The following is a 115,343-nucleotide window of genomic DNA, read 5'->3' as shown; positions in this document are numbered from 1 at the left end:
GGCAACAGTGGGGGTAATTGGGACTTTTCAACTTTTTGACCAGTCTTACATCTTTTCTGGCGGTACTGGCGGGCCAAACAACGCTACCTTAACTGTGGTGTTGCTGATTTATCAAGCTGTATTTCGGAATTTACAAATGGGATATGCAGCTGCGATCGCATTTTTGTTAGCAGCAGTTATCATTGCCATCACTTTGATTCAGCGGCAACTTTTCGGAGGTGAACGAATTTGACTAACACCTCTGGCTTATCCTGGCTCAAAGCCCTGTTGTATGTCTTACTGACCCTCTATGCCATCATTACCCTAATACCCTTTCTCTGGGCACTTTCAGCATCATTTAAGCCGCTAACAGAGATTGTCAGTGGTGAACCCAACTTTCTCCCCAAGAATTTTACTCTCGATAACTACAAGCAAATCTTTCTCCAAGAACCGCTATTTTGGCGCTGGCTGTTTAATAGTGTAGCGATCGCCGTCAGCGTCACACTTTTAAACTTGTTGTTAAACTCAATGGCTGGTTATGCCTTGGCGAGACTACGCTTTGTAGGCAAGCGCTTTTGGTTTTTCCTAATTTTGGCAGTACTGGCAGTACCAGCGCAAATCACCCTGATTCCCACATTTTTGATTTTGAAAGCGATCGGCTGGCTAAATTCTTACCAAGGCATGATTGTTCCTAGCATGGTTAATGCCACTTTTATCTTCATGATGCGGCAGTTTTTCGTTAATTTTCCTAAAGAACTAGAAGAAGCAGCTCAACTCGATGGCTTAAATACCTTTGGAATTTTTCGACACATTGTCTTACCTTTGGCAAAACCAGCACTAGCAGCACAGGCAGTTTTTGTGTTCATGGGGAGTTGGAATAATTTTTTACTGCCTATAGTTATCCTATTTGACCCAGAAATGTTTACCCTTCCCTTGGGGCTGAACACCTTTAAAGGTCAATACATCAGCTATTGGAACTACATTATGGCGGCTTCTATGGTCTTTACCCTGCCAGCTTTAGGCATTTATGCCTTTTTTAATCGTTACTTTATTCAAAGCGTCACCTTTACCGGGGGAAAAGGTTAATAGGCATTGGGAATGGGGCATTGGACACATGGCTTATTCCCCTTGCCTTCCCGATCCCCCTATTCCCCAAACAGTATTTTGGGCAACAAATTGCACTCCTAACGTGATATTGGTATTACAGCGACTCAATCTCTATCTATCAGTAAACAAGCATTATGGGTTTTGCAGACCTATCGATCGCAGAGATAGCAGCCGACTACAGCATTCCTGTAGAACAAGTGTTTTCTCTGTGCAACCAACTGGGAATCGCCTACAAACACCAAAAGACCCGTTTGGCGTTAGAAGATGCAAAGGCGATTATTTCCCAAATATCCTCTGAAATACGCCCCAATGGTACTAACGACTTGGTGGGTGATCACGAAGTCACCTGAAGGGTTATTTCAGAACTTTGGCTAATAACTGATAGCTAATGATAAAAAACAATGAGTCATTAGCAATTAGCAGCTTGGAGATTGAGAATCGCGTTCTTAGCTGTGTTGAGCGTCAAAATCTTTAAGGGGAAACATGTTTATAAGACTAATTGGCGTTGTTGTGGCTACTGTTTTACTCTCGTTTCAGTTGATTGTCGGTAGCGCGACAGCAGTGGAACTAGACGAAGCCACCCGAACAGTGCCATTAAATGCTCAAGGTGATACCGTTGTACTTAGCCTTAAACAAGTCAAAGAAGGCAAACGCTTATTTAATTACGCTTGCGCCCAATGTCATGCTGGGGGAGTTACCAAGACAAACCAAAACGTGGGACTCACTCCAGAGGACTTGGCACTAGCAACACCTAACCGTAACAACATTGAAGGTTTAGTAGATTACCTGAAAAATCCCACTACTTACGACGGGGAAGAAGAGATTTCCGAAATCCACCCCAGTCTCAAAAGTGCAGATATTTTCACAGCAGTGCGAAATCTGACGGATGATGACTTGGAGGCGATCGCTGGTCATATTCTCTTACAACCCAAAATCGTTGGTACTAAGTGGGGAGGCGGAAAAATCTATTACTAAATCCCAGAGTTGAGTCATTGGGAATAGGGCACTTGTACTGAGTTTCGACTGCGCTCAACTACCGCGTAGTCGTAAAGCCTGCGGCACAGCTTCGCTTCGGGCGCAGCCTCTCGTAAGAGAAGTATTGGGCATTGGGAATAGGGCATTGGGAAGAATTCAGTCTCCATTTCCTATTCCCCGTTCCCCATTTACTGCTTATTGGACAGCTTTTTGCAATAAATTGCTCTCCATTCTTAAAAAAAAATTGATCTATGACAGATTGTCATACTTTGGTGTTGATTTTATTTAAAATGAGAAAGGGAAAAAAATTGTTTGTTAGGAGAGAGCTATGAAATTAATTTCGGCAAGCTGGCGACGCCTTAGTTTAGCTGTGTTGACAATCCTTTTAGTTGTTAGCAGCTTTGCTGTTTTTACTCCCAGTGCTTCAGCTGAAACCTACCAGGTGAAATTGGGTAGCGATAAAGGAATGCTGGCATTTGAACCGAAAAAGTTGACAATTAAACCAGGTGACACTATTGAATGGGTGAACAATAAAGTTCCTCCCCATAACGTTGTGTTTGATAATGCCAAAAACCCCTCTAAGAGCGCTGATTTAGCTAAATCTCTGTCTCATAAGAAGTTGCTCATGAGTCCTGGCCAAAAGGAAACAACCACCTTTGCAGCAGACGCACCTGCTGGTGACTACACCTTCTACTGTGAACCTCATCGTGGTGCTGGCATGGTTGGTACAATTACTGTCCAAGGCTAGAAACACCAGCGTTTGACACGAGATGATTACTCAATGAAATTAGCTCATCGCCACACGCTACACTCCTAGAGTGAAGTATAAAATGCAGAAATGGCGGTAACGAGTTCTATCCTTACCTAAGACGCTAAACAATCTGTAGCGATCAAGGAGTGAACTTGTTACCGCTAATTTTGATCAAATTTGACTTAATCAGGGATTAATCGCGTTTATACTCTTGCTGGAGGCTTGTTGCGAGGAAATACTGTTGAGAATACTTTTATTAATTCTACTTTCGGCGATCGCCCTATTCAAATTTACATTCATTAGTCCAGCACTAGCTGCCGAAACATCCAACGGTGCTAAAATTTTCGAGGCTAACTGCGCTTCTTGCCATATAGGTGGCGGTAACATCCTTATCAGCCAGAAAACCTTGAAAAAGGAAGCATTGTCAAAGTACCTAGAAAATTACAATCAAGACTCAATCGAGGCGATTATCCACCAAGTGCAAAATGGTAAAAATGCTATGCCTGCCTTTAAAGCCAAGTTAAGTTCTGAGGAGATTCTGGAGGTAGCTGCTTACGTTTTTCAAAATGCAGAACAAGGTTGGTAAAGTAGCTATACTGTATAGTTTTTCTGGGGTGAGCGTTTGCCTATCTTTTGTTAATAGCTTAGTTAGACGCTCACCCCAAAACATTGGAGAATTTATTTGTTGGAAATCCCTCAGTGCATTTCCTTCTTGGAAGCTTTTAACGCAATACAGTTCAGTTAAGCATTTCTTCTCTCTGTGCCCTCTGCGCCTCTGTGGTTCGTTAAAAAAATTGACTTTGACAAAGAGTTTTAGCCTTAACCCAAACGTATTGTATTTTAAACAGGACTTATACAAAAAATAGTCGAAAAGAATGATTTTCAGGTAGGCTTTTTTATCAGACGCTGCAAATGCATCTAGATAAATTACCCCTACCTGAATCCAAAATCATCAACGGGCGATTATTTTTCTGGATTAGACTTTTGTCTGTTTTCCTTGACTTCGCGCAACCGTTCTACTAATTTTTTATCCGATTCAGCAGCGGATGTAGACTGACCCTGATTGATTTTTGGCAACAATAAAGGTTCAGAAGTAGTAGTTGCCGATGAAGGCGTAGGCTGGTTATTTTTAATTTGCAGTTCAGATAATGGTTTGGGAGTAGCTGCTGGTAAGGATGTAGGCGGGTTATTTCTGATTTGTAAATCAGGTAATGGTTTAAAAGTAGCTGCTGGTGAGGGGGTAATCTGATTGTTATTGATTCCCGGTGCAGATAATGACGAGGGGTTTTGCTCTTGAGTAGTCCCAGTAAGATTGCTCGTGCTGTTTTGGAAACGTAGGTTAAATGGATAGGAACTAATCTGTTTATCTCCCTTGGGGGATTGCTTGTTGAAGTATTGCCTTGCTTTTAATTGCAATTCCGGGGAAATTAACTTGTCTTGAAATTTGATATCTAAGACCTTACCATCAGGATCTACAACCAATACTCCTAAAACAGCACCTTCAAGATTTGACTTATTCGTGGATAATGTTTGACGGATGACTGGTTTTTGTTCAGCGTTGGGGTATTGTTGCTGGACTTCCTTTCTCAGGTTGGCGTAAGAGTCTAGCTGTGCAATTGCCTGTTGAGTTCCCTTCGGTGATAAATCAGCTGTTTGTAGCGTGCTTCCCCTAGTTCCAATTAAAGTATCCCCATTCCTTGGAGCTTGTTTTAGAGAATTTATCAGCGGGTTTTGAGCAATTGTAGACGACGCATTAGGAATTGGTTGCGTCATTGGCTGCGAAGTCGGATTTACCTGTGCTGTTGCAACGGGTGTAGTCTCAGATAAGATTGGAGGCTGGGGATTGCGCAGAAGATCCGCAGGTATTTGCTGCGACTGCAATTCTGGCAACCTATTTACAGCTAGCGGCTTAGGTGGCTCGTATTTAGGGACACTCTCATTCACATTTACACGAGGAACTGGTTGAGAGAATCTAGCGCTGGTATTAAATTTAGAACTATCAAATTTAGACGCGTCAAACCGCAAATTATCACTCGGAATCATCCGCAAAGACTGCCTTGTAGGCAAGGAAGAGACTCGATAGTTATTTGATGATGGCGGTAGCGGAGGTAATACCATCTGGCTGGATGGCGATGGCGCTAATGGGGTTAATCCCGGTTGGAGGCTAAAGTTTGGAGCAGCAAGTGGGGCAACTGGAGGTAATTGTTGTAAACCAATTTGGGGGGTGCTTTGCGGCAAACGGTTTTGGTCAGCTTGGCTCAATTCCAAAAGTCCGACTGTTTTGGATGATGCTGTTTCTTTGGGCTTGTTAGACTCCATCGGCATCAATGGTACGATCATGGCGATCGCACCGTGGATACCAAGGGAAGCAATTGCTGCTATCCCAATTGGCTGGCTTAAGAGGTCTGGTATATTTTTCAGCAGGGAGACGTAAGACATAGCTGTTATCGTTCACTCACTCAGTTGCAGTTGACTAGCGATTTTCTCTTTTCGATATTGCAATATCTTGCAAAATATGCGTTCTTCATAAGGAAATAATAACTTCCTCTGCTGGCAATCAAAACGCCAAAATTGCCATTTATTCAAGTTTTTAATTAATCTAATGACGCTGTATCATATCTTCAAAATTTGAGTCTGCTAAAGAGGTATTTGAAAAATTACTACTTTTGATTTTTTATTGTTATGACACACACAATTAAAATTAATATCTGGGAGTTTTATAAAGTTTAAGTAGACGCACAAGTTTGAATACATCAAAACATCTGCCGAAGTTACCTTGTTTTTCAACTGTTTTTCAGTCAACTACACTTCTGTAACAGATGACACACGTGTTTGTCCGAGACTGGGCCCTATTTGAAAATACTACCACATCGGCAGCCCCTAAAACTGTTGCAAATTGTACAATTTTATTGACATTCTAGCCTTAAATTCCACCAAAGCTATTGGTTTTTTCTCCAAGGAGTGAGTCAGGCGATCGCAATTCTAGCTCTTGAATATGACTACTTGTTCGTCAAAAAAGTTCAAATTCTCAATCATTGCATCTAAAATTTCAAATGCCGTTACCGACAGTTATCTTGCCTGGATATCTAGAAAGTGCGATCGCTTATCGCCAACTAGAACAATCCCTACAAAACTTAAATTTTCCCACAGTTACAGTGCCACTGCGACGGCGTGACTGGCTCCCCACTTTGGGAGTAAGACCCGTAATATCGATTTTGCAACAACTCGATCGCACGATCAAGGGTATATTGCAGCAACATAATGCTACTCAAATTAACTTAATTGGTCACTCAGCCGGAGGTTGGATATCCCGCATTTACATGGGAGAAAAGCCCTATTTAGCACGCGGTGATGTCAAACCATTTCTCTGGCAAGGACATCCCTTGGTTGCTAATCTCATAACCTTGGGTACACCTCATATTAGCCAAGAACGCTGGACACGTTCCAATCTAGATTTTGTCACCAATCACTACCCAGGAGCGTTTTACAAAAACGTTCGTTACGTTTGTGTGGCTGGCAAAACTATCTTTGGGAAAAGGTGGCCTGGTAGTTGGTTAGCTTACAGTAGTTACCAATTAACTTGTGGTAAGGGTAACACTTGGGGAGATGGTATTACGCCCATTGAAGCTGCTCATTTGGAGGGGGCGGAAAATCTAGTGATTGAAGGTGTCAAGCATTCTCCTAGAAGTCCTGGAATTTGGTATGGCTCACCAGAACCCTTAAAAGCTTGGGTACAGTATTTGATTTAAAAAACTTTATTTTTATATAAGAAAAGTAAAAACTATTAAAATTTATTAGCTAAAATCGTAATAAGAATAAATACTTAGTTAAGAACAGGAGGGGTGAGCCATGCAAAGCACCCAGTTCGATAAGATTTTGCGACGAATAGCGACGATATTATCAGTCGTGATTTTGACTCTGTGTTTAATTTATATCTCTACCGGAATTTTGCTTTCTTTTTACTATGAACCGACAGCAGGCGGAGCTTATAACTCATTGAAGATGATTAATACACAACTGCCATACGGCTGGTTGTTTTGGAGAGCGCATGATCTTGCTGGTAATGGGGTAATTGCGATCGCTCTCATTCAAATTGTAGTGATGTTTTTAGGTCGGCAATTTCGCAAGAGTTGGCTGGCTGCTTGGATTAGTGTGATTTTGTTAACCCTAAGTGCGATCGGGTTGGATTGGACAGCGATGATTTTAGATTGGACTCAGGAAGGGTACTGGCGTTTTAGCATTGAGCTAGGAACCATCGAAGCCATTCCTTTGATTGGTGGGCAACTGCGCGAAATCCTGACTGGTGGTGGAGCCATTAACACAATTACCGTCGAACACCTTTACACAATCCACAGTTATCTGATTTCGGTAGCGACACTAATTCTCGCCATAGTACATTTGTCTGCTTTACTCTGGCAAGAATGGCAAATGTATCAAGAAGCGCCAAAACCAGAAAGCGAATTTATTCCTTCTCAAGGGTGATAAGAGGAAAGGAGGCAGCACTTCGGCTACGCTCAGTGACCGGGGGGCAGAGAGCAGAGGGGAGAACGCCATAAATAAATTTATTTGCTCTGATCTTGGATGCATTATTTCTTGTGCTATGCATCTCGAAATAAATATTTAACATTAAGCATAAATAAATTTATTTGCTCTAATTCTGGGAAATTACAACATTTTCTCCCCTGCCCCCGGTCACTGAGCGTAGCCGAAGTGCTGCCCCAATCCCCTCATCCCCCAGAAGCCTCACTAGTAGAAAGTTGAGATAATTGGGCAAGGGATAGGTCTTCAACCTCTGGTAACTTTTCTAGAGAGAGGGGAGTGGATTGGGTGGCACCAGATAAGCGTTTTAAAAGGCTAGGTCTGGGGTCATGCAATAGATAAATAATGCGATCGCCAATTTCCCAATCTTGGTTCGCTGGCATTACTTGTAAGCGTTCTGCTCGTTCTAGCAATAGCGGTATCAAAGCCCCAGTCCGAATCTTTTCTTGGATGCGATCGCATTGAGTCGAAAATTCCAACTCATCTAGCGTAGTTGTCCCCAACTTCACTCGTCCATCATTCAAATATTCATTCCAAGTTTTAATTGCTAAGTCTGGAATAAAAGCTTGATTAACTTTATTACTAGTCGAGGTACTCGCTTGCGGATCGCGCGGAAAAACAGCTAAGACTCGCGGGGGTTTAAACTCTTCAGCTGCTCGTTGAGCCAAAACAAAATTCACTTCGCCATTACTTGTCATAGCCAAAAAAGTACCTATAGAGGCAAGTCCTGCCTCTTCTAAAACCGCAGCATCCAACGCACTGCTGGCAATAACCCGGAGATTTTGTGCCTCGGCTTGCACAAGACATTCGGGGTCAGTATCAATCATCACCACGTTTTCTCCCCGTTCTTGAAAGAAACGAGCAATCACAAGACTCAAGGGATTACAACCCACAATTACTGCCCCAGTTACGTCCTTGGAGGTGATTTGTAGCCATTTAGCAACCCAGCCAGCTGTTAGCCCCTGGCAGACAACAGTCATGATAATAGTGAGGAAAACTAAAGCTTTAATGGAATCACCGCCGTTAATGCCCCGCTGTGTCAACGAAATCGCAAAAAAAGAAGCTACAGAGGCAGCAACAATTCCTCTCGGAGCAACCCAGCTTAAAAACAGTTTTTGTCGCCAGTTGAGGTCACTGTTCCAGGTACACAACAAGATATTGATTGGGCGAACGACAAACATTAGTACCAAAACAGTGAACAAACTACCCCAACCCAAAGCAAACACACTGGCAATGGATAGGTCAGCAGCTAATAAGATAAATAGCACCGAAACGCTGAGAATTGTTAGCTGACCTTTAAAGCTACGTAACAGACGTTCTTCCGGGACTGAGGAGTTAGCAAAGACTGCCCCTGCAACTACTGTTGTCATGACTCCCGATTCACTGCGGATCATCTGCGATAAGGTAAACAAGCTCCAAAGTATCGCCAACACCACTAAGTTTTTTAGCTCAAATGACAAAAAACTGGCGCGTTTGAAAATCAAACTCATTAGATAACCGCCAGCACCACCAATTGCTGCACCAACACCCAGACGTATAAGTAAACCGACGATCGCATTGATGGGGTCAGCATCGCCGTTCAAAATCGTATCGAGGACAACGAAGGCGAGGATAGCCCCTACAGGGTCAATTAAAACCCCTTCTCCTTCTAAAAGTGTTGCCACTTGTCGATCTACATTGATTTGTTTGAGCAATGGGCCAACGACGGTTGGGCCTGTCACCACGACTATGGAAGCATAGAGAAAAGCTATGTTCCAGGGAAATTCACCTAGCCAGTGAGCAGCCATACTCCCGCCAAGCAGGGTAATTAGCGTTCCTTGAGTGACGAGCAATTGTAGGCTGACTGAAACTCTACCTAACTCACGCAGATCCAAGTTAAGTCCGCCTTCAAACAAAATGATTGCCGTTGCGAGGGCGACTATAACTTCCAGTCCAGTGCCTAGCGAATGGGGATGCAATAGCCCTATACCATCGGAGCCAAACAAAATGCCCAACAGCAATAACAAGACGATGCTGGGTACACGGAGGTATGCAGCCAGCACTTGGGCGCTAATGCCTGCAAAGACAGCGATCGCCATCTGTATGGTGATTTCAAAAGATGCTTCCATATTGTAGATTTTGAGCGATTTATTTCAAAATCTCTTGTAAAAAACCGTAGATATTAACTTTACAGGGTACAACATCATACCCTTTGTTCTTTGCTGTCTTCAGCGTTTTTTAGATATGTGTATACCCCGAAATTCCCCATACTCAACGCTGACGCACCCTGTGGCTGACCACAGAAGCATCAACGGACTTTTTTATCTGTCTCCATATCTTTGTATCTTCTTCAAGCTTTTGCTCCCACCCAGTTTAGCTGCCACAAACTTTTTTTGGCAAAACCTGTTGACAAAGGCAAGGAAATTGGTTAACTTATAAAAGGTCTGAGTCCGATGCCCCCATCGTCTAGAGGCCTAGGACACCTCCCTTTCACGGAGGTAACGGGGATTCGAATTCCCCTGGGGGTACTTAAAAACAATAAAAAGCAAAAGCTTTTTTGTTTGAAATCTAGCAATAAAAACCATCATCCAGGAATATCCTGAATGATGGTTTAGTTGTTGTTATGCATACGGCTCTTTGCTGGCTAGTTCTTCTACACGTTGGTGAATAGCCAAAAGATTTAACCGCAAATCTTTGCTCAGGCGATTTTCAATAATTCCCACTGGCATAGTGAGTTTAGGCCAAACTTGAATTGTGTAGGACAGATTTGTTCCTATATACTCACCGAAAGAATAAGGCTCTAAGCACCAGCTCCCAGAAAAGCCTTTAAAATCTCCCTCTACCATGCGAAAATTGATTGCTTTAGGGAAGCATTCTTCCAAATCTAGAACTACCCGCGCACAAAAGTTGAAATTCAGTAAGCGTTGGGAGCCTACTTGCTCCAGTCGAATTCCACCATCGGGATGCTCGATTAAACAACTCTTGGCGAGGTTGGGTAGAAAGTCAGGTAAGGCTTCATAATTTGTCAGAACCTTCCAGATTTGCTCCACTGGGTGGGGAATTTGGACTTTAGCACTGATTTGCCGCTGTCGCTCTGCTATTTTCTCAATTTGAACTTCTACCTGAGCAAGCAAATCCCCTTCTGGGTTGGTGTCATCAGTGGAAGACTGCAAATCAGGGTTCTCTGTTGTGTTCTGTTTTTTAGTCACTTTCAGAATTATGGTTTGCTTTCGTCAGAAAATTGGGGCAGAGTCAAGGTGAAGCAAATTTCGCTCTGTTCAGAATCCGAAATTGGGAGACTTTCAACAGCGATCGCTCCATTCAGATGCTGCACTAAAGACTTGACTAAAGCAAGTCCCAAGCCCGTCCCTGGAGTCCAGCGCCCTTTTCCCCGACGGAACTTATCAAAGATGTAGGTCGCTTCTTCTTCAGAGATGGCACGTCCTGTATTCGTTACCTTCATGATAACTTGATCGATTTGTTGATCGACTCGGTGAGCCGCTTCAAGATGGACTATTGTATCAGGCTCTGAGTATTTACAGGCATTCGTTAACAATTCTTGCAAGATGCGGTCAAAGCTCTCCAGTTCAGTTTGCAGTTTGAGCGATTCTTCCGGCAAATCTATAGAAATTTTTAATCCTTTTTCGCCTAGTTTTTTCTCGAAAGATGCTGCTATATCCTGAATTCTAGTATTTAAATCTATAGATTCTAATTGCGGGGCTTCGTGAGGCGACTCTAGCTTTTGGAGTGTCAACAAGTCATTAATCAAGTTGATTTCCTTTGAACATTCCTGCTCAAGAATATCTAGATATCTACCCTGACGCTCTGGTGCTATTCCTGGCAAACGCAAGTTTTTGATTGACATCAGCATATTTGTCAAAGGATAGCGTAGGCGATCGCTCATGTTACTCAAAAATTCATCTTTGAGTTCATTAAGTTTCCGTAGCTGCTCAACATACTGCCGTGTTCTTTCATGCAATTTTGCCTGGAGTTCTAGACTACTCTGTAGTTTCGCCGTCCGTTCATCTACCAACATTTGCACTTGGCGCAATGTCTGTGACTGAATTATGGCGTTACTCACTTGGGCGCAAACCATTTCCACAAGATTTAATTCTTCTGGCTGCCAATTGCGAATCACAGCTTGCTGTAGCACCAAGAATCCTAAAATTTTGCCTTGACTTTCCAATGGCACTAAAAGTACCGCAGGCAATTCCTCTATTGCAAATAATGGAGCAGCTATTAAGGTATCGTTTTGATCTGTATAGTCATCGAAAATTACTGATTTTCCAGAATCCATGAAGGCACGCTGGCATAAACCACAGTCTGAAATCAAAAAAGACTCAGCTAAGGTGTCTGGTTTACTAGTGCCAGAATTTTGTGTTTCTCTAGCCCATTGGGCGATTACACTAGCTTTCGCTTTGGGGATTTGTTTTTTAGCTTGAGTCTTAAATAGTGGATCTGTATATTTCAGTAATATGAGCAAACCCCGATCTGCCTGTAGAGATTCGGCTGTCGAAGTGATAACTAACTGGAGCATTTGATTTAGCTCCAAGTTGCTACGACTCAATATGGTTAATTGCTTGATCAAGCTTTGATGTTGCTTGCTTTTTTGCAGGGACTGCTCTTGATGAGTAATTTGTTTAGCTTGTGCCACTCCAGAAAAAGCGATCGCGCAAGCTGACTCCACTTCTTTGAGCAATTGTTTTTCTGATTCACTCCATTCATAAGGTTGGAATTTAATCAGATTAATCACTCCATTATTATTGCCACCAAACCGAGTGGGAATTGCCAAAACCGCTTTTATCGGTAGTGGCAAATATTGACACCCAATTACCAGACTGTTCTGAATTATGGAAATGTCTTCAATAGTCAATGGTTGGGCAGCGCATTGCAGCACTGGGGAGTGCATAAGCAACTGTTCCATCGAAAACATTTCTTCTGGGTGCGGCAACCCTAGATACTCATCAGCACACCAGTTAGTAGTAGTTGCTTCGTCTGATGTCTCATTCGCCACTGAAACCAAACAGCAGCAATCTACTTGAAAAGCAACTCCTAGCAATTGAGCAATCTCTTGCAGCATCAAAGCCGTAGCAGAGCTATTAGCAATGATTTGGTTAATTTTTTGTACCAACTCGCGGGCAGGTTCTTCCTGATGCTGCATCAGCTTGACTTGGTAAGGTTGTAGTCGATCTATGTCATCTATGTAATGTGGCGGCGATGATAAAGGCTTTTTCATTTTTGGCACGCCCTCGGATAGTAACCCCATTGTTCTTGCACCCAACCTCTTGGCATATTCTTCACCGTTAGTTGTGTTGCTACACCCTGATAATTGACAAATTTTGTGTGAATACTTTCTCTCACCTGTTATAGCCCTTTTCTATCTCAGATGGCCAAATTTCCACTGCATCAAGCAAATTGCTACATTGGTACATAAGTAATAAAATACTTAAGATATCCTATAAATGCTTAAGTTAGCTTATTTTTAACTGTTCTATCTTGAAATAATGCACTAACTTTATCCTGTCTGTAAGTATACATAAACCGTAATTTCTCTGGAATTACAGGAAAATTACCCTTCATATCACGTAAAATTACGCAACTTACTTTATAAAGCTTTATTACATTTCTTGAAACAACTAGTAGGTTTAACAAGCTACTCTTTGATCTCCGTAACTCTCAGTAAAATATCAATAAAAGTAAAGGAGGCAGGAAAAGGTTACTCTTGCAGTGTAGGCTTCTCTTCTCTACGAGAGGCTGCGCAACGAGACACACTCGTTTTCAGAACTACGATAGCGTAACTGTGGTAGGGAGTTCGTGAGCGTCTTGCTCTCAACCTGTGGTAGAAATTTGGAGTAGAGCTTAAATTTAAATAAATTTTTGCCGATCAGAGATTGCGACATTTCTGGCTAAATTTTGAATGCAGCCCAGTTATTTTTACTAATAACTGGGCTGCATTCGTCTGAATATAAAACGAAACCACATCTATTTTCAGAACAATATTTTTAAAAGTAGTAAGAGCATTTTGTACTCCTTGCTGGTAGGACGGGCTAGATGCCCGTTCTACAACAGGTTTCAAACAAAATGGACGAAGTTTATCCAGCCAAGCTCTCGACACTCAGAGGAACCATATCGCCATTCCTCGTTAGTCCTAACAACATTGGTTCTTGGGGTTGAATTAGTTGACCAGTAAGTACACAGCGTTCTTCTTGCTGAGCTGTGGCAGCTATGCTAGCTCGAATGTCGGATCGCGAAAATCGAGGCTTCCACTCACCTGATTTTTGCTGGACATAATTCCAAAGGATATCTCGGATCAGAGCTTGATATCCCTGATTCCCAGCTATTTCTTTGAGTTTATCTTTGAGTTCCCGTTCTAGGCGAATGCTGGTAACTTCCATATCGGTGGTTGGGGTGCGAGCGATCGTATGCATCAGTTTTTCTCCTTAAAGGTATAGACAGGATAGTAATACAAGTGTAGTATGTTTAAAGGAATGTTCAATAGGTGAAATTTTCTGTGAAATCCATTTACCCCATCTCTACTTCAATTTTGTGCGCTACCAATTGCCGAACCAATTGGGAATTAGCTGCTATGGAAGTGGAGTATTTATTTATGGGCGATGGTAGCCGGAATCATGGGCAAATCACAGAGGGCAATGATGATTATAAGTATGTAGGCATTAGTGCACTAATTGCAAAACCACAACTAAATCAACAAAGCGGGGGTTACAGGCAAAAGAATCCTGTACCGATATGAGACCAGAAGATTTTCCGGTCAATTCTAACCCCCGCTTCACGAAAACTNNNAGCGGGGGTTTTTTTATAAGGAGTNNNGCTGTGACGATATCTTCCATGCGCGGCGCGAACGCAATGCAAGTGTTAGAGCAATCTGTGGTGGTGTTTTCTCAAAATTACTTGCCACTATGTCGGGTCAATATCAAGCGGGCGATTGTGCTGTTAGTAACCAACAAGGCGCAACCGCTGGGTTTTACCGCAGAAAGCGGCTGGCAAGTTCACTCACCCAGTTTGGTAATTGATGTGCCAAAACATATTCGCTTGACAATCACTTCTAATGAGCGGATGTGGAAAGTTCCGCCAGTGAATCGGCGAGAAGTATTGCGACGAGACCATCACAGTTGCCAATATTGCGGCAGCAGCAAACATCTAACGCTAGATCATGTGATGCCGCGTTCTAAAGGCGGTTCTCACACTTGGGATAACGTAGTCGCAGCTTGTGAAAGATGTAACTCCCGTAAAGGCGATCGCACCCTGTTTGAAGTTGGTATGCAACTGCGTACCAAACCAAAACCGCCAATCCACCCCGCGATTTCTTTTGCTGAACAGTTTTGGATAGATATGCAAGCAAACCTGGAATAACAGGAGAGCATAAGGAATGCTGAAATTAACTTACACTGAAAGCAGTTTTGATTTGGAATGTGTCACTCTGTCGCTAGAAGAATGGGTAGCGCAACGAGTGATTTTAGCCCTGCGAGTTGGGCAAAGTTTGTGCATTGAACCCACTACCGCTTCCTTTTTGCTTCCTGTTGATTTACCAGGAGTAGAAGTACTGAGGTCTGAGGTAAAAAGAGATGACAGAGAAATCATTGCCCTTTGTGCGTGCGATGCCGAATATATGGAAGTCACCCTGCGGGGTTCTTGGCTATCAGCTAGTTCTAAGGATTCTGTCGGTGTGTTTGTCACCACTATGAGCGATCGCGCTGAGTTCTTTTTGCACAAACTTTGGCAGGAAGCTCAATCTTGTGCTTCTGTGATGAGTGAATAAACGAAATAGTTGGGTGACTCAATTTTGGATTTTGGATTNNNGATTTGTTCNNNCGTTGAAATTCGGGGGTAACTCTTGGANGACGCTGCGAGAACAAACATTTTGGGATTTTGGATTACNNNATCCAAAATCCCAAATTTAAAATCTAAAATCAGGTGAGGAGAATTTCTCACCCTTTATTGAGCCATTTTTAGTAGTTCAGGAATTGTCACAAATCGGTAGCCTTGCTGTTTGAGTCCGTTGATGATTTGTGGCAAAGCTTCTACAGTTCTGTGGCGATCGCCACCACCATCATGCATTAAAACAATGAAACCAGGTTTTGCGCCTTTCAGGACATTATTTACAAATGCCTGTGGTTTGGCGTGCGGATCGGTATCAGCGGAAGTTAGCGACCACATAATGACAGCATGTTTTTGGCTTTTGGCATAAGCGGCTAGTCCGTTGTTTAAAAAGCCTCCAGGAGGACGGAACAAAGAAGTTTTGACTCCTGTAGTTTTGTAGATCAGATCCGCTGTGCGATCAATTTCACTTTTGGCTGTAGCTTCATCCATTCGCCGATACCAATGATGCCAAGTATGGTTGCCAATGGCGTGTCCCTCAGCTACTTCACGCTTCGCTAGGTCAGGATTTGCTTGTAAAGCTTGTCCTACCCAAAAGAATGTGGCTTTAACATCATTTTGCTTCAAGATATCCAGCATTTCTAGGGTTGTCTTTGGCTAGGCCCATCATCAATGGTGAGAGCAATAACCTTTTCGTTGCTGCTGGGCTGCACCTTATAAACTGTTTTTCCCTGAAATTTAGCTGGGACTGTAAAGATAGGGTTTTCTACTTTGCCTGATGGTGGTAGCTGGGCATTAATTTGGCCCTTTGCTGGATCTTGAAGTGCAGTATGGATTTTGCTTACTGGCTGGTTCAACCCCGATTGTGGGGAGATACCTGGGGGAATACTACAAGCTGTAATACTAGAGGCGATCGCGACAATACTAATTATCTGTTGTCGCTTAAGGTAGTTGTCTGTCACGTCAGGCTTTTAAAGATTTACCCAATCATAAGCTGTAGTTTGACTTTTCAAAGGGTTTAGGGATCTGCAGGTTAATAGTGTCCCAGCCAGGAGGGTTTCGACACTCGGTTTATTGGTACTTTATTTTCACGCAAGTCCCTTAGCAAGTTCAAATATAAGTCCAGAAGCTTTTATAGACAATTTCAAAAAAACTTTCTAAAACCCCTTGACACCTCTTGTAGTATTTTGTAGTATATTGTAGTGAGACGAAAGACAAAGCTTCTCAAGAGTCAAATTTATGTTCTACATACAACTAAAGGACAGGCGTTGGAATAAACCAGAGTCCCCAGCCAACAAAGCTGCTTTTACTTGCAAACCATCGGCAGTAGAGGCAAAAAACGAAAAAAGTTCTAAGTTTGCACTCATTAAAACCACTGAATACATCCGTAATACACAACAGGTTTGCTACCTAGAGTTTCGGTTATTTTCCTAACAGTTTCTAACAGTAAAAAGTAAATTATCTGAACCTTGAAAACTAAATAAGAAATGGGCAAGTTCACCAACAAAATCTGTGCCTAAAAACTTCAAAGTTTAGGCACAGATTCAAAAAAATCGGGGTGTAGCTCAATTGGCTAGAGCGTTCCGTTGTCTGCGGAAATGTTGCGGGTTCAAGTCCCGTCACCCTGGTTGCAGTCCTGTAGGCGAATAGTTTAAGCCGTCAGCATCTCAAGCTGAAGATTGCGAGTGCGAATCTCGTCAGGACTCCCAAATGGCTGAGTAGCCAAGTGGTCGAAGGCGTCGGTCTGCAAAACCGACATCGTGAGTTCAAATCTCACCTCAGCCTTTGGTGCCGCAGTGTAGCTTAACGTAAAGCCCCAGGTTCATACCCTGGTATATGCGGGTGCAAATCCCGCCGCTGCCACCAAATGCAGGGATGGTGTAACGGTAACACCTCGTGACTCCAAATCCGATGTTCTAGGTTCAAATCCTAGTCCCTGTGTCAGACAATTTTAGATAAAAAAATTTCATCCAAAATCTAAAATTCGGTAAATTATGCCCTCGTAGACGAATGGTTAAGTCAGTGCTCTTTCAAAGCACAGATGCGAGTTCAATTCTCGTCGAGGGAATGATTAAGGGTCGGTGGCCGAGTCTGGCTGAAGGCGACAGTCTGTAAAACTGTTCTTTTTTGCGCGCAGGTTCAAATCCTGCTCGACCCACTATGGAGAGGTGGCTGAGTGGCTCAAAGCGTCCTCCTGCTAAGAGGAAACGGGTAGTTAATACCCGTCACAGGTTCAAATCCTGTTCTCTCCGTTTTGAGAGTGTGGTGTAACTGGATAACATCTCAGTCTACGAAACTGAAGATTTGAGGGTTCGATTCCCTCCGCTCTCGTTACATGATCTCTTCTTTTATCCCTCGGTAGCTCAGTTGGTAGTTAGCGCCTGTTTGAAGAACAGGAGGTCGTCGGTTCGATTCCGACCTGGGGGGCTTCGTTGCTTCATAGCTCAATGGTAGAGCAAGCGGCTGTTAACCGCGCGGTTGTAGGTTCGAGTCCTACTGAGGCAGCCAATTATAATTCGTAATTCGTAATTAAATAAGGGTTTATACTCACGTTTTTATAAACGGCTTGTATCTTAGTCGAGGTTAAAATCACCCTCAGAAAACATAATTACGAATTACGAATTACGAACTACGAATTGTTTAATGCCGGGTGGACGAATTGGGAAGTCGCATCGCTCTGAACGATGAGGTTGCAGGTTCAAACCCTGCCCTGGCAATAAAGCCCTGTGGTGTAATTGGCAACATAGCGCCCTTTGAAGGCGAAGATTCCAGGTTCGAGTCCTGGTGGGGCTGCCAAACTCTGCTCTTGTAGCCCAACTGGAAGAGGCTGCCGTCTCAAAAACGGTATATTGTGGGTTTGATTCCCACCAAGAGTACCAAAATTTGCTCCTGTAGCCCAATTGGAAGAGGTGACAGACTTAAAATCTGTTTGGTTGTGGGTTCGACTCCCACCAGGAGTACCAACGGGATGTAATTCAGTGGCCAGAAGCCATGCTTTGGGAGCATGGAGTCGCAGGTTCGAATCCTGCCATCCCGATATGCCCCTGTGACGGAACTGGCATACGTGCTGGAATCAGAGTCCAGATTTTGCAGGTTCAAATCCTGTCAGGGGCACTAAGCTCTCGTGGCGGAACGGAAGACGCACTAGACCGAGAATCTAGTTTTTTGCAGGTTCAAATCCTGTCGAGAGTACCAAAATATCTGGGTGTAGCGCAGTTGGGAGTGCGTGGGTTCAAGTCCCTCCACTCGCTTGCGTAGTCCTGTAGCTCAATTGGTAGAGTGTCTTCCTTACAAGAAGAATGTTGCGGGTTCAATTCCTGCCAGGACTACCAAATATTGGGAGTGTAGCTCAATGGAATAGAGCTTCGAGCTTCTACCTCGAAAGTTGTGGGTTCAAGTCCTACCACTCCCGTCTATGGGTCTGTAGCTTAATTGGTAAAGCGTCTAACTGGCTGTTAGAAAGTTGTCGGTTCAATTCCGACCAGTATCCACCAAAAAATATGGGGTCATAGCTCAAATGGCTAGAGCGCCTGCCTTGCAAGCAGGAGGTTATGGGTTCAATTCCCATTGATTCCACTGATGGTGTCTGAAGCCAAAGTGTCGAGGCGCTGGTTTGTGAAACCAGTCATAGCGGGTTCAAGCCCCGTCAGACACCCCTGAATGGAAGATGCCGCTGAATGGACGGCAACTGGTCTTGAAAACCAGGGTATGGGCAACTGTAGGGGTACNNNCGGGAAGCAAGCTACGATTCCTCCATCTTCCACNNNTCCACCTGGAGCCGAAAAGCGAGGCGCTGTGCTGATAACACAGAAATAGGAGGGGCAGTACCTCCCTGGTGGATTTATATCTAATGTTGGTATTACAAATCGCACTTGCTCATTTCTTTTCAAATTAACTAGGGTGGTTGGCATACCGGCTGTGCAGCGGGCTTTTAACCCGCAGAAATAGGTTCGACCCCTATACCACCCATTAAACAATTCAAAATTCAAAATTAAGAATTAGCTAATATGCAACTTGAATGCGTATTGGGTTATGAATAGCAACTAGCGATCGCTAGTTGAGCATGTTGCAATAATACATCTTTATCCAAAGTATGTATCGGATATTGCGGTGTTACTGCCAGTAGTTTCTCAATTCTTTCTCTAGCTGCTTCTACGACTGCTTCATCTAAGCTACCGTTACTGAGCGAATCAGCAAAATCTTCAGCAATCCGATAAGTTCTTTCAATAGATGATGAATTAATATTACGCGACACAATAAACAGATCGCAGCCTGCATTAAATGACCGCGCCACAGTACCAGCTTTCATAAACATATCTGAGATCGCTTTCATATCCAAATCATCAGATACAACTACTCCCTCAAAGCCAAGTTCCTCTCTAAGTATGGTTTTGAGGATAGCCTGAGAAAGCGTTCCTGGCACATCAGGATCTATCTTGGGAAATAAAATATGGACAGTCATAACCAAAGGAATCTGTACTTCGATTAAGGCTTTGAAAGGTATAAGTTCTCGAAGTCGCAGGTCTTCTAGAGTTAAATTCAGTATTGGTAACTCAATATGAGAGTCCTTGCTGGTGTCTCCATGTCCGGGGAAGTGTTTGGCGCATCCCAAAATTCCTGAATCTCGAAGTCCAAGGTAATAGTCACGGGCACCTTGAGTAGCAGTTTCGGGAGTGTTACCAAAGGCGCGAGCNCCAATCACAGGGTTGTCGGGATGGGAAAAAATATCGGCTACAGGTGCCCAAGATAAATTGATTCCTAGTGATTTGAGTTCTACCGCTGTGGCTTTTGCTACTTCATAAGCGTGCGATCGCAGCAATAAGGCATGAGGAAAGCGGGTAATTGGCGGTGGTGTACGAATTACACGACCTCCTTCATGATCGAGAGTCATGAACATAGAATCACGTTCAGTATATTCTCGTATCTGCCTGTTTAAATCCTTGAAGCTTTCCAGCCAAACCTGATATGGGGTGCTATCCAAAAAGTTCTTAGCAAAAAAGATTGCCCCAATCGGTTTCAATTCATTGAGTGCGCGTTTATCATCATCACTTAATGTCGTGCCAGAAATACCTAGAATCAGGTGATGTCCAAAGCGCTTGAGCTTCTGCGATACACCCATAATTTTTACCTATAAGTTGTGCGGTAAACAACTGGGTTGTTCAACCTAGAGGACATAGATTTTTATCCTACACCTTATGGGAAGCAGAAAGTTTTCCAAGTAGTCTTTAACCACTACCCCCGATATTTACTCAAAGCAAATACACGAATTAGCAAATAAATCAACTACTTTCAGACCACATTTGAGATTAACTTATTTTCAGTCAAAGGAAATACTTTTGTNTTGCCTAATTTTCCTCCATGTAAAGATAGATGAAATGCTCGCCCAAACCTATTGCCAACAATGGTATTAACAATTTGTTCGGGTAGGTGCGCGTAGGTAAAATTCCCTTTGGCAAAATTTTTTTGCGGAAGCGATCGCACAATAACTGCCAAATGTAACGGATTGCAACGTATAATGAGAACGATAAAACGGTTAAGAAATATTGAAGAGCAGTAGGGTTACATGCGAGTAGCGATCGCGGGAGCGGGACTAGCAGGACTTTCCTGCGCGAAATATCTTACAGACGCAGGTCACACACCCATTGTCTTGGAACGTCGAGACGTTCTAGGCGGTAAAGTGGCTGCATGGAAAGATGCTGATGGAGACTGGTACGAAACAGGTCTGCACATCTTTTTTGGCGCATATCCCAATATGTTGCGGTTATTCAAAGAACTGGACATTGAAGATCGATTGCAGTGGAAAGAACACACAATGATCTTCAACCAGCCAGATGCACCAGGTACTTACAGTCGCTTTGATTTCCCAGATTTGCCAGCACCAATTAATGGTATAGTGGCAATTCTGCGAAACAACGACATGCTGACATGGCCAGAAAAAATTCGCTTTGGCATCGGATTATTGCAGGTCATGATTCAGGGGCAAAAGTACGTTGAAGAAATGGACAAATATTCCTGGACAGATTGGCTGCGTAAACACAATATTCCAGAACGGGTCAATAAAGAAGTTTTTATTGCCATGGCCAAGTCGCTGAATTTCATCGACCCAGATGAAATTTCGGCAACCATTCTTTTAACTGCCCTCAATCGTTTCCTCCAGGAAAAAAATGGCTCGAAAATGGCCTTTCTGGATGGTTCGCCAACAGAACGATTGTGTCAGCCGATAGTAGATTACATCACCGAACGCGGTGGAGAAGTCCGCTTGAATGCCCCTTTGAAAGAGATTTTGCTAAACGCCGATGGTAGCGTCAAAGGATACTTGATTCGGGGGTTGAATGGCGAAGAAGATGAAGTTTTCACAGCGGATTTGTATGTATCTGCTAGCTCGGTTGACCCTCTAAAGGTGATTTTGCCAGCACCTTGGAAAGAAATGGAGTTTTTCCAAAAGCTAGAAGGCTTAGAAGGCGTGCCTGTGATTAACGTGCATTTGTGGTTCGATCGTAAACTTACGCAAATTGATCACTTGCTATTCTCGCGATCGCCCCTCCTAAGCGTTTATGCTGATATGAGCAATACCTGCCGTGAATACGCCAACCCCGAACGCTCGATGCTGGAATTAGTTCTAGCCCCGGCAAAAGATTGGATTGCCAAATCAGATGAGGAGATTGTGGCTGCCACTATTGCCGAGTTAGAAAAACTCTTCCCCGACCACTTTGGGGGAGACAATCCAGCAACATTGCTGAAATCTCATGTGGTGAAAACGCCCCGTTCAGTTTACAAAGCGACCCCTGGTCGTCAACAGTACCGTCCCTCGCAAACAACCCCCATTAGTAACTTCTATCTCTCAGGGGATTACACCATGCAACGCTACTTAGCCAGTATGGAAGGTGCCGTACTTTCTGGTAAGCTGACAGCGCAGGCGATTTCTGAGGCCCTCCCGGTAGCAAATTCCTCAAACCTGCAAACGCTCACCCGACCGCCCGCAACGAATGCTGCAACTGCCTGATTCCCCGCCGCGCATGAAAACGCTGGTCTCTGTAGACGAGTCATACAAACTTTGTCGGCATCTCACAGCAAAGTATGCCAAGACTTTTTACCTGGGTACTTTGCTTATGAGTCCGGTAAAACGTCAATCTATTTGGTCAATTTACGCTTGGTGTCGCCGTACAGATGAATTGGTGGATGGCCCTGCATCTGCTATTACCACGCCAGAAACCCTAGACCTATGGGAACAGCAGCTGGAATCGATTTTTGCGGGACGCCCATTAGAAAATTACGATGTAGCTTTAGTTGATACCCTCCAGCGCTTTCCGATGGACATTCAACCATTTCGGGATATGATTGCTGGTCAGCGCATGGACTTATATCGCAGTCGTTATGAAACCTTTGAGGATTTATACCTCTACTGTTACCGCGTTGCTGGCACTGTTGGTTTGATGTCAACATCAGTTATGGGTGTAGATAACACCATATATGCAGCACCGTGGCGGCAAAATAAACAACCATATCTTCCCACAGAAGAAGCGATCGCTCTCGGAATTGCCAATCAACTCACCAACATCCTGCGAGATGTAGGAGAAGATGCCAAACGGGGACGGATCTACATTCCCCTGGAAGACTTGGCAAAATTCAACTATACCGAGCAAGACTTCTTCAAAGGTGTGGTAGACGATCGTTGGCGGGCATTGATGCGCTTTCAAATTGACCGCGCCCGCCAATTTTACACCACATCCGACCAGGGAATTACTTATTTAGCATCCGATGCCCGTTGGCCTGTGTGGGCGGCATCAATGCTGTACGGTCAAATTTTGGAGGCGATTGAACGCAACGATTACGATGTATTCAATCAGCGGGCTTACGTTCCCCAGTGGAAAAAGTTACGCACCTTGCCCATAGCTTGGATGCGATCGCAAGTCCTTTAAAAAATTAGTCATTTGTCCCTAGTCCTTAGTCCTCAGTGTTTTATAAATAACCAATGACTAATCAGAAATGACCAATGACAAATGACTATTGACTCTTACTGGCAAGTCTGGTAACATTGATATTCGTGAGTCAGGAGAGGTGGCTGAGTGGTCGAAAGCGGCAGATTGCTAATCTGTTGTACGGCAGGCAACTCCGTACCGAGGGTTCGAATCCCTCCCTCTCCGTTTTTCGGCTTTTGATACACGGAGAATACTCTGTGTACAAAAAGTAATATTAATATCGGCGTAAATATTTCTACTCCCAAAGATGGATGATATGATTTATCCTTTGGAGTCTTGATAAGATCCAGCTAAGTTAAAAACCTAGTTTGGATCTTATTTTTAGGCTCCTAAGTATTTTGAGGAGTGAAAGTAATTTATGAGAAAAATTAGTGCCGCCTTAAGTTTAAGTATAGCTACCCTTGCGGCTGGGTTTCTACTTGGGGCTTGTGGTGATAGCAGTACCCCCAACGGCACAGCTAACAACGGAAGTACCGCTACTCCAGCAACAAACTCAACTGCTACAAGCAGTGCTAAAGGACTAAAAATTGGTTCCCTGCTACCGACAACAGGCGACTTAGCTTCTGTAGGACAGCAGATGTTAGGTTCCGTACCTTTACTGGTCGATACAGTCAACGCTTGCGGTGGAGTGAATGGCGAACCTGTTACCTTGGTGCAAGTAGACGACCAAACCGACCCGAAAGCTGGAGCTGTAGGTATGACCAAACTAGCAACTTTGGATAAAGTAGCAGGTGTAGTTGGTTCCTTTGCCAGTAGCGTTTCTAGTGCAGCAGTCTCCATTGCCACGCCGAATAAAGTCATGCTGGTTTCCCCTGGTAGTACCAGTCCTGTATTTACCGAAAAGGCTCAAAAAGGCGACTATAAAGGCTTTTGGGCGCGTACTGCTCCCCCCGATACATACCAAGCACTAGCTTTAGCCCAACTTGCCAGAAAAAAAGGTTTCAAGCGAGTTTCTACAGTCGTAATTAATAACGACTATGGCGTAGGGTTTGAAAAAGCATTCGTGCAAACTTTTGAAAAATTGGGTGGAACTATAGTTAATAAAGATAAGCCTGTCCGCTACGACCCAAAAGCTCAGACATTTGATACAGAGGCCGCTGCTGCATTTGCAGGTAAGCCAGATGCAGTACTGGCCGTACTCTATGCCGAAACTGGTAGTCTGTTCCTAAAGGCCGCCTATCAGCAAGGTGTGGCAAAGGGGGTACAGATTCTGCTGACAGATGGGGTAAAATCACCGACTTTTCCCGAACAAGTTGGCAAAGGCAGTGATGGTAAATATATTTTAACTGGAGCGATCGGTACAGTACCGGGTTCCGATGGTAAAGCATTAGAAGCTTTCAACAAGCTGTGGAAGGATAAAAAAGGTAGTGCGCCAGGGGAATACGCTCCTCAAGCTTGGGATGCAGCAGCTTTGTTGACATTGGCGGCGCAAGCTGCTAAAGAAAATACAGGCGTTGGCATAGCCAGCAAAATCCGGGAAGTTGCTGATGGGCCTGGCACAGAAGTTAGTGATGTCTGCGAGGGACTGAAGTTACTTAAAGATGGTAAAAAGATTAACTACCAAGGAGCTAGTGGCAACGTAGATGTTGATGCTAACGGCGATGTCGTCGGTGTATACGATGTTTGGACAGTAGGAGACGATGGCACAATCAAGGTGATTGACAAAGTTACCCCTAAGTAGAAACTTAGGAGTTAGGAGTGATGAGTTATAAATTTAATCTTAATAACTCTTAACTCCTAACTCCTAACTCCTAACTCCTAACTATTTAATCCCACTGAAGTTGTAACCAACTCCTAACAATAAGCCCACATCAGTTTCATCGAAAAATCCGGCATTGATAGCAGCTGTTGCCGTAAATTGAGAAGTTAGAGGCACATCAATGCCACCAGACACCAAAAAGGCAAATTTTGAATCATCACCAGTTTTGTAAGCTGCACCCACTCCGACGTAAGGTGCGATCGCTAATGGTTCGCTAAAAGCATCTGCTGATTTGAAGGTAAAATCGTAGGTGATCGGAAGTAGAACTGTGGTGTTATCCCCAAATACAGCTGAAGGTCGCACTGATATAGAATTTGTCAGTCCGATTTTGCTAACTACCGCAAAGTTACCATCGCCCAAAGACGTGTCACCACCATTCAAACCAATGTTAGCCGCGATACCAAGATAGCTACTACCACCACTGGTAGTTCTACCTAAATCAATATCCGATTGCGCCACTCTTGTCGCAGATGGTTGAGAAGTCGGTTGTACAGACTCAGAGGTGAGCGTTGCAGAGGAGGTCGCCACTGTGCCTGGAACGGGTATGGGTGTTACACTGGCGTTTTCTTGTATCCCAGTGTTGGGCAATTGCTCTACCTTAGTTAAATTTGTGACTGTAAAAGTTTCGGTTGTTTCTATAGAGAGATTTTGGCTAAACTCTTTGGGAGACGCTACGGTTGCGGAAGGTTCGGTTAATGGCTGATTGCTCGACTTGTTTACTGTCTGAGCGCTTGCAGATAAACCGCTGCTCAGGAATGCAAGAGCAGCTATGCTTGGCAACCAAAAAACACCTTTACGAAGAAAAATAGTATTCACGTTCACTCCTAAAACAATGTTGCCACGAAAAATAAAGATTTTTGTTGATTTAAGTCAACAAATTTGGGCAATATTCAAAATTTAACATCAAAAAATCGGTTTTTGCATTCTGACTTTACTTGATTTCTCTAGTTAATATTTACTAGCAAAAAATTAAATTCCATAGCAATCCTCAATCACTCGTGAGAAACAAGATACTCAACAACTTTTACCAAATCGGGGATTTGTGGGTTGCAATTTTCATAAATTGGAAGTGAATTGATATATTTATTTTAAATATCCTTAATTTGATAGATGACAAATAGTCTCTTTGCTTAAAATAAAGATAGGGTTTGTTAAGGAGGCGATGCCTACGGCGGGCTGCGCCAACGCAATTGCGACCTTTCCGATGTTCGCACAGCGTCTCGCAGAGAAGGAAAGAAGTTTTTTAGCATAGCTACTTTACTGCCAAAGACAGCTAAATTGTGAAGTGATATTACGAAGCTTGCAAAAATATTTAGAAATTGCCTAGAAGGCAAACATAGTTCTAACGTAGAACCTATTAGGAGAGACTGGAGGCAAATGTGATGAGCGAAAATAATATTCAAAAGTATCGGTTTGTCTGTACCCTGACTTTCGGTGATATCTACGGTCAAATAATTGTTTGGTTGATTACAATTACCCTAAGTTTGGCATCAGCTTTGGCACTGATGGGTGCCAAGCGGCCCGTGTACGCTTTAGCAACAGCGGGTCTTGTCGTTCTGCTATCGCTACCTTTCTTGTTGTTTGCGTTTGTCACTACCTTGTTAAATCATATTGAAGTTAGTCCTGTAGGGCTGGGAACCAAAATGGAACCTATACCAGGTAATGTGTCTCAACAACAACCTGTACAAGCAACTAGCTAAAGAGTTAGGAGTTATGAGTTACGAGTTATGAGTTATAAGTCACTCTATTTGTGCCATAACTCTTTGTTTTTAACTTTTTACTCCTAATTTAAAAATTTGTTATAACGTCCCTGTCTGTAGGCAGGGAATTTTTTTGTAGAGATGCTACTGTTACAACGCACTAGCTGATTAATCACCTCTCTACAATAGAACAGCAGTGGTTTGCAATCAGGGGGCTAATTATGCTGGAACACGATGTGATTATTGTCGGGGGTGGATTGGCGGGATGTCGTGCTGCTGTAGAAATTGCCCGCACTGACCCTAGTTTAAATATTGCTGTGGTTGCCAAAACCCACCCAATTCGTTCTCACTCGGTAGCGGCTCAAGGTGGTATGGCTGCATCGCTGAAAAATGTTGATTCCGAAGATACTTGGGAAGCACATGCTTTTGATACTGTCAAGGGTTCTGATTACTTGGCAGACCAAGATGCTGTAGCAATTCTCACCCAAGAAGCGCCAGGTGTGGTGATTGACTTGGAACACATGGGCGTTTTGTTCTCTCGCTTATCCGATGGGCGCATTGCCCAACGGGCTTTTGGCGGACACTCCCACAACCGCACTTGCTACGCTGCTGACAAAACCGGTCATGCGATTTTGCACGAATTGGTTAACAATTTGCGGCGTTATGGCGTGCAAGTTTATGAAGAGTGGTACGTGATGCGTCTCATTTTGGAAGAAAATGAGGCCAAGGGTGTGGTCATGTTCCATCTTTTGGATGGACATATAGAGGTGGTGCGGGCTAAGGCGGTGATGTTTGCCACAGGGGGCTATGGTCGCGTTTATAACACTACCTCTAATGATTACGCTTCTTCGGGTGATGGTTTGGCAATGACTGCGATCGCAGGTTTGCCCCTGGAAGATATGGAATTTGTCCAGTTTCATCCCACTGGTTTATATCCGGTAGGGGTGCTGATTTCGGAAGCGGTACGGGGAGAAGGGGCGTATCTGATTAATAGTGAAGGCGATCGCTTTATGGCGAACTATGCGCCCAGTCGGATGGAACTAGCTCCTCGTGATATTACCTCACGAGCGATCGCTTACGAAATTCGCGCCGGACGTGGTATTCATCTCAATGGCAGTGCTGGTGGCCCCTTTGTCTATCTGGATTTGCGCCATCTAGGCAAAGAAAAAATTATGAGTCGCGTTCCCTTCTGTTGGGAAGAAGCCCATCGCCTAGTAGGTGTTGATGCAGTAACTCAACCGATGCCAGTCCGCCCGACAATTCACTATTGTATGGGTGGTATACCAGTTAACACCGATGGGCAAGTTCGCAGTAGTGGTGATGGTTTAGTTGACGCTTTCTTTGCTGCGGGTGAAACATCTTGTGTTTCTGTACATGGTGCTAATCGCTTGGGGAGTAATTCTTTGCTGGAATGTGTCGTTTATGGCAAAAGAACTGGAGCTGCGATCGCAAAATTCGTGCAAAAACGTAAGTTACCCTCTGTAGATGAGCAACGGTACATAACAGAAGCCCAGCAACAAATTCAAGCTTTGCTAGAACAACCAGGACAGTACCGCATTAACCAAGTCCGTGAAGCTTTTCAGGATTGTATGACTGAGTACTGTGGTGTTTTCCGCACTGAGGCATTAATGACTGAAGGTTTACAGAAATTAGAAGAAATACAACAGCGATATCCTCAAATTTATTTAGATGACAAAGGTAGTTGCTGGAATACAGAACTCGTAGAAGCCTTAGAATTGAGAAGTTTGATGGTAGTAGGGCAGACCATTTTGGCATCAGCCCTAAATCGCCAAGAAAGTCGTGGCGCTCATTTCCGCGAAGATTATTCCCAACGAGATGATAGCAACTTTCTCAAACACACAATGGCATACTATTCACCAGCGGGAATTGATATTCAATATCGACCGGTGGCGATTACTATGTTTGAGCCAAAAGAGCGGAAGTATTAGTTAAAGGTAAATGTATGTGAGAAATCGAGGGGACTACAAAAATTTTGTCCACCTCGATTAATAACAGTAAGTGCGAAGATATTTTCTGTATGCCGTAAAATTCTGATTATAAAAACAAGATTTTTATTTAAAATATGAATAACCCACAAACTTGGTATATTGTCAAGCGTTCTGCTGGAAACTGTGAAATTATCCCCAGCGACCAAGTTGGCAACGATAATCTAGAAATTATAGAACAGTGGGGGCCTTTTAGTTCGCAAGAAGAAGCGATCGCTCGACGTGTCGGACTTATTAGGGCTGGAAAGTGCAAACCAGTTTAAGTTAGTAGTTAGAAGTTGACGGTGACGGACTTTATTCCTAACTCCTCACTATTCACTCCTAACTTTATTCCTAACTCTTCATTTTTCTGCTGTAGGTGTCCCCTGAGCAGCAATTTTTTTGCCTATCACTTCCACCGCTTTAGCAAATTGAGGGTCTGCAAAAGTAGCGAGTTTGTCACGTTCATGGAGCCACAAATCTTCCATCTGCTTTTTGCTCAAATCCACCTTCACATCTGGCGAAATGCCTTTGTGATTGATATCTGTACCATTGGGGGTATAGTAATGAGCAATTGTTACCGCTAATCCTGAACCATCTTCTAGGGGACGCACCGATTGCACTAGTCCCTTACCAAAGGTTTGAGTACCGACCAAAGTAGCACGCTTATTATCCTGCAAAGCCCCTGAGAGGATTTCACTGGCACTAGCTGAACCTTTATCTACCAACACCACCAATGGTTTAGTGGTCAAGGCTCGTCCGTTTGCCTCTTCCTTTTCTGCCTCTCCTCGGCGTTCAACGGTGGAGACAATCTTACCTTTATCTATCCACATTCGGGCAATATCCACACTAGAGAAAAGTAAGCCGCCTGGATTACCACGCAAATCAAGGATATATCCAGCTACCTTTTTGCTTTCTAAATCTTTGATAGCGGTTTGCATTTCTTTACCAGCATTGGCGCTGAACTGGTTCAAGCGGATGTAACCAAGATTTCCGGCTGGGGTTTTCTTTTGAGAAAACTTAACTGGATGGATTTCAATGCGCGCCCGTTTGATGTCAAACTGTTTTGTCTTACCGTCACGCTGAATAGTCAAGCGGACTTTAGATCCTGCTTCACCCCTAATCAAGGATACTGCCTGATTAGTATCCATCCCCTTAGTATCTTTGCCGTCAATTTTGAGAATGATATCTTTTGCTAAAACACCAGCTTTAAAGGCTGGTGTATCTTCGATTGGCGCAATTACAACCAATTGCTTGGTTTTTTCATCCTGACTAATGGTGATCCCAATCCCTGTCAATTCTCCAGAGGTATCCACCTGCATATTCTTGAATTCCGATGGGTCCATAAACCGGGTATATGGGTCTTCTAGCTTTTTCAGCATTTCCCGAATGGACTTATACGCATCCTGCGGATTACTGTAGGACTTGCTCAAGTATTCCTTACGAACAGCCTGCCAATCTACCTGATTAAAAGTACCGTCGACATATTGGCGCTGAACAATTTGCCAAACTTCATCTACTAATTCTTTAGGACTTGCTTTAAATAAAGCCTGACCTCGCGAATGAATGCCAAGGCTAGTAACAGCGATCGTGGAGAGTGTAACTGCCGTAGCACCCAAAACAAGCCTACTTTTTGTAATCACCATAATGACAGCTGCGTCAGAGGGAAATAATATAGTCAGTATGCTCAATCTAACACAGGCTACCACTGTACAGACCGAGTATGTATTCTTAATTNNNACAAAATACTTGACAATCAGGCGACCTNNNTGTTTAAAAGATACAAAGTTTTTGGGTATGGGGCATTAGGGGACTTCCAACTAAAAAAATATCCCATCGCTGTCTAGGCAGGGGAGCATACTTCTCTACGAGAGGCTGCACTTCGACTACGCTCAGTGACCACGCCAACGACTACGCTCAGTAACCGGGGGGCAGGGGGCAGGGGGAGAAAGAAAAATATTATCTGAGTAAATTGGATAATTTATTTTCTGGAAGTCCCTAGAAAGAGACAAGGAAGACAAGGGAGAGGGGGGAGACAAGGAAGAAACTTGTTAAATAATTCCCCCTTGTCCTCGTTGTCCCCCTCATCTCCCCTTGCCTCCCCTGCTCCTCTGCCCCCTTTAAGGTTCTACCCAGCGTTCATCTGCCTTAATGAGGTTAATTAATTCCTCTACACCTTTATCTTCTGGGACTTTTTTAATTTCTTCTCGACCACGATACAAAGAAATGTAACCGGGTGTTTTGCCGACATAACCATAGTCGGCATCGGCCATTTCTCCGGGGCCATTGACAATACAACCCATAACTGCAATGTCTAGTCCAGTTAAGTGTTTAGTAGCTTCCCGGACTTTGTGCAGTACTTCCTCTAGATTAAACAAAGTGCGTCCACAAGAAGGACAAGCGACGTATTCCACCATCGTTTTTCGCAATCCCAAAGCTTGGAGAATGCTGTAGCAGACGGGGATTTCTTTTTCTGGTGCTTCTGTCAGTGAGACACGAATTGTATCGCCAATGCCATCGGCAAGTAACGTGGCAATACCAGCCGTAGATTTAATTCGCCCGTATTCGCCATCACCAGCTTCCGTAACGCCTAAATGTAGCGGGTAATCCATACCCAGTTCATCCATGCGCTTGGCGATGAGGCGATAGGCGGCTACCATCACCGGGACTCGTGAGGCTTTCATGGAAACTACCAAGTTGCGGAAATCCAAAGATTCACAAATGCGGATGAATTCTATAGCAGATTCCACCATTCCTTCGGGGGTGTCACCATAAGTAAATAGCATTCTCTCTGCGAGAGAACCATGATTTACCCCAATTCGCATCGATTTTCCTTGGTCGCGCAAAGAAACTACTAGAGGTTCTAAGGTTTCCCGGATTTTATCGCCAATTTCGTCAAATTCACTTTTAGTATATTCAGTTCGATTGATGTTTGGCTTTTCAAACACATACAAACCTGGATTAATCCGTACTTTCTCTATGTGCTTGGAGACTTCCACGGCGATTTTTAGTCCGTTGTGATGGACATCAGCCACAATGGGCACATCTTGGTAAGTTTTAATTAATTTTTGTTTAATTTCTGCTAAAGCTTTAGCATGAGCCATACTTGGCACTGTGACGCGGACAATTTCGCAGCCTATTTCGTGCAGACGACGAATACCAGCCACGGAACCATCAATATCAAGGGTGTCTTCGTTAATCATTGACTGCACTACAACGGGGTAGCCGCCGCCAATGGTGACATTTCCCACCTTTACAGGGCGGGTTTTACGCCGCTTGATAGTTGTATCAAAGGTATCTTGAGGTGATGTGATGCTTGAAGTGTTTACTGTGGGCAGAGTTTGCATAACCTGATTAGGTAAATTTGCTGTTGATCAAATATCAGATTTAATAAATCTCTGTTTCCCAGATTGCCACAGCTAGCGCTTTTTTGGACGATTAATATAGAAAAAAATGGAGAATCAGAAAGGCAAAGAAATAAAGAGCAATTGAGAAGTTTTGCTCTTTTGTAAAGATATATTGCTTAAAAATGTTTTTCAGTGAGTAGCTTGAGTGCGATCGCTAAATTTATGTTTCCCTAATACAAATATACTATTGAATAAACAGATTACACATCCCACCAGCTAAATTAGACTTATCACCAAATGCTTTAACTCCCATGCTAGAAAAAACATCTACATTCCAGAAAGCCATAGAAGCAGTAGAAGCATTAGATCCAGAAGCTCAGGCTATTCTTGTAGATATTATCCAAAAGCGCCTTAAGCAACAGCGACGGGATGACTTATTAAAGGCGGTTGCAGAAGCTCGTGAAGCTTATGCTAAAGGGGAAGTACGTAGTGGAACTGTTGCTGATTTAATGGCGGAGTTAGATGATTGATGCAGCTGCTATGGAGTGCAAGATTTATTCGAGATTTTAAGCGTTTAGCCCGTCGAAATCCAGAATTACGCTCTGTAGTTGAGCAAAGATTACAACAACTTGCTGAAGAGCCGTTTTACCCTAGCTTGCGTACTCATAAACTTAAAGGGGATTTATTGGGTATATGGGCTTGTTCCATAGACTACAGCAATCGGATTCTATTTGAGTTTGTCCCTCATCCCGATTCAGGGGAATTAGTAATTTCTTTGTTGACCTTGGGTTCTCATGATGATGTTTACTAAGGTGACACTAGACTTGAGAAATATTTGGGGATTGAAATCATAGATGTTATTACAGAATAAAAGCGGCTGTAATTATGCACACCCAAATAACACCCCAACTACCAATTCCCCCGCACTTTAACTCAGAGAAAGTCGGCGAAGTCTGGCGCGTACCTTACCAAGAACGTGCCGCCGAAGCTGAAATCTGGACAAAACAACACGATATAAAACCTACATCTTTAGATAAAACCCGTATTTGCTTACTTTTAATTGATGTTCAAAACACCTTCTGCATCCCTGGATTTGAATTATTTGTAGGTGGAAAATCCGGGAATGCGGCGGTGGATGATAACGTCAGATTATGTGAGTTTATCTATCGAAACTTGGGAATAATCACGAAAATTGTACCAACTCTAGATACTCACACAGCAACGCAAATCTTCCATCCGATCTTTTGGGTGAACGCCGCCGGAGAACATCCCACTCCAGCAGCGACTAGCATCACACCAGCAGATGTTGAACAAGGTATTTGGAAAGTTAACCCAGCAGTTGCTAATAGTGTTACTAATGGGGATTATGAATTATTAGAAAAACACGCTTACCATTACCTTGAAAAACTTAGTCAAGATGGGAAATATCCCCTCACTGTTTGGCCTTATCATTCTATGTTGGGTGGTATCGGTCATGCTCTAGTGTCATCGGTAGAAGAAGCGATATTTTTCCACGGCATTGCGCGTCAGAGTCAAACGCAATTTGAAATTAAAGGTGAAAATCCTTTAACAGAAAACTATTCCATCTTACGTCCAGAAGTGTTGGAAGATTTTGAGCAACGTCCACTTGCTCAAAAAAACACGCGCCTAATTAAACAACTTTTAGAATATGATGCAGTAATTATTGGTGGTCAAGCTAAAAGTCACTGCGTCGCTTGGACAATTGACGATTTATTAACAGAAATTAAACAGGTAGATGCCACCCTTGCTCAAAAAATCTATCTGTTAGAAGATTCCACTTCCCCCGTTGTTGTCCCCGGTGTTGTGGACTACACAGAACAGGCAGATGCGGCATTTACAAGGTTTGCAGAGGCAGGAATGCACATTGTAAAATCTAGCGAAAATATAGCATCCTTTATTTAACGCAAAGGATCGTAAAGGTTTCGCAGAGGAACACAGAGATTTCCTTTGCGTTCCTCTGCGCTTTCCTTTGCGTCCCTCTGCGTTTAAAAACAAACCTCATTTCTTCAAATAACCCTTGGGATCTTGCGCTACCCAACCCAGAGATGAGCTAGAACGCACTTCAAAATGGAGATGCGGTTGAGTGGAACTTGGTTTTCCACTAGTGCCTACTGTTCCCAGTAAGTCTTCTTTTTTCACTTGCTGACCGACAGTAACTTTGATACTGTCAAGCTGGGCGTAGCGGCTTTGGAGTCCGCCACTGTGGTTAATAATGACCAATTTGCCATAGGAACCTTGATCGCTGGCAAAGGCTACAGTTCCAGGTGCGATCGCTACCACATTACTACCAACTGGTGCTAATAAGTCAACACCACTATGGAAGAAAACTTCACTTGTCGCAGGATTTATTTGCCAACCGTAAGCTAATCCTACAGTTGCCACTTGTGCTAAGGGATATCCAGACAAAGATGCACGGTTTGGTGTACCTGCATCAGTAGGTAAAGGGGACTTAGTTACAACGCCATTAGGCGACCAATTTACCCCTGGAACAAACACGATTCTGGGGTTTTGTTGGCAGCCATTCACCTCAAACAGGCTATCAGCACGAACTTTGTATTGTGCCGCCACTTGTCGCCAAGTTTGACCGCGAGGCACTTCGACTACAATCCCATTGTAGGGAGGAATCTGAAGCACACTACCAACAGCGGCAGTTGCACCGTTCTGCAAAGCTGGATTCATGCCAATAATAGTTGTCGGAATGAGATTGTAGCGCTGCGCTATGCTCTCCAAAGTTTCGCCACGAACAACTTTATGGCGTTGGAAGCGAGATAAGGCTGGAGTCGAGCAACCACCCACAGCAGCGTTAGCACTGTTTGAGTTTGAGTAGGGCAGTATGCTTACTAGGCCCAAGGCGCTAACTAAGCTACAGAGAAACAGTTGACGAAAGGGTAAAGTCATGTACACAGGTTAAGAGCGCATTAACTTTAGATTTTAGATGGGAAGAATGGGGATTGGGGACTGGGGAGCAGGGGAAAAGGTTAAAGGTTAAAGGGAAAAGGAATGAATTTAATCTTTCCCCTTACCCCTTTCCCTTTCGCCATGCCCAATCCCCAATGCCCAATGCCCCATGCCCAATGACAAATGCCAATCCCTAATTTCTCGTAAATTGATCTGTCCACTTGCCGTTCGCTTGACTACACTTAGAAATTAGCAACTGCATTGCTGTTATTGAGCAAAACAATTATGAAGTTATCCTTAAAGCAACTGGCGGTTTATGTGTTTTTACTGGTAATTGGCGGTGGTGCAGGTTTGTTTGGCAGTCGCTATCTCCTGCCACAAAATCGCTCATTCCAACAGCTAAAAAATGTAACAATGGCTTCGCCTCCAGAATCTATAGTTCCGAATTCTCCTAACGGAGCTATTGGGGCTACTGGTGGCGACAACGTGAATTTTATTGCGACGGCAGTGCAAAAAGTTGACCCGGCTGTAGTGCGAATTAATGCGACTCGCAAAGTAGCCAATCCTATCTCTGACGCTTTGAAAAATCCCATCTTGCGGCGATTTTTTGGAGAGGATGACCAACCAATTCCTCAAGAACGCATTGAGCGCGGTACAGGATCGGGATTTATTTTGAGCGAAGATGGGGAATTACTCACCAACGCTCATGTAGTGGCAGATACAGATACAGTACAAGTTACTCTCAAGGATGGTCGGAGTCTAGAGGGGAAGGTGGTAGGAGTTGATCCTGTGACAGATGTGGCGGTGGTAAAAATAAAAGCGAATGATTTGCCGACAGTAAAACTGGGCAATTCGCAAAACCTGATCCCAGGACAATGGGCGATCGCTATTGGCAATCCTCTGGGTTTAGATAATACTGTCACTATCGGTATCATTAGTGCTACCGATCGCACTAGCACTCAAGTTGGTGTCCCAGATAAACGAGTCAGCTTTATCCAAACTGATGCCGCAATTAATCCTGGTAATTCTGGTGGGCCCTTATTAAACGCCCAAGGCGAAGTCATTGGTATTAACACTGCCATCCGCGCTGATGCTCAAGGACTTGGTTTCGCCATCCCCATTGAAACCGCCGCCCGCATCGCTAATGAACTTTTTACTAAAGGGCGTGTAGAACATCCCTTCTTGGGTGTTGAAATGGCAGACCTTTCTCCCAGCAGAAAACAGCAGATTAATCAAGAAAATCAACTAAATATTCAGCAGGATGCTGGAATTGTGATTAAAGGAGTCACAGATGATTCCCCAGCCAAGCGTGGAGGACTGCTTCCTGGAGACGTGATTCAAAAAGTTAATGGGAAACCAGTCAAAACTTCAGCCCAAGTTCAGAGGCTGGTAGAGTCTAGCAAAGTTGGAGACATAATAGCGATCGAAGTCAACCGCGGCGGTAAAGTTCAAACCTTCAAAGTACAATCAGGAGCTTATCCTGAAAAGAAGTAGTCAAAATAATTCGTAATTCCTAGAGAGCGTCCTTCCGAATTACGAATTAGTAATCAATTATTTGGTCAATAGTTCCAGAATGTTTGACTACTGACTATTAATTATTGGCCATTAGACAAATGCTCTAACTGCATTCTTTGTTCCATCTGGCGCAGAAAATACCCTGTCATCATGGCTGATGCTAGAAGCCCGGCCAAGTTTTCCCTATCTGTTGTGATTTGCACGTTGAAATTTTCCGCAGGGAGCATTCCCACTAGCCCTTGGACATTTTGCGAGATGATTTGTTTAATTTCGGGACTGGCGGACTGAGCAACCCTAGCTAAAACATCAGGAGACTGATGCTGTAGATATTTGAGTAACTGATTAGGGTATTCCTCAGAGTGGTCGGAAAGAAGTTGATTAGGGTGTTCCTCGGAGTTGTCGTTCAAAAAGTCAGGATTAAACACCATTGGCAGTTTTATTTAGCTTAATTGCTAACTCTACTCTAAACCATAGTACAAGGCTAGCGCATTCACCACGGGTATAAGTNNNGAGAAGGGAGTGTGANNNGGGGAGAGATGACAGATGACAGGTTATAGGGAATAATCTGCACGCTGTAACCTGTACTCTATTCTCTTCTTTACTCTCCACTCGCCACTGCCTTTAGTTCTAGTTCTAGTTCTAGTTGTTCTTCCTTCTGGCTAGTGGAAAGTATTTGCGGGAGTTGTTCAATTTGGAAATACTGATGGAATTTTGAGGTTACTTGGAGTGAGTAGGAGCGAGAATCGCTGTCTCGGCGCTTGCGGATGAAACCAAGTTCGACGAGTTCTGGAACGTGTTGATATACTCCCGAACCGCGCAGGTTAATCAGGTCACTCTGAAGTATGGGACTATTAAGAGCGATCGCGGCTAAAGTTCGTAATGCACCTACACCCAATTCCACTGGTATCATCGTTTGCACTAAATCGTGAAAGTCAGACCGGAGTTGCAAACTATAACCATCTGGGGTTTCTATTACCTCTAGGGCGCTATCTCGGTGGGCATAATTGTCCATGAGTTCAATTATGCCTTCTTTGACAGTGCCGCGATCGCACGCGGCATACTCGGCGATTTCGCCGAGCGACAAGGGTTTACCCTTTAAATAGAGAATTGCTTCTATCTTCGTCGCTGTGGCTGTAATCATTTAGTCATTAGTCGTTAGTCACTTGTACTGAGCGAAGCCGTTGGCGCAGCCTCTCGTAGAGAAGTATTGGTTATTAGTCATTTGTACTGAGCGTAGTCGTTGGCGTAGCCTCTCGTAGAGAAGTATTGGTCATTAGTACATGACAACTAACAATCAATAAGTGTGTGGCATTATATCCTAAATTGTCAAAATATTTTTTTAAAACTTTCAAATTTGGCATTGGGCAAAACAGTGCTGAGTGCTGTTAGCGGATAGCTAAGGTTTAGCCCGTGCTGAGTAAGGAATTATTTTCCTTGTCTCCTGATCCCTCTCATCTCCCCTGCCCCCCTGCTCCTTGGTCACTGAGCGACTTGCCTTGACTTGTGCCGAGCGAAGCCGAGGTAGCGAAGTCGAAAGGAGCCGTTCGCGCAGCGTCTCGCAGAGAAGTGCTGCTCCCCTGCCCCTCTGCCTCTTCATAAGCCTCTACTTGTGAGAATAAATTCTGCGATCGCTAAATCTTGTGGAGTGGTCACTTTTAAATTTGTCTCTTCTCCCTCGACAATTCGGACTTCGATGCCGCACTTTTCAAATAAGGCGGCGTCGTCAGTTACTTCCCAACCTTGACGGACTCCTTCAGCATGGCACTGTTTCAACAACTTGACATCAAATCCTTGGGGAGTTTGTGCTGCCCATAGTTGTCGTCTGTCGGGTGTATCTTGAATTATGCCTTGTTCGTTGACAACTTTGATGGTGTCTTTGACGGGTACACCAGCAATTAAACCGGGACAGTGGCGAATGGCNTCGGCACAAGAGTTAAATAAATCTGGTGTGACCAGGCATCTAGCACCATCGTGAATCAACACTTGTTTTGCGGCTATTGGCAGAGATTGCAAGCCATTGTAAACAGATTCTTGGCGGGTGGAGCCACCTTGAATCAATTCCACTGGTTTAGTCAGCTTCAGATCGGCGATTATTGCATTGAACTCTGGCCAATCGCTAGACTGAGAAATAATCCCGATCCAACTGATTGTACTGGCGGCTTCTGCGGCTAATAAAGTCCAAGCAATAATTGGTTGCGATCGCACTCTTAGTAGGAGTTTATTGCGGTTACTCCCCATTCTTTTTCCGATTCCCGCAGCTGGAATTAGTAAATACACAGAATTCCTCAATCTTTAAGCTATATATTTTCCCCTAAAATAGGGAGCGAGTAAGCGTCAATAAATATTATGCGAGTAGTAGCCCTTGTACCTGGCGGAATTGGCGACCAAATTCTCTTCTTTCCGACTCTAGATGACCTGAAGCGCCATTACCCTAACGCTCAGATAGATGTCGTTGTTGAACCCCGGTCAAAGGCTGCCTACCGAGTGAGCAAGTCGGTTCACGAGGTACTGAACTTTGATTTTAATGACCGTAACAGTCTGGCAGATTGGGGTAATTTAGTAGGGACAATTCGCGATCGCGAATACGATGTTGTCATTACTGTTAAGCAAAATTGGTTGCTTGGTCTTTTACTCTGGTTGACGGGAATTCCTATACGTATTGGCTACCAAGGCAAAGGATCGGGTTTTCTTACCCATGCTGTGCCGTTCAAAGTATCCCAGTATACGGCAGCAGTGTATCATGACTTGCTGCAACCGTTGGAAATAAATAGCCCTGTCCCAGAGTTAGCAGTAAATGTGCCAAAACCAGATATTGAATGGGCACAAAAGGAACAAAAACGTTTAGGGGTTCATGAAACAGGCTATATCTTGATTCATGGCGGTTCTGGCCAGTTATCCCAGGCTAAAGAACCGGATAAAATCTACCCTGTCGAAAGTTGGCATCAAATTATTCAAGGCTTCCAAGACAAGCAGGCGGATCTGCCTGTGGTGGTAATTAAGGGAGTTGATGATGAGCAGTTTGTGCGATCGCTTCTGGGGTCTTCCCCAGATATCAAAGTAACTGCCCCAGATGATATTGGCAAGTTAACTGCTATAATCGCCGGGGCAAATTTGATGTTGTCTACTGATAATGCGGCACTACAACTGAGTGTTGCAGTCCAAACCTATACCATCGCCTTATTTGACTCCACCGATCCAGCTAAATTGTTGCCGAAAAACGATAAATTCCTGGCCATTGCATCCCCCACGGGAAAAACGGCGGATGTTTCACCAAACGCCGTTTTGGAAAAGATTTGGGGTGGCTAAAGGGCAGTTTGTCCCGATTTCTGCAATAAGTCTATTGGATATCCAAATGTAGTTATGCGTTTTTTGAATGACCGCAAAACCTGGTTGTGACAGCTAGATTTTGCGGTTATTTCAGTATTAAAAACCAGGCTAAAAACCAATACGTTGGGTTAAGGGTTATTGGTGTAGATAATTGGTATTTGAAGACGCGATTTATCGCGTCTCTACAAAAAACAGATTTTTCTCTAGCAACGCTTTGTGCTTACTTGCGATCGCGCCGTCCCCGTCCACCTGCCCAAGGNGGTGGGCCTCCCGCATTGCGAATGCGAATCACTTCTCCGTTACTGCGAGTGATGCTAAAGGCATCAAAATCATAGTCGTCGTATTCTCCTACGACAGTCACTTTTTCACCCTGGCGCAAATTTAGCTGATGATGCCAACGTGGCCCGGCATCGACAATAATCTGTCCAGTGCCATCCTCTAAGATAAATTCATTGCCAACAACACTGCGAATTTCACCAGAAACGCTGACTCCTGGATCGCGCTGCAAATCACGGATTGGGATCTGTGCTTGAGCGGTGGGAATAACTACCGCTAACAGTGCAGATGTAAAGGTCATAGCAACAGTGGATTTCATAAGAATTTATTGGTTTGAACTTCACTGCATAAAATGTAAACAGGAAGTATGACCACAAAATGACCAGAATTTATCGAAACAGAATTCAGGAGTCAGGAGCCAGAATGGGCTAAACGCCCCGCTACCGCTAACAGAATTAATTCTGTGCGACTAGTAGATAGCGACGGCGGCAAGCGAGTCTGCGTACTTTTACTGAGAAGCAAGGCTACGCTTTTAGCGTCTGTCTTCGACACGCTGCGCGAACGTAGAGAACGTTTTGATTCTGACTCCTGAATTCTTCTTCAATTGGATTTGTGCGTCAAAAGTGGCAGGGTAATTTGAAAGGTTGAGCCTTGATCAAGAGTACTGGTGACACTGATTTGTCCCCCGTGAACCTGAACAATTTGCTGGGCGATCGCTAATCCTAGTCCAAATCCACCAGATGTTCTAGAACGTTTGGGATCGGCTCGGTAGAATCTTTCAAATACATGAGGTAACGCATGGCTGGGAATGCCAATCCCAGTATCTTTTACTTGAATTAAGGCTTGTTCTGGCTGTCTAATCAGGCTCAGTTCAATGGTTCCACCAGCGGTTGTATAGCGACAGGCGTTGCTAAGGAGATTAGCGATCGCTTGTTGTAACAAGTTTGCATCACCCTGAACTACAACAGCCGTATCGGGTAACTGACTGGTAAGTTCTAAAGAATGAATTTTTGCCTGTGACAACCATTCAGTAGACATACTCCCTAAAAGCTCTGTTAGATTCACCGATTCCATCGAGTCAGGAGCCAATAATCCTTCGTGTCGCGCCAGGAATAACAAATCACCCACCAACGTACTCATCTGTTTGGTAAGGCTGATAATCTTCTCAATGCGCTTTCGCAGTTTCATTGGTGAGTCGTCTAGCTCATCTAAATCCATTAGCCCAACTTGGGCATTGCTCATGATTGCTGCTAAGGGGTCCGGAGTTCATGAGAAGCATTGGCAGTAAATCGCTGGAGTTGATCGCAGACTATTTCTAAACGCTGATTGGTTTCTCGCAGATTGATTTCTCGGTTGGCTAATTCTCGCTCCAGTTGATAGAAAAGATGAACTGCAAACAAAGCTGCGATCGTCCCGAATACAACAGAAATACACAATACAATCCAGGTAATTTGCCGATAAAAATCTTGATGTTGTATGCGTTGTACTAATAATTCTTCCTCGGTTTGAGCGAAGCGATCTATTTGTTGACGCGCCTGATCCATCGTTAATTTCCCTTCTTCCAACCATTCATGAAGGGACGCTACGGGAACCAAGATATCAGTTTGTCCACGAATTCGTTTCAGTTCTCGCTGTAAGGTTAATTTCTGCTGAAAAATTTCTAAATTATCATCAACCAGTGTGCGAATTTTCTGCATTTGCTGGGTTTGTTGGGCATTGTCTTGTACCAGTTTTTCTAATCGATTCAAGGATGGGGGAATAATTGTCTGAGCTTGCTTATAAGGAGCTAAAAATTCCTCCCGTTGAGTTAGCCCATAACCTCGAACTCCAGTTTCAGCATCAATCAAGGCGTTGAGAAGCTGTTTTGTTTCTAGGCGTACCGTTTGAGTATGCTGCACCCAGGTTTCATCTTCTACCAGACTGGCTTTTAGCCAAGCAAAGGCTGATAAAGCCATAAACAAGCAGGTTATGGGAATGGCAACGATCGCTGTTCCCCGTACTCGAATCGGCAGAGTTTGCCAGCGTTGATAGAGCCGTTGAACCCGATAAGCCATAGATTACCCCGCAGGAGGTTCTAAACGATAGCCAGTGCCATAAACGGTTTCAATCCAAGTTTCTACACCAATCTCGCGCAGTCGTTGACGCAAGCGTTTAATACGAGCAACTACGGCATTACTCTCAGGTTCTTGTCCCCATTCCCAGAGTGCCTGTTCGATTTGATCGTGGGTGAGAATTTGGCGAGGATGGCGCATCATGTACTCTAGTAATTGAAAATCGCGGCTTTTCAATTTCAAGCTACTGCTTCCCCATTCCAGGCGCATGGTGTCGAGATGGAGGGATAGCCCGTTGACTTGCAAAGCATCACCACACCACAGGGGCGATCGCCGTCGTAATGCCCGCACCCGTGCCAGTAATTCTTCAATATCTACAGGTTTGACAAGGTAATCATCGGCTCCGGCATCTAGCCCCATCACTTTATCGACAGTGGTATCTTTTGCCGTCAACATCAAGATAGGAGCCGCTTTTCCTGCTTGACGATACTGTTTGCATAGGAAGATACCATCTTCATCAGGCAACATCCAGTCAAAAATCAGCAGATCGTAATCTTTTTCACCCATCAACCATTGGGCTGTTGCCCCATCTTCGACGGCATCCACAATATGCCCTGAACGAGCCAAGGCGTCATGGAGCGGTTCTATTTGCTCTAGATCGTCTTCTACTAGCAAAATCCGCATTGTTCAATTGCAGCTAGTTGGGAATGGGGAATTTGGTTTTAGCCTAGTTTGATTTTATCGAAACAGAATTCAGAAGTCAGGAGCCAGAATTCAGCAATGTTTTTTGTGCGACTGGTGAATGAATCCAGGGGTTTAAGACCCCACTAAATCTTTGGTTTAGTGGTCAACAAGACAGTGGTGGGTCTGAATCCCCCACTGCTCATTCTGACCGGAGGCGGAGCGTCTCCAGCTCCGCTCCTGAATTCTGACTTCTGAATTCTTCTTCATTGTGCCAACTTAATTTTCACGCAGCTAAAATATCTCAAAAAAAGCATCATCTAATTCATAACCCAGCATTTGGGCCATAGATTTCAGCCGCGAGAGGCTGGGGATATCTTGCTGTTTGAGCCAATCACCTAAGACAAAGATTTTGTGCATCAAAAATATTTCTAAGGCTTCAGGATTGTACTGAATGCCATCTTTGGAACTGAATTGGTGTGGTACGAGCATGGCAGCATAACGAGCAAATTCTCCAGCTTTCCAATCTAGGAAAAATGCTAACCAGGGATATTTGGCATCTAGGCGCACAAACCACAGCCGCACCTCTGGAATTTCTGAGAGTTCCCGTGGATCGTCAGGTTCGAGATCGTAATTGATATCAAAGCGTAGCTGCTGTTCATGGGATGCGGCCCCATCTTGCAGCAGTTGTTCAATCACCGTTGACGCAGGAGATATATCCAGATTGTTAATCAGGTCATTATTGAGTGCGATCGCAATTGTCTTTGACTCAGCAGCCACTTTTTTTTGCTCAACTGTAGGATCGACAATATACAGTAGCAGCTTTCAGGGATTGACGCTAGATTGACCTTTAGTAGCACAAAGTCTTGTTCACAAATCAATTAGTATTTACTGATACTTTTTTGCTGATAATTTCGTCAACCTATACAAGGTTTAGACACAAGTCTGAACTGCTTAAATTTATTTGATACTTTTACTTAATTTTCGCTAGTTTTAACAAATATACATCCAGTTACTACCCCTGATATGAGCCGCTGGCTATCGCCACTCACTTCACCGATTTTTACTCAAGTTAAATGTTACTTTGATCGTTGCTATAATTACTCGCCTTTAACTAAATAATTACTACACGATTAATATCGTATGCCATTAGAATTAGCCTATTTGGGTAAGGCAATACCTGCCCCAAGGTGGACATTTACAGCGATTTTAAGTTAAAGTTGTAATGAGTTTGTTTTAGATTAAGGTCTGACAAAGTAGCCGTCAACAAGCAAAAAAAAATCATTATCGCCACCTGTCACTTCCACAGGATCAAAAGCCAAAACATAAGTGCAGGTAAAACAGCAGCGTGCAATATCATTGCATATATTAAATAACCAATAAACATTTAGATGGGAAAATTCCCTCAACAGTTAACAAGCTGTAATATGCAAAAACAAACAATTACTACAAGACCAATTCGTTCCTTAGAAGATGCACTTGAGCGCTGTCAAATCCTGGGTATGCGCGTCAGTCGTCAGCGTCGCTTTATTCTGGAATTACTTTGGCAAGCAAATGAACATCTTGCTGCCAGAGAGATTTACGATCGCTTGAACCAACAAGGCAAAGAGATCGGTCATACCTCTGTTTATCAAAATTTAGAAGCATTATCCAGTCAAGGCATCATTGAGTGTATTGAACGCTGTGATGGGCGTTTGTACGGCAATATCAGTGACTCTCACAGTCATATAAACTGTGTGGATACAAATCAAATTCTTGATGTTCATGTGGAACTACCAGAAGATTTGATCCGCAAAATTGAAGAAGAAACAGGAGTGCAGATTACTGACTACAGTATTAACTTTTTTGGCTACCGCAATCCGCAAGAGGGATAGGGGGTTGGGGAGCAGAGGGGCAGGGGAGCAGGGGAGAAGGGGACAAGGGGACAAGGGGGACAAGGGGACAAGGAAAATAATTCCTCACTCCTCACTTCTCACTCCTCACTCCTCACTCCTCACTCAGCACTCAGCACTGTTTTGCCCCATGCCCCAATCGAATTAATTTCCAAAAACTGTCTCATCATCGACATCATCATCTAAATCTGCTGACAAAATTGCACCTTCACAGCTCTCAATTAGTCCGATGGCAGGGGTATTTTTCCAATTAACGTTTGTGTTTGGCGTGATTTTCACGGTGTTTAAGAAGGGTTGCTGCGATCGCAAATGTTTTAGTTTTTGAAACGACTCTTTGGAGAACAAGGCACCATTATTAGCGGCCAATTTTTTGTCAGTCGTAGCAAGTACGGCATCACATAAGCAGGCGTTGGTGAGATCGGCAGAATTAAGATTTGTCCCCATCAGGTTTGCCTGTTGCAGGTTTGCGCCTGTGAGGTTTGCCTGTTGTAGGTTTGCGCCTGTGAGGTTGGCGTTTTGTAAGTTCGCACCTGCGAGGTTAGCCTGTTGCAAATTGGCTCCAGCCAAATTCGCCCCCATTAACTCCGCATTAGATAAGTTTGTTTGCTCAAGACTCACCCCAGTTAACATCACTTGCGATAAAGAGGCTCCCGATAAATTGAGTCCAGACAGAGACTTGATTCGGGTTACGAAGGCACTTTTATGCAAAACCGTTGTCCGAGCAATTAGCACACTCAGCACCTCTGGGTTGAATTCTGTTAAATTGACTGGATTCCCACAAGGCCAAAAAGGAACTTTTGTTTCTCGGTAGCAAGCGCAAAGCAATAAAAACACATTTAGTCCCACAGCAGCATTCACCTGTTCAACATTCACAGGGTTTTGCAGTTCGTGAAAATTAGTCAAAGCGTTGTGGGCTATCCCCTCATCTAACCAACGTCCTTGACAGTAAGCACGCCAGAAAGATAAAAGACGTTGAAATAAAACTTCAAACGAAAATTTGTGTTTTTGCTGGCGACGCAATCCGGCGATCGCTAGTTCTTCAATTTCTTGGCTAAGTATCCCGTAACCTAGTAAATTATAAATATTCTGGGCTGCACTACTGAGATCGAGTACAAAAGTAGGCGTGCCATAAGCCTTTTCTTCGTACTGAGTCAGAAGTTTAAGTTGGGCAACAATCGCATCTGCACAAAGAGATTCTCCTAACTTGAGATGCGAAAATTCAATGAAACTACTTTTTGCTGTGCTTTCGCTTGAGCTTTTTACATCCCAAATTTTAAAATAAAACGCTGGTAAAGTATTAAATTCACCAGCTAGATTAATTTGATGACGTTGCGAGTGTAAAATTTTGAGAGCGATCGCTTGCATCTGCTCAAGTAAATCTTGGGGATGACGATTAGCGAGTAAATTAGCGATCGCTTCTGGAGTCCGGTGAATATGAGCCGATCCTGAACGCAGTAGCATCGTCTTGATCCCACCAATTAGCGGATAACCCAACAACCATCGACTCAGGCGATGATGAATTTCCCATAAGAGAAAAGACTTTTGGGTATTAGCAGCTAACTGCAATAGTTCATCATCTAGCAATCCCTCGCGGTGCAAAATGCCCAACAAATGCAGCATTAGGGGTTGACGGATAAGGGGAGATAATTCTCTTAACTTTGATTGGCTGGCAAATAACCCTGCCTGTTTTAATAATGTAAAGAAATTTTGAGCAATGGGTAATGATTGCACTTTTGCCCACTGTTGAAACCATTGCTTGAATTCGTCCACATCCAATGGCTGAATAATGATTCGTCTCAATAATAGCGGTAGTTCCGAGACGATTTCTGGTAAAGTCGTTGAACGACTTGTCAACACAATTTTGTGGCGGTGCTGAGATTGAAAGTTCAGTAATTGCTGAATAAAAATTGCTTGTGCCCTGATACCCACAGCAGAATGGGGCAATTCATCCAAACCATCCAGCAGCAACAGACAAGGGAGATTTTCTTGCTCTAACCAAGTTGAAAGATTAACACCAAAGGCAGAATTTAGAGTTTCGATTAAAGTTTTACCGTATTTTACATCTCGCAACCTAATTACTATCGGCATCCAAGTAGGGTACAATTCTTGTGCTATCTCCGTTGCCCAAAGTTGGCAAAAACTAGTTTTTCCATAACCCGGTTCTGACTCAATTACAGCGATCGTTTCTAAATCAGTTAACTGTTGCTGTGCCCATGTTTTTAAATCAACTGGTTTAAGAGCTTTTTTATCCTGCTCAGAAATATTTTCTTCTATTGGTAAGCCTTTTTGTGGCACATAGATATCCTTAAGAGCAAAGGATTCCATCAGCAAAGGGATACTGAGGTTTTTAATCAAACTTGCACGGTAATGTTCTCGGTGCAAATCAATTTTTTCACTGACTGTAGAACCAACTTCTGGGGTGATGAAACTGGGAGATAATGAAATCCCCAAACGGAAAAATTTTTGCAGTTGGGCTAAAGGTGCAGCATTCTCGGTGACGACTACCAATATCTCACCAGGAAGTGAGTTAACTAAACGCTGTGTTAGAAGTTTCGCTTCCAGTTCCTCTGCACCATTGGCAACTAACCAAGCGATAGCAGCGTTATTTATTTGTTGCACCAGTAATGAATCTGCAACCGAAGACAGCGCTTGTTCAGCTTGAGTATCAGTCAATTTACCTGGGCTGAGAGTTTTCAGCAATCCTTGTAGTTGCGGATCTTGGAGGATGAGTTTACCCACGTCCTCTTTAAGTATGTGTGCTTGTATCGGTATAATTGCCCGGTCTAACCACGGTTTTTGTAAGCTTGCTTCCTGCTCTAGAATTGCTTGCAAAGCTTGGAGATAGGCAATTTGAAACGCTAGCCATGTGCCTTCGTTACGTTTTAACGGTTTTTTTTGGCTGAGGCTACGCAACAGTTTTTCTGTCAACAGGGAAATGACACTGATTTCTTCCCAAACAATACTTAAGGGCAGTTCTAAAACCTCTGCCAAGGTACAGATATCAAAAGGCATGAGGCTTTTGAGTTCCATATCCTGAACAATGCGGTAGGCAATACCTGCCAATTGCCCCCCAGAAAACCCTCTGATTTGATTGATTGCGATATGGCGTTCTGCCAACCAGTGCCGAATACTCAAGTTCATTTAATCACACAGTGAAGGCTGCATAAGGCAATTATGATCGATTTATCAGTTGACGAAAACAGGTGACAATGGGGAAGACAAAGTTTTGTATCAAAGTTGTTTTCTGATTGGTAAAAAACAGTGCTGATCTAATTGAGTGGACTATGAGCGATCGCCCTTTAAAATTATTGTTAATCGACCAAGACCCGATTTTTCGTCTGGGATTACGGATAGCTTTAGAAGCGATTCCTAATCTCGAAGCGATCGCAGTTGTAGAAACTGACACCGTTGCCTTGCAGATTTTAGCAGAAATTGCCGAAAAAGACCCTAACCAGGTAAATTTAGTAGTTTTAGAATTCGGTAATGGTCGCTCCACAACCAGTCAACAGCTAGGTTTACAATTCTGTCGGCAACTCAGAGCCTTATATCCCAACCTACCAATCCTGCTCCTCAGTTCTATTCAAGAACAAGGACTGCTATTAGCTGCAAAATCTGTTGGTGTAAATGGCTACTGCCCCAAAGGTACGCCACTTCCTGAGTTAGTCGCCGCCATGCAAGAAGTTGCAAATGGTGGTTCCTATTGGTTCCAGGACACAGAAGCAATAATAACTCCTAACTCCTCACTCCTAACTCCTCACTCCCCACTCCCCTTCTCTAAACTGCGAAATAATTTACATTTGTCAGGAATCACTAACATTGATGCTACCCTAGCCGCAGTAACAGCACAATTACAAATTCCTGGTCTACCAGTACTAGATCGAGCCATTCTAGCTGGACAGCGGCGAGAACTGCTAGCGGCTCGTTGGTTGTTAAATCGGTTGTTGCTTTCACCACAAGAAAGGCAAAAAGAACAGATTCCGGCTGCTGATGAGCCACTTTTGACTCCTTTATTCAGTAGTGCCATTCAGCAAAGGCAAACTGTATCACCTTTACTGAGTCCGGGAACCCTACAATCTGCCTTGTTTACATCTTGTGTGACTAAACTTCAATTGCCTTTACGAAATGTCACAGATATTCCTTTAGAAATTGATATCTTTCGTGAAGATAAAAAACGGGAATTACTTTATCTGATCCTACAAAAGTTGAGTGAACAGTTGGATGAATTGCGTACTTCTCAAATAGAGATAAATCAATTAAATGAACTAAAAAATACTTTAATACGTGATTTATGGCAAGCAGCAATTATAGATTTTTTTGGGAAGTTTTCTCAGATCAAAATAGTTAATCAAAACATAGAGATAGTTAATTTATTGCTGCAAAATACAGAGGTTGTACAAAGAGATATTCTCAATAAGATCCCGCTAATTGGTGATTTGTATTCTTATCTCTTATTTCAAACAGAGTTGAACATTGATAATACCTGCTATCCAGTAGTGAGTGCTGAAGCTAAATCTCAAGCATTAATGATTTTAGAGAACTTATTGATTCAGGTAGCGAATGGAGTAGTGCAACCACTATTAAATTATTTAGCAGATGTAGAAGAGATTAAGCAAAACTTTTATGGACGGCAATTGATTTCTACAAGAGAAATTGAGCGGTTTAGAAATGAGTTGTCTTGGAAATATAGATTAAAAAATTATATAGATGAGCCAAAAGCCGTTTTTGAAAGTCGCTATGAGCTATTTGTGATTGCACCTCGTGGCATTGCCAATATTTCAGTTTATGCTCCTCGGAATCAGGAATTAGTAAAACTTTCTAATATTCCCTTAGTAGTGACATTGCTCCTAGAATTTAGTGATGCGATCGCACCGCGTTTAAAATCACTATTAGCTGTTTTCGGTAGCGGTATAGTTTTTATCCTTACCCAAATAGTTGGTCGAGGTTTAGGTTTAATCGGTCGTGGTATTCTTCAAGGTATTGGTAGCGTTTCGTCAGTAGAAAAGAACTTGAGACGAAATAGCGATCGACCTAAGTGAACCAGCAACACAGAGGGGCAGCTTTCTGTAGTTCTTTTTCCAATGACAAATGACAAATGACAAATGATTTTATCGGGCTAGCAATTTCTTATGTTTACGCTATCAGTCTGCTTGTGATTGGCGAGGGACTACGTAGGCTATTTGGTGTAAAGCCGGATTTGACCCGCAAGGTAATCCATATTGGTGCAGGGATGTGGGCTTTCGGAGTCCTGCTACTGTTTAGCCACTGGGAAATCGGGATTATACCTTTTGCTACCTTTATCGGACTAAACTACTTGTTTTACCGCTACCGAATCATCGGCGCAATGGATACCCAAGATAGCTCACCCGGCACAGTTTATTTCGCTATCTCAGTGACATTGCTGTTCGGGCTATTGTGGCGACCAGATGGGCCAGTAGATAGCGCCCCAATTGCTGTAGCTGGGATCATGGCAATGACCTGGGGTGACGCACTAGCAGCATTAATCGGTAAACGTTTTGGGCAACATAAATACCAAGTGGGAAGTTCTATACGTTCCTGGGAAGGTTCAGCAGCAATGTTTATAGCGAGTACAGTAGTAATTTTCTTGGTGCTGTTACTGCTACCTGGTTCGTCGCTGAGTCCTTTTGCAACGCCTTTAAGTTTAGGATGGGCCTTTTTGACGGCAGTAGTAACTGCTACTTTCGCAACTCTAGCAGAGGCAGTCTCATCCCACGGCACAGATAACCTCAGCGTACCTCTAACAGCGGCGGGAGTAGTTTGGATTTTCATGCGAGTTTGTAGGGCACTCCCAATTACCTCGTTCCCAGTCTAAGACTAGAATTTCAGCCACTCATAATATAGATTCTTAATAAAAACAGCTATTTAACTGCGATGTCTGCGGCAGTCGGTTACGCTCGACGGCTCACTCTAAGCGTTGGCGCAGCCTCTCGTAGAGAAGCCATGCCGTTCGCGTTAGCGTCTCTGAAAGAGAAGGCTTTACGCTGCGCTATCCGTATCGCACTATTAATTCGGCGATTTATACCCCTAATTTTTAGCACCTAATTTTGGAGTACTGCTACTTCACACTACAATACTACTATTTTTAAATTGGCAGTGTTCGGAAACACAATATGTGTGTGATCAAGAACACATATTTTTTAATTGAGACAACTATATGATCTTCCCCACATGGACATACAGCAAGAATACATTTTGCAACATGATGTCCATCTTCTTTCTGTTAACTCCAGTGATACACAGTTATGCTTCATTTTCTGATTGAGCAGAAATTGTCAAAGCATACTTGAAAGGATTTCCCACAATTGAAGAAGGCAGAAGCCTGTAAGTAACAATCAAAACTCTAGTTGCGGGTGATTGCCCACTACTAGAACAAAATTGTGTCGAGATATGTAACACCAGACACAAAGCATCCTTGCTTCAATCTCATGCTTTTAAGCGTGGGATTAAAGCAAAGATGCCTTCATATCTCGTACCTTCTGCCTTCTGAATACATTTTTCATCAAAAAACAACTCTAGCAACATAGGTACAATCAATATGAACTTTAAACAATTTGGTGTATTACTTTCTATATCTACAATTCTTGGACTCAACGTGATTGGGACCAAGGTTTTGGCTCAAGAGTCGCCTAGTATTACTTTTGGAGATGCAATCGGGTCTGGTGGATGTATTGTTGACGATCAGCTTGCTGGAGAGGATGGTAGAACCTTATCGATCGTCTTGGATAACTTTAGTGCATTCAATGGTCAGCGTCAAAGGTGTATTTTACGCGTTCAAACTTTTATTCCAAGTGGTTTCATCATCCAAGATGTACAAGTACTGTACCAAGGCACTACTGATATTGATAGCAAGAGTAGAGGTACCAGTTTAAACAGAACTTATAGCTTTAGTGGTGGTGCTTTTGGTCAAGCTGTAGCTCCCCCTAAAACTACCAAGTTTACATCTAGTAAGGCATTTGCGGAGCAAGATGAGATTACTGTTCTAGCTGCTTCAGGTTTATGTAGTGGTGGTGGGCAAGGACTATTAGGTATTAATCTGATTGCACAATCCTCAGCAGGAAGTTCTATTTTCGTTGATACAGCCGATATCAATGCTGGGGATGTGAGACTGTTTTTTGACCTAAAGCGTTGCGACTAGTTGCTTTTAGCGATTCTGGGGATAGATGGTGATACACCAAACCAAATTCCCAATTTAGTGGTCTTCAATGAGTGGGGGATTTAGACACACCACTCATTGAATCTACTGAAGGTATTCTTCTTTAAGATTACAAATATTCTATTGATGGAGAATAAGATGATGTTGAAATTAAGTGATGCACGTAATTTTTTCATATTAATGTGCTTGTTTTTTTCTCTTGTTATGACGCCAAGTCATCTAGCGCTGCTGCTCCAGTAAACAACCAGCCACGATTTTCGGTTAATAGGGGATGTAATATAACTTTCAATCCGCAAATAAATCAGTTTACACTTCGCTCTCCTATAACTGTAAAGGCACAATCACCAAGAGCTAGATGTATCATTAGAATTGATACCTCTAATACTCAAAAGCAATTTAGGCTCGTGCCTTTAGCTGTCAAAGGTGTAGTCAAGAAAGCATCAGCACGAGTAGCTATCACATCATTTTTACTTGGTGATAAAGCAACACCATATGAAATAACATATGGAAATGCTAGGAATTTTGATTTGACCAAGCAAATACTTCCAACCAACTATACAAGTCAAGGAAAAAGTGTTTTAGGCGTTAATTTAGTATTAACAACAACCGGAGGAGAATTAGTGTTGACAGATTTCAAGTTTGCAGTTCAACAAAAATAATAAGCTCAATTTTGAGGGATGCTCCCCAATTCTGATGACGTTGCGTTTGCAATCAAGGTGCTGTCAATATTGGCAAAGGCAGCGAGAACCGCAAAGTCAGTATCCTTGTGGAAGTCAGTAATGATATAGGACTCATATCTGATTTTTGAACTACATTTTAGATAAAACCCTGATAAAAGGGGCTTTTCAGTCTCAAGATGTTTTCAGAAATCAAATCGGAGTCCTATATCAGTACCTTGTTTAAGTTATTATTATAGTGACGACTCCGTGCGTAACTGCTAATTCCAATTGCGGCGGAAATGGAAGAAGCCTTCTAAAAACTCTTGCAAAGGAATGTTGGTATTTAACTTTTGCTTACTCCACTCTCTTGCAGTTCGTTCCAGAATTTCTGAGAAACTGGGATAGGCAGGAGATAAATTTGCTAGATGTTTGACTTTAATTTTTTGTGATATTGCCAAGGCAATCAAATTAATTAATTCGCCAGCTTCTGCCCCCAATATCGAAGCTCCCAAAATTTCCCCATTGCGTAGCACAATTAATTTACACATACCAGTGGTTTCATCCCGAAGTTGGGCTGCTGCCACTGTTTTAAAATATTGTCGCAAAACTAAAACTTCATTTCGACGAAATTGGCGTTTTGCCTGTGCCTCTGTCAAACCAACTTGTGCCAGCATCGGCACAGAAAATATCGCCCAAGGAATTGAGGGATAATTTACTCGTAACCTGGGAAAAAATAATGCATTGTTCAGGGCAATTTTTGCTTCATAATTAGCGATATTGGCAAAGTCGTAACCACCAATTACATCACCACAAGCATAAATACGGTGGTTAGTGGTTTGCAGTTTATCATTTACCACTAAGCTACGACGATGCCATTTCACACCTACTGCTGCCAGATTTAGAGGTTCAAGATTCGGTTGTTGTCCAGTCGCCACTAAAATTTCATCAGTTTCAATGGCCTTATCTCCTGCTTGAATCCACTTTTTATTTTCAATTAGCCTCACCTGAGTTACTGGTTTTTCGGTGAGGACACGCACACCTTCTACTTCCAACTGCGCCTGAAGCAATATGGCTATCTCAGGGTCTAGATAGGGAAGAACATAAGGATGCTTGACTACCAGCGTCACACTGCAACCAAACCTTGCTAAAGTTTGAGCAATTTCAATGCTTTGGGGAATTCCACCGATAATTACCCAATTTTTGGGTAATGTCGTTCCCTGGAAAGATTGCCAAATATTAGAAAGGGTTAGATAGCCAGTGGCTTGTAATCCTTCAATCTCAGGAATTTCTGGACGCGAACCACTAGCCAGCAAATAAGTACGGGCGCGTAGTAGGCGATTGTTAACGGCAAAAGCCAGTTGGGGTGAAGATTGAAATTGACCACTGCCAACGATGATATCGACCCCCTGCGCCGCTAGGATGGCTAGGGAATGCTGTTCTTGGAGATTTGAGGCGACGCATTGAGCATACAGCATCGCTTCTTGCCATGCCATAGATATATGGCATTCTTCTGAGGTATCAGTGTGTGTGGCATAAATACCAAAACCAGCCGCATCCTTCAACTTCTGCGCTAGTTTACCAATTTCGGTAAGAGCATGGTGATGAGTAAACCCGTAGTCTACTTTGGGTTGTACCAGGGCAACTGTAGCACGCAGTTGGGTTGCAGCAAGTGCAGCATAGTATCCAGCAAGACTGCCGCCAATAATTACAACATCGTAGTCAACGGTCACGTGAATTTAGATTAGAGTTAGGAGTTAAGAGTTAGGAATTGCAGTTAGGAGTTAGGAATTAAGAATTAAGAGTTAGGAATTAGCAGTTAAGAATTAAAACCCTTTTTTAACTTATAACTCCTAACTCCTAACTCCTAACTTATAACTCCTAACTCTCTTTTAGCGCTGTTAGTAAGCGTTGGTTATCGGACTCTTCACGTACAGCAACCCGGAAAAAGCGATCGCCTAGTTCTTTAAAACTAAGGCAATCGCGGATTAAAATCTGGTGATACTTGAGTAATTGTTGCTGTAACTGGGAAGTAGATTCTTGGGACTCAACCAGTAAAAAGTTAGCAGCACTTGCTTGGGGTTGCAATCCTGGGATTTCAGCTAAACCCTGAAACAGTTGGTTTCGTGCAGGTGTTAGCCATGCCCAGGTTTGCTGCTGAAACTCCGTATCTTGGAGTGCTGCAATTGCCGCCGCCGCCGCTAGTGTGTTTACAGGCCAAGGATCTCGCCATAGCTGCCATTTAGCTAGGCAATCAGGATGTGCGATCGCATATCCTAATCGTAATCCTGGGAGACTGTAAAATTTGGTCAGCGATCGCAATACTACTAAATTCGGATATTCTTGCACCACCGGAATCAGGCTTTGTTCCTCATTGGGCGGCACAAAATCCATAAATGCTTCATCCACCACAACCAAAGCAAATTGCTCCAGATAGGGCAAAATAGACTCCCGTGAAAATAGTTTTCCAGTTGGGTTGTGGGGGTTATTTAGCAATAGTCCTTTGTCCTTTGTCCCCTGTCCTTTGTCAAGGAATAATGACCAATGACCAGTGACTAATACTTCTCTACGAGAGGCTGCGCCAACGACTTCGCTCAGTACAAGTGACAAAGGACACTCCAGCACATTAGCGTTGTACCCTGCCAAGGTTCGGTAGTAATCGCCAAAGGCTGGAGTGATTAAAATTGTCGCGGCTAATTGAGCTAATTCCCTACCGATTAAAGTGAGTAATTCTGCGGAGCCGTTACCCGGCAGAATCCACTCAGACGGCACTTGATGGAAGTGACTGAGAGCTAGTCTCAGTTCACTATAGTTTGGGTCTGGATAGTGCTTAAGATTACCAATGTGGGACTTAATAGCAGCGATCGCGCTATTTGGAGGGCCCAATGGGCTGATGCTAGCAGAAAAATCCAGAATAGCATCAGGGGGACAGCCAGCCAGTGCTGCTGCCCAGGCTAAATTTCCCCCGTGTGCAGGTTGCCGCATTAAAAAAGGGTTCCCGAAGACAGAACCTATGCTTTTGGGGGTGCTACCTTTTCTCTAAACAGTTTTCCTGCGGAGAAGGCAGGAACCCTCGTCGCTGGAATTTCCATTTTTTCATTTGTTTTCGGGTTGCGACCTTCACGGGCTTTACGTTCCCGTGATTCAAATGAGCCAAATCCCACCAATGTCACCTTATCACCAGAGGAAACCGCTTCAATAATCGTTTCCAAAGCGGCAGTTAAGACTGCATCCGCTTGTTTCTTGGTAACACTAGCCTTTTCAGCTACGGCATCAACTAATTCACCTTTGTTCATGTCAAACTCCTGAAGGTTTACTTGAGATTTCAGTACGGATGCACATTAATACATCCGTACTGAAATCTTTGTTTGCGGAAATACAAAAATCATCCTTTGGGAGTATTTTTTCTCAAAACGGCTGTACATCCCATCGGCTCGACTTTTCAATGAATCATTCTAAGGTGTTGTAGCCTGATGTGGATAGATGAAACCATTAATTTATATAGATTTCAGGATTTTTTGTAATTTTAGGGTACTTGTTTCACTAAAAACCACCCCAAAAGTAGGAAAAAATACCTAGTAAATCCCGCAATTGCAAAGAAAACAGGGGAGTGGGGAGGTGGGAGATGGTCAATGTTTGTTGGCATTCATTACCGATGTTGAAGAGTTATTGCTGAGATTAAGCAATTTTTATGAAAATCGAAGGCTCAGGTTCCCGATTTATCTAAAAAGTCGGGGATTTTGCTGACTTTTCATGTCTTCTGAAAAATCCAACGCAAAATTTAACCTCCTAACAAGCTTCTTTAGTCAAGAAGGGGTAAAAATTAAAGCTTTTTCCCTAGAAAGCTATCCATTAGTCACATCTTTCTTAACATTTGTGTAGCGATGCCTACGGCGGTAAACTACGCTGCGATAACTTCTCCTCTGCAAGACGTTACGCGTAGCTTGCTTCGACCTAGTATTTATGACGAACGCAGGCACTCAACAAACCCTTGTAAGAATAAATGCTGAAAGCCCCTGAGTATGTGGCTGTTGAATATCCGCACATTCATGGCGAGTGAGTCAATCCCCAGCAGAAATTTTGTGTTGCACCCAAGCCCGAAAAGCACGGGTAGTAGCAATTTCCCCATTCTTTTTAGCTTCTTGAATAAACCGAGGAATCTCCTTCACCGACACAGATGCAAAAGTAGGGCTGGTTTGAACTTCTGAATATTGTCCACCTGCAAGCGTGTAAACTCGCAACACACTGCCGTTATAACGCCAAAATTCGGTAACTCCCATTGCAGCATAAAGCCTCAGCTTGTCTATTGCAGACCTGGAATATTCCACTTCCAGCACCAGGTCAGGGGGCGGGTCGATAGCTATATCAATATTTTCTTTATCTCGAACTAGGGCTTCATTTTGAATGTAGTAGCTACTATCTGGCTCGGCTCCCCGCTGCAAATCATCCCGCATTAAAGTTAATGAACCAGCGCGTCTAATTTCCCAGCCCAACTCTTCACACAGGACAACAACAAAACCTTCAATTACACGGTTTGAGTTCTCGTGCGGCATTTGTGGGGTCATAATTTCTAAGGTTCCATTGTCATAAGCCAGTCGGGAGTTACGATTTGAACCCATTTCAGCCAACATGGTTTTAAATGTTTGCCAGCTAATGTTTTGGAGTAAAACCCGATTTTCTGCGGATGTTGTTATTGCCACCATAGTTTATTTCTTTGCAACAAACCTTTTTCCAGTACTGTATCCCTACACCGAACCTTTTACCAAATTCGTTGTATATTGAGTACAAAATCAGGTAAAACATTTTCGCCGGAAATAGTTTGAGGACATTTTAAAACTTCCACATCTTGTCCTGGACGATAAATTTCTACTTCCTGTTTTTTTCGGTTGATCAACCAACCTAGACGACAACCATTTTCGATATACTCTTGCATCTTATTCTGAGTTTTTTTCAAGCTGTCATTAGGTGAAAGGATCTCGATGACAAAATCAGGACATAGAGGAATAAATTTTTCTTTTTGTTCTTTATTTAAAGCATCCCAACGAGATTTTTCTACCCACGAAACATCTGGAGAACGGTCAGCCCCGGATGGTAAAGTAAATCCAGTTGATGAATCAAAAACTTCGCCCAATTGATTTTGGTCGTTCCACAACCATATTTGAGCGTTAATAGTAGAATTAGTTTTTCCTGTTTCTCCTCCCGTAGGTGGCATTATAATCAACTCTCCTTGGGCATTGCGTTCTAATTTTAAATCGGGGTTTTCTTCACACAATTGATAAAACTGCTCTATTGTCAGTTTAATTACAGAATTGAGGTTTAATGTAAGTGCTGTCATAAGAGTATTTCCCTTTTTATTAGATGAGTGTGCTACAAATCTATATCCATATATTTCAAGGGCTTTCTCGGCAATTATACTAACACCATCTGTTGCGCTGAGTAACACCCCAGAATTAATATAATGCGATGTGCAACTTATTCTTAAAACCCCACTTCCATTCCTCTCCCCGAAAGGTCGATAGGCTTTGATTCTTGCTCCCCTTCCCTACCAGGGAAGGGGTTGGGGGTTAGGTTTGAGAGTATAGTTGCACATGGCATAATATAAGTCATTTTCATTCTTCTCTACCCTGTAGCCCACCTCTACGACTGGCGAGTTTTTTNTCGATTTCATCTTCATCCAATAAATGTTTACCAGAAGCAACAATCCTAGTGTAAATTTGGTGCAAACCTTTGCCCAATGGAATTTTATTTGCAAACTTTTTCAAACCAAGAAATTCAACAAAATCTAAAACTTCCTCTTGTTTGTCTTGTGGAAGAGAACGCCACTTTGTTAATAGCTCTTGTTCTGAAATCATTAGTATTTACTCACTACTGCTACTTCTATTGTGATTGGGTATTTTTATTGTAGAATGACATTTAAACTTAAACCTACTCGTAAAAAAGAAGATCCCCAACTTCTTTAAGAAGTTGGGGATCTGAGCCTTTAGCAGAGGTGATTCACCTACTAATTATCTTTAATTACCTGCCAGGACTCTTCAACCCACGACGCTCAAGGATTTGCCGCACTTCAGGGCTAGGGGCGTAGTTATAGCCGTAAGAGGAGTTCTCTGAGTCATCCATAATCTGAGGTGTAAGCAACACAATTACCTCTTGACGCTGGTTCTGTCGGTTTGTACTTCTAAATAGCGAACCAATCAGTGGAAGATCACCTAAGATAGGAATTTTGGAGACAGCTGTTCGGTCTTGGTCTTGAATTATACCACTCAGGATTAGTGTTTGACCATCTCGTAAGCGAATTAAGCCAGAAGTAAGAGAGCGCTCAGACACTAAAATAATTTGTCCATTTCCTGTATTTTCTGAGCCTGAAGGAGCGCTGACAGTAGGGGCAACCGATAAAGAAACGAACCCATTATCATCAATCCGCTCAATTTTTACACTCAAGGTTAAGCCAACTTTTTGTTTCTCAATTGTTCTTTCTGTCCTAGAACCACCGGAAGTATCCGTTGTTTCGAGGGTTATATTTCCCACTACTTCTTGAGTCAGATTGACCAGAGCCTGCTGACCTTCTTGGACAATTAAGGTTGGATCGGTCAAAATCTTAGCATTGCCATTTGTAACCTGAGCCTTCAAACTAGCGAGAAGACTTTTGGTAAACCGATATGGTGATGTAATAGTGCTAGTGACATTATTGATGATCGGTGTACTACTCAAGCTATTTCTCGCTTCATCACTGGTAGCTGGTCTGGCACCCCCAAAATTCAGAGAGGCGACACCACCATCATTGCTAAAGTAGTTGTTACCAACCCCAAAAGAAAAGCTAGTGTTGTAGTCCTGAATATTCGAGAGGTTGACATCAATAATCTTGACGTTGACTACCACTTGACGACGGCGGATATCAAGCTGAGTTAGTTGAGCCATCGCAATCTCAATCAGTCTAGGAGGGCCAATTAAGGTCAGGGAATTGGTGCGCTCGTCTCCTAATGCCTGTAAACCTCTTAATAATGGACTAGAGTCTTGAAAACTAGCACGTTGGGTTTCCAGTTTGGTTTCTGTGGTCGTCTGAGTTTGGGTGATGGGAGCAGCGGCAGTACCCACGGCTACGGCACTAACACTGGTAACTAGTCGTTCGCGGCTGACGGCACTTTCTGCTCCTAAGCCAACCAAAAAATTTAGTGCGGTTCCCACTGTCACCTGATTGAGTCGCAGGTTACGCATAACCATGTCACGTGTTGCATTAGGTAGTTTAGCCCCAACAAAAACTGTACGACCACTACGGTTAGCTTCTAAACCGCTGAGGCGCAAAACGTAGTTAAATACATCTTGCACTGGCTCATTTTCTATATCTAAAGAAATAGTTTGAGAAACTGCTGGTGCATTAGCACCGCCACCTGGCTGACCTCCACCAGCTTGCTCTCCTCCCACGTAAGCTAAGTTCAAACCAGCAGCACGGGCAAGCAATGACAAAACCTCACGTACTGGGGCATCTCGCAGTACTAGCCGAGGTACACGTTCCTGAGTTGCTAAGTCAACAGTGCTAGGAGAAGCATCGGTAGCGGAAATAGCAATATCTCCCACTGGTGGGGCGACGGCTCTAGGTAAGAAAGGTGGAGCCTGACTCAGAGGTTGACCTGGCCCAGCAGCTTGTGCAGGTTGTCCGTCAATGGTGACTTGCGGGTTAGGAACGAGAACACCTGGATTTTGACCAGGTTGGGCTGGAGTCGTAACAGGTGGTGCTGTGGATGTTGGGGCTGTTGGCGTTGGCGCTGATGCTGTAGTGCCTGTTGAAGGGCTAAAGCTGAGTGTAATCCCATTTTGCGATCGCATCACAGGTTGACTGCCAGGTGCATCGTTGCTGCCAGTTACCGTCACCCGAATACTATTAGCATCAAGCTGACTAACCTCAACAGAGGCAATTCCTGGTGCTGGGTTATCTTGACGAAAACTATTACCTTGTGGTAATCGTAATTGAGTGTTGATAACATCCGCGACTAAAGCCTTGCCTCTTTTTGTAGTGAAAACTTGGGGGCGCGACCCAGAAGAAGTTTTCAAAGCAACGCTAATTCCACCATTAACTGGAGTTAACTGGACATTAGTAACTTGACTAATTTGTGCCCAAACTGGTTGAGCCGCCAAAAATACAAAAGCGGCAGTACCTAAAATAAAACTATTACCGTGAAGCTGTTTCACAGTTCATTCCTCACCTTATAAAACCCTGTTTACATACAATTTTGAGTAGGCAGTTAGAAACCGCACGCCAATTGCTTATGGGGTTTCCCCATTGGTGCTAGCCTCTTCCTGCGGGAGAAGACCACGCTTTGACTACACGAGACTTTACCCACCTACCCTGCGGGAACGTCAACGGCGAACGTGAGTTTCAAAACCCTCAATTTTTCCTTAGTCTGCGGAAAGGGTTTGTCTACGCTTGTGTAGCCGCGAATTCTATATTCGTCCTAGCTCTAATTTGACTACTTTTTCGGAGCAGCTTTAGCTGCTGCGGCTATTGCTTCTGGACTAAGTGGCATCAATACCTGTAACTGGAATGATGTATTAATCGCTGCTGGACCAACCTGCATCGGCGTTTTGTCTAATGGGGATCTTGACTCTACTGGAGCCAAAGTTGCTTGATAATCTTTAACTATTAACAAAGGCTGTAACCGCTCAATGTTACGAATTATCGATTGTGTTTGTTCATAAGTTGCTGTAATCTCGGCATTAATACTACTGCGTTGCAGCTTGCCGTCAACCAGTAGTCCTAGACTTCCATCGGTAATCGGTTCTGGTTTTTGGGAAATTGGCACAAATTTCTTCAGTTTGGCTCTTACTGCATTCATAGAAGTTGGAGTATTGCCAGACTCAACTAAGCGGTTCAAATCCAATAGCAATGTATCTAAGGTTTTTTCGTTAGCAAATAAACTTAAAACCTGAACTTTTTGCTGCTTTGCTTGTGCTAGTTCGTCTTTAACTTTGTCAATCTGTTTGATATTGGCTTTTTTTTGCTCAATTTGCCCTTGCAGTTCAGTGCTTTTGGCTTGCTGCTGCTGATAGCTTTCCCAAGCTGGCATCAGCAGGTTTAACACTATATAACCTGCTCCCGCTAAACCAGCTACCCCCACCAAGATTCCAATAATTTTTGGTGTGAAAGCAATACCAAATACTACAGGTGAGGCTGGCGCTGCCTGATCGAATTCCCCACCTTGTTCGGCAAAATTTAAATCATCACTCAGCGTCATTTTGAAATGACTCCTGTTTGTTGCATATTACGAATTCGAGTTACTAACCCCACTGTGCCTTTTTTTTCTAACTCTCGAATTAATTCCGACGCTGGAACGTCGTTCATGCTCGATTGAATAGTGTATTTAACTACTTGAGGTGGCTTAATAATTACATCAGTAGAAGATTGACTCGCACTTGCTGTTAAGGGAGCCTCTACTAAAGTTGCTGTCAGAATTCTGGTTTCTGTGGACTTCAAAAACTGAGACTGTTGTAAACTTAATAAAAAATCATTGACATCATTAAAAGAACGAGCCAATCCGTTAATTTCTAATCCCCCTGCGGGATTATTTGGTGGCTGACCTGCTGCTGCTGCAATGGGTGGGATTTGCTTGATATTCTCGATTTGCACTGCGCTTGGGATGCGATCGCGCAAATCTTGCAGCATGGCTGACCAAGGACGAATCTGGTCAAATACAGTTACTAAAGCTTGGGTTTCACCTTTAATTGCATTTGTCTCGGCTTTGATTTTGTTCAGATTTCCTATCTCTGTATCTAACCTCTTGCTTTCTTGGTCTAGTTGTGCAATCTGACCATCTAATTCAACAATCTTCCCTTGCAGCAACCACCAACTAACTCCTAATAAAGCCGGAAGACCTATACCTACTGCAACTCCCACATACAGTAGTGTCAAATCCCCTGTAGGAAATTTTAGAGCTATTCCTCCCTTTCTCTCTGGCTTTTTCTGGAATGCTGGGCGGTCTTTAAGAAAGTTAACATCTAGGCTGTACATTTTGTTACACCTCCCGCATTCCTAGACCGAGTACAATCGCCAAGCCAGAGCGTTGTACCTGTGGATATTTATCAGTGTCAACTTCCAAAGATAAAGACCCGATTGGATCTATTTGGGTAGTTGGCAAACTCAATCGTTGAGTAAAAAATTCATCTAGCTGTTGAAGTCCACCTCCTGGCCCAGCTAATAAAATCTGCGCTACCTCCAAATTTTCACTTTGGTTCAGGTAAAAATCGATGGAACGGCGCAGTTCATCCGTTAGTTCTCCCAAGACTCTCAATATGGCAGCCATGCCAGGATCGAGTTCGGTAACGCCAGTTTTACCGCCGTCTATGGGAGTTGCAGGAATAACCATTCCGTGTAACAATTCCATATCTCGTGATGTAGGTAAGCTCATTGCCCTTGCTAAGGCAGTTTGCATTTGATAAGTCCCGATGGGGACTGTGCGTGAAAATTGCGGCACTCCGTTAACGATGATGGCGATTTCTGTACTGTCGAACTCGATATCAACTAGTACTGCTGCTTCTTGCGGGCCAAATTGTCGCAGTTGTTCGCGAATAGTCCGAATCAGAGCAAAACTGTTAATTTCTAAAACATCAATTTGTAATCCTGCCTGCTCGAAGGTACTTATATAGGTATCCGTGATCTCCTTGCGGGTCGCCACTAAGAGTACGTGTACTTTTTCAATGCCATCTTCATCTACAAAATACCCAAGTTTCTGATAATCTACATCAGCCTCTTCACGAGGATAGGGTAAATACAAACCTGCTTCATGGTTCAGCACCATTTCTCGCAGTTCTTTGTCGTCTAACTCTGCTGGCACTGGTATAATCCGAACGATAGAATCTCGTCCTGGTACACCGGTAGCAACGTGAGAAGTTTTGATTTTGCTCTCAGCTAGCGCTTGCTGGATTAATTGCGCCATTGCTGGAGGGTCGCTGATTTGACCATCGATAACTATCCCTTCTGGAACTGCTACCGATGTATAGATTTCTAGTTTCAAGCCTTGACCCTGCTTGCGTAGCTGAACAACATTTACCCGTTCGGGAGCAAGTTCAATGCCTACCCCTTTTTTCGATTTGCCAAACAGACTATTGAAGCTTTTTACCACAGTTGTGCCCGCTGGACTGCTAAATTGAAAATTTAAATTTGTTGCAGTAAAGGCGTTATATATTACGTCTTTACGGGTAATTTATTTAGCCTATAATCTCAACAATTCTGTCTAAGCTTTTCACACCGATCAAGCGTAAAAATACTGGGAAAATGATTCAATTGCGAAAATTTAAACAACTTGTTGCTTTTGTACTGCTTGGCTTATTAACCAGTTGGATTGTAAGTTGCAGTACAGGTAATGTTAATACAAGTACAAAACAAGCTACTTCAGGAGTGGGAACTGTTGAGTTTTGGACAATGCAACTCCAACCTCAATTTACCGACTACTTCAAAAGCCTAATTGCGAATTTTGAATCGCAAAATCCAGGTATAAAGATTAACTGGGTTGATGTACCTTGGGCGGCAATGGAGAACAAAATATTAACAGCTGTCTCCGCAAAAACGCCACCTGATGTAGTCAACTTAAATCCGGGTTTTGCTTCTCAACTTGCCGGACGAAATGCCTGGTTAGATTTAGATACGAAAGTCCCAAATGATGTACGTTCCTCCTATCTGCCGAATATCTGGAAAGCAAGCACGCTTAATGGTAAGAGTTTTGGGATTCCCTGGTATCTCACCACACGGTTAACCATTTATAACACTGATTTATTAAAACAGGCAGGTATCAATAAAGTCCCTGCAACCTACGCAGAATTGGCACAAGCTGCGCAACAAATTAAAGACAAGACGGGTAAGTATGCCTTTTTTGTGACTTTCGTACCGCAAGATTCTGGTGAAGTGCTGGAATCTTTCGTACAAATGGGAGTCACCTTAATAGATGCTGAGGGTAAAGCAGCGTTTAATTCAGCACAAGGAAAAGCCGCGTTTCAGTATTGGGTAGACTTGTATAAAAAAGGTTTGCTTCCTAAAGAGGCTTTAACCCAAGGACATCGCCACGCGATCGATTTATACCAATCTGGAGAGACTGCATTTCTAGCTTCTGGGCCAGAGTTCCTGAAAACGATCGCTAATAATGCCCCAAAAATTGCTCAAGCTTCGGAAATAGCACCTCAACTCACTGGTGATACAGGTAAGAAAAATGTCGCGGTAATGAACATAGTTATTCCCCGCGATAGCAAACAACCAGATGGGGCTGTGAAATTTGCTTTATTTGTCACCAATGACGAAAATCAGTTAGCCTTTGCTAAAGCTGCAAATGTCTTACCTTCTACAATCAAAGCATTGTCTGATACTTACTTTAAAGATGTTCCAGCTAATGCTTCAACAGTAGAAAAAGCGCGAGTTATTACTGCTAAACAACTACAACAGGCAGAAATATTAACCCCTACTTTGAAGGATTTTAATAAACTGCAAAAGGCTGTTTATGAGAACTTGCAAGCAGCAATGTTAGATCAGAAGACAGTAGATAAAGCTGTAGAGGATGCGGCGCAAGAGTGGAACAACAGATAAATTCGTAATTCGTAATTCGTAATTCGTAATTATGATTTACGAATTATATTGGTGGTTGATAAAAAATCGCCTACTAAATAAAGGGAACCACACAAAACGATTAAATCTTCTGTGGTAGCGGTTATGGTGGCGGCTTCTAGTGCTGTGAATAAATCTGGATGGATTTGGCGATCGCTTAATTCGGGACAGAGGCTGTAAGCTAGGTTTGATAGATAGTCTAGGTCAGCGGAAGTTCTACCGGGCCACGGTTCTACTGGTATTGGCACTAAATAAAGGCGATCGCCTGGTCGCAGTAATGCAGTAAAAATATCAGTATGATCCTTATCGGCAAACATTCCCATAACCCAGTTTATGGGTTTGGGGTTAACTGCGTCTAAGCTATCAACATATTGGCGGAGAACTTGGGCAGCGGCAGTATTATGAGCGCCATCAAGTAATACTTTATGGTTTTTCCAAGTAGTCCATTGCATCCGCCCCGGCCATTTAGTTTTGGCCATGCCCTTAGTTATGGCTTCTTCTGAAATCTGCCAACCCTGTTGTTGGAGAATTTCTAAAGCAGCTAAAGCCAAAGCCGAATTAGTTAACTGAATTTGTCCCGCTAAGGGCAAAGGGTATTTAATTAATTTTGAACTTTGAATTGTTTGATATTGTGCCCATCCTGTAGCGATTTCACGGGCGGGTTGAGGTGTAAAAATTGGGCATTGTAATTCTAAGGCACGCGATCGCACCACTTTCTCTGCCTCTGGTGGTAATGGTCCAACCACAACAGGGCATCCAGGTTTAAGAATACCTGCTTTTTCTCTAGCAATATCAGCGACGGTAGGGCCAAGTTGTTGCCAGTGTTCCCGACTAATGGAAGTAATAAGTGTAACGAAAGGTTCCAAGCATACATTGGTAGCATCTAAGCGCCCTCCCAGTCCGACTTCTACCACAGCCACATCAACTTGTTGCTGGGCAAAATATAACCAAGCGGCCGCCGTAATTACTTCAAACTGAGTTGCCGATTCGTCACCAGCACGAATAACCGCTTGGACTTTTTCTAATAATTGGCTTAATTCCTCAGAGGAAATTGGCTGTTCATTCAGACAAATACGTTCCGTCCAATCAACTAAATGGGGTGAAGTGTAGCGTCCTGTACGATAACCAGCCTCTGTGAGTACCGAGGAAAGATAGGCACAGACTGAACCTTTGCCATTAGTGCCAGCAACATGAATTACCGGGACTTGATGATGGGGATTGCCGAGATTTGCCAATAGATTGACAATGCGATCGAGTCCTAAATGGACACCAAAGCGTTGCAGGGGTTGTATTACAGAATCGATATCCAAGGTAGAGAAATGGGGGATGAGGGAGCAGGGGAGCAGCACTTCGGCTACGCTCAGTGACCAAGGAGCAGAGGAGCAAGGGAGAAGTTGCAGTCAGTTTTTCTCCTCTGCCTCTTGTACCCCATGTCCCATTAATCGATATGAACAAAACCGACTGCCTCTGTGAAGATAAACAGTCGGTTAAAAATGATGATATTGAGCCTAATTTAAGCTTCTCTATCCAAAAAGCCTTGAATTTGTCTTAAAGCCGCAGCGCCAATATTAAACACTGCCCAGCTAGCGGCAATAACAACTGGTGCTAAAACGATCGCTATACGAAAATCGATATCCATATCTAGAACCCCTCTCTTAAGTAGAAATTAAAGTTTTGTCAACTAGCTCTCATTTTTATTTTTAGCTGAAGTGGGCAATTTTTCCAAATACAAATGTAAAGAATGTTTAATTTATGGGGTATTGGGGATTGGGAATTGGGGAAAGGGAAAGGGGTAAGGGAAAAGGGTAAGGGGAAAGGGGAAAGATTAAATTCATTCCTTTTCCCTTTAACCTTTAACCTTTTCCCCTGCCCGCCTGCCCGCCTGCCCCTCTGCTCCTTGGTCACTGAGCGTAGCCGAAGTGCTGCTCCCCTGCCTCCCCACTCCCTACTATTAAGCCTTGCTAAAACCAATATCAGTACCCTTACCAGCATGAACTAAAGCTAACTTTTGGTAACGTTTAGCGTGTTCAATCAGTTCTGCGGCTTCAACATCTGTTACTTGCCGTAACACTTTACCTGGAATACCGACAACTAGGGACAAAGGCGGTACATTTTTAGTTACCACTGCGCCAGCACCAATAATGCTACCAGCGCCCACTCGTACCCCGTCTAAAATCACTGCGCCAATGCCAATCAAACTTCCACGCTCAATGTAAGCAGAATGTACTACAGCACGATGCCCTACGGTAACATGATCTTCTAAAATTGTTGGAAAACCAGCATCACCATGTAAAATTGCACCATCCTGAATATTTGTGCATTCGCCAATTTCAATCCGTTCTACATCTCCCCTCACCACTGCTCCATACCAAATGCTCACTCCTGTTGCTATATTTACCGAACCCATAACAACAGCATTGCTCGCAATGAAGGCAGCTTGAGAAAAATCAGGAGATGTCCAGTAAGAAGCGGTAGACACGATAGAATATGAATATGGTACCCAGGAACACTGGAGAAACTCCAACCTTTGAGGCTGGTTGCACAACCAGGATATCACAGCGTCAAGCCTCTACGCTGAGGAAAACACTAGTGACAATGTTCCTGCCGCAACACCGTGTTTGTGCAGCAGTGAGCAAGNNNCCCAAAGTGGTTGAGCCGAAGTGTATAATCCGACCCACTAGTGCTGGTGAAGACAAAATTATGTTTGTACGCACTTCATGATGAATCCAGGTTTGCAGTACCCGATGTTTGGGCCGGAAATACAGTGTCCCCATTGTCGCCAGACTATTCCGGCGCTGACACTAACAGATACCTATTTGTGCCCTCGTCATGGCGCGTTTGAAGCTAATCCTAAAAATGGAGAGTTAATCCATTTGCAATCGGGGCGTCATTGGCGGAGGTGGAATAATGAATGGTATAGACAACATACTCATCCTGATGGTATTCGCTTTGAAATTCACGAAGCATTAGATAAGCTCTATACCCAAGGCTTTCGAGCAACACGAGTAATTATTGCTCGACGCTATCAGGAATTGATGAGTGGCTACTTAGAACGCAGCACGCCTTGGCGTTCTGGACAACCAGAAGCTACTGCTGCGCGTTTGTACGGTTTACCCGTGGAGTTTAGCCCCGATACTTCAGAAGATGACTGTTGGGAAGTGATTAATTTTGACTTGGAAAAAGAGCCTGGTGTCCCTGTACGCTACCCTTATTTCAGGTTGTTTGAGTAAAGTTAGGAGTTAGGAGTGAGGAGTTAGGAGTTAAATTCAATTTAGAACTCATAACTTACAACTCCTAACTTTTGTTATGCACCACGCTTCTATTCGGACTGCGAATATTCATCGAGCGATCGCTTTCTACGAACTTTTAGGGTTTACAATCTCAGAACGCTTTACCACAGGCTACACGCTAGCTTGCTGGATGGAAGGATTGGGCGGCAGAATTGAACTGATCCAAATTCCCGAACCAAAACCAGCCCCAGATGCCTTTGCTGACGAACATTATGTGGGATATTATCATCTCTCGTTCGATCTAACTGAGATGACACCAGATTTACCTAGCTGGTTGACAAATTTGCAAGAACGTGTATTGGTAGCTACTGAGAGTCAAACCGAAGGATTAGAACCGTTGAAGGTGCTTTTAGAACCGACACAACAGCAAATAGGCGATCGCATTTACGAAGTAGCTTTCATCGCCGATACCGATGGTTTACCTCTGGAATTCATTCGGGTTTTAGCAAAACTCCCGTAATTTAGCTTTTTTATGACCTTTGTTGCTAATATATTGTTTTTCTGTATTGTTACTGAAGTAACAGATTTTTTTGCCAGATTAAAGTGTAGTCACTCTCCAAAATAACTATGTAACTTAATTTACAGATAAATCTGCTAAATACATGTATGGATTTTCCAAATTTTATTCTAAATTTTATAAATATCCCTTGCCGTTATTACTTTTAAGTTTATGGCTAGTAGCTGTTTTTTTGTTGAGCGATCGACCCGCTCATAGTCAACATACTGTTATATCTACTAACAAAGAAAAATATCAGTCAACCTTGCTAGCAAAAAGAATAATGCCCTCAACACTGACAGAAAATGTCCGCAAGACAGTGCTGGAGAATGGTCTAACTGTCCTGACAAAGGAAGTGCATACTGCGCCAGTGGTGACGGTGCAGGTGTGGTACAAGGTTGGCTCACGCAACGAAGAACCGGGGGTGAATGGCATTGCCCACCAATTGGAACACATGATGTTTAAAGGCACAAAAAACCGTCCAATTCAATTTGGACGTTTGTTTAGTGCTTTAGGTAGTGATTCCAATGCTTTCACCAGCTACGATCAAACTGCATATTACGGTACTGTGGAGCGAAACAAGCTGAAAGCGCTCTTGGTGCTGGAAGCAGACAGAATGCGAAATTCCCAGATTGAGCCAGAGCAATTAGCCAGTGAAAAGCGGGTAGTAATTTCTGAGTTGCAGGGTTACGAAAATAGTCCAGAATATCGCCTCAACCGCGCTGTCATGCAAGCGGTGTTTCCCAATCATGCTTATGGGTTGCCTGTAGGTGGCACCAAAGCTGATGTCGAGAAATTTGAAGTTGAGCAGGTAGAAAAATATTACCGCAATTTTTACAGTCCCGATAATGCTGTCTTGGTGATTGTGGGAGATTTTCAAACTGCAAATACTCTGGAAACAATTAAAGAGGTGTTTGGTAAATTACCCAGGCAGGAGGCAGGAAGCAGGAGGCAGGGAGCAGGGGGCAGGGAGCAGGGGGCAGGGAGCAGGGGGCAGGGAGCAGGGGGCAGGGAGCAGGGGGCAGGAGTTATTTCTCCCTCATCTCTATCACTCAGCACTCCCATAATATTGCGAGAACCGGGAGCAGGGAGGCTGTTACAGGCGGTGTATCCGTTACCGGATGCAAATCAACCTGATGTCCCGGCGCTGGATGTGATGGATTACATCTTGACAGAGGGACGGAATTCTAGACTTTATCAGGCATTGGTGGAATCAGGTTTAGCTAGTGAAGTTACAGCATCCGTCACCAGTTTGCGAGAATCTGGCTGGTATGAAGTATTGGTGACGGCTGGAGCTAAACAAGATTTGAAAAAAATTGACTCAATGTTGAGTAGTGCGATCGCCAATGTAGCAGAAAAAGGTGTGACATCTGAGGAAGTAGAACGAGCTAAAACTCAACTAATAGCAGATGTAATTTTGAGTAACCGTGATATCACTTCTCAAGCAATGCGATTGGGCACTGATGAGACAACCGTTGGTGATTATCGCTACACAGACCGCTATTTGGCAGCTGTTCGTCTGGTGGAGCCGACGGATGTTGTTGCTGTGATTAACAAATACCTGACGAAAGAAGCGCGGACAGTAGGATTTTTTGAACCAACCCAGAAGCGGCTAACAGAAGTTACTGACAAACCACACTCAGCCCAAACTACAGAAAATTTTTCTCCTGGCGCACCTGTGCTTTTTTCTGAGGTAATAAAATACTTACCACCCGTGGATTTGGCTACAGATACGATTGCCCAAGTCTTACCCCAGGAATTTAAATTGACTAACGGATTGCGGATATTACTGTTACCCGATCGCAGTACTCCCACCGTTACCTTGAGCGGTTATATTCAAGCTGGGACGGAATTTGATCCAGAGAATAAAGCTGGATTAGCTGCTTTTGTGGCAGATAATTTGCTAAATGGGACTAAGAGCAAGGATGTTTTAACTATTGCTAAAGTCTTAGGAGAACGAGGGGCAAGTCTAGACTTTCAAACCTACCGCGAAGGCGTACATATCGAAGGTGATAGTCTATCAGATGATTTGCCGATACTCCTGGAGATATTAGCAGATGTTGTGAAAAATAGTAGCTTTCCAAGCCAAGAGTTGGAACTGCATCGCCAACAAACTTTAACTGATTTGCAACAGGAATTAGATGAGCCATCAGAAGTAGCCAGAAGAGTATTTGTTCAGTCAATTTATCCGAAAAAACACCCCTTACATACCTTCCCCACAGAGGAGAGTTTACAGCAGATTCAGCGCCAGGATGTGATTGATTTTAAAGCTAAACATTATCGTCCAGATACAACAGTGCTAGCGCTGGTGGGAGATTTTGATCTAGACAAAGTGCGATCGCTGATTAAAAATAAGTTTGGAGACTGGGAAGTTAGCGGAAAAGCACCCACATTAAAATATCCTCCGGTGGCAATGCCACAGAAAATAGTTAGTGTCAACCCAGTTTTACCAGATAAAGCCCAAGCTGTAACTTATATGGGTTACACAGGCATTAACCGTTACGATCCTCGATTTCATGCAGCTTTAGTATTGAACCAGATTTTGGGAGGCGATACCTTATCTAGTAGACTAGGTGCAGAAGTGCGCGATCGCCAAGGTTTGAGCTATGGAATTTATAGCTCTTTTCAAGTCGGAAAGAATGTAGGGACATTTTTGATTGAGATGCAGACTAGTCCTGAAGATAGCAGTAAAGCGATCGCTAGTACCCGCCAAATGCTACAGCAAATCCATCAACAAGGCGTCACGGCGCTGGAAGTAGAGACAGCTAAACGCACCCTCATCAGCAACTACAACGTTTCCCTGGCAAACCCAGAGGAATTAACAGATAGAATTCTGATGAATGAGGTGTATGGACTAGATAAAGTAGAATTGCACTCCTTCACTGATAAAATCCAGAAAGTCACCCTTGCCGAAGTTAATCAAGTGGCTCGTGAGTTACTCCACCCAGATCAAATCGTAGTCGTTACTGCTGGGCCATCTGTGTTAGCAGAAAAAAGTATTAGGTAGAGATGTGCGATTCGTTGATTAGCAAATCACGGTAATCAGTCCGTAAATAACTAATCCAGCCCGACAGCAGATTACTGTCACTAAAGGCTGAACTCTCGGTCAGATGTAGGTGAAAGTCCTACCATTCAGACTCAGAATTGACTCCTTACCTGCCCACACCGAACAAGCTCGGTTCTTGTAGAGTGAAGCTGGGAACAGGGCGCAACCAGACGACTCGTTGCGGGTTGACACTGGCGCTAACAGGGAGTTCCCACGGTGAAACAGAGCCTANNNAAGNNNCCTACCNNNAAGCGGGGCGCAACACAAAAAACCCTGACTTCATTGGAGATTATTCCCGCGCATCACTTTTCTAGAAGCGGCAAGAGTCCAGGGAATCCAATGGTTGAATTGGCTACACCTAAAGGAACAATCAATCTCTCCGAGGGAACGAATAAAAACGAATTGTGGGTCNNNGGGCGGTCGAACCCCAAAGTAGCCCAGACGAGCGGAGGAATCCCCACAATTCGGGTAGGACAGACCGTAATTGGTCTGAGGTGTTCAGAATACACAAACTCTCGAAGAGAAAATGATTAGACACAGTAGACATACTAGTGAATCTTGGAGAGCTTTACCGTGGAAGAAATTCCGCCGTAACCTTTTCCGCCTTCAAAAGCGCGTGTACAAAGCGGTTCAAGTTGGAGACAAGCGGAAAGCTAGGTCACTCCAAAAGCTTATTCTAAAATCCACCTCGGCTCGATTTCTTGCAATTAGACAAGTATCTCAGCTAAATGCTGGTAAGAAGACGGCTGGTATTGATGGTAAGAAATCCCTTTCATTTGAGGAACGCTTCAATTTAGAAGAACTACTGAAAATGAATAGCGGAAATTGGAAGCATCAAGGATTACGGGAAATCCCCATCCCTAAAAAGGACGGGACAACCAGAATGCTTAAGATACCAACCATCGCGGATAGAGCTTGGCAATGCCTCGCAAAATATGCACTCGAACCAGCGCACGAAGCCACCTTCCACGCTAGGAGCTATGGGTTTAGAACTGGGCGCTCTGCCCATGATGCACAAAAGTACATCTTTAGCAACCTAAGCTCAAACGCTAACGGAATAGAGAAACGAGTTATCGAACTCGATATCGAGAAGATGCGTGCGCCGTGACAGTTAACGCGGTATCCCCAATCAAATTGGGAGAGATTAAGAAGAACATCTCTAAGTCAACCAACTTACCTAGAGTCGAAAGACAAAAGGAACAACCGCATGTTGGTAAAGCCGGAAATAGAGAGAAGGCGTTAAAACTAGAGTCCGGCAAGACTTGTGTGACAGGGTGAAGGTTAAACTACCTGAAGCCTAATTCTGACGGTATATTCGATTGCCTATTCCTACAACGCCTAACAGGAATAATCGTTTGTGTGTAGTTTTAAACATTTGAACCACACAACTTCTTCAAACGGAGTCAGCCAGCGATGAGATGGCTTAACGAATGAATGGGACACCTAAATCACACTACTACGTATCGAGTTAATAAAGCGCGGGATGACTTACGGGGGCGACCCCTATGGTTACAGAGTTCTCATAGTAGTCCGAGAGCGGGAAAGCCGCTTACATGGCAAAGGAGAACAGGTATTCTTCACACTTATATCGGGAGGTACGCGAGATGCGAAACGCCGAAACGGTTTTAAGTGTAATCCGAGACAGAGGAAATCGTGGTTTACCTCTGGATGATGTCTACAGGCAACTTTTCAATCCTAACCTGTACCTCTTGGCGTACAGTCGCATTTACAAAAATAATGGGGCAATGACGCAAGGAGTTACATCAGAGACTGTGGATGGGATGTCCATCAAAAAGATTGAAAACCTCATAGAAGATATTCGCTATGAACGTTTTCGATGGACACCAGTACGGCGAATTAATATTCCCAAGAAAAATGGGAAAACGCGACCACTGGGCATTCCCACTTGGAACGATAAATTGGTTCAGGAAGTAATACGTTTGATATTAGAAGCGTACTACGAACCCCAATTTTCTAACAGCAGTCATGGTTTTCGACAAGAGCGTGGATGCCATACTGCATTAACAGTAATAGACCGCACTTGGCAAGGAACCAAATGGTTTATTGAAGGAGATATCCGTGGTTGTTTTGACAATATAGATCAGAAAATCTTAATGTCAATTCTCCGTGAGAAAATCCAAGATAATCGATTTTGAGATTGATTGAAACCTTATTAACGGCAGGTTACTGTGAGCAATGGAGATACCATTCTACACTGAGTGGAACGCCACAAGGGTCGATTGTCTCACCCATACTCGCAAATATTTACCTTGATAAGCTAGATAATTTTGTCGAACAGACAGTCATTCCAGAATATACACGAGGTAAATGTCGGGCAGAAAATCGAGAGTATTCAAGGCTCGTAAAACTTGCTTGGTATTACAGGAAAAATGGACAATTCGATAAAGCGCGTCAACTGGAGATTAAATACCAGAAAATGCCCTCCAAAGATGTCCGTGACCCAGAATACAGAAGGCTAAATTACGTCCGCTATGCTGATGATTTTCTACTTGGTTTCATTGGTTCACTTCAAGAAGCAAAAGAAATTAAGGAAAAACTAAAGACATTCCTAGCCGACAATCTTCAGTTAGAAATGTCAGCAGAAAAGACCTTAATTACTAATGCCAGAAATGAAGCAGCGAACTTCTTAGGTTACGAAATCTTAGTTCAATATTCCGACAATAAGCATACCAATGGTAAACGCTCACTTAATGGAATTACTGCACTAAGAATCCCAGCAAGTTTTGTAGAAGGAAAATGCGCTCTTTATATGAGGAATGGCAAACCCATTCATCGTCCTGAGTTAATAAATGACGATGATTTTACTATCATTAACATTTACCAATCAGAACTCAGAGGCTACGTACAATTCTACAGCCTTGCTCAAAACATTGCATGGCTCCGTAAACTCCAATGGGTTATGTGGAGTTCGTTAATGAAAACCCTTGCCTGTAAACACAAAACTAGCGTAGCCAAAATCTGCGCCAAGTACCAGAAGACGGTAAAACTTCCACAAGGAAGGAGAAAGTGTGTTGAAATAACCGTCCCAGTAGAAGGTAAGAAACCCTTGGTAACTCGTTTCGGGGGCATACAATTAAAACGCAACTTAAAAGCAACCATAGAAGATTTGCCACGAGTGCGAAAACCCGCGTTCAGAAATGAACTGATTAAACGGCTTCTTGCTTCGGAATGTGAGATTTGCGGGGCAACAGGTGATATTGAAGTTCACCATATTCATGCCCTTAAAGACCTCAAAATTAAAGGCAAGAAAGAAAAACCGCAATGGATGCAAATCATGTCCGCACGTAGAAGAAAAACTCTCATGGTTTGCCCTCAATGCCATGATGCAATACACGCTGGTAAACCAATATCTCAACAAGTCTCGCGATAACAGAGTACTGGAGAGCCGTGTACCTGGAAACTCGTAAGCACGGTTCGGAGGGGGCTAGTTAGAAAAGGAGCCAAGGCTTGGAAACCTCGCTAGCTAGCTACCCACTTTCGACAGGATTAACCACTCAGCGATAATGGATGAACTCATCGCTCCCAAAGGCTTAAAACTCGGTATCTACCGATGCCTCAAGACTGGAGTAAACCCAGAATTCCCCGAACAGGGTACACCTCAAGGGGGAGTAGTTAGCCCATTACTAGCCAATATCGCACTCAACGGGATTGAGAGTATACACAGATACCAAACTGAAGGGTGGGCAAAAGGGACAATGAGCGAACCATCAGTCCGATACGCGGATGACATGGTTATTATACTTCGCCCCCAAGATGATGCGATAGAAATACTTGAAAGAATCAGCGAGTTCCTCCGCAAACGCGGAATGAATGTAAGCCAAAAGAAAACCAAAGTTACCGCCGCGACAGATGGGTTTGATTTCCTCGGCTGGCACTTCAAAGTGCAGAGCAACGGAAAGTTCAGAAGTACTCCCTCAGTGGACAACTTCAAAGCATTCCGTAAGAAAGTAAAACACATCGTCAACAACTCGAATTATGGTGCTGCCACAAAGGCTGAGAAATTAGCCCCGGTAGTTAGAGGTTGGAGAAATTACCATAAGTTCTGTAAGATGGACGGGGCTAGAGACTCGTTATACCACATCGAAACAAGAGCAAAAAAGGTATTTAACAAGGAAACCAAACTAAATCGCTACTCCAGTAAGAAATTACTAGACAAAGCATTCCCAGCAGTTCCCTACTCCGAACACAAACACGTCCCTGTCAAAGGAACTAAATCCCCCTATGACGGAGATACAGCCTACTGGAGTGAACGTAACAGTAAACTCTATGACGGCGAAACCTCTAAAGCTCTTAAGAAGCAAAACCATAGATGTGCTTCCTGCGGTTTAAAATTCATCGATGAGGAACGGGTTCACCTACATCACATCGACGGAAATCATGCCAACTGGAAAAAGAATAATCTTGAAGCAATTCATGAGAGTTGCCACGATTACAAGCACATGAGCAAAAGCACAAAGCTAAGAACATCGGAAGCTGGGTGCGGTGAAAGTCGCACGCCCAGATTTAACTGAGAGGTGCGGGGAATAATATCCCCCATCGACTCAACCAAGGCACTGGGCATGGATAATATAAAGAATAGGTAAAGTGGTTTTCCCGCTACCTATTAGTTATTCTTGCTCATCAGCATTGCCTTTTGAGAATTAGTGATGAAAATTTATAACTGTTTTTACGAAATTGCAATTAAATCCCTTCGTTTCACAATTCCTACTTGGGTACAAATATTACGGCGTAACTACGTGATATTAACGTTACTCCTAGCTCTAAATTTCATCGCTGCTACTCCAGCAATGGCAGCGAATAAGTCTTTTGATTTGCTCAAGCAACCAGCTACAGAAATTACAATTAACTTGGGTAATGCGGCTAACGAACTCAAGTTTGAGCCAAATCATTTGGAATTTGAGGTTGGTAAACGCTATCAACTACAGCTTAATAATCCCAGCCAACTGAAGCACTATTTTACTGCTAAAGATTTTGCCGATGGCATCTGGACACAAAAAGTTGAAGCAGGGAAAGTAGAAATCAAAGGAGCCATTCACGAACTAGAACTCAAACCCGATGCTGAAGCCGAATGGGTATTTGTCCCCCTAAAATCTGGTACTTATGGCTTACGTTGTACAATACCGGGACATACAGAAGCAGGTATGACTGGAGAGATTGCCATCAAGAATTAAAAATAATTGAGCTAAATACAACATTTCATTAAGGTGATTAAATTCTCTGCGTACCTCTGCGCTTAACTTTGCGCCCCTACCCTACGGGAAGGCAAAGCGCCTATGCGTTTAAATTTCAACCCTCAATTCATCACAATTTTAGATAAAACTGTACTAACTCCCATAGTGTTAAATTATAGATATTATTTCTCAATTAATCTAGAGAAAGCATTCATACCTCAGCGTCAGAGCCACCAGTAATTATTAATTTCCTATGAACATTTTCAGTAACTTACTTTCTCAAGCCACTCAACCTGCACCTGCGAAAAAACAGCGCCGAGGAATTGAGATCAAATCGCCACGTGAAATTGAAATCATGCGGCAATCATCGGCAATTGTCGCAACTGTCCTAAAAGAAATTGCCGAGCTTGTAAAGCCAGGAATGACCACGGCTGATTTGGATATTTATGCAGAAAAACGTATCCGCGAAATGGGTGCAACACCAAGTTTTAAAGGATATCACGGTTTTCCCGGTTCTATTTGCTCCAGCATTAATAATGAAGCAGTACATGGCATTCCTAGCCCCAAAAAAGTGATTCGCGTTGGGGATGTATTAAAAGTAGATACAGGCGCTTATTACCAAGGTTTTCATGGTGATTCTTGCATTTCAATTGCTGTCGGTGAAGTGACGCAAGAAGCTGCTAAATTAATTCGTGTAGCAGAAGAAGCTTTATATAAAGGCATTGAGCAAGTCAAGGCTGGTGTATACCTACTTGACTTAGCTGGAGCAATTGAAGATCATGTGAAATCTAACGGTTTTAGTATAGTCGAAGAATTTACTGGGCACGGTGTCGGTCGTAACCTGCATGAAGAACCTTCAGTATTCAACTACCGTACTCGTGAGATGCCAAATGTTAAACTCCGGGCGGGGATGACGCTGGCAATTGAACCAATTTTAAATGCAGGTTCTAGACACACGCGGACATTATCTGACCGTTGGACAGCAGTCACTATGGATAATTCTTTGTCGGCTCAGTTTGAGCATACAGTTTTGGTGACAGAGACAGGTTATGAGATTTTGACTGACCGTTCTAAGGTGTAACTGTTAGTTGTAATTATTTGTTTTTGAAAGAGGTAAAGCGTCAAAAAAGGGCGATTTGCCTCTTTATTTTTTTTAATGTAGAGGTTAGCAAAGGTAAGTGAAATTATCCTAGACGATGAAATTTATTACGGATAAGATAAGAAAAACACTCGTATTTACTCAAAAATGGCAAGTTTTTTTGAACCTATACCTCACATTTCTTTTGTTGCATTTTATCTGTGGATTTCGACTCTTAATTTGTTACCAATAGCAAGCGCTGCAACTCCCAAAAATGCTGACAGGCAAGTAATTTGCCAAGCCAAGAAATTAGGACATGATGAAGCGCTTTTCTTATACCTAAGAAAACCGCAAGGAGAATTTGAAGATGGAGGTGCAATTAATTTATATGAAGACGCAAAGTTACAAGTACTAGCTAAAGGTATTCAAAATTGGATTTACGTTAGCGTTATCGATGCAGATAGTCCTAAAGAAAAAGGTTTAGAAGGTTGGATGCGTAGTAGCAGCCTAAAATGTAGTGGTAATGTAGCTCAGGTTCAGCCTGCACTTTGCGAAGTAACTGGGTTGCAATCAGGGCAATTAGCTTTACGTGCTACAGCTGGTGGAAAGTCAACAACAGGTTTAGATAATGGCAACAACATCACATTACTTAAACCAGATATTGTATCACTCCAAGGTCGCCCAACACCTTGGGTTGAAGTGCGTGTTACTAATAGCCCAAACAACAGAATTTTAGGAAGAGAGGGGTGGATTAATTCTGAATACATACTTTGCTATAGCCAAGAAAACAATGATGCAATAAATTATCCGTAAAATAGCTGTAGTTTTTAAGGACATCCCTCATCTGTTCGAGAACTGCTATATACTAATCCTATCTAATTTGCAAAAATTCACGGTGTCCAGATACCCGACTTATTTAAGAAGTCGGGTATCTAATATTTAACGAATGATTTTAGTACTGGTATATTTGACTGATAGCTGCATAATTAGTTTTATAAATAGGAAGCATTTCTTTAGCCTGTACAGAAACAAAAGTACTCTCTGGAATCGCTTGTAATAAATTTATTGCTTGCTGCCATTTATCTTGTGCTTGCTGCCGACTTAGTTGTGAATGAGGTGAATTTCGCACAAATAAATTAGCTTCCATTGCTAGTTTTTGGGCTGACTCTAAGTTTGCTAAAGCTTTCTTTTCAATCAACACTCTTTGACTGATAGATTTATAGTTAATCTGATAGTAAGCCAATTTATTCTTTGCTTGGTCATAAACTGATGTCTTGTGAGGAATGCTATCTAACAAGATGATTGCCTGATGCCATTTGTTTTGTGCTTGTTGCCAGACTTTTAGAGGATGCGGTGGCTTTTGAACCAAAGAAGCAGCCTCCATACCAAGTTTTTGAGCAGATTTAAAGTTGGTGATGGCACTTCCTTCTTGAGTTAAACTTAGACTTTGTTCTCTAATTTTCAAACTACCAAAAGTTAAGATTAATAAACTTGAAGTTATAATCAAAGCTGAACGTAATATTGTTGGTGTTAAAAACTTTGATAATATCCCTATTTTCTGGCTAATAATTGCTTCTTTACTACTTTCCTGTTCAATCTTTTTCAAGGCTTGTTCTGCCTGTAGACTTAAAGTATCACCCTGAATAATTAAAGCAGCAATTTGTTCTTGGAAAGAATCACAATCATTGAGAATATCTGTCAATTCTTGAAATTTTCCCTCACTCGATATAATTAATTCGTGGTCATCGTCTAACCACTCTAAAGCGAAACCAGATTTACCATAAAAAGCTGAGACACCTAATAAAATATTTAATAAGCTGCGACTATTTTTAATAGTATCAAAAATATAATTTAATTTTTGCTGTAACTGTAATAGTTGTTTTTGACAATCGCTAATTTTTTCAATTTGATGTCTTAAAATATTAGCTTTACCCCAGCCTAAGTCAAGTTTAAAAATATTATTAAATATTTTAAATTCTTTGGGAATACTTAAATTAATAATATCAGAATTAAGTTGATTTACTAATTGAATATCACTGAGAATATCAGTAGCTATTGCTTGCAAAAAATAACCCCATTCAATCCAAACATCAATTTTTGATTGTAAATCAGTTAATGAGATTTTAGTTTCTGAGTTACCAAATTTTTCTGCGATCGCTGGATCGACTAATCCCAAATTAGGTATAAATAAAGTAGCTACGCTCAATCTAGGAAGTGTAGCGATCGCAGAATTATTGATGCGATCAAATTTCAATTCTTGAGCGATTACTTTTTTAATATTCCGTAACCGTTCTTGAGCATTATTGATTAGGATAATTTGTTCCATTATTTGATTAGAATCGCCAATAGTCAGTTTTAAATTCTGAATTAGTGTTGGCAATTCACTAACAAGTATTTCTAGGTTAGCCATAAATACCCCTTTAGGGATTTGTCGAAAGTTTATGCAAAACAATTAAAATGGCTTGAGTAAGAATACAACCACGCCTATTGCATCTGAGCATCCTAAATGAGTCACAAATCTTAGGAGCTATAAAATGTATAGTTCCCGGAAATCCTGCTAAAGTAACAATTTCAGTTTAAAAATCCCAGAGAAAGACAAAATTACCCATTCACTAATCTATGAATGAAGTTGATTTAGCATTTACCCCAGCACTAGAGTTGGCGCAATTAATTCGTCGCCGGGAAATATCACCGCTAGAGTTGGTAGAAATATATTTAGAACGGATTGGGCAATTAAATCCTCAATTAGGAAGTTATTTTACGGTAACGGCAGAATTAGCGATCGCAGATGCCAAAGCCAAAACAGAATTATTAACAACTACCTCAGAACTACCGCCATTTTTTGGCGTGCCAATTTCTATTAAAGACCTCAATGCTGTAGCGGGTGTTACGTGTACTTATGGAAATCCGGCATTACTGAACAATATCCCTAATTATGATGATGGTGTTGTAACGAGAATTAAGCAAGCTGGATTTACTATTCTTGGTAAAACAGCCACTTCCGAGTTAGGTTCTTTTCCTTACAGTGAACCTGCGGGTTTTCCCCCAGCCAGAAATCCGTGGAATTTAGAATACACCCCTGGCGGTTCCAGTGGTGGCGCGGCGGCGGCGGTAGCGGCGGGATTGTGTGCGATCGCTCAAGGTTCTGATGGTGGTGGTTCGATTCGGGGGCCTGCGGCTTGTTGTGGTTTGGTGGGAATTAAACCATCCAGAGGCAGAGTGAGTAAAGCACCCGTAGGCGAACGCCTCGCTGGAATTGCCGTCAACGGGCCAATCGCCCGGACTGTCGCTGATGCTGCTGCCCTTTTGGATGCCATATCTGGCTACATGACAGGCGATCCTTACTGGTTGCCAGATCCCGAACCATCATTTCTCGCCGCAACTGGGACAAAACTCGGCGCTTTGCGAATTGCCTTTGACACTAGTATTTCTCCTTTGGGAGAAGCTGACGCCAACTGTCAGCAAGGTGTCCGCCAAACAATCCAGTTATTAGAACAACTTGGCCACCACGTTGAACAAAAATCCCCAGATTTTAGCGGTTTAGTTGAACCATTTCAAATCGTTTGGCAAGCTGGGGTAGCTGCATCAGGACTTCCTGTTGAAGCCTTGCAGCCATTGAATCGCTGGCTATTTGCACGTACAGGTTCCGTTGGAGAATACCTGCAAGCAGTTTCCCAAATGCAGATAGTGGCACGGCAAATTGTGGCGTTTTTCGATACCGTGGATGTGCTGGTATTGCCAGTTTATCTACATTCACCTATCCGCGTTGGGGAATGGGCTTCGCTCAGTCCAGAAGAGACATTCCAAAATATTATTGAGTGGGTTGCCCCTTGTCCGCCTGCAAATGCAACTGGACAACCTGCGATCGCAATTCTTGTCGGCTTTGACAGTAAGGGTTTACCCATCAGTGTGCAGCTAATTGGTAAACCTGCCGCTGAAGCCACAATCATCAGCCTAGCAGCACAATTAGAAGCGGCTAACCCTTGGATTCATCATCGTCCAGCCTTTGCAATATCAGGCTAATCATGCAAGCGTCCCTGGAACAACTTTCGCAAATTATTGTGTTTGCAGGTTTAAAAACAGCAGAGAAGATCGGTTTGCAAACTTACACTCAGGTGCAACGCCATCGCAAAGGAGAGATTATTCTCCATGAAGGCGATCGCCTACCAGCACAACTCTATGCTGTTGTCAGTGGATCAATTCAAATTACCAAAACAGCAACAACGGGGAAAGAAACAATTCTCCGTGCCTTAACTGCTGGGGAAATTTTTGCGGCTCCTGCTTTGTTGGGAAATGGAATTTCTCCGGCAACTGTCACTGCTGAATCTGATTGTGAAATCCTCACTGTAGAGCGAGATGCTTTATTAAAAGCTATTGGAGAAAACCCTGAAATTGCCTTACGAATGCTGATGGTTTTTAACAGTCGGATTCAGCAATTACATGAAACAGTCCACGGATTAGTTTCTGAAAGAGCTATTGTTCGCCTTGCGAGATTAATTCAATATTTTGCTGCTGAATCGGGAACTGAATCTAGTCCACAAGGCGAATGTTTAAAAGTCAAATTATCTTATTATCGGATGGCTCGAAGTAGCGGCATTACTTACGAAGAATGCGTGCGATTAATTAAAAGTCTCAAACCAGTAATTGCTTATCGCCGGGGTGGGACGATTATCATACTTGATCCTGAGAAATTAGATGCGATCGCATCTGGAGATATAGATTAGTCAGGGCGTACAGATGTACGCCCTGCAATTCAGACTGCTACAGCGACTCTATCTTGTTCGCGTGCAGCAACAATTAAAACTAGACATAGAGCTGCGATCGCTTTTTGCCATTCTTGCCGAACTTGCGCGTCTTCCACACCTTCAAACATCCCTATCAAGCGGGGAATAGAAGCTTCTAAAGCCGGACGAGGTACTGGACGGTGCAACTCAACCAAATGAGTTAGACTTTCTTGATTATGGAGAAAACCAATTACCCATGTTGTTGTGTGATCAGGACTATCAGGAACCCGCTTGACTCCTAACTCATTTTTTAGCCAGTTGTAAAAAGGTGGTAATTCCTTAGCTAAAACTCCTCCTGCTGTGGGTAAAGTTTCCTTAAGTAAATTGGTATCTAAGCTGTTTAATTCTTGTTGCAATGCAGGCAAATTGAGAACTTCAGTTAAAGGTTTTGATAGTATTTCTTCCAACTGAGTTTCAGAGAAATTTAAATTTTCAGCAAAAGTTAAAAGTAGCGATCGCATTTTTTTAGACTCCATAATTAACTAATTTTTATCTGTGACTTTCTCAGAAAGTGTGAGCAAAAATGTCAGATTTTCTTCCGCTTTTAAGGCATGAGGTGCGTTCGCAGGCATAAAGACAAAAATCCCATGTTCAAGTACAATATCTTCTCCAGATAAAGTGAGTAGACCTCTGCCTTCAATTACATTGATGGTGGCATTCCGAATAGAGGTATGCTCAGAAATATCAGTGTTAGCTGCTAGGCAAAATAAAGTGTATTGACAAGCGTTATCTTTCAGCAGTACTTTACTGAAAACTCCCGCGTTGGGATATTCAATTTGTTCTCGTAGTTGAGTAATAAAAGATGGGCTAGTTATGATTTTGGTCATAGTATTTTAGGATGATGAACCGTAAGCAAGGCTAATAATCCTTGAATGATTATCAGTATTTATCAGGCGATGGTTTTAGTGAATAAATTATTTTACTGGGCAACCGCACACGAAATGATGTAGCCTAATTCGTGTTGGTATTTATGAAAAACTTGGTGAATTTCTAAAACCCGGTTGCGGATATCTCTCTGCGTCAAAATATTCCACAAAATTCGAGTTGTGTTAAAAAAACCTTCATCTTGAAATATCCGCCCTAAATTCAATAAATTCATTGAGTCAGTTTGGCATTTCTCTACTTGCAATCCTGCTGTTGCAAAAGCCGTAATCCAGTTGGATTCTGATAGTGGCGTAGAATTAACTCGAATTACTCTTGCTAAGTCAGCATGAATTTGTTCTTCTTTATCACTGGCAAACAGTTCATGGGAGAGAAATTTACCTCCCGGTTTGAGCCGATTATGAATTTCAGCTAAAATCTTGGCTTTTCCCGATGGAGATTGCATTGTGAGAATAGCTTCTGCCAATACATAATCAAACTTTCCTGAGATTGCCTCTAGGTTGAAAATATTACCTTCAATTATTTCGACTTGATTTTCTAACCCAGCAGCGCATATATTAGCACGCGCACAAGCTACACTATCAGGATTTTTTTCAACGCCTACTACTTTGACATGGTAGCTTTTTGCTAAAGCGATCGCACTATATCCAAAGCTAGAACCTAGCTCTAAAACTGTCTCTCCAGGCTGAAAGTTTGCCCACTGAAATAATTTATCGGTGGCTATTCGTCCACCAGGACGGAGATATTTTTTACCCGCTGCTGCTAATACTTCGTGTCCCGTAGCTGTTTGGAAATTGAGGATAGTGTTGGTCATGTCTGTGACCCTCTGAACTTGTCTTACCCTCAATTTCTCAGTAATTTATGATATTGTCTCTGAGGTAGCTCATAGAAGCAGGATTACTTTGCTTTCCACTCGTGGTCAAGGATAGCGTAAAGAAAGTTGTCATACCATCTGCCTTTGATTAACTCTTTTTCCCGCAGATGACCCTCACGACGCATACCAATTTTTTCTAATACCCTTACAGAAGCAACATTCTCTGCAACACACCAAGACCAGATCCGATGCATTCCCAGTTCTTCAAAGCCAAATTTTAAAATTGCCTCTGCTGCTTCTGTTGCATAACCTTGTCCCCAATATTGAGTATTTAGTTCATAGCCGATATTTGCTTCCCGCATTTCCGGGTCATTTACACGGATACCACAATTGCCAATCAGCCGATTTTCTTCTTTGAGGACAATAGCTAACTGAAACTTAGTCCGAGGTTGCTCTTTTTGCTGATTGATAAACATCTGGATAAATTCGCAAACATCCTTCTGTGTGCGTTGCGTCCAGTAGTTGTAACGCAAGTACAAAGGATCAGATTGATAAGTAAAAACCGCCTGCCAGTCTGCCTCTATAAAATCACGCATTAGCAAGCGGTGTGTTTCTAATATCATGTATTTTCTCTATGGGCTTAGTACAAGCAATCTCATAATTTTAACTTTTACATTTTGCACCTTGAGGAGTAGCATCGGGATAATAGGTAACGATCGCTTTTTCTTTACTTACAAAAACTGTAGGGAAGGATTTTCCCGTTTCTTGGTCACGTACATTATAAATACATGCTCCCTGATTATTACCTTGGAGTTTAAATATTTTGGTGGCATCTAAAAGCATTTCTTCGGCATTACTGAGATAGCCATAGCCTTTAATGACATCTGTTACTGTACGATTTTTCTGTTTAATTACTACACCCATTGTATAAATTACATTAGAAATAACTTCCTCTCGTCCTTGATTATTTGGCAAACGTCCGCCTATGCCTTCATTTTGTAACTGTAAATATCTGCCGTAAAAATGCAAGCCACCAATATCTTTGGTGTTATATATTTCGCCACAAAATATATGTTCAAATCCCTGACGTTGGAACCAAATATTTGTTAAATCTTCAAGGAATTGTGCCTTATTCCTACGTCCAGGACGCAGCTCACCGCCGCTAACTTGCTGAATTTTCTGCAAGACATCTGGGTAATAAGATAACAATTGTTTAAAATTATTAGGACTAACTCTTGTACCAATAGGGCCGCAGAGTTTTAGTATAGCTTTGTCAAAAGGATTGAGCAGCGGTGGAGGTGGCGTGATATCTACCTGTTGCCCTGCGGGAAAGCGAACAGGAACGGGGTTATCGACATTATCAAAAAACGGCAGAAGTTGCATATTTGACTGAGCCTGAACCTTCACTGAATTTTGCCAGCAAAATGAGGAAACCAGTAGCAAAAAAACAAACAAATTTATCATCTGCTTTGACCTAGTGGTTAGAGAATTTGGCTGCATAAATTTTCGATGAATTACTTACATGGCAATACTACATCAAGTTTCATTTAAGGAATAGCATACTTTATAAAAAACCCGGTTTTTTTAATAAACCGGGTTGATAAAGTTCTTTAAAAGTCTGTTGGCTTGGAATTTTAAATTATTGATTACCCTGTCTTAAACTAACTAAACGTGGCCCGTTAATTTTTGGCAACTTTCATTAAATCTACGTTAGTTAATGAATTATTAAGTTGCCCCATCAATTTTTTGCACTTCTTCATCAGATAGTTTCACATTTATAGCTTGTGCTGAGTCTTCAATGCTAGAGACCTTGCTAGCGCCAGGAATTGGCAAAATAACGGGCGATTTGGAACGCAACCATGCCAGAACGATATTGTACACTGACACGCCTTTTTCTTTAGCTAATTTAGCGATCGCAGGAATATCTTGCAATCCCTGATGGCGACGCCTACCACCAAAGGGACTCCAAGGTAAAAAAGTCAATCCTTGCTGTTCGCAATATTTTAATACGCCATCATTTTCTGGCTGTCGTTGCCAAGGGCTGTATTGATTCTGCACCGAGACAATATCCACCACATCGCGCGCCCGCTTAATTTGTTCAACAGAAAAGTTAGAAACTCCCACAAACCGAATCAAACCAGCCTCTACTGCTTCTTTAACTGGCGCAAGGGATTCTTCAATGGTGTAATTAGTATCGGGAGAATGGTATTGCCAAACATCGATGGGTTTAGCACCACCCAACGCTTCAAAACTGTCGCGAATTGTTTGGCGCAAATGTTCTGGATTGCCGTTGCTTGTCCAGTTGCCATCGGGACGCATCAATCCGCCCTTCGTTGCTACAATCACTTGGCTAAGATCGCCTTTGTAATTACTAAGTGCCTTGTGAATCAGCTGCTCATTGTGATGCTTTTCTGACTCATCTTTGCAGTAAGAGTCCGCAGTGTCAATAAATGTAATACCCAAATCCAAAGCACGATGAATAACTTGGATTGATTCCGATTCGGGAGGACGATTAGAAATTGACATGGGCATACCACCCAAACCAATCGCACTTACAAATATACCAGTTTTTCCTAGCTGTTTGGTTTCCATGCTTTTAGCTATAGTTTTCTGTCCCAATTATCTATCAGCTAGTTATTCATTAGAAATCCTCCCTAGTACTTAGACTTGAGGATAAGTGAATTTAATTTTTATTGATGTCTACCAATATTTATATCCTTTTGCCATGCTCTCAGAGGAGAAATAGTTGCAATCAAGTAGACTAACTTATTAATATTTACGCCCGGAAAACGGACGTAAATATCATTAATTAATTGTGCTGGTTAAATTATTTTCTCTAAATTTATTAGAAAATTTAGAAATTTAATTAATAACCCTCTATAGTATAACCAGCAGATTGAACCATCTGTTTAATTGACTCTTCAGAAGCCGCAGCATCTACAGTTACAGTTTTAGTATCAACGTTTACATCTACTTTGGCATCAGACTCCATAGTCAGAATAGATTTAGTTATTTTCTTGGCGCACTCATCACCTTTAATATCTGGAACTTTCAATTGAATTGCCATTACTTACCTCATTACGTAAACTAAAATTTACATTTAATAAATATAATATCGATTTTAAGAGTGAACGCACATCTTACTTGAGTTAGGGATTTCTCATCACAGAAATAGTAATAAATCATAGTTATATCTAAATCGTTATTGACAAAATATTTAGGCAGAAAAACCAAAATAACATACCAAAATTTATAAAATTTTTTATGAAAATGCACTTAGCACTACTAAGTTATAAAAAGCCGCTTGTTTCGTTTATTCTGAAGACTCCACAAGACATTCACTCTGTTTTTCTAGGCGTTGCTGTTTGACGTAGTTGTTCTTGTAATACTGTCCGATCGTACAAGCGTCTATGGGTAATTCACGAAACCTTTTTATCTGTAGTTTCTAATTTATTGTATGCTTCAGGTACTTTTGCCCAACATTTGGAGTACATATAGATTCAAAAAACAGCTATCTTGCGACATAAATATACTGTGGGCTTCGCAATAAAGACTTTCTGTGACACAATTCTGACAGGAGTGTTGGACGCTGCTAATTTTGGTATTTAAGCTAGAGAACGATTCCTGAAATATACCAGTAGTTAAAATGCGATCGCTAGAAGCAACGAAAAAATTAGCATTTCTTGTTTGATTTATTTTCCAATCTCTATGACGAACTATGACCCTCGAAGTAAAACTCGCTAATGCTTCTCTAGAAGACGCTACGCCTAGCTTGCTTACGCTATTGGTGATGCAACTTCAAGATGCTGAAGTCATCTTACTTATAAACACAACCTAGTCAACTACAAATACCCACTTTGTCAGTTTGTCTAATTAAGATATGTTTGGTAAATAAAATAAGTAGCCTACATCATCGGCTGTTATTCCACACTTGACATAAAGCATTGTGAGTGCAAAACGTCTGCCAGAAACCATTGCCCATGTCAGAATTACCCGCCAATCCTGGCAACACGGCTTCCTAGAAGGCGAAGTGAATGCGGGTGAGTTTGAGTGGCATTTCCAGTGGCATTTTCGCCGGGGAGAACTTGCCGTCAAGCCTTCCCAAGGCCGCGCCTTAATCAAAGAACCCCTCGGTCGATTTTTGGAGCAACAAGATTATCAGCTAGAGCCTGGAGGAGACTATGCTTTTACGATTCGGGCGGAACTTTAAAAGTTAGGAGTTAGGAGTTAGGAGTTAGGAGTTAGGAGTTAGGAGTTAGGAGTTAATGATCTAATGCCTCACTCCTGACTGCTTAGTGTTGATTCTGTGAGGCGATTTAAGTATCTTTCGATTAAGAGGATGGCAACGATGTCATCTATGGGTCTTGGAGGCTGTCGTAGACCCTGTGGTAATAGCTTGATTAGCCCTTTGGGCGGGAACATTTGCCAATAGCGATCGCGTGCTTCTAAGGTTGTGTAGCGCTCATCCACTAAAATAATACTCAACGGTTCTGTCAATTCTTGATATAATTTCTGTCTCCACTGTTTGGCTGTAGTTTGGTCGCCCATGACCATCAAAGAGATCGGAAACTTTTGACGCAATGTCTCGATGCTAGCGATCGCCTCTTTTGCTAGCACGACTTGATGATAATACAGTTGCCGATCGAGTCCCATCACCGCTAAACCACACTTATCTCGACCTGGATCAAACCCCAATATGACTGGCTGCGTTGCTGAAAATTCGCGGAAATTCATAATAAATTAAAAATTAAAAATTAGAAATGTACCCTTACAGGGATCTTGCTATGCGTAGTGTCTGCTAAATAAAAATGCAGCTACAGCAACTATTCTGGCTGTTGTTCAATATGTTTAAATCTTACTAATAACAGCGTGCAAATAATTTTTTAAGTACTAAAAATAATTTTTCCGTTGACTATTGCCACCAATTTTACTCTCAATGGCCCGGCTGTATAAGTATCCTCTGCTGCGATCGCTTTGATCTCCAAGAGTTGATTATACTGTCTTAATTGGCTGACAAAACGCAGAAAAGTCCCCTCTACTTGCACATTTTCGACAATTCCGGCATTACGGGCACGAAATTGGGAAGCAGAAATCAGTATTTCTAGCCGCTGCTGTAACTGATAAGATGTCATAGTCTTGGAATCAGCAGTAGTCGTGGCTAGCACCGCGCCTCCCGAAAAAACCAGTTGATTCTGGGCTGTATCGGCGAAAAATTCTATCTGCTTTTCTCCCCTGACGTAATTACCAGCAGAGAAAATTCGCACGACGTATTCTTTACCATCGCCAATCTGCTTGCTTAATTGATCAACTCTATCCTGGGTCACACGCAGTAATTCTACATTGGCAGGATTTGCACCAGGCTCACTTAATTCCAGGTTGGCGTTGCGATTCGCTTCTTGTAAAAGTTGTATCACGGCCTGACGAGCAGCAGCAGGTTGGGTAACACGAATTACAGCCGCGGACAGAACTTGACCACGAACTAAGGCTAGCTTACCCAGACGCAGGTCGCGGTAGGACTGATAATATTTTTCCAGCCTTGCAACTTCCTGTTCTAGTTGCTCCTGTTGTGCTTCCAACTCTTTGAGGCGAGATTCCCGCTTGGCAATCACTTGCTCTCGTGCTGCAACTTCTACATTCCGTTTTTGAATTAGTTGATCCAGTTGGGAAATTTTTTGATCGCGCGCTTCTATAGCTTCTTGACGGTTAGCAAGTTCGCGATCGCGTTTTTCAATTGCTGTTTTAGCTTCGTCAATGGCTTTTTTCGCTTCCGCATACAGTCTTTGACGTTCTGTCTTCAATAGTTCAACTGCCGCCTGTAGTTCCTTTCTCTGGTTATAAACACTTTGCAATTCAGCTATGGCTTTTTGGTATTGAGTTACAACTTGTCCTAGCTGACCTTGAGTGCGTTGGAGTTGAGTTTGAGTTTGGGCTTGTTGACTAATGGTGCGGTTTAACTGAGCTTGTGTTTGCCTTTGTTTGGCATTTGCCGCCTGCAAGGATTGATTAATTGCCTGCAAGTCCTGTTGTGCCTTTGCTTGGGCAATTCTTGCTTGGTTTAGCTCACCCTCTACCTGACTTTTCTGAGTTTCTGCGGTTTTTAACTGTTCCCGTTTCTGTCTGAGGTCTGTTTGAATATCTTCTAACTCAAAGACTCCTTTTCGCAAACCTTCGTCAGCAGCGAATAAAATCCCTAAAGTTGATGCTGAAATCAAACCACCAGTAAAAATTGTTACTAGTACCGCGGTGTTTTTCGGACGAAGCTTAAAAAGTGAGAGGCGGGCTTTGCCAACTCGTGTGCCGATGCGATCGCCCACGGTGGCAATTACGCCTCCCAGAATCAAAATTGCTGCGATGAGGATGTATCCGGTGGTCATCTTTAGCTACCGAAATCCTTCCAGATACAGCCTACTACTTTTAAGTATTCTCTGGAAAGAAGTGGAAATTGGCAATAGCTGAAATTATTCAATTTTAGATTTACCTCTAGCTATTAGTGTCATTTTTCAAAATAGAACACGCGCCTATTCCCCTTTCTCCAATTGTTTTTATGTGAACTGTCTACTTAAGGTAACAGGTTTATGCACAGTAATCTTCTTTTTGTGGATAGAAATCATCTTTTTCTCACGCAAATCTCCCAATAGCCTAGTAACGGTAACACGAGTTGAACCAATTGCCTCTGCGATCGCTTGATGAGATAATTTCAAATCAATAGTGATCCCATCTGCACAAGGAACGCCAAAATCCCGACAAAGAATTAACAAAAAACTCACCAACCTAGAACCCATATCTCGGTGGGCAAGAGTTTCAATCATCATCTCTGTTTGTAAAATGCGCGAAGACAGACCTCGCAGCATTAACATTGATAATTCTGGATTTTCCTTGAGTGCTTGTTCCACTTGTTCAATTGGTGCTGACAGTAATTCCGCAGGCGTAAATGCAACCGCATGGTAAAACCGATCCGACTTATTTCCTGTCAGCAATGACAATACACCAAAAACACTATTTTCCCGCAGCAACGCTACCGTTATTTCCTCTCCTGCCTCGTACACCCTGGAAAGTTTAACAGCACCTTTCAAAAGAAAATAAACTCGTTCGGCAGGATCGCCAGGAAAAAAGATCGTTTTATTGCGTTCAAACGTTTCCACAACTGGCGGAAACGCCCCGGTCGCCATCTGACGAAATACATTTGCTAGGGCTTTATCTTGTGTCACGATCATCTCCCTTCCCCTACCCAATGCCGGAAAAACAAAAACTGATTACCTAAGAATACACCCGAAAAATGAATAAAGCACCGTCAACCTTTCTGTACTTTCCTATACTCAAACTAATCTCTTCATAACTCTTTGTTTACAATGATACATAATTCTTGATCCTTTCAGCTACTAATTGTTGATAAGTAGTTCCAATAGCTGTATTCAAAAGGTTTTTTGAAGAACAAATAAAGATATCTTGAGAATATCTTTATAAAAAATCAAGATTTTTGTCACAGCAAACACCCTTATCAATATTCATTTTTGTCAATCCTGTATAAAACAAAGACTAAACGTGCCTCAGATTCTAGTATGCTCCTAATGATCGATCGCATTAACAATTTTTATGCTAAATCTGACTGGAAAAAATGCCCTTGTTACAGGTATTGCCAATAACCGCTCGATCGCCTGGGGCATCGCCCAACAACTGCACAAAGCTGGAGCAAACCTGGGCATTACCTACCTGCCGGATGAACGCGGCAAGATGGAGAAAAAAGTTGCGGAGTTGGTAGAACCTCTCAACCCCAGCTTGTTTCTTCCCTGTAATGTCCAAGATGAAGACCAAATTAAATCTACCTTTGAGACAATCCGCGAACAGTGGGGAAAGCTAGATATCCTCATCCATTGTCTAGCCTTTGCTAGCAAAGACGATTTAAGTGGAGATTTTAGCCAAACCTCTCGTTCTGGGTTCAACACCGCTTTAGAAATTAGTACCTACTCGCTGGTGCAGTTAAGTGGTGCAGCCAAACCTTTGATGACAGAGGGAGGTAGTATCGTCACCTTGACATATTTAGGCGGTGTCAGAGCAATCCCAAACTACAATGTTATGGGAGTTGCCAAAGCAGGGTTAGAAATGAGTGTGCGTTACCTAGCTGCTGAACTAGGGCCGCAAAATATTCGCGTGAATGCCATCTCCGCAGGCCCCATCCGTACCTTGGCATCTTCAGCAGTGGGTGGGATTTTAGATATGATTCATCATGTAGAAGAAGTAGCTCCCCTACGACGCACCGTCACTCAGTTAGAAGTGGGCAACGCTGCGGCTTTCTTGTGTAGTGATTTGTCCAGTGGAATTACCGGACAAATTCTCTATGTAGATGCAGGATATGAAATTATGGGAATGTGACGCGATAAAGTTAGGAGTTAGGAGTAAGAAAGTTAGGAGTGAGGAATGAGGAGTTAAGAGTTAAAAATTTATAACTCATAACTCATAGTTCTTAATTCCTAACTCATAACTCCTAACTCCTAACTCTTTCCACTCCCCATGCAAACAACCAATCGCCAAGTTAATTCAAACTACGATCGCTCAACCCAAACCCCTCGCATTGCCACTGTTCACCGCACCACTGGTGAAACTAATGTGCAAGTCACCATCAACCTGGATGGTAGAGGAACTTGTACAGCAGCAACAGGTATTCCGTTTTTGGATCATATGTTGCATCAAATTGCCTCCCACGGGCTGATTGATATAGATGTTCAAGCCAAGGGAGACTGGGAAATTGACGATCATCACACCAACGAAGATGTAGGCATTACTTTAGGGCAAGCTTTTAACCAAGCACTAGGCGACAGAAAAGGTATTGTCCGCTTTGGTAATTTTCTTGCACCGCTGGATGAAGCCTTAGTTCAGGTAGCGCTAGACTTTTCTGGACGGCCTCACCTCAGCTACGGCTTGCAAATTCCTACTCAGCGGGTAGGAACCTATGACACTCAACTGGTGCGAGAATTTTTTGTGGCACTGGTAAACCATAGCCAGATGACACTGCACATTCGGCAACTGGATGGCATTAATTCCCATCACATCATTGAAGCGACATTTAAAGCTTTTGCAAGAGCAACACGCCAGGCGGTGGAAATTGATCCCCGACGTGCTGGCTTAATTCCCAGTTCTAAGGGAGTTCTATGAAAAGGAGTCAAATTGGGCATTGGAGGTTGGGCATCGAAAAGAGGCAGAGATGCGGAGGGGCAGAGGGGAAAAAACTTACTGCAACTTCTCTGCTCCCCTGCTCCCCTGCCTCCCCTGCTCCCTTGCTTCTTCCCCAGTCCTCAGTTCGCGATAATTGACACACAAGTTGTTGATGGTTATTATCAGCCTACCGGGTAATTTTTAATTAATACCAAGCTGATAAATAGTGATTTAACCGAGATGAAGTCTGTTGCAGATGACCCTAATTCTCAACTTAATACGACAGACACTCCGCCAGTAGTTCTAACTTCTGAGTTGCGAAAAGTCTATCGCACCGGTTTTTGGCTAAATCAAAAAGTCGTATCTCTCAAAAACTGTTCTTTAACGGTTTACAAAGGCGAAACCTTTGGGTTGCTGGGGCCAAACGGTGCTGGCAAAACCACCCTTTTAAAATTATTGCTGGGAATTATTCATCCCACCTCTGGACGAGGATCGTTGTTGGGTAAACCCATAGGCGATCGCAATGTTAAGCAACATATCGGCTATCTACCAGAAAATCCCTATCTCTATGACTATCTCACTGGCTGGGAATTTTTGCAGCTAGCCGCTGGACTATTCCAAATTCCCCAGAGTGTCCAACGCCAACGCATTCCCCAACTGCTGGAATTAGTCGGTTTATCCCAAGCCGATGCCCGTAAAAAACTGCTGCGCCGCTATTCCAAAGGAATGCTACAGCGTGTTGGGATGGCACAGGCACTAATTAACGAGCCAGATTTAGTTTTTCTGGATGAGCCAATGTCTGGGCTTGATCCGGTGGGACGCTACCAAATGCGGGAAATTATTCTGGCGCTCAAAGCCGCTGGGAAGACGATTTTTTTTAATAGTCACATTCTGAGTGAAGTAGAACAGATTTGCGATCGCATTGCCATCCTCGCTCAAGGTGAACTAATTTGCTCTGGTTCGCTCAATGAACTCTTAGGCGGTAGGAACACATATCAAGTAAAAGGTCAAGGTGGTGACTGGGAAATTCTCAAAAAATGGATACCCACCCTCATATTTGAGCCTGATGGTTCCTGGCACGGTACACTACAAGATGATTACTATGATTTTCTTGCCAGTCTTCGTCTCATGGAAGGTAAAATTATCGCCATGAACTTATCACGTCACTCCCTAGAAGAATTTTTTATTCAACAAATCCAAAGAAAAAACAACTTATTAAATTAGTCTTGTTGCCAAATAGTAAATTGTCGACTGGGTTGAAGAAGAAAACCCAAAATTCTGCATTTTTGAGTTCTCTTTGCCCAACACAACCTAAAAAAAATAAAATTTCGACATCTTTTCAAGGTTATTTGTATTTATTTAATGAACTTGTTCCTAATTTCAGTAGTCCCTTACTACTCATCGCAGATTTTAAATGTCATCAAATTAACTTTGACAATAAAAATTTATTCGTCACTACTTGATTGTTAGCTAACAAACAATTTATTGTAGAAACTGGGTTTATTTGCGTAAATCCTATATTTTTTGATATTCCTCTATTCAAGCAACATTAACTTTAAGCTAACTTCACTAAAAATTTAACTTCAATAAACAAATTTCCTCCGGAAAATCACACTTTTCTAGGAAAATAAGAGTGTCGGGGAACTTGAATACTTAGGTATAGTCAAAATAAAAATGTTTAGACAGTACTTTATTGATCGTAGTTTCAGAGTCTCAGGTAAATATGCTTAACAAAAGTTTGTCTAAATTCTTAATTCAGCCAGCTGTAGGTATGGCTTTGTTAACTGCTGTCAATGCCGCTGTGTCATCTGCCAGTCTAGCTCAGGGACAACCATTACCCCCAACTACACAACCACCAACCACACAAACACTATTAGATACTAATTATTCATTAGGAGGCGGCGATCTCATTCGTGTAAATGTATTTGAAGTACCTGAATATACAGGTGAATACCAAATTCCCCCTGGTGGAGCAATCAACCTACCTTTAATTGGCAGTGTGTCGGTACTAGGGCTAACAACTGAACAAGCTTCTGACGAAATAGCTAGAAGATATGCTCGCTTCCTCAAACGCCCCTTAATCTCAGTCAATCTGTTATCCCCTCGTCCCATCAATATTTTCGTTGCTGGAGAGGTGACACGTCCTGGGGCTTACACTCTAAGCTTGAGCGGAGGCGCCGGGAATAATCCAGGCGTACAATACCCCACTGTATTAGCTGCATTAACAACAGCGCAGGGAGTGACTTTAGCTGCGGATGTGACTCAAGTTCAATTACGGCGTAGAATAGGACGTTCTTCAGAGCAAGCTGTCACCCTCAATTTGAAAGAACTCATTCAAACAGGGAAGTTATCGCAGGATATTACTTTGCGGGATGGAGACACTATAGTTGTGCCAACAGCAACCAACTTCAACGTGGCAGAATCTCGTAATATATTTGCATCCAACTTTGCCGCCAGTCAAACCACACCCCGCACAGTAACAATTATTGGTGAAGTTAACCGTCCTGGTTCGTATCTTGTCACCCCAGCTAACGCAGATGCACAGGGGGGCACAACCACTAACAGTGGTACTACCACTCCCAATGGTTTACCAAATGTGACACGGGTAATTCAATTAGCTGGCGGAATTACAGCACAAGCTGATGTGCGTAATCTCAAGCTACGCCGACCTACAAGAACTGGCTCAGAACAATCTATAGATATTAATCTTTGGCAACTGTTACAGAGTGGTGATGCCAATCAAGACATCATTGTGCAAGACGGAGATACGATTGTTATTCCGACGGCAACTGAAATTAACCCCGCAGAAGCTACTCAATTAGCTACCACTACTTTGTCTCCTACACGAATTCAGGTTGGTGTGGTAGGCGAAGTTAAAAAACCGGGTCTAACAGACGTTCAGCCAAATAGCTCTTTAAATCAAGCTATACTCGCCGCTGGCGGATTTAATGATGCCAGAGCTAGTAGTAGTGCTGTTGATTTGATTCGCCTGAACCCTAATGGTTCTGTCACTAAACGTATAGTAAAAGTGGATTTCTCCGCTGGGATTAATGAGCAAACTAATCCTATACTCCGCAATAATGACGTTGTAGTTGTCAACCGATCTGGTTCAGCTAAGACTGGCGATACCGTCAACACTATAACTGGACCTCTAGGTGTTATCTTTAATCTTTTGAACTTATTCGGACTCTAGTTTAAGAGATAGATGCAAATTGGGGGCGTTGGTCAACCGTCTTCGTCCCTAAAATTGCACTATCCTTTAATCAAAAGCAAGTTAAACATAGCAGATGTTCCACAAGGCATCGCTTCTTGCAAATTGTGTTTTATAGCGGCTTCATACTGTTACGATAAGTCTGCTATAGCCGCTCTCTTATGATTTGCCAATATTCTAAGCTATCTGACTACTTCTATATATCCGTCATTAGTCATTATAATAATTTTAAGTAATATTACTCATAGAGAAATACTGTAAACTTTAAAACTCTCACTATAAGTTCATAATGTGCATTGATAGACTTTTGAAATCTTTATTGTAGGTACTCGGATTTCTTATGATAATGAGAATCTTTTAGAAAGCAGATTCTGTAAACACCAGTCAATAACTGCTTTTTAGTCATTTAGTGATTCTTATTATCATAAGAATTATTTAAGTAAATTAACTAATTGATGACAGATATACTATTTTAACCACAGATACCGCGTATACACAGTAGAATGATGTCGAATTGGAAATGACGCCATTTCTACGGTTGCTTGGTGTTCATGAATAGGGTAACTCTGGATACTGATATTTTTTATTCAGTGATCTTATCAGATGTTTGCGATTTTTTGGAACACAAGCTCAAAAGGTGGTTCAGCCATATTTACGCGAAAATGCGCAGGTTTAAACTTATAAAACCGTGTATAAACTTACAAGTGGCAGTGATACGACCGTATCCAATACTGGGTTATTAACTAAGGCTAGAGTTACTAACCGTTAATGATTGAGTTTTTGCAACATACCCTATTTTTTCCCTATGATGATTCATGGTTTCGGTTTTCTCAGTTTGAGCGCATCTCTTGTACTTCCCTGGGCATTAACAGGTCTGGTTCAAGGACAGAGAGTAACAGAGTCTTTATTTAAAGATGTTCCTCAGCCATCCACTATTCAGGAAATACCACTACCTAGCCGCAAGCTGATCAGTGGTATTTCAACTGCGACAACATACTATGTTAGTGGTAACGGAAACGACAGAAACAGCGGACTCTCTACCTCATCCGCTTTTAGGACACTTCAAAGGGCAGCAAACCTTACTAATCCTGGCGACACGGTACTGATTATGAATGGGCAATACAAGAATGGGTCCAAAAGAGGTTCTGTACTAAGTATTAAACGTTCTGGAACTGCAAATGCATGGATTAAATATAAAGCATATCCTGGGCATTTACCAAAAATTCAGCACAATACATGGAATGGTATTGTGATTTCAAATGGAGCTTCATATATCGAGATTGATGGGCTGGAGGTCATAGGGAACAATGCTAATATCACCCGTGATTATGCATTAAGTCAGAAATATAACACATCAAATCCGCTTACTAGCGGAAATTGCATAAGCATTGAAGGAGGAAACAAAGGCCGTTCTCATCACATCAATATTCTGAACAACAAAGTGCATGATTGTGGAGGAGCAGGTATCTCAGCAATCCAAGCTGATTATGTGAAGGTGGATAATAACACTGTATACAATAACGCTTGGTACACAGTTCATGGTTGCAGTGGCATTTCCATGCTTAATAATTGGAGTTCTGACAACAACCAGGGATACAAGATATTTGTAACCAATAACAGGAGCTACAACAATCGAATGTACGTTCCTTGGATTGGTTCCGGAACGATCTCAGATGGTAATGGCATTATTGTTGATGTTTCAAAAGGATATAGAGGAAGGGTTTTAGTTGCGAACAATCTCACCTACAATAATGGCGGTTCAGGTATTCATTCCCATGATAGTCAGCGTATCGATATTATCAACAACACAGCATATAGGAATCAGCAAAGTCCAGAAGTTAAAAAAAAGGGAAAGGGCGAAATTTATGCGGGTTATTCGTCTGATGTCAAAATTTTCAATAACATTATGTATCCTTCCCCTGGTAATGCTGCGAATAGCAATATGAAAAATGTCAACGTCAATTATAACTACAATGTTTATCCCAGTAATTCGACGATCAAGATTACAGGATCTAACGATATGATTGGAGATCCGCAGTTTGTTAATGCCTCATCTCGTGACTTTAGATTGAAATCAACAAGTCCGGCAATTAATAGTGGTTTAAAGTGGAATAGTTTGAAAACCGATTTTCTAGGCAATCCTCGTGTGTCCGGTTATGCACCCGATAGAGGAGCATACGAAAATCGGTAGTAGTTAAAAGTATGGTATTGGGTTGTATGGTAAAGTTCTTACTTATACAGATTTCTTGTCTACAACCCAATTGAAAACGGGCGAAGAGGAGCTACAAACGAAAACAAGACGCCATCGTCCGACCGCAGAAACAAGCAAAGCAGAATACAGATGCGGGAATTATGTGCGGCTACTGGAGAAATAGACCTGAAGTATTTGGATGAATTAGGGTTTTGTTTTGTGCATGGAGGTACTTTCGAGGCGAACAAAAACCCTAATAAACCCAATTAAATTGGAGTGGCAATACCTAAAGAAATCGGACTAGCATCCAGAAAATTATCCATAACACCTAATATAGCTTTTCTTGTACTGGTAAAGATATACCTGATCCTATATAGGATCGCTATATAATTATCAGTCCGGTTAATTACTTATTATTTCAAACTTCTTGCGTCTTTGCGTCAGTCTTTATTAATAAATATTTATCCGGACTTGATGTAACTCCTAAAATAATCTTTTAGAAGCTTTATTTCTTCGCCAGTCCTTTAAGCTCTTTTGTCAACTCTCTTGGTTTAAAATATTCGTGAGAATGATATCGATAACTACTAGATTCATTTTTATCAATGACTCCATTGACTACTAAACCTAGAACGTTATAACTGGATCTCTCTAATATCTCTTGAGCAGCATTAGCACTGTTGGAATCAATTACTCCGGGTCGGGCTACTAACAAAATACCATCAGTCATTTGGCTTAAAGTCAAAGCATCGGCTGCCAAAAGCAGTGGAGGGGCATCAATAATTACAAAGTCATACTTATACTGAGATGAGAAATTCTCAATGAGTGATGCCATCCGTTTTGAGTCAAGCAAAGCAAGTGGGTTGGGAGGTCTAACTCCAGCAGTTAAAACATCAAGGTTGTCCATTACCTTAGATACGGCAATTTCAAATTCAGCCTGGCCTACAAGAACCTCACTCAAACCAACTTCATTGGTTAGTTGCCAGAGATGATGCTGAGAAGGAACTCGCATATCTGCATCAATTAGTAAAACTTTACGTCCTAGTTGAGCGATCGCTGCTGCCAAATTCGCTGAAACTGTAGACTTGCCTTCTTTAGGAATTGCACTAGTTATTACAATGGTTTTGAGCAAATTATCTGAACTTAAGAATTTCAGATTTGCTTGAATCATCCGATACATTTCACTCGTTAAAGAGTGGGGAGTATCCCTGACGGCAACTGTTTGAGATGTTGATTCTGCATTTGAATCACGGGAACGCAGCTTTTTGACAGACAAAGGAACAATTCCGAGCAAAGTATATCCAAATACATCTCTAATTTCCTTAAGCGTTTTTAGAGATCTATCTCTCATAGCGAGAAAGAGAACAGTTGTGGTTGCAAAAAACAAACCAAACATTACTCCTAGCACCAAAACAATTATTTTTTTGGTTAATGTAGGATCTTTGGGCACTAAAGCCTGAGCAATAATTCGAGAACTAGGTGTATTTGTATTTTCAACTAACTGTAATTCTTGAACCTTTTTCAATAGAGTTTGATAGGTCGATTCTGCAACTTCAACTTTCCGTTCTAACTCACGCTGGTTTTGTGCCAACTGGGGTATAAGTTTCACCCGCTGTTCATAGCTAGCACGAGAATTATATAGAGAGGAGAGTCTTTGAGTTAAGCCAAAACGTTGTATTTCTGATTGCAGAAAGTTTTGTATCAGGCTTTGTCTGAGTTCTCCAATCTGCAATAGGCTCTGGGGAAGTTGTGTTTGATTGCCAATAGTCTGACCAACTTGCTGTTGCAAGAGAGATTTTAAATTGGTTTTTTTTGCTTCTAAGTTAATAATTATAGGGTTGTCATCTAGAAAACGGCTGCGCTCAACCGCTAACTGCCGATCAGTCTCTTGGAGTTGTGTAAGAATTCCCTGTACTGCTGGTGACTGACTGAGGGCACTCACAGCGATCGCTTCCTGAGAATTTAGCTCTACTTTCTTCCGCAGTTCATTGGTTTGGGCATTTACCTCATTCAGTTGAGCCTTGACAGTATTCATCTCATTGTCTAGATTTCCAATAGTCGCGACAGCTGATCTTGTCTCCTCGGATAAATCTGCAATCTGATGCTTTTGTTTAAATATACGTAGCGCTACTTCCGCATTATTAACAGCAGCTTGAGTCGTAGGAAGTTGCTTGGCCATAAACTGACGAGTCGCTCCTGCTTCAGAGCGATTTGTCAGAATATCATTTTCTAAATAAAACCTCATAACTGTGTTGACTACTGCCGCTGCTTCTTCAGGATCGTGACTGCTATAACTAATACGCAATACATCTGTCCCACCAATAATTTTTAGGTTCAGGGCTTTTTGTAGTGCTTTCACCTCCAGAGGTTCACCTTCCTTGTCTTTGAGTTGTAGTTTGTCTATTGTCCGTTGCAACAAAGCTGGCGAATAAATAACTTCTATCTGACTGCTTATGGGATTTTGAGTTGCTACCAATGGTTTTAAATCTCCTGAGTCTCCTCCTTCAGAGCTACCAGGGGAAAGATTATTGCCTGCTACTTTAAAACTGGGAACTCTGAATAACAGTTTTCCTTCTGCTTCATAGTCTGGCTTCAGAAATTTTGTAGATATAGCACTTAAAATAACTGTCGCCACAAATACACTAAAAGCAGGCACCCACCACCGTTTCAATATCAATAAGTAACGATTAAGGTCTAAATCAATAGATTCTCTAGATTCCATAGATTTTTCTGACATAAATCTTCCAAAGTACAGGTCTTAAGCAAGAAACTCAAAATTGACTTATAACAGCCACAAACCAGTGCAATTTACAATACTGATTATGTATAATTTTACAATATAAAATATAGTATAGACCAATACGGTTCACTTAAAGCTTAACTCTTTATCAAAATCATTTTTTTAACGAACCGCCAAAGACGCAACAAGTGCTTAACTGAACTGTATCGTAGTATAGATTATTTAAGTTAAAAATTTAGTCCCCATTTAGTACAAATATTTAACAGTGGTATGTATACCTTTATTGAGCAAAAACCTTGTTCTTTTTGGGATTTGAGGTCAGTTAACTACTTCCTAACTATAACTGCCGTCCCCTAAATCAACCCTTTAGTAACAGGACGTTCAATTAATTTTTTTTTGCATTAGATTTTTTTGCATTAGTTATAAACCATTAATATTCATTCAAATTTATTTCTGGATGATCAAAGACTTGATTTTTTACTTGGATATTATACGGCTATATTCATTGTCAGATCAACTATCTTAGCCAAAGGCAAAATTTCAAAGTCAAGTAAAAAACTTGATCTTTAGTCAGTTTGTAATTTTTGACCATAAACATCTACTCATTACTCAACTTACTTAATATGGTAATTCTGAAAGTTAAAGTAACTACCTACTTTGCCAAACTTTATCATAAGCATCTAACAGTTTTGGAGCTTGATATTGCCATTCAAGAATCTCCTCCATTCTGCGTCGCCCCTCAGATCCGATCTTTTGTCTGCGTTCAGGAGAATCTAGAAGTTCCAAAATTTTCTCGGCAAATTCCACCTCGTCGTTAGGCTTTGCATAAAGAGATGCTTCTTGTGCAGAACGTCTTCCCTCTCGCAAATCAAACTGGACAATTGCTTTTCCCATTGCCATGTATTCAAGGATTTTATTCATGGTGCAGTTTTCGTTATAAGCAGATGTTGGAGAAGGTTCTACACACACGTCGCAGCTGGAAAGTCGCTCTAAAAGTTCTTCACCTTGCTTAAACCCTGTAAATTCTACAAACTCATTCACTTTTAACTCTTTAGATAAATCCTTGAGCTTTTCTGCCATAGGTCCACTGCCAATTAGCATAAAGTGAATATCAGAGCGATTTTTTTTGTGGACAATGTAATATACCATTCTCAGAAGATAATCAATACCCTCTGGTTCTCCCATGACACCCATGTAACCTATCAAATAGTTCTTGCCTCTACGGTAATTGGGGTTTGGAGGCATTCGGCGAAAGCGCGAAAGATCCGGCGCACTACGAACTACAAATACTTTCTCTGGTTTCTTATGCCCACGCTTAAGAGCTACCTCTCGGTGTGACTCGTTCGTTGAAATTACCATGTCTGCTGTGGCATAGGTCAAGCGTTCAGCCCAGCGTAATCCATGATAAAAAATATCGCGCCGCCGATACTTAGCTTCATACATTTCCGGACTGAGGTCATGATGATCGAAGATAACAGATATACCATGAAATAATTTAAACCATGCTGCTACCAAGAAAAGTAAATCGGGCGGATTACAAATATGTATGATATCAAAACCACGCTCTCGCCATACCCTTTGAGCTAGACGGAATTGCCAGTTAATCGCCCAACTGTACTCTCGAAGATAACCAATGACAGAGCTTTCTTCCGGTGGTAGAGGATGACGGTAAATGTGAATCTGCTCAATAATTTCGTAATCTTTATCAAAGCCATTACCGGTAGGTGAAATTACGCTAACTTCATACCCAGCTTTTTGCAAAGTAGTTGCTTCCATCCATACCCGTCTATCAAAGGGAACTGGAAGATTTTCAACGATAATTAGTACTTTCTTCGGTGATGCCATAATAATTTCAATTTTTAATTAGTTTCGCAAGTAATTATTCACTCACTCGGTAAAATGGTCAAAACCCATAATTTATGGGTGATAGGCAGGGGAAACGTGAAACGTTACTTTAGTAAAACACTCACTTGTCAAGTCTAAAATATACCTTATTTATGTAACCTATAGTCATCCTTGGCGAAACTGGGTTGGACAATAAATATGTATGTCTACATCATAATGGCTATCAGATTTGCGGTTAATAGCTGGTTATAGCTATGTTGATTAATCATCTGATTTTTACTTCATCTTTACATTCTGACTGAGAGAGATGCCGCCACATAGAGTATCCAAGTCAAACTATTTGATTCCATCAAATTAGACTCAGTGAGGCTAGATAAGATCACAAATGTCATGTGTAAAAGTGGCCAAATATCGAATGCTGTTTTACTACTACGCACCCAAGCAAATCCTTGCAGATAACTGCGCCAAAATTCTAAAAAGAATAATCCTAACCCTAAAAAACCCAGATCTAGGCAAAGAGCCAGATAGCCATTGTGGGGATGGCTTGGCGTCCATCCAGCTGCAAGCCAAACATAGGCAGATTCGCTACTCCATCCTTGCCAGAATCCACCATAACCATAACCAAGCCAAGGATGTTTCCAAATCATATCAATTACTAATGGCCACAACTCTGTTCGACCCGTCAGCGTCGCATCTTTACCAATTGCACTGAACAGGATATCAGCATCGTTAGACAACCAAAAATATAAACTTTGGCTGATAGTAGCTATGATTATTAAGGTTGGTACCATGACCTGGTATGACCAGCGCCAAATTTGAAAAGCAAAAAATGTCAATATGAGAATTAATAGATTAATTAGAGATGAACCTGAAGACGCAAGGAGTAAAAGTAGTACTGACAAACAAAACCCACCCAAAAAAAGCCAATTACGTCTTTTATTTTGATAACCAAGGATAAAAAAAGTTATACTACTCGTTACCATTCTTGCTCCCAGACCGTTTTTGTGCGTGAATACCCCACGCCACTTTGAGCTACCCAAATCGCTTTGTATACCGTACTTAGGCAATGCTATAGCAAAAAAACAACTAAGTATTATAATAATTGCAAAGTTCCAAGCAAGTAAATGTAACTGCTGTTTTAAGCTATATCGTGAAGCAAAATATAGTCCAAATAAACTGGAATTAATGAGGGCAAAACTATTTTTTAATGTTGTTGATGGTTCAAAAGACCAAACAATAGAAACAGCTGCCAATAGAATTAAAGAACAAAGCAAAAAGCTTTTACTAAGTAAATAAAGAGTTTTCTTCCAACGCAAAACTAGTAGTACTATGGTAACTGCGTAGATTAAAGAAAAAATAATCCGTATCACAGAGCTATCATATTCTACTAAATCATTCTGTCCTGATCCTCCTGACAGTACAAGAACAAAGATTGCCCCTGAATACATCAATAAGCTCGCAATTGTGAATCCCTGTTCAGCAAAAATTAGTATTTTCCTCATAATAGTTTAACTAATATTTATTTTGCATATTCAGTTCTTTATAATAAACTTGAGCTGTTTGAGCGGCAATATTTGACCAATTTAAATCTTCTTGACAACGAGCTAATGCCGCAGTTTGCATACGTTCTTGTAAATCGCGATCGCTTAACAAATAAATAATGGCATCTGCTAAAGATTGAACATCACAAGGTGGAACTAACAACCCATCTTTTTTATGCTGAATTATCTCACTTAATCCTCCTATTTCAGAGGCTACAACCAATGTTCCCATCCCATAAGATAAAGCTGCTACACCACTTTGAGAGGCTTCTATATATGGTAGAACTGTCACTGTACTGCGTTGAAATAGATTACTTACTTCTTCAAGGGGAATAAAGTCATTGATAATTTCGTAGCGTTTATCATCATAACCATTAGGGAAATATTGTTTGATGTTTTCTCCCCGTCCAGCGATAATCAGCTTGACTTCAGGTATCCGTTCAGCAATTAAAGGCATAGCCTGAAGTAAATATTTCAATCCTTTGTAGGGCCAGATGCGTCCAAAAAATAGTAATGTATTTGGCTCACGAATCTGACTATTCTCCTTGCCCCGACGCTGATACAAACTACCAAGTTCCCCATGTGGCAAAACATTGACTCGCTCTTGAGGTATACGAAATTGTTCAGTTAGAATCTTTTTTAGTTGATGAGTATGGACAATCAATTGTTGGGAACGATAGAAGGCAATACGTCTGGTATACTCTGAACCGAATACAGCCATGCTATCTCCTGGGTGACGGAATACATCGTGGATAGTTGTCACCAATGGCGGCATTTTGTTGAGTAACAAAGTCCAATCATACCAAGGATCGTTAGTTTCTTGCACGTGCAAGACATCTGGCTGTATGTCTTTGATAATACGCATCATCGCGTACATGGACAATAGGTTGCGTGGGTCGCGAATCCGTGGTTTTTTAAAGCTAATTACGCGGATACTGGAATCAAGAACATTGCTACATACCTTTGAGACTTTTTCTGGGTGAATTAGCGTTAAATCAACATATTTAACCAGACTGTTTGCTAATTCAATGGTGTAATCTTCAAAGCCAAAATGTAATAAAGCAACCTTAATCATAATTAAAATTATCCCCTCACCTTAAATTATTTTTTTCATCTATTTCATCAATTTTTATGAGTTAATGATAAGAATTTATCGGAAACGAATTACTGTGATTTTAATAATTTGAACCATAAAAAACGAAACCCTCCAAAAGCACGAATACCTAAATAAGCCACAAATAAAGTATAGGCACAAGTCGCAATAATTAGAGTTAATATAAAGTCTAAGTTAAGCTTTTGTAATAATATTAATATAGGTAGCATTAAAACAGTTATTATTAATGGTCGGCGGATAATTCGCCATAAATTTAATGGAAATAGGCGAGTATAGGTGAAATAAATATACTGGCTAAAACCAGAAATAGTCATTAATAATGCCATTAAAGCTGCACCTAGTAACTTATAGTGCGAAACTAATACCACACCTCCTAAGCTCCCTAATGTAGTGGTAATAACTACTTCACGTAGGTTCACTATCTCGAAACCATTGGCTACAAGTAAATAAGTCAGTGAGCGTGTAAACGGCAAAAAAACTAGTGATGCAGCGCTTATAATAAGAGCTATATTTGCTTCAGCAAAGCTAGCATTATAGAGAAAAACTAATAGATCTTTGCCAAATAATAAGATTCCAAGAAATAAGGGCAATGCGATGATTAGTAGGATTTCGATAATATTTTCAGCTATCTGCCTCTGCTTTTCCCGTCCTTGCTCTACTGCCTTTGAAAGTCTTGGAAATATTGCTAAACCTATACTGTTAGCAATAATCATAAAGGGTTGTAATAATTGTGTTATTCCGCCAAATAAACCTACTAAAAACTCATTTCCTAACAATGAAAGAATTAGTATTTGAATTCTGCCACTTACTACAGCTATTGCTTCAATAGCAAAAAATGTACGTGCACTTTTGATTGTATTAAAGACAAAACTCCTATCAATTTCCCATTGCATTTTTACTAATCGAGCGATAAAAATCCATTCAATTACCAAAATTAGTGTTTCTGAAAAAACTAGAATCGCCCCCAAATATTCAATTCCATATTTTAGTTGCATCGCCCAAATCATGATTATTAGGCGTAAAATATAAACTGGCACTGTAGCGATCGCAATCAGATGCATCTTTTCTTTCGCTTGAAAAATTGCCTCTGTTATATTAGAAAGCGCAAAGGGAATGATTGTTAAACCCATTATGTAACAAACAGTCGAGGTTTTGGAACTATAGGGAAGTAAAAATACTACAATCACCAATGCCGCATAACTGAAAAAACTAAATATTAACTGTAGGCAAGTACCACTGATTAAATAGACTGGTGTTTTTTGTGGCTCACGAGCTAGTTCTCTAGTAAACAATGTTTTTAGCCCTTGTGAAGCAATGCCCACAAAGATAAAATAATAGCTATATGCTAGTAGATACTGCCCTAAAGCTTCAGCTCCTAGAGTACGAGCAATAGAAGCGGTTAATACAAAAGCTGTAACACTTTGTGCTAACCGATTGAGTATCATTGAGAAGGAATTACTTATGAATTTGTACTTTTCTACCATTCTTAATAATTCTCAATTCAGCTTAATTCTTTTATTTTGAGTCACCACAATTTTTTGTTGGATATATCCTTATAGATTTTTCGAGAGTATCCTCAAACAAAACAAGTAACTAATTACTCAGTAATGTAGAAAAATCTAAATTTAATCCGCTTTAAATTAAACTGAACACTGCAATAAATTTATTGATTGATACGGAAAGTAAATTCTATAATCATAGACGTCATGCTATAGGATTTTTTCTGTTAGTAAGCACCATCTTTTTTCAAAACCACCATAACTGTTTTAAGGAGAATTTCAAAGTCTAACCCAAGCGACCAATTTTCGATATAGCTAATATCTAGATGAATCACTTGTTCAAAATCTAAAATATCTGAGCGACCTGAGACTTGCCAAAGACCTGTAATACCAGGTAAGATTTCATGTCGAATAAAATGGTGTTCAGAAAACTTTTCAACATCTCTGGTAGGCAAAGGTCGAGGTCCCACTATACTCATTTCTCCAAGGATAACGTTAAAAAGTTGAGGTAATTCGTCTAAACTGTAACGACGGAGAAATTTTCCAACGCGGGTAATGCGGGGATCATCTTTAATTTTAAAGATAATTCCATCTTTTGTTTCATTTAAAGCTTCTAATTCTTTCTGTAATTTTTCCGCATCAGACCTCATCGTCCTGAATTTCCATACTTTAAACTGTTGACCATGTAAACCTATACGTGTTTGTCTGTAGAATACTGTGCCTGGAGAGTCAAGTTTTATAGCTATAGCTATAGCTATATAAATCGGGAATAATAACATTACAAATAAAGTCGCAAAACAAAAATCACAACTACGCTTTATCCAAAAATCTTTACCTGTAATTATCGGACAATCCAAACTCAGACAAGGCATTCCACCTATTTTGTTGAATTGTACGTTTTTATAAATTGGTTTTAATTCCATTGGTAAAATATGTACTTGTATCCCAGATGCTTGAAATAACCAGCACAAAAACATTCTATTTTTTAGCGCATCCCAAGATATAAAAACTTCTGTCACTCCTAGTTGATTAAGCTGAGACAATGTTTGCTGACGCTGATATCTGTCTAGTGAATTAGCATTCGCCGTTCCAGATATGATATAATGCTTTTCTTTTTTTATAAAACTCGCAATCTGCTCGTGATCTTGAGGATCACAAATAATGAAAACAGAAGAACGAACTATTTTTTTCTGCTTGCGTAGATATTCAAGAGTAATATTTACAGCGTATCTACCAGTACAAATAAAAAATATACTTAGCAACCAAGGCAATAATATTAATCTTGGACGTGTGATATCAACAACTGGTTTATACAAAAAACTAACTAAAAGGATTAATCCATGAGCAAAAGTTAGCGATTTGATAATATTGAAATAGTCATAGCGTTTTTGACCTTCTCGATAAATACCTTCTACAGCTAGCGATCCTATTTGAATTCCAATAGCTGTTAATATTGGTAAATAATGAATCGGTATATACCAATCAAAATGTCCATAATTAGATTGATATGCTGCTAAAACCCAAGCTAGAAATAAAAGAGTGCAGTCTACTAAGAATAATGTTGTTAATCTCAACCACCACGAACCCTTACGTACCGTGACAAATGTCGATGCACGTAAATCCAAAGGTATTTCACTGAATTTATTTGTTGTAATGCTTTGATTACTCATAGTTAGGAACACTTGTAGTTAGGAACACTTGATGTAGGTGAAATTTGATAGTATCTTAGATATACAAGGCAATTTAGGTATCTCAACTATTTTTATTTATAAAGAGAATTTGACTTTTTAGTCTAGTCTTAACAATTTTCTTCGGAGTAACTTTAAGTTCTTTATCAAAAATATCCTCCAGGGTCGGTTTGAGTGCCGTTACTACCGAAATACCTAGGTTTGATTGCAGCCCATAATCACAATTTTAGTCTCTAGAAATTAATAAAAAAAGTACTTGTTGTCCAATTTTATATTATTAGTAGTTAAATGAAACCGCTAATGTTAATAATCAAGCAATTAGGCAAAATAAAAATATTATAGTTTTTGAGGTTACTAAATACATCAGCTGAATTAATTATGGATATCGCAGATATATTGGAGATTTTTACTTCTTCGAGGTATAGAATGATTGATATCACCTCAAAGATTACTCTAGCATATTTATTTGGACTAATTCAGCTTTGAATATAAAGTTGTCTTGTTGTATTTATTTTTTTACGCATAATTACTGACTAGCAAAACTTAACACACAACTTATAACAAAATGCATCAAAAATTTGGTATTTGTAACAAAAGTTTACATTATTGAATGTTTATGGTTACACTTGAGTCAGTTTGATAGACATTTCTAAATGAAGTCTTAAAAGGGCAACAGCCTTAACGACGAAACTGTAGTTTAGAGTAGAAGACTGATGTTACAAACGTAGTTGGGTTTTATAAGGTTCGCCTAAATTATCCAAAAAATCAGATTATGACTTTACATTAATTTTATATAATTAGAGACAAAATGAAGATTTTGTAAAAACTATTTTTCATCAAGTAGATTTTACTGAGATAGGATAATGTACCTTTATAATTACGTGTAAGTGTTTGTGTTTATTCGGTAAAACAGAAATTTGATTTTTTGGATTCAATCGTAATAATTTAGAGTTTCATTTCAATCAATAAAAACACGGGGTGAAAGTATGGTGACTAGCAAATTAGATATATTAGGTCGATTGGGTAGGTTTTTAAACAGTAAAAAGTGGCGTTTTCTGACAGATTTACGTCTCAATAATTTAGAAGTTAATAAAATTTTACGAGCCACAAATGATTCGGAAATAGGAAAAGCACAGACAGAAATAAACAATTTATCTTTTTCTGAAAAAGATTATAGGGATTTTATAAATTCAGATGTACTGAGTAAATATAATCAGCTTGATTATATCCATTCCAAGCCACTTGAATATCTGACGACAATGACTCTGTTAGATTTGAAAGAGGGTGATAAAATACTTGATGCTGCTGGTGGTGAAAAAGCTGAATATATAAAGGCTTTAATGGCAGTTTCGGAGTTCAAATTGAATGCTTACTGTCAAGACTCTTTATTGGACGGAAAAGTCACAGATGGAATTAAGTACATTGGTGGCTCTATTGATGCGATCCCTCTCCCAGATGAATCTTTAGATGGAATTAGCTGTCATCACTCTTTTGAGCATTTTCGAGATGATTTGGATATTAAGTTTATTAAAGAGGCAGTACGTTTATTGAAAGTTGGCAGAAAACTTGTCATTGCACCGCTATTTTTAACTAACGAATATGCAGAAATCTGGAACAATAAACGGATTCAGAAGCCCAATTTTGACAAAGCAATCACAATTTTTGACAATACTGCAAGCTTTGCTGGATGGGGTGCATATGAAGGCTTTGCTAGAACTTATAGTCCTGCTGCATTTAAAACAAGAATTATTGACAATTTACCGAGCAACTGCTATGCAAAAATCTACAAAGTTATTGTAGATGGAAAACCTGTGCCAGACCTCCAAAAAAATTATCATCAACCTCTGCTCAATGCGGAAATGAAGGCACTGGTAATAGTCAAAAATTAAAGAGCAAGCAACTTTTTAGTTTGGGAAGTGTTATAGCTGTTTGCAATTCCTTGGAGTCAAAACAATTAGTAGGGGTTAGGGGCGCACAACATATCTGTGTGCTCCTAGCGTCTGTATCATTCAAGATTGCTATATGTCGGTTATGTGATAATTAATAGTATTCTGCTCATTTTCTAGAGATTGGGGGCTGTATTTACTCATATCTTTGTTTAGTCATAAACCTTTAATTATTTACGTCCTAATAAACTTTAATTATTTATGCCCACTCGAACTTAATATAGAAAATGCAGATAAATAGTCAGACATCAGAATATAAGCAAAATATTACCTTAAATACCTTAACTAACATCATCGGCACTCAAGTTTTACAGGAATTGAATGACACCCAAGTAGTTTATCATCAGGATCTGTGCATTCATCAAATGTTTGAGATGCAAGTGGAGCGATCGCCCCAAGCAATTGCAGTAGTATGTGAAAATACACAACTTACTTATCAACAGTTAAACCAGCGGGCGAATCAACTAGCGCACCACCTACGTGCTTTAGGCGTTGGGCCAGAAGTACTTGTAGGTATATGCCTAGAGCGCTCCTTAGAGATGATTGTAGGACTACTAGGCATTCTGAAAGCTGGAGGCGCTTATGTACCTTTAGATCCGGCATATCCCTCAGAACGTTTAGCTTTCATCTTGGAAGACACCCAGACGCCAATATTGTTAACCCAAGAAAAGTTGATCAAGAACTTACCACCACATCAGGCACAAGTGGTTTGTCTGGACTTAGACTGGCAAGGGAATATTCAAAACAGTCAAGAAAATCCTGTAAACCAAACTACGGCTGATAACCTCATCTACGTAATCTACACATCTGGTTCTACAGGACAGCCCAAGGGTGTAATGATCCCTCACCGTGGTATCTGCAATCAACTCCACTGGAAGCAAACAACTTTTGGATTAACTCACGCGGACAAAGTTTTACTAAGTATTTCTTTTAGCTTCGACCCCTCAGTATGGCAGATATTCTGGCCATTGTGCTTTGGGGGTCAATTGTTCATAGCTCGCCCTGGTGGACATCAAGATACAGCCTACCTTGTGAAGGTAATTACTCAGCAGCAAATCACAGTTCTGGCTTTAGTACCTTCCATACTACGTGTATTATTGGAAGAGAAAGGAATTGAGAATTGCCGATTCATCAGACACATTACCTGCGGTGGTGAAGCTTTACCTGGCGAACTTATAGAACGCTTCTTTGCCCAATTGAATTTGGACAATGTTTTACACAATTGTTATGGCCCGACAGAAGCTTCCATTGATACCACTTTCTGGAGTTGCCAACGGGACACTAATTATGCTATTGCACCCATTGGTCGTCCGATTACCAATGCAGAAATTCACATCCTCGATGAAAATTTGCAGCCAATGCCTGTTGGTGAATCAGGTGAACTGCACATTGGCGGTATTGGTCTAGCACGAGGCTATCTTAACCGTCCAGAATTGACCACAGAGAAGTTTATTTTCAACCCTTTTAGCTCTGAACCTGGGGCACGCCTTTACAAAACTGGGGACTTGGCACGTTATTTGAGCGATGGTAATATCGAGTTCCTTGGTCGGAGAGACTACCAAGTTAAAATACGTGGCTTCAGAATTGAATTAGGAGAAATTGAAGCCATACTAGCTCAACATCCGGCACTGACGCAGACTTTAGTCATAGCCAGAGAAGATGTGCCTGGGGACAAGCGACTCGTGGCATATATTGTTGTTGCCAGTCCAGAGCAAATTCCTAGTCAGGCTGAATTGCGTCGCTTTTTGGAAACTCGGTTGCCTGAATACATGGTGCCTAGTTTCTTTGTATTTTTAGACACTCTGCCATTAAATCCCAACGGTAAAATAGACCGCCGCGCCTTACCTGCACCGGATACATCTGATATTAGGCTGTCAACTAACTTTGTTCCACCTCAGAATTCGACAGAAGAAGTTTTAGCTGACATTTGGGCAAAAGTTTTGCGTCTGGAACAAGTAGGCATCCACGACAATTTTTTTGAATTGGGAGGGCATTCACTGCTGGCTACTCAAGTAATGTCTAGAGTTCGCCAAGCTTTTCAAATAGAAATATCGTTGCAACTCTTATTTGAGAATCCCACGATCGCTACTTTAGCTCAAGCGTTCGCTCAAAACCAAACTCCAGAAAATGATCCCCAAAATCAGACTATTCCCCAAATAGCCAATCGGCAATCAGCCCCTCTATCCTTTGCTCAACAGCGAGTCTGGTTTTTGGAGCAGTTGGAACCCAACAGCCGAGCGTATATCGTCTCCAATGCACAGCGCTTAACGGGCAAGTTAAACCTGGGTATATTACAACAGTCACTAGATGCGATCGTTGTCCATCATGAGGCATTGCGAACCCACTTCATTACATCATCTGATGGTAGCCCCATACAAGTAATTGGCACGCCTCGGCCAGTGGAACTCAAAATTATTAAGGTAACAAAGGAGCAAGTAGAATTTCTCCTAAATCAAGAGGTGCAACGCCCCTTCAACTTAGAATCTGACTTGATGCTGCGTGCTACTTTGCTCCAGATAGACGAACAGGAGCATATACTCTTGTTAATGATGCACCACATCGCCTCAGATGGCTGGTCAATTGGTATTCTCTGGCAGCAGTTAACAGCGCTTTATGAAGCTTTTTTGAATAATAAGCCTTCCCCCTTGACAAAATTGCCTATTCAGTATGCGGATTTTGTTGTGTGGCAGCACCAATGGCTATCAGATGAGGTACTTTCCAGCCAAATTAACTATTGGAAAACCCAATTAGCAGGTGCTAATACTGTACTGGAATTGCCTACCGACCGACCACGGCCACCAGTGCAAACTTACCAAGGAGCAGCCCAATCTCTGATGCTACCGCAGACTTTGAGTGCATCACTCACAGAACTCTCGCATCAGGAGGGTGTCACTCTATTCATGACATTACTGACAGCCTTTGGGACAATACTGCACCGCTATACTGGCCAAGAAGACATTCTTATCGGTTCTCCCATTGCCGGACGTAACCGTTCTGAGATTGAAGAGTTAATTGGATTTTTTATTAACACCGTTGTTTTACGGACTGATTTTGCTGAGAATCCCAGTTTTCGTTCAGTGCTAAATCGAGTTCGCCAGATGGCATTAGCTGCTTATGCTCATCAGGATATGCCCTTCGAGAAACTGGTAGAAGAACTGCAACCAGAGCGAGATACCAGTCGCAACCCACTGTTTCAAGTGTGGTTTAATATGCTCAACTTAAGGGACATCCAACTGGAACTACCTGGAGTGGCTATCGAACCAGTCTCGATCTTAGAAACAGCTTCTAAGTTCGACTTAACCCTTTATGTTACAGAACAAAATCAAGGAATCCAACTTGATTTAGTCTACAACACCGATCTGTTTACTTCAGAACGGATGATGGAAATGCTTCATCAATTCCATCACTTGCTAAATCAAATTGTTGCTGCTCCAGAGAGACAGATTAGTTTGTATTCCTTGGTGACACCAGAAGCACGACCTTTGCTGCCAGAGCCAAGGGCGGTTTTGCCAGAACCACAGTATGAATTGACGACAACAATGTTTACCTCTTGGGCAAATCGTACCCCAGAACATTCATCACTTCGTCAAGGAATTCGCACTTGGAATTATGGAGAGTTGGGCAAAATCGCTCAAACCTTAGCACAGGTTTTGTTATCTCACGGAGTAGAGCGGGGAGATGTCGTAGCCGTGTTTGGGACACGCAGCTTTGGGCTAATTGCCAGTATGCTAGGCGTACTCTTGAGTGGCGGTGTGTTACTCACCCTCGACCCCAAACTTCCCAGCCAACGCCAGCGGCTGATGTTACAAGAAGCTAAAGCTAAATACATATTATA

The 115,343-nt window shown here is 42.0% G+C and carries 94 protein-coding genes, 26 tRNA genes and 3 pseudogenes (2 of these 123 running past the window's edge); 75 read left to right on the top strand and 48 right to left on the bottom strand.

Features of this window, described 5'->3' with window-relative positions; all coding sequences use genetic code 11:
* The 6 genes from QUD05_RS09815 to petJ form a co-directional block, all read left to right on the top strand.
* On the top strand, positions 1 to 232 hold the 3' portion of the coding sequence (locus QUD05_RS09815; RefSeq protein ID WP_289795869.1) for a carbohydrate ABC transporter permease. 677 nt of this gene lie to the left of the window's left edge; the window shows 232 of its 909 coding nt (coding positions 678–909); its start codon lies off the left edge, out of view; the stop codon is at positions 230 to 232.
* Positions 229 to 1,065: a carbohydrate ABC transporter permease gene (locus tag QUD05_RS09810; protein WP_289795868.1), complete on the top strand. Its 837-nt coding sequence runs from the start codon at positions 229 to 231 to the stop codon at positions 1,063 to 1,065. The genes QUD05_RS09815 and QUD05_RS09810 overlap by 4 nt, the downstream gene beginning before the upstream one ends.
* A 155-nt stretch (positions 1,066 to 1,220) precedes the next feature.
* Positions 1,221 to 1,436 carry a hypothetical protein gene (locus QUD05_RS09805; protein ID WP_099100724.1) on the top strand — a complete coding sequence of 72 codons (216 nt, stop codon included), beginning with the start codon at positions 1,221 to 1,223 and terminating at the stop codon, positions 1,434 to 1,436.
* 133 nt (positions 1,437 to 1,569) lie between these two features.
* Positions 1,570 to 2,061: a photosystem II cytochrome c-550 gene (gene psbV / locus QUD05_RS09800; RefSeq protein ID WP_289795867.1), complete on the top strand. Its 492-nt coding sequence runs from the start codon at positions 1,570 to 1,572 to the stop codon at positions 2,059 to 2,061.
* 328 nt (positions 2,062 to 2,389) lie between these two features.
* Positions 2,390 to 2,809, top strand: a complete 420-nt coding sequence (gene petE / locus QUD05_RS09795; RefSeq protein WP_289795866.1) for a plastocyanin — start codon at positions 2,390 to 2,392, stop codon at positions 2,807 to 2,809.
* Between the two features lie 244 nt (positions 2,810 to 3,053).
* Positions 3,054 to 3,398 (top strand): cytochrome c6 PetJ, encoded by a 345-nt coding sequence (gene petJ / locus QUD05_RS09790; RefSeq protein ID WP_289795865.1) that lies wholly within the window; start codon positions 3,054 to 3,056, stop codon positions 3,396 to 3,398.
* A 377-nt stretch (positions 3,399 to 3,775) separates the two neighbouring features.
* Here the strand turns inward: petJ and QUD05_RS09785 are convergent, their stop codons facing one another.
* Positions 3,776 to 5,251 (bottom strand): hypothetical protein, encoded by a 1,476-nt coding sequence (locus QUD05_RS09785; protein WP_289795864.1) that lies wholly within the window; start codon positions 5,249 to 5,251, stop codon positions 3,776 to 3,778.
* 614 nt (positions 5,252 to 5,865) lie between these two features.
* Between QUD05_RS09785 and QUD05_RS09780 the strand changes: the two genes are divergently transcribed.
* The gene (locus QUD05_RS09780) at positions 5,866 to 6,561 is read left to right on the top strand and encodes an esterase/lipase family protein (RefSeq protein WP_289795863.1); all 696 of its coding nucleotides are present in this window, start codon (positions 5,866 to 5,868) and stop codon (positions 6,559 to 6,561) included.
* Between the two features lie 100 nt (positions 6,562 to 6,661).
* The gene (locus QUD05_RS09775) at positions 6,662 to 7,294 is read left to right on the top strand and encodes a cytochrome b N-terminal domain-containing protein (RefSeq protein ID WP_289795862.1); all 633 of its coding nucleotides are present in this window, start codon (positions 6,662 to 6,664) and stop codon (positions 7,292 to 7,294) included.
* A 245-nt stretch (positions 7,295 to 7,539) separates the two neighbouring features.
* On the opposite strand, the gene QUD05_RS09770 is transcribed toward QUD05_RS09775, so the two are convergent.
* Positions 7,540 to 9,459: a cation:proton antiporter gene (locus QUD05_RS09770; RefSeq protein ID WP_289795861.1), complete on the bottom strand. Its 1,920-nt coding sequence runs from the start codon at positions 9,457 to 9,459 to the stop codon at positions 7,540 to 7,542.
* A gap of 326 nt (positions 9,460 to 9,785) precedes the next feature.
* Between QUD05_RS09770 and QUD05_RS09765 the strand changes: the two genes are divergently transcribed.
* A tRNA-Glu gene (locus QUD05_RS09765) sits at positions 9,786 to 9,858 on the top strand.
* A gap of 93 nt (positions 9,859 to 9,951) precedes the next feature.
* Here QUD05_RS09765 and QUD05_RS09760 read toward each other — a convergent pair.
* From QUD05_RS09760 to QUD05_RS09750, 3 genes are all read right to left on the bottom strand, one after another.
* Positions 9,952 to 10,539 (bottom strand): SRPBCC family protein, encoded by a 588-nt coding sequence (locus tag QUD05_RS09760; RefSeq protein ID WP_289795860.1) that lies wholly within the window; start codon positions 10,537 to 10,539, stop codon positions 9,952 to 9,954.
* Between the two features lie 8 nt (positions 10,540 to 10,547).
* Complete coding sequence (locus QUD05_RS09755; protein ID WP_289795859.1) at positions 10,548 to 12,566, bottom strand: GAF domain-containing sensor histidine kinase; 2,019 nt, start codon at positions 12,564 to 12,566, stop codon at positions 10,548 to 10,550.
* An 856-nt stretch (positions 12,567 to 13,422) separates the two neighbouring features.
* Complete coding sequence (locus tag QUD05_RS09750; protein WP_094347436.1) at positions 13,423 to 13,758, bottom strand: ribbon-helix-helix domain-containing protein; 336 nt, start codon at positions 13,756 to 13,758, stop codon at positions 13,423 to 13,425.
* 71 nt (positions 13,759 to 13,829) lie between these two features.
* On the opposite strand from QUD05_RS09750, the gene QUD05_RS09745 reads away from it, so the two are divergent.
* The 3 genes from QUD05_RS09745 (at position 13,830) to QUD05_RS09735 (ending at position 15,107) form a co-directional block, all read left to right on the top strand.
* Positions 13,830 to 14,081 (top strand): hypothetical protein, encoded by a 252-nt coding sequence (locus tag QUD05_RS09745; RefSeq protein WP_289795858.1) that lies wholly within the window; start codon positions 13,830 to 13,832, stop codon positions 14,079 to 14,081.
* A gap of 113 nt (positions 14,082 to 14,194) precedes the next feature.
* Positions 14,195 to 14,701: an HNH endonuclease gene (locus QUD05_RS09740; protein WP_289799932.1), complete on the top strand. Its 507-nt coding sequence runs from the start codon at positions 14,195 to 14,197 to the stop codon at positions 14,699 to 14,701.
* Positions 14,702 to 14,717: 16 nt separating this feature from the next.
* Positions 14,718 to 15,107, top strand: coding sequence for an alr0857 family protein (locus tag QUD05_RS09735; RefSeq protein WP_289795857.1), 390 nt, complete (start codon positions 14,718 to 14,720; stop codon positions 15,105 to 15,107).
* Between the two features lie 176 nt (positions 15,108 to 15,283).
* Here QUD05_RS09735 and QUD05_RS34345 read toward each other — a convergent pair.
* A pseudogene (locus tag QUD05_RS34345) lies at positions 15,284 to 16,128 on the bottom strand (polysaccharide deacetylase family protein).
* 277 nt (positions 16,129 to 16,405) lie between these two features.
* Between QUD05_RS34345 and QUD05_RS09725 the strand changes: the two are divergent.
* The 25 genes from QUD05_RS09725 to QUD05_RS09605 all read left to right on the top strand — a co-directional run bounded on the left by QUD05_RS09725 (position 16,406) and on the right by QUD05_RS09605 (position 19,135).
* Positions 16,406 to 16,600, top strand: a complete 195-nt coding sequence (locus QUD05_RS09725; protein WP_289795856.1) for a hypothetical protein — start codon at positions 16,406 to 16,408, stop codon at positions 16,598 to 16,600.
* 120 nt (positions 16,601 to 16,720) lie between these two features.
* Positions 16,721 to 16,794, top strand: a tRNA-Asp gene (locus QUD05_RS09720).
* A 4-nt stretch (positions 16,795 to 16,798) separates the two neighbouring features.
* A tRNA-Glu gene (locus tag QUD05_RS09715) sits at positions 16,799 to 16,875 on the top strand.
* Between the two features lie 3 nt (positions 16,876 to 16,878).
* A tRNA-Cys gene (locus QUD05_RS09710) sits at positions 16,879 to 16,951 on the top strand.
* 7 nt (positions 16,952 to 16,958) lie between these two features.
* Positions 16,959 to 17,032 (top strand) — tRNA-Met (locus QUD05_RS09705).
* A gap of 3 nt (positions 17,033 to 17,035) precedes the next feature.
* Positions 17,036 to 17,107, top strand: a tRNA-Trp gene (locus tag QUD05_RS09700).
* Between the two features lie 56 nt (positions 17,108 to 17,163).
* Positions 17,164 to 17,234 (top strand) — tRNA-Glu (locus QUD05_RS09695).
* 7 nt (positions 17,235 to 17,241) lie between these two features.
* Positions 17,242 to 17,324, top strand: a tRNA-Tyr gene (locus QUD05_RS09690).
* Positions 17,325 to 17,328: 4 nt separating this feature from the next.
* Positions 17,329 to 17,418, top strand: a tRNA-Ser gene (locus QUD05_RS09685).
* Between the two features lie 4 nt (positions 17,419 to 17,422).
* Positions 17,423 to 17,497, top strand: a tRNA-Arg gene (locus tag QUD05_RS09680).
* Between the two features lie 21 nt (positions 17,498 to 17,518).
* Positions 17,519 to 17,593: transfer RNA gene (locus tag QUD05_RS09675), tRNA-Phe, on the top strand.
* Positions 17,594 to 17,599: 6 nt separating this feature from the next.
* Positions 17,600 to 17,674 (top strand) — tRNA-Asn (locus QUD05_RS09670).
* 136 nt (positions 17,675 to 17,810) lie between these two features.
* Positions 17,811 to 17,883, top strand: a tRNA-Gln gene (locus QUD05_RS09665).
* A gap of 3 nt (positions 17,884 to 17,886) precedes the next feature.
* Positions 17,887 to 17,962: transfer RNA gene (locus QUD05_RS09660), tRNA-Gln, on the top strand.
* A gap of 6 nt (positions 17,963 to 17,968) precedes the next feature.
* A tRNA-Leu gene (locus QUD05_RS09655) sits at positions 17,969 to 18,045 on the top strand.
* A 6-nt stretch (positions 18,046 to 18,051) separates the two neighbouring features.
* Positions 18,052 to 18,129, top strand: a tRNA-Leu gene (locus QUD05_RS09650).
* Position 18,130: 1 nt separating this feature from the next.
* A tRNA-Pro gene (locus QUD05_RS09645) sits at positions 18,131 to 18,203 on the top strand.
* A 3-nt stretch (positions 18,204 to 18,206) separates the two neighbouring features.
* Positions 18,207 to 18,280: transfer RNA gene (locus tag QUD05_RS09640), tRNA-Leu, on the top strand.
* Positions 18,281 to 18,284: 4 nt separating this feature from the next.
* Positions 18,285 to 18,361, top strand: a tRNA-Leu gene (locus QUD05_RS09635).
* A gap of 61 nt (positions 18,362 to 18,422) precedes the next feature.
* Positions 18,423 to 18,498, top strand: a tRNA-Val gene (locus QUD05_RS09630).
* A gap of 6 nt (positions 18,499 to 18,504) precedes the next feature.
* Positions 18,505 to 18,578: transfer RNA gene (locus QUD05_RS09625), tRNA-Arg, on the top strand.
* 5 nt (positions 18,579 to 18,583) lie between these two features.
* A tRNA-Ala gene (locus QUD05_RS09620) sits at positions 18,584 to 18,660 on the top strand.
* Positions 18,661 to 18,668: 8 nt separating this feature from the next.
* Positions 18,669 to 18,742: transfer RNA gene (locus QUD05_RS09615), tRNA-Ala, on the top strand.
* A 6-nt stretch (positions 18,743 to 18,748) separates the two neighbouring features.
* Positions 18,749 to 18,821: transfer RNA gene (locus QUD05_RS09610), tRNA-His, on the top strand.
* 243 nt (positions 18,822 to 19,064) lie between these two features.
* A tRNA-Lys gene (locus QUD05_RS09605) sits at positions 19,065 to 19,135 on the top strand.
* A gap of 61 nt (positions 19,136 to 19,196) precedes the next feature.
* Here QUD05_RS09605 and QUD05_RS09600 read toward each other — a convergent pair.
* Positions 19,197 to 20,285 (bottom strand): glycoside hydrolase family 3 N-terminal domain-containing protein, encoded by a 1,089-nt coding sequence (locus QUD05_RS09600; protein WP_289795855.1) that lies wholly within the window; start codon positions 20,283 to 20,285, stop codon positions 19,197 to 19,199.
* Between the two features lie 444 nt (positions 20,286 to 20,729).
* Here QUD05_RS09600 and pds point away from each other — a divergent pair, with 444 nt between their 5' ends.
* The 4 genes from pds to QUD05_RS09580 all read left to right on the top strand — a co-directional run bounded on the left by pds (position 20,730) and on the right by QUD05_RS09580 (position 24,826).
* On the top strand, positions 20,730 to 22,169 hold the full coding sequence (gene pds / locus QUD05_RS09595) for a 15-cis-phytoene desaturase (protein WP_289795854.1): 1,440 nt from the start codon (positions 20,730 to 20,732) through the stop codon (positions 22,167 to 22,169).
* Positions 22,153 to 23,085, top strand: a complete 933-nt coding sequence (gene crtB, locus QUD05_RS09590; RefSeq protein WP_289795853.1) for a 15-cis-phytoene synthase CrtB — start codon at positions 22,153 to 22,155, stop codon at positions 23,083 to 23,085. Before pds ends, crtB begins: the two co-directional genes overlap by 17 nt.
* Positions 23,086 to 23,218: 133 nt before the next feature.
* Positions 23,219 to 23,310: transfer RNA gene (locus tag QUD05_RS09585), tRNA-Ser, on the top strand.
* Positions 23,311 to 23,503: 193 nt separating this feature from the next.
* A complete protein-coding gene (locus QUD05_RS09580; RefSeq protein WP_289795852.1) occupies positions 23,504 to 24,826 on the top strand; it encodes an ABC transporter substrate-binding protein in 1,323 nt (440 codons plus the stop codon).
* Between the two features lie 81 nt (positions 24,827 to 24,907).
* On the opposite strand, the gene QUD05_RS09575 is transcribed toward QUD05_RS09580, so the two are convergent.
* The gene (locus QUD05_RS09575; RefSeq protein ID WP_289795851.1) at positions 24,908 to 25,720 is read right to left on the bottom strand and encodes a hypothetical protein; all 813 of its coding nucleotides are present in this window, start codon (positions 25,718 to 25,720) and stop codon (positions 24,908 to 24,910) included.
* Positions 25,721 to 26,286: 566 nt separating this feature from the next.
* On the opposite strand from QUD05_RS09575, the gene QUD05_RS09570 reads away from it, so the two are divergent.
* The 3 genes from QUD05_RS09570 (at position 26,287) to QUD05_RS09560 (ending at position 28,873) form a co-directional block, all read left to right on the top strand.
* Complete coding sequence (locus QUD05_RS09570) at positions 26,287 to 26,604, top strand: hypothetical protein (RefSeq protein WP_289795850.1); 318 nt, start codon at positions 26,287 to 26,289, stop codon at positions 26,602 to 26,604.
* 221 nt (positions 26,605 to 26,825) lie between these two features.
* Positions 26,826 to 28,553 carry a succinate dehydrogenase/fumarate reductase flavoprotein subunit gene (locus tag QUD05_RS09565; protein WP_289795849.1) on the top strand — a complete coding sequence of 576 codons (1,728 nt, stop codon included), beginning with the start codon at positions 26,826 to 26,828 and terminating at the stop codon, positions 28,551 to 28,553.
* Positions 28,554 to 28,687: 134 nt separating this feature from the next.
* Positions 28,688 to 28,873, top strand: a complete 186-nt coding sequence (locus tag QUD05_RS09560; protein WP_289795848.1) for a DDE transposase family protein — start codon at positions 28,688 to 28,690, stop codon at positions 28,871 to 28,873.
* 78 nt (positions 28,874 to 28,951) lie between these two features.
* Here QUD05_RS09560 and ctpC read toward each other — a convergent pair whose 3' ends face one another.
* Positions 28,952 to 30,235, bottom strand: coding sequence for a carboxyl-terminal processing protease CtpC (gene ctpC, locus QUD05_RS09555; protein ID WP_289795847.1), 1,284 nt, complete (start codon positions 30,233 to 30,235; stop codon positions 28,952 to 28,954).
* A 474-nt stretch (positions 30,236 to 30,709) separates the two neighbouring features.
* The gene (gene ispG, locus QUD05_RS09550; protein WP_289795846.1) at positions 30,710 to 31,936 is read right to left on the bottom strand and encodes a (E)-4-hydroxy-3-methylbut-2-enyl-diphosphate synthase; all 1,227 of its coding nucleotides are present in this window, start codon (positions 31,934 to 31,936) and stop codon (positions 30,710 to 30,712) included.
* A 311-nt stretch (positions 31,937 to 32,247) separates the two neighbouring features.
* Between ispG and QUD05_RS09545 the strand changes: the two genes are divergently transcribed.
* From QUD05_RS09545 to QUD05_RS09535, 3 genes are all read left to right on the top strand, one after another.
* Positions 32,248 to 32,466 (top strand): hypothetical protein, encoded by a 219-nt coding sequence (locus QUD05_RS09545; RefSeq protein WP_190955524.1) that lies wholly within the window; start codon positions 32,248 to 32,250, stop codon positions 32,464 to 32,466.
* Positions 32,466 to 32,747, top strand: a complete 282-nt coding sequence (locus tag QUD05_RS09540) for a type II toxin-antitoxin system RelE/ParE family toxin (RefSeq protein WP_289795845.1) — start codon at positions 32,466 to 32,468, stop codon at positions 32,745 to 32,747. The genes QUD05_RS09545 and QUD05_RS09540 overlap by 1 nt, the downstream gene beginning before the upstream one ends.
* 74 nt (positions 32,748 to 32,821) lie before the next feature.
* The gene (locus tag QUD05_RS09535) at positions 32,822 to 33,859 is read left to right on the top strand and encodes a cysteine hydrolase family protein (protein ID WP_289795844.1); all 1,038 of its coding nucleotides are present in this window, start codon (positions 32,822 to 32,824) and stop codon (positions 33,857 to 33,859) included.
* Between the two features lie 96 nt (positions 33,860 to 33,955).
* Here the strand turns inward: QUD05_RS09535 and QUD05_RS09530 are convergent, their stop codons facing one another.
* The gene (locus QUD05_RS09530) at positions 33,956 to 34,855 is read right to left on the bottom strand and encodes a LysM peptidoglycan-binding domain-containing M23 family metallopeptidase (RefSeq protein WP_289795843.1); all 900 of its coding nucleotides are present in this window, start codon (positions 34,853 to 34,855) and stop codon (positions 33,956 to 33,958) included.
* Between the two features lie 285 nt (positions 34,856 to 35,140).
* On the opposite strand from QUD05_RS09530, the gene QUD05_RS09525 reads away from it, so the two are divergent.
* Complete coding sequence (locus tag QUD05_RS09525; protein WP_289795842.1) at positions 35,141 to 36,349, top strand: HhoA/HhoB/HtrA family serine endopeptidase; 1,209 nt, start codon at positions 35,141 to 35,143, stop codon at positions 36,347 to 36,349.
* Between the two features lie 101 nt (positions 36,350 to 36,450).
* Here the strand turns inward: QUD05_RS09525 and QUD05_RS09520 are convergent, their stop codons facing one another.
* From QUD05_RS09520 to ispD, 3 genes are all read right to left on the bottom strand, one after another.
* A complete protein-coding gene (locus QUD05_RS09520) occupies positions 36,451 to 36,798 on the bottom strand; it encodes a DUF760 domain-containing protein (protein WP_094347414.1) in 348 nt (115 codons plus the stop codon).
* Between the two features lie 170 nt (positions 36,799 to 36,968).
* Positions 36,969 to 37,511 (bottom strand): SMC-Scp complex subunit ScpB, encoded by a 543-nt coding sequence (gene scpB, locus QUD05_RS09515; RefSeq protein ID WP_289795841.1) that lies wholly within the window; start codon positions 37,509 to 37,511, stop codon positions 36,969 to 36,971.
* Positions 37,512 to 37,963: 452 nt separating this feature from the next.
* Entirely contained in the window at positions 37,964 to 38,647 is a 684-nt protein-coding gene (gene ispD / locus QUD05_RS09510; protein WP_289795840.1) for a 2-C-methyl-D-erythritol 4-phosphate cytidylyltransferase, read from the bottom strand.
* 69 nt (positions 38,648 to 38,716) lie between these two features.
* Here ispD and QUD05_RS09505 point away from each other — a divergent pair, with 69 nt between their 5' ends.
* A complete protein-coding gene (locus QUD05_RS09505) occupies positions 38,717 to 39,676 on the top strand; it encodes a glycosyltransferase family 9 protein (RefSeq protein WP_289795839.1) in 960 nt (319 codons plus the stop codon).
* Between the two features lie 897 nt (positions 39,677 to 40,573).
* On the opposite strand, the gene QUD05_RS09495 is transcribed toward QUD05_RS09505, so the two are convergent.
* From QUD05_RS09495 to QUD05_RS09480, 4 genes are all read right to left on the bottom strand, one after another.
* The gene (locus QUD05_RS09495; protein ID WP_289795838.1) at positions 40,574 to 41,215 is read right to left on the bottom strand and encodes a sensor histidine kinase; all 642 of its coding nucleotides are present in this window, start codon (positions 41,213 to 41,215) and stop codon (positions 40,574 to 40,576) included.
* 8 nt (positions 41,216 to 41,223) lie between these two features.
* Positions 41,224 to 42,027: a CHASE3 domain-containing protein gene (locus QUD05_RS09490; protein ID WP_289795837.1), complete on the bottom strand. Its 804-nt coding sequence runs from the start codon at positions 42,025 to 42,027 to the stop codon at positions 41,224 to 41,226.
* 3 nt (positions 42,028 to 42,030) lie between these two features.
* Positions 42,031 to 42,708, bottom strand: a complete 678-nt coding sequence (gene rppA, locus QUD05_RS09485) for a two-component system response regulator RppA (protein ID WP_289795836.1) — start codon at positions 42,706 to 42,708, stop codon at positions 42,031 to 42,033.
* 291 nt (positions 42,709 to 42,999) lie between these two features.
* Positions 43,000 to 43,485, bottom strand: coding sequence for a CRR6 family NdhI maturation factor (locus QUD05_RS09480; protein WP_289795835.1), 486 nt, complete (start codon positions 43,483 to 43,485; stop codon positions 43,000 to 43,002).
* A 647-nt stretch (positions 43,486 to 44,132) separates the two neighbouring features.
* On the opposite strand from QUD05_RS09480, the gene QUD05_RS09475 reads away from it, so the two are divergent.
* A complete protein-coding gene (locus QUD05_RS09475) occupies positions 44,133 to 44,579 on the top strand; it encodes a Fur family transcriptional regulator (protein WP_289795834.1) in 447 nt (148 codons plus the stop codon).
* Positions 44,580 to 44,741: 162 nt separating this feature from the next.
* Here QUD05_RS09475 and QUD05_RS09470 read toward each other — a convergent pair whose 3' ends face one another.
* The gene (locus QUD05_RS09470) at positions 44,742 to 47,738 is read right to left on the bottom strand and encodes a pentapeptide repeat-containing protein (protein WP_289795833.1); all 2,997 of its coding nucleotides are present in this window, start codon (positions 47,736 to 47,738) and stop codon (positions 44,742 to 44,744) included.
* Positions 47,739 to 47,881: 143 nt separating this feature from the next.
* On the opposite strand from QUD05_RS09470, the gene QUD05_RS09465 reads away from it, so the two are divergent.
* The 4 genes from QUD05_RS09465 (at position 47,882) to QUD05_RS09450 (ending at position 52,427) form a co-directional block, all read left to right on the top strand.
* Positions 47,882 to 49,633 carry a DUF3685 domain-containing protein gene (locus tag QUD05_RS09465; RefSeq protein WP_289795832.1) on the top strand — a complete coding sequence of 584 codons (1,752 nt, stop codon included), beginning with the start codon at positions 47,882 to 47,884 and terminating at the stop codon, positions 49,631 to 49,633.
* Between the two features lie 56 nt (positions 49,634 to 49,689).
* Positions 49,690 to 50,427, top strand: coding sequence for a diacylglycerol/polyprenol kinase family protein (locus QUD05_RS09460; RefSeq protein ID WP_289795831.1), 738 nt, complete (start codon positions 49,690 to 49,692; stop codon positions 50,425 to 50,427).
* Between the two features lie 723 nt (positions 50,428 to 51,150).
* Positions 51,151 to 51,750: a DUF4360 domain-containing protein gene (locus QUD05_RS09455; protein ID WP_289795830.1), complete on the top strand. Its 600-nt coding sequence runs from the start codon at positions 51,151 to 51,153 to the stop codon at positions 51,748 to 51,750.
* Positions 51,751 to 52,172: 422 nt separating this feature from the next.
* Positions 52,173 to 52,427, top strand: coding sequence for a hypothetical protein (locus tag QUD05_RS09450; protein ID WP_289795829.1), 255 nt, complete (start codon positions 52,173 to 52,175; stop codon positions 52,425 to 52,427).
* Positions 52,428 to 52,705: 278 nt separating this feature from the next.
* Here the strand turns inward: QUD05_RS09450 and QUD05_RS09445 are convergent, their stop codons facing one another.
* The 9 genes from QUD05_RS09445 to pilM all read right to left on the bottom strand — a co-directional run bounded on the left by QUD05_RS09445 (position 52,706) and on the right by pilM (position 63,535).
* Positions 52,706 to 54,157: a dihydrolipoyl dehydrogenase family protein gene (locus QUD05_RS09445; protein WP_289795828.1), complete on the bottom strand. Its 1,452-nt coding sequence runs from the start codon at positions 54,155 to 54,157 to the stop codon at positions 52,706 to 52,708.
* 148 nt (positions 54,158 to 54,305) lie between these two features.
* Positions 54,306 to 55,409: a threonine-phosphate decarboxylase CobD gene (gene cobD, locus QUD05_RS09440; protein WP_289795827.1), complete on the bottom strand. Its 1,104-nt coding sequence runs from the start codon at positions 55,407 to 55,409 to the stop codon at positions 54,306 to 54,308.
* A 26-nt stretch (positions 55,410 to 55,435) separates the two neighbouring features.
* A complete protein-coding gene (hbs, locus tag QUD05_RS09435) occupies positions 55,436 to 55,720 on the bottom strand; it encodes a non-specific DNA-binding protein Hbs (protein WP_010998076.1) in 285 nt (94 codons plus the stop codon).
* A gap of 765 nt (positions 55,721 to 56,485) precedes the next feature.
* Positions 56,486 to 57,127: a Uma2 family endonuclease gene (locus tag QUD05_RS09430; protein WP_289795826.1), complete on the bottom strand. Its 642-nt coding sequence runs from the start codon at positions 57,125 to 57,127 to the stop codon at positions 56,486 to 56,488.
* Positions 57,128 to 57,183: 56 nt separating this feature from the next.
* Positions 57,184 to 57,759 (bottom strand): Uma2 family endonuclease, encoded by a 576-nt coding sequence (locus QUD05_RS09425; RefSeq protein WP_289795825.1) that lies wholly within the window; start codon positions 57,757 to 57,759, stop codon positions 57,184 to 57,186.
* A gap of 680 nt (positions 57,760 to 58,439) precedes the next feature.
* Positions 58,440 to 60,608, bottom strand: coding sequence for a secretin GspD/PilQ domain-containing protein (locus QUD05_RS09415; protein ID WP_289795823.1), 2,169 nt, complete (start codon positions 60,606 to 60,608; stop codon positions 58,440 to 58,442).
* Positions 60,609 to 60,886: 278 nt separating this feature from the next.
* Positions 60,887 to 61,651, bottom strand: a complete 765-nt coding sequence (locus tag QUD05_RS09410; RefSeq protein ID WP_289795822.1) for a pilus assembly protein PilO — start codon at positions 61,649 to 61,651, stop codon at positions 60,887 to 60,889.
* Positions 61,648 to 62,424 (bottom strand): PilN domain-containing protein, encoded by a 777-nt coding sequence (locus QUD05_RS09405; RefSeq protein ID WP_289795821.1) that lies wholly within the window; start codon positions 62,422 to 62,424, stop codon positions 61,648 to 61,650. The genes QUD05_RS09410 and QUD05_RS09405 overlap by 4 nt, the downstream gene beginning before the upstream one ends.
* A 4-nt stretch (positions 62,425 to 62,428) precedes the next feature.
* Positions 62,429 to 63,535, bottom strand: a complete 1,107-nt coding sequence (pilM, locus tag QUD05_RS09400; protein WP_289795820.1) for a type IV pilus assembly protein PilM — start codon at positions 63,533 to 63,535, stop codon at positions 62,429 to 62,431.
* A 152-nt stretch (positions 63,536 to 63,687) separates the two neighbouring features.
* Here pilM and QUD05_RS09395 point away from each other — a divergent pair, with 152 nt between their 5' ends.
* Positions 63,688 to 64,986: an ABC transporter substrate-binding protein gene (locus QUD05_RS09395; protein ID WP_289795819.1), complete on the top strand. Its 1,299-nt coding sequence runs from the start codon at positions 63,688 to 63,690 to the stop codon at positions 64,984 to 64,986.
* Between the two features lie 29 nt (positions 64,987 to 65,015).
* Here the strand turns inward: QUD05_RS09395 and QUD05_RS09390 are convergent, their stop codons facing one another.
* The 3 genes from QUD05_RS09390 to QUD05_RS09380 all read right to left on the bottom strand — a co-directional run bounded on the left by QUD05_RS09390 (position 65,016) and on the right by QUD05_RS09380 (position 67,483).
* Positions 65,016 to 66,314: a bifunctional folylpolyglutamate synthase/dihydrofolate synthase gene (locus tag QUD05_RS09390; protein WP_289799931.1), complete on the bottom strand. Its 1,299-nt coding sequence runs from the start codon at positions 66,312 to 66,314 to the stop codon at positions 65,016 to 65,018.
* 203 nt (positions 66,315 to 66,517) lie between these two features.
* Positions 66,518 to 66,643, bottom strand: coding sequence for a photosystem II protein Y (locus tag QUD05_RS09385; protein WP_099101230.1), 126 nt, complete (start codon positions 66,641 to 66,643; stop codon positions 66,518 to 66,520).
* 312 nt (positions 66,644 to 66,955) lie between these two features.
* Complete coding sequence (locus QUD05_RS09380; protein WP_289795818.1) at positions 66,956 to 67,483, bottom strand: gamma carbonic anhydrase family protein; 528 nt, start codon at positions 67,481 to 67,483, stop codon at positions 66,956 to 66,958.
* A 241-nt stretch (positions 67,484 to 67,724) separates the two neighbouring features.
* Here QUD05_RS09380 and QUD05_RS09375 point away from each other — a divergent pair, with 241 nt between their 5' ends.
* From QUD05_RS09375 to QUD05_RS09330, 10 genes and pseudogenes are all read left to right on the top strand, one after another.
* Entirely contained in the window at positions 67,725 to 68,234 is a 510-nt protein-coding gene (locus QUD05_RS09375; protein WP_442937507.1) for a TIGR02652 family protein, read from the top strand.
* Positions 68,235 to 68,310: 76 nt separating this feature from the next.
* Positions 68,311 to 68,754: a VOC family protein gene (locus QUD05_RS09370; RefSeq protein WP_289795817.1), complete on the top strand. Its 444-nt coding sequence runs from the start codon at positions 68,311 to 68,313 to the stop codon at positions 68,752 to 68,754.
* Between the two features lie 142 nt (positions 68,755 to 68,896).
* Positions 68,897 to 71,797 carry a M16 family metallopeptidase gene (locus tag QUD05_RS09365; RefSeq protein ID WP_289795816.1) on the top strand — a complete coding sequence of 967 codons (2,901 nt, stop codon included), beginning with the start codon at positions 68,897 to 68,899 and terminating at the stop codon, positions 71,795 to 71,797.
* A gap of 565 nt (positions 71,798 to 72,362) precedes the next feature.
* A pseudogene (locus QUD05_RS09360) lies at positions 72,363 to 72,929 on the top strand (reverse transcriptase N-terminal domain-containing protein); the annotation flags it as partial.
* A gap of 511 nt (positions 72,930 to 73,440) precedes the next feature.
* Positions 73,441 to 73,992 (top strand): reverse transcriptase/maturase family protein, encoded by a 552-nt coding sequence (locus tag QUD05_RS09355; protein WP_289795815.1) that lies wholly within the window; start codon positions 73,441 to 73,443, stop codon positions 73,990 to 73,992.
* Positions 73,989 to 75,227: an HNH endonuclease gene (locus QUD05_RS09350; RefSeq protein ID WP_289795814.1), complete on the top strand. Its 1,239-nt coding sequence runs from the start codon at positions 73,989 to 73,991 to the stop codon at positions 75,225 to 75,227. The genes QUD05_RS09355 and QUD05_RS09350 overlap by 4 nt, the downstream gene beginning before the upstream one ends.
* A 106-nt stretch (positions 75,228 to 75,333) precedes the next feature.
* Positions 75,334 to 76,368: pseudogene (locus QUD05_RS09345) on the top strand (group II intron reverse transcriptase); the annotation flags it as partial.
* 135 nt (positions 76,369 to 76,503) lie between these two features.
* On the top strand, positions 76,504 to 77,028 hold the full coding sequence (locus QUD05_RS09340; RefSeq protein WP_289795813.1) for a plastocyanin/azurin family copper-binding protein: 525 nt from the start codon (positions 76,504 to 76,506) through the stop codon (positions 77,026 to 77,028).
* A 253-nt stretch (positions 77,029 to 77,281) separates the two neighbouring features.
* On the top strand, positions 77,282 to 78,109 hold the full coding sequence (gene map, locus QUD05_RS09335; protein WP_289795812.1) for a type I methionyl aminopeptidase: 828 nt from the start codon (positions 77,282 to 77,284) through the stop codon (positions 78,107 to 78,109).
* A 165-nt stretch (positions 78,110 to 78,274) separates the two neighbouring features.
* Positions 78,275 to 78,919, top strand: a complete 645-nt coding sequence (locus tag QUD05_RS09330; RefSeq protein WP_289795811.1) for a hypothetical protein — start codon at positions 78,275 to 78,277, stop codon at positions 78,917 to 78,919.
* A 139-nt stretch (positions 78,920 to 79,058) separates the two neighbouring features.
* Here QUD05_RS09330 and QUD05_RS09325 read toward each other — a convergent pair whose 3' ends face one another.
* Positions 79,059 to 80,516, bottom strand: a complete 1,458-nt coding sequence (locus tag QUD05_RS09325; RefSeq protein ID WP_289795810.1) for a hypothetical protein — start codon at positions 80,514 to 80,516, stop codon at positions 79,059 to 79,061.
* Positions 80,517 to 80,725: 209 nt separating this feature from the next.
* On the opposite strand from QUD05_RS09325, the gene QUD05_RS09320 reads away from it, so the two are divergent.
* Both QUD05_RS09320 and QUD05_RS09315 read left to right on the top strand, forming a co-directional pair.
* Complete coding sequence (locus QUD05_RS09320) at positions 80,726 to 82,129, top strand: amidase (RefSeq protein ID WP_289795809.1); 1,404 nt, start codon at positions 80,726 to 80,728, stop codon at positions 82,127 to 82,129.
* Positions 82,130 to 82,131: 2 nt separating this feature from the next.
* Positions 82,132 to 82,830, top strand: a complete 699-nt coding sequence (locus tag QUD05_RS09315; RefSeq protein WP_289795808.1) for a Crp/Fnr family transcriptional regulator — start codon at positions 82,132 to 82,134, stop codon at positions 82,828 to 82,830.
* A 29-nt stretch (positions 82,831 to 82,859) separates the two neighbouring features.
* On the opposite strand, the gene QUD05_RS09310 is transcribed toward QUD05_RS09315, so the two are convergent.
* The 7 genes from QUD05_RS09310 to QUD05_RS09280 all read right to left on the bottom strand — a co-directional run bounded on the left by QUD05_RS09310 (position 82,860) and on the right by QUD05_RS09280 (position 87,653).
* Positions 82,860 to 83,351 (bottom strand): hypothetical protein, encoded by a 492-nt coding sequence (locus QUD05_RS09310; protein WP_289799930.1) that lies wholly within the window; start codon positions 83,349 to 83,351, stop codon positions 82,860 to 82,862.
* Between the two features lie 21 nt (positions 83,352 to 83,372).
* A complete protein-coding gene (locus QUD05_RS09305) occupies positions 83,373 to 83,717 on the bottom strand; it encodes a cupin domain-containing protein (RefSeq protein WP_289795807.1) in 345 nt (114 codons plus the stop codon).
* Between the two features lie 92 nt (positions 83,718 to 83,809).
* Complete coding sequence (locus QUD05_RS09300) at positions 83,810 to 84,586, bottom strand: SAM-dependent methyltransferase (RefSeq protein ID WP_289795806.1); 777 nt, start codon at positions 84,584 to 84,586, stop codon at positions 83,810 to 83,812.
* A gap of 83 nt (positions 84,587 to 84,669) precedes the next feature.
* Complete coding sequence (locus QUD05_RS09295; RefSeq protein WP_289795805.1) at positions 84,670 to 85,209, bottom strand: GNAT family N-acetyltransferase; 540 nt, start codon at positions 85,207 to 85,209, stop codon at positions 84,670 to 84,672.
* Between the two features lie 40 nt (positions 85,210 to 85,249).
* Positions 85,250 to 86,050, bottom strand: a complete 801-nt coding sequence (locus QUD05_RS09290; RefSeq protein ID WP_289795804.1) for an EndoU domain-containing protein — start codon at positions 86,048 to 86,050, stop codon at positions 85,250 to 85,252.
* Positions 86,051 to 86,311: 261 nt separating this feature from the next.
* On the bottom strand, positions 86,312 to 87,178 hold the full coding sequence (locus QUD05_RS09285; RefSeq protein ID WP_289795803.1) for an aldo/keto reductase: 867 nt from the start codon (positions 87,176 to 87,178) through the stop codon (positions 86,312 to 86,314).
* A gap of 274 nt (positions 87,179 to 87,452) precedes the next feature.
* Positions 87,453 to 87,653, bottom strand: coding sequence for a heavy-metal-associated domain-containing protein (locus tag QUD05_RS09280; protein WP_099104264.1), 201 nt, complete (start codon positions 87,651 to 87,653; stop codon positions 87,453 to 87,455).
* Positions 87,654 to 88,532: 879 nt separating this feature from the next.
* Here QUD05_RS09280 and QUD05_RS09275 point away from each other — a divergent pair.
* On the top strand, positions 88,533 to 88,796 hold the full coding sequence (locus QUD05_RS09275) for a DUF3146 family protein (RefSeq protein ID WP_118171445.1): 264 nt from the start codon (positions 88,533 to 88,535) through the stop codon (positions 88,794 to 88,796).
* Positions 88,797 to 88,864: 68 nt separating this feature from the next.
* Here the strand turns inward: QUD05_RS09275 and QUD05_RS09270 are convergent, their stop codons facing one another.
* The 3 genes from QUD05_RS09270 to ntcA form a co-directional block, all read right to left on the bottom strand.
* A complete protein-coding gene (locus QUD05_RS09270) occupies positions 88,865 to 89,320 on the bottom strand; it encodes a pre-16S rRNA-processing nuclease YqgF (RefSeq protein ID WP_289795802.1) in 456 nt (151 codons plus the stop codon).
* A 149-nt stretch (positions 89,321 to 89,469) separates the two neighbouring features.
* Positions 89,470 to 90,960, bottom strand: a complete 1,491-nt coding sequence (locus QUD05_RS09265) for a DUF3084 family protein (RefSeq protein WP_289795801.1) — start codon at positions 90,958 to 90,960, stop codon at positions 89,470 to 89,472.
* A gap of 168 nt (positions 90,961 to 91,128) precedes the next feature.
* On the bottom strand, positions 91,129 to 91,800 hold the full coding sequence (ntcA, locus tag QUD05_RS09260; protein ID WP_017652326.1) for a global nitrogen regulator NtcA: 672 nt from the start codon (positions 91,798 to 91,800) through the stop codon (positions 91,129 to 91,131).
* A 379-nt stretch (positions 91,801 to 92,179) separates the two neighbouring features.
* Here ntcA and fabI point away from each other — a divergent pair, with 379 nt between their 5' ends.
* The 5 genes from fabI (at position 92,180) to QUD05_RS09235 (ending at position 99,138) form a co-directional block, all read left to right on the top strand.
* The gene (gene fabI / locus QUD05_RS09255; protein WP_289795800.1) at positions 92,180 to 92,956 is read left to right on the top strand and encodes an enoyl-ACP reductase FabI; all 777 of its coding nucleotides are present in this window, start codon (positions 92,180 to 92,182) and stop codon (positions 92,954 to 92,956) included.
* A gap of 138 nt (positions 92,957 to 93,094) precedes the next feature.
* Positions 93,095 to 93,736 carry an imidazoleglycerol-phosphate dehydratase HisB gene (gene hisB, locus QUD05_RS09250; protein WP_289795799.1) on the top strand — a complete coding sequence of 214 codons (642 nt, stop codon included), beginning with the start codon at positions 93,095 to 93,097 and terminating at the stop codon, positions 93,734 to 93,736.
* Positions 93,737 to 93,976: 240 nt separating this feature from the next.
* A complete protein-coding gene (locus QUD05_RS09245; RefSeq protein WP_289795798.1) occupies positions 93,977 to 94,960 on the top strand; it encodes an ABC transporter ATP-binding protein in 984 nt (327 codons plus the stop codon).
* A gap of 499 nt (positions 94,961 to 95,459) precedes the next feature.
* Entirely contained in the window at positions 95,460 to 96,929 is a 1,470-nt protein-coding gene (locus QUD05_RS09240; protein ID WP_289795797.1) for a polysaccharide biosynthesis/export family protein, read from the top strand.
* An 823-nt stretch (positions 96,930 to 97,752) separates the two neighbouring features.
* Complete coding sequence (locus tag QUD05_RS09235) at positions 97,753 to 99,138, top strand: right-handed parallel beta-helix repeat-containing protein (RefSeq protein ID WP_289795796.1); 1,386 nt, start codon at positions 97,753 to 97,755, stop codon at positions 99,136 to 99,138.
* A 505-nt stretch (positions 99,139 to 99,643) separates the two neighbouring features.
* Here QUD05_RS09235 and QUD05_RS09230 read toward each other — a convergent pair.
* The 6 genes from QUD05_RS09230 to QUD05_RS09205 all read right to left on the bottom strand — a co-directional run bounded on the left by QUD05_RS09230 (position 99,644) and on the right by QUD05_RS09205 (position 109,544).
* On the bottom strand, positions 99,644 to 101,872 hold the full coding sequence (locus QUD05_RS09230) for a GumC family protein (protein ID WP_289795795.1): 2,229 nt from the start codon (positions 101,870 to 101,872) through the stop codon (positions 99,644 to 99,646).
* 651 nt (positions 101,873 to 102,523) lie between these two features.
* Positions 102,524 to 103,720: a glycosyltransferase family 4 protein gene (locus QUD05_RS09225; protein WP_289795794.1), complete on the bottom strand. Its 1,197-nt coding sequence runs from the start codon at positions 103,718 to 103,720 to the stop codon at positions 102,524 to 102,526.
* Positions 103,721 to 104,007: 287 nt separating this feature from the next.
* The gene (locus tag QUD05_RS09220; RefSeq protein ID WP_289795793.1) at positions 104,008 to 105,222 is read right to left on the bottom strand and encodes an O-antigen ligase family protein; all 1,215 of its coding nucleotides are present in this window, start codon (positions 105,220 to 105,222) and stop codon (positions 104,008 to 104,010) included.
* Positions 105,223 to 105,232: 10 nt separating this feature from the next.
* Positions 105,233 to 106,336: a glycosyltransferase family 4 protein gene (locus tag QUD05_RS09215; RefSeq protein WP_289795792.1), complete on the bottom strand. Its 1,104-nt coding sequence runs from the start codon at positions 106,334 to 106,336 to the stop codon at positions 105,233 to 105,235.
* 89 nt (positions 106,337 to 106,425) lie between these two features.
* A complete protein-coding gene (locus tag QUD05_RS09210; RefSeq protein WP_289795791.1) occupies positions 106,426 to 107,859 on the bottom strand; it encodes an oligosaccharide flippase family protein in 1,434 nt (477 codons plus the stop codon).
* Between the two features lie 242 nt (positions 107,860 to 108,101).
* Entirely contained in the window at positions 108,102 to 109,544 is a 1,443-nt protein-coding gene (locus QUD05_RS09205) for a sugar transferase (RefSeq protein ID WP_289795790.1), read from the bottom strand.
* Between the two features lie 1,004 nt (positions 109,545 to 110,548).
* Here QUD05_RS09205 and QUD05_RS09200 point away from each other — a divergent pair.
* A complete protein-coding gene (locus tag QUD05_RS09200; protein WP_289795789.1) occupies positions 110,549 to 111,451 on the top strand; it encodes a methyltransferase domain-containing protein in 903 nt (300 codons plus the stop codon).
* A 284-nt stretch (positions 111,452 to 111,735) separates the two neighbouring features.
* Positions 111,736 to 115,343 carry the 5' portion of a non-ribosomal peptide synthetase gene (locus tag QUD05_RS09195; protein WP_289795788.1) on the top strand. 2,347 nt of this gene lie beyond the right edge of the window, so only the first 3,608 of its 5,955 coding nucleotides appear in the window; the start codon lies at positions 111,736 to 111,738; the stop codon falls past the right edge of the window.

It is taken from the genome of Nostoc sp. GT001, assembly GCF_030382115.1.
Taxonomy (GTDB): Bacteria; Cyanobacteriota; Cyanobacteriia; order Cyanobacteriales; family Nostocaceae; genus Nostoc.
Note: the sequence above shows the minus strand (reverse complement) of the source record. Positions and strands in the feature narration are given on the sequence as shown.

What these genes read in the sequence shown, in the direction of transcription:
- QUD05_RS09725 (WP_289795856.1), top strand. Translation starts at nt 16,406, where the DNA reads ATGTTCTACATACAACTAAAGGACAGGCGTTGGAATAAACCAGAGTCC.
- QUD05_RS09270 (WP_289795802.1), bottom strand. Translation starts at nt 89,320, where the DNA reads ATGAATTTCCGCGAATTTTCAGCAACGCAGCCAGTCATATTGGGGTTT.
- QUD05_RS09460 (WP_289795831.1), top strand. Translation starts at nt 49,690, where the DNA reads ATGACAAATGATTTTATCGGGCTAGCAATTTCTTATGTTTACGCTATC.
- QUD05_RS09490 (WP_289795837.1), bottom strand. Translation starts at nt 42,027, where the DNA reads ATGGCTTATCGGGTTCAACGGCTCTATCAACGCTGGCAAACTCTGCCG.
- QUD05_RS09375 (WP_442937507.1), top strand. Translation starts at nt 67,725, where the DNA reads ATGAATCCAGGTTTGCAGTACCCGATGTTTGGGCCGGAAATACAGTGT.
- QUD05_RS09785 (WP_289795864.1), bottom strand. Translation starts at nt 5,251, where the DNA reads ATGTCTTACGTCTCCCTGCTGAAAAATATACCAGACCTCTTAAGCCAG.
- QUD05_RS09340 (WP_289795813.1), top strand. Translation starts at nt 76,504, where the DNA reads ATGAAAATTTATAACTGTTTTTACGAAATTGCAATTAAATCCCTTCGT.
- QUD05_RS09770 (WP_289795861.1), bottom strand. Translation starts at nt 9,459, where the DNA reads ATGGAAGCATCTTTTGAAATCACCATACAGATGGCGATCGCTGTCTTT.
- QUD05_RS09470 (WP_289795833.1), bottom strand. Translation starts at nt 47,738, where the DNA reads ATGAACTTGAGTATTCGGCACTGGTTGGCAGAACGCCATATCGCAATC.
- ntcA (WP_017652326.1), bottom strand. Translation starts at nt 91,800, where the DNA reads ATGATCGTGACACAAGATAAAGCCCTAGCAAATGTATTTCGTCAGATG.
- QUD05_RS09535 (WP_289795844.1), top strand. Translation starts at nt 32,822, where the DNA reads ATGCACACCCAAATAACACCCCAACTACCAATTCCCCCGCACTTTAAC.
- QUD05_RS09230 (WP_289795795.1), bottom strand. Translation starts at nt 101,872, where the DNA reads ATGTCAGAAAAATCTATGGAATCTAGAGAATCTATTGATTTAGACCTT.
- QUD05_RS09465 (WP_289795832.1), top strand. Translation starts at nt 47,882, where the DNA reads ATGAGCGATCGCCCTTTAAAATTATTGTTAATCGACCAAGACCCGATT.
- ctpC (WP_289795847.1), bottom strand. Translation starts at nt 30,235, where the DNA reads ATGGTGATTACAAAAAGTAGGCTTGTTTTGGGTGCTACGGCAGTTACA.
- QUD05_RS09200 (WP_289795789.1), top strand. Translation starts at nt 110,549, where the DNA reads ATGGTGACTAGCAAATTAGATATATTAGGTCGATTGGGTAGGTTTTTA.
- QUD05_RS09320 (WP_289795809.1), top strand. Translation starts at nt 80,726, where the DNA reads ATGAATGAAGTTGATTTAGCATTTACCCCAGCACTAGAGTTGGCGCAA.
- QUD05_RS09205 (WP_289795790.1), bottom strand. Translation starts at nt 109,544, where the DNA reads ATGAGTAATCAAAGCATTACAACAAATAAATTCAGTGAAATACCTTTG.
- QUD05_RS09325 (WP_289795810.1), bottom strand. Translation starts at nt 80,516, where the DNA reads ATGGCTAACCTAGAAATACTTGTTAGTGAATTGCCAACACTAATTCAG.
- QUD05_RS09735 (WP_289795857.1), top strand. Translation starts at nt 14,718, where the DNA reads ATGCTGAAATTAACTTACACTGAAAGCAGTTTTGATTTGGAATGTGTC.
- QUD05_RS09805 (WP_099100724.1), top strand. Translation starts at nt 1,221, where the DNA reads ATGGGTTTTGCAGACCTATCGATCGCAGAGATAGCAGCCGACTACAGC.
- QUD05_RS09235 (WP_289795796.1), top strand. Translation starts at nt 97,753, where the DNA reads ATGATGATTCATGGTTTCGGTTTTCTCAGTTTGAGCGCATCTCTTGTA.
- QUD05_RS09495 (WP_289795838.1), bottom strand. Translation starts at nt 41,215, where the DNA reads ATGAGCAATGCCCAAGTTGGGCTAATGGATTTAGATGAGCTAGACGAC.
- fabI (WP_289795800.1), top strand. Translation starts at nt 92,180, where the DNA reads ATGCTAAATCTGACTGGAAAAAATGCCCTTGTTACAGGTATTGCCAAT.
- QUD05_RS09570 (WP_289795850.1), top strand. Translation starts at nt 26,287, where the DNA reads ATGAGCGAAAATAATATTCAAAAGTATCGGTTTGTCTGTACCCTGACT.
- petE (WP_289795866.1), top strand. Translation starts at nt 2,390, where the DNA reads ATGAAATTAATTTCGGCAAGCTGGCGACGCCTTAGTTTAGCTGTGTTG.
- QUD05_RS09565 (WP_289795849.1), top strand. Translation starts at nt 26,826, where the DNA reads ATGCTGGAACACGATGTGATTATTGTCGGGGGTGGATTGGCGGGATGT.
- QUD05_RS09305 (WP_289795807.1), bottom strand. Translation starts at nt 83,717, where the DNA reads ATGACCAAAATCATAACTAGCCCATCTTTTATTACTCAACTACGAGAA.
- crtB (WP_289795853.1), top strand. Translation starts at nt 22,153, where the DNA reads ATGCTGCAACTGCCTGATTCCCCGCCGCGCATGAAAACGCTGGTCTCT.
- QUD05_RS09475 (WP_289795834.1), top strand. Translation starts at nt 44,133, where the DNA reads ATGCAAAAACAAACAATTACTACAAGACCAATTCGTTCCTTAGAAGAT.
- rppA (WP_289795836.1), bottom strand. Translation starts at nt 42,708, where the DNA reads ATGCGGATTTTGCTAGTAGAAGACGATCTAGAGCAAATAGAACCGCTC.
- QUD05_RS09425 (WP_289795825.1), bottom strand. Translation starts at nt 57,759, where the DNA reads ATGACAGCACTTACATTAAACCTCAATTCTGTAATTAAACTGACAATA.
- QUD05_RS09780 (WP_289795863.1), top strand. Translation starts at nt 5,866, where the DNA reads ATGCCGTTACCGACAGTTATCTTGCCTGGATATCTAGAAAGTGCGATC.
- QUD05_RS09225 (WP_289795794.1), bottom strand. Translation starts at nt 103,720, where the DNA reads ATGGCATCACCGAAGAAAGTACTAATTATCGTTGAAAATCTTCCAGTT.
- QUD05_RS09240 (WP_289795797.1), top strand. Translation starts at nt 95,460, where the DNA reads ATGCTTAACAAAAGTTTGTCTAAATTCTTAATTCAGCCAGCTGTAGGT.
- QUD05_RS09280 (WP_099104264.1), bottom strand. Translation starts at nt 87,653, where the DNA reads ATGGCAATTCAATTGAAAGTTCCAGATATTAAAGGTGATGAGTGCGCC.
- cobD (WP_289795827.1), bottom strand. Translation starts at nt 55,409, where the DNA reads ATGCGGCAACCTGCACACGGGGGAAATTTAGCCTGGGCAGCAGCACTG.
- QUD05_RS09455 (WP_289795830.1), top strand. Translation starts at nt 51,151, where the DNA reads ATGAACTTTAAACAATTTGGTGTATTACTTTCTATATCTACAATTCTT.
- QUD05_RS09545 (WP_190955524.1), top strand. Translation starts at nt 32,248, where the DNA reads ATGCTAGAAAAAACATCTACATTCCAGAAAGCCATAGAAGCAGTAGAA.
- QUD05_RS09580 (WP_289795852.1), top strand. Translation starts at nt 23,504, where the DNA reads ATGAGAAAAATTAGTGCCGCCTTAAGTTTAAGTATAGCTACCCTTGCG.
- QUD05_RS09220 (WP_289795793.1), bottom strand. Translation starts at nt 105,222, where the DNA reads ATGAGGAAAATACTAATTTTTGCTGAACAGGGATTCACAATTGCGAGC.
- QUD05_RS09265 (WP_289795801.1), bottom strand. Translation starts at nt 90,960, where the DNA reads ATGACCACCGGATACATCCTCATCGCAGCAATTTTGATTCTGGGAGGC.
- scpB (WP_289795841.1), bottom strand. Translation starts at nt 37,511, where the DNA reads ATGATTACAGCCACAGCGACGAAGATAGAAGCAATTCTCTATTTAAAG.
- map (WP_289795812.1), top strand. Translation starts at nt 77,282, where the DNA reads ATGAACATTTTCAGTAACTTACTTTCTCAAGCCACTCAACCTGCACCT.
- QUD05_RS09395 (WP_289795819.1), top strand. Translation starts at nt 63,688, where the DNA reads ATGATTCAATTGCGAAAATTTAAACAACTTGTTGCTTTTGTACTGCTT.
- QUD05_RS09405 (WP_289795821.1), bottom strand. Translation starts at nt 62,424, where the DNA reads ATGTACAGCCTAGATGTTAACTTTCTTAAAGACCGCCCAGCATTCCAG.
- QUD05_RS09410 (WP_289795822.1), bottom strand. Translation starts at nt 61,651, where the DNA reads ATGACGCTGAGTGATGATTTAAATTTTGCCGAACAAGGTGGGGAATTC.
- QUD05_RS09385 (WP_099101230.1), bottom strand. Translation starts at nt 66,643, where the DNA reads ATGGATATCGATTTTCGTATAGCGATCGTTTTAGCACCAGTTGTTATT.
- QUD05_RS09520 (WP_094347414.1), bottom strand. Translation starts at nt 36,798, where the DNA reads ATGGTGTTTAATCCTGACTTTTTGAACGACAACTCCGAGGAACACCCT.
- QUD05_RS09530 (WP_289795843.1), bottom strand. Translation starts at nt 34,855, where the DNA reads ATGACTTTACCCTTTCGTCAACTGTTTCTCTGTAGCTTAGTTAGCGCC.
- QUD05_RS09560 (WP_289795848.1), top strand. Translation starts at nt 28,688, where the DNA reads ATGAATAACCCACAAACTTGGTATATTGTCAAGCGTTCTGCTGGAAAC.
- pds (WP_289795854.1), top strand. Translation starts at nt 20,730, where the DNA reads ATGCGAGTAGCGATCGCGGGAGCGGGACTAGCAGGACTTTCCTGCGCG.
- ispG (WP_289795846.1), bottom strand. Translation starts at nt 31,936, where the DNA reads ATGCAAACTCTGCCCACAGTAAACACTTCAAGCATCACATCACCTCAA.
- QUD05_RS09775 (WP_289795862.1), top strand. Translation starts at nt 6,662, where the DNA reads ATGCAAAGCACCCAGTTCGATAAGATTTTGCGACGAATAGCGACGATA.
- QUD05_RS09750 (WP_094347436.1), bottom strand. Translation starts at nt 13,758, where the DNA reads ATGCATACGATCGCTCGCACCCCAACCACCGATATGGAAGTTACCAGC.
- QUD05_RS09755 (WP_289795859.1), bottom strand. Translation starts at nt 12,566, where the DNA reads ATGAAAAAGCCTTTATCATCGCCGCCACATTACATAGATGACATAGAT.
- QUD05_RS09210 (WP_289795791.1), bottom strand. Translation starts at nt 107,859, where the DNA reads ATGGTAGAAAAGTACAAATTCATAAGTAATTCCTTCTCAATGATACTC.
- hisB (WP_289795799.1), top strand. Translation starts at nt 93,095, where the DNA reads ATGCAAACAACCAATCGCCAAGTTAATTCAAACTACGATCGCTCAACC.
- QUD05_RS09315 (WP_289795808.1), top strand. Translation starts at nt 82,132, where the DNA reads ATGCAAGCGTCCCTGGAACAACTTTCGCAAATTATTGTGTTTGCAGGT.
- QUD05_RS09330 (WP_289795811.1), top strand. Translation starts at nt 78,275, where the DNA reads ATGGCAAGTTTTTTTGAACCTATACCTCACATTTCTTTTGTTGCATTT.
- QUD05_RS09505 (WP_289795839.1), top strand. Translation starts at nt 38,717, where the DNA reads ATGCGAGTAGTAGCCCTTGTACCTGGCGGAATTGGCGACCAAATTCTC.
- QUD05_RS09540 (WP_289795845.1), top strand. Translation starts at nt 32,466, where the DNA reads ATGCAGCTGCTATGGAGTGCAAGATTTATTCGAGATTTTAAGCGTTTA.
- psbV (WP_289795867.1), top strand. Translation starts at nt 1,570, where the DNA reads ATGTTTATAAGACTAATTGGCGTTGTTGTGGCTACTGTTTTACTCTCG.
- QUD05_RS09430 (WP_289795826.1), bottom strand. Translation starts at nt 57,127, where the DNA reads ATGGTGGCAATAACAACATCCGCAGAAAATCGGGTTTTACTCCAAAAC.
- QUD05_RS09525 (WP_289795842.1), top strand. Translation starts at nt 35,141, where the DNA reads ATGAAGTTATCCTTAAAGCAACTGGCGGTTTATGTGTTTTTACTGGTA.
- QUD05_RS09310 (WP_289799930.1), bottom strand. Translation starts at nt 83,351, where the DNA reads ATGCGATCGCTACTTTTAACTTTTGCTGAAAATTTAAATTTCTCTGAA.
- QUD05_RS09355 (WP_289795815.1), top strand. Translation starts at nt 73,441, where the DNA reads ATGCGAAACGCCGAAACGGTTTTAAGTGTAATCCGAGACAGAGGAAAT.
- QUD05_RS09290 (WP_289795804.1), bottom strand. Translation starts at nt 86,050, where the DNA reads ATGATAAATTTGTTTGTTTTTTTGCTACTGGTTTCCTCATTTTGCTGG.
- QUD05_RS09740 (WP_289799932.1), top strand. Translation starts at nt 14,195, where the DNA reads ATGCAAGTGTTAGAGCAATCTGTGGTGGTGTTTTCTCAAAATTACTTG.
- hbs (WP_010998076.1), bottom strand. Translation starts at nt 55,720, where the DNA reads ATGAACAAAGGTGAATTAGTTGATGCCGTAGCTGAAAAGGCTAGTGTT.
- QUD05_RS09285 (WP_289795803.1), bottom strand. Translation starts at nt 87,178, where the DNA reads ATGGAAACCAAACAGCTAGGAAAAACTGGTATATTTGTAAGTGCGATT.
- QUD05_RS09300 (WP_289795806.1), bottom strand. Translation starts at nt 84,586, where the DNA reads ATGACCAACACTATCCTCAATTTCCAAACAGCTACGGGACACGAAGTA.
- QUD05_RS09215 (WP_289795792.1), bottom strand. Translation starts at nt 106,336, where the DNA reads ATGATTAAGGTTGCTTTATTACATTTTGGCTTTGAAGATTACACCATT.
- QUD05_RS09295 (WP_289795805.1), bottom strand. Translation starts at nt 85,209, where the DNA reads ATGATATTAGAAACACACCGCTTGCTAATGCGTGATTTTATAGAGGCA.
- QUD05_RS09370 (WP_289795817.1), top strand. Translation starts at nt 68,311, where the DNA reads ATGCACCACGCTTCTATTCGGACTGCGAATATTCATCGAGCGATCGCT.
- QUD05_RS09245 (WP_289795798.1), top strand. Translation starts at nt 93,977, where the DNA reads ATGAAGTCTGTTGCAGATGACCCTAATTCTCAACTTAATACGACAGAC.
- QUD05_RS09365 (WP_289795816.1), top strand. Translation starts at nt 68,897, where the DNA reads ATGTATGGATTTTCCAAATTTTATTCTAAATTTTATAAATATCCCTTG.